105 protein-coding genes, 1 tRNA gene, 1 pseudogene and 1 riboswitch (1 of these 108 only partly in view) are annotated in these 115343 nt (G+C 51.1%); of the genes and pseudogenes, 46 read left to right on the forward strand and 61 right to left on the reverse strand.

What is annotated here, in order from left to right:
• Positions 1-445 precede the first annotated feature (445 nt).
• Positions 446-2311 carry a dihydroxy-acid dehydratase gene (gene ilvD / locus GY634_RS07355; RefSeq protein WP_166407908.1) on the reverse strand — a complete coding sequence of 622 codons (1866 nt, stop codon included), beginning with the start codon at positions 2309-2311 and terminating at the stop codon, positions 446-448.
• 148 nt (positions 2312-2459) lie between these two features.
• Here ilvD and ppc point away from each other — a divergent pair, with 148 nt between their 5' ends.
• Genes ppc through GY634_RS07370 form a run of 3 tightly spaced genes read left to right on the forward strand, consistent with a single transcriptional unit; the run spans position 2460 to position 6768 of the window.
• A complete protein-coding gene (gene ppc, locus GY634_RS07360; RefSeq protein ID WP_166407909.1) occupies positions 2460-5282 on the forward strand; it encodes a phosphoenolpyruvate carboxylase in 2823 nt (940 codons plus the stop codon).
• A gap of 45 nt (positions 5283-5327) precedes the next feature.
• Complete coding sequence (locus GY634_RS07365; protein ID WP_166407910.1) at positions 5328-5546, forward strand: hypothetical protein; 219 nt, start codon at positions 5328-5330, stop codon at positions 5544-5546.
• Positions 5547-5550: 4 nt separating this feature from the next.
• Positions 5551-6768, forward strand: coding sequence for a class I SAM-dependent methyltransferase (locus tag GY634_RS07370; RefSeq protein WP_166407911.1), 1218 nt, complete (start codon positions 5551-5553; stop codon positions 6766-6768).
• Here GY634_RS07370 and GY634_RS07375 read toward each other — a convergent pair.
• Positions 6765-7913 carry a tRNA nucleotidyltransferase/poly(A) polymerase-related protein gene (locus GY634_RS07375; RefSeq protein ID WP_278249023.1) on the reverse strand — a complete coding sequence of 383 codons (1149 nt, stop codon included), beginning with the start codon at positions 7911-7913 and terminating at the stop codon, positions 6765-6767. The genes GY634_RS07370 and GY634_RS07375 overlap by 4 nt on opposite strands.
• Positions 7913-9946, reverse strand: a complete 2034-nt coding sequence (locus GY634_RS07380) for a lytic transglycosylase domain-containing protein (protein ID WP_242683640.1) — start codon at positions 9944-9946, stop codon at positions 7913-7915. The genes GY634_RS07375 and GY634_RS07380 overlap by 1 nt, the downstream gene beginning before the upstream one ends.
• A 135-nt stretch (positions 9947-10081) precedes the next feature.
• Here GY634_RS07380 and GY634_RS07385 point away from each other — a divergent pair, with 135 nt between their 5' ends.
• Positions 10082-10684 (forward strand): 5-formyltetrahydrofolate cyclo-ligase, encoded by a 603-nt coding sequence (locus GY634_RS07385; protein WP_166407913.1) that lies wholly within the window; start codon positions 10082-10084, stop codon positions 10682-10684.
• Positions 10685-10737: 53 nt separating this feature from the next.
• On the opposite strand, the gene metF is transcribed toward GY634_RS07385, so the two are convergent.
• From metF to metK, 4 genes are all read right to left on the reverse strand, one after another.
• Positions 10738-11577, reverse strand: coding sequence for a methylenetetrahydrofolate reductase [NAD(P)H] (gene metF, locus GY634_RS07390; RefSeq protein WP_166407914.1), 840 nt, complete (start codon positions 11575-11577; stop codon positions 10738-10740).
• Positions 11555-11911: a phage holin family protein gene (locus GY634_RS07395; protein ID WP_166408121.1), complete on the reverse strand. Its 357-nt coding sequence runs from the start codon at positions 11909-11911 to the stop codon at positions 11555-11557. The genes metF and GY634_RS07395 overlap by 23 nt, the downstream gene beginning before the upstream one ends.
• A 56-nt stretch (positions 11912-11967) precedes the next feature.
• Complete coding sequence (ahcY, locus tag GY634_RS07400; RefSeq protein ID WP_166407915.1) at positions 11968-13371, reverse strand: adenosylhomocysteinase; 1404 nt, start codon at positions 13369-13371, stop codon at positions 11968-11970.
• Positions 13372-13444: 73 nt separating this feature from the next.
• Positions 13445-13530: riboswitch (S-adenosyl-L-homocysteine riboswitch) on the reverse strand.
• Between the two features lie 141 nt (positions 13531-13671).
• Complete coding sequence (gene metK / locus GY634_RS07405; RefSeq protein WP_166407916.1) at positions 13672-14844, reverse strand: methionine adenosyltransferase; 1173 nt, start codon at positions 14842-14844, stop codon at positions 13672-13674.
• A 214-nt stretch (positions 14845-15058) separates the two neighbouring features.
• On the opposite strand from metK, the gene GY634_RS07410 reads away from it, so the two are divergent.
• From GY634_RS07410 to GY634_RS07420, 3 genes are read left to right on the forward strand one after another with little or no spacing between them, the layout of a single operon-like run.
• Positions 15059-15919: a lysophospholipid acyltransferase family protein gene (locus tag GY634_RS07410; RefSeq protein WP_278249025.1), complete on the forward strand. Its 861-nt coding sequence runs from the start codon at positions 15059-15061 to the stop codon at positions 15917-15919.
• A 38-nt stretch (positions 15920-15957) separates the two neighbouring features.
• Positions 15958-16599 (forward strand): DUF484 family protein, encoded by a 642-nt coding sequence (locus GY634_RS07415; RefSeq protein ID WP_166407918.1) that lies wholly within the window; start codon positions 15958-15960, stop codon positions 16597-16599.
• A 2-nt stretch (positions 16600-16601) separates the two neighbouring features.
• Positions 16602-17564, forward strand: coding sequence for a tyrosine recombinase XerC (locus GY634_RS07420; RefSeq protein WP_166407919.1), 963 nt, complete (start codon positions 16602-16604; stop codon positions 17562-17564).
• Here the strand turns inward: GY634_RS07420 and GY634_RS07425 are convergent, their stop codons facing one another.
• From GY634_RS07425 to GY634_RS07435, 3 genes are read right to left on the reverse strand one after another with little or no spacing between them, the layout of a single operon-like run.
• Positions 17565-18566, reverse strand: a complete 1002-nt coding sequence (locus GY634_RS07425; protein ID WP_242683641.1) for a metal ABC transporter solute-binding protein, Zn/Mn family — start codon at positions 18564-18566, stop codon at positions 17565-17567.
• Positions 18567-18608: 42 nt separating this feature from the next.
• A complete protein-coding gene (locus GY634_RS07430) occupies positions 18609-19460 on the reverse strand; it encodes a metal ABC transporter permease (protein ID WP_166408123.1) in 852 nt (283 codons plus the stop codon).
• Complete coding sequence (locus tag GY634_RS07435) at positions 19460-20176, reverse strand: metal ABC transporter ATP-binding protein (protein WP_166407920.1); 717 nt, start codon at positions 20174-20176, stop codon at positions 19460-19462. The genes GY634_RS07430 and GY634_RS07435 overlap by 1 nt, the downstream gene beginning before the upstream one ends.
• A 251-nt stretch (positions 20177-20427) precedes the next feature.
• Here GY634_RS07435 and GY634_RS07440 point away from each other — a divergent pair, with 251 nt between their 5' ends.
• The 5 genes from GY634_RS07440 to hslU all read left to right on the forward strand — a co-directional run bounded on the left by GY634_RS07440 (position 20428) and on the right by hslU (position 24639).
• Entirely contained in the window at positions 20428-20898 is a 471-nt protein-coding gene (locus tag GY634_RS07440; RefSeq protein WP_166407921.1) for a Fur family transcriptional regulator, read from the forward strand.
• 154 nt (positions 20899-21052) lie between these two features.
• On the forward strand, positions 21053-22123 hold the full coding sequence (locus tag GY634_RS07445; protein WP_166407922.1) for a CobW family GTP-binding protein: 1071 nt from the start codon (positions 21053-21055) through the stop codon (positions 22121-22123).
• A gap of 46 nt (positions 22124-22169) precedes the next feature.
• A complete protein-coding gene (gene dksA / locus GY634_RS07450) occupies positions 22170-22613 on the forward strand; it encodes an RNA polymerase-binding protein DksA (RefSeq protein WP_166407923.1) in 444 nt (147 codons plus the stop codon).
• A 140-nt stretch (positions 22614-22753) separates the two neighbouring features.
• A complete protein-coding gene (gene hslV, locus GY634_RS07455; protein ID WP_166407924.1) occupies positions 22754-23287 on the forward strand; it encodes an ATP-dependent protease subunit HslV in 534 nt (177 codons plus the stop codon).
• A gap of 20 nt (positions 23288-23307) precedes the next feature.
• A complete protein-coding gene (gene hslU / locus GY634_RS07460) occupies positions 23308-24639 on the forward strand; it encodes an ATP-dependent protease ATPase subunit HslU (RefSeq protein WP_166407925.1) in 1332 nt (443 codons plus the stop codon).
• Between the two features lie 79 nt (positions 24640-24718).
• Here the strand turns inward: hslU and GY634_RS07465 are convergent, their stop codons facing one another.
• Positions 24719-25015: a copper-binding protein gene (locus GY634_RS07465; protein ID WP_166407926.1), complete on the reverse strand. Its 297-nt coding sequence runs from the start codon at positions 25013-25015 to the stop codon at positions 24719-24721.
• Positions 25016-25110: 95 nt separating this feature from the next.
• Here GY634_RS07465 and GY634_RS07470 point away from each other — a divergent pair, with 95 nt between their 5' ends.
• Positions 25111-25620: a GNAT family N-acetyltransferase gene (locus GY634_RS07470; RefSeq protein WP_166407927.1), complete on the forward strand. Its 510-nt coding sequence runs from the start codon at positions 25111-25113 to the stop codon at positions 25618-25620.
• Positions 25621-25625: 5 nt separating this feature from the next.
• Positions 25626-26177: a cob(I)yrinic acid a,c-diamide adenosyltransferase gene (locus GY634_RS07475; RefSeq protein WP_166407928.1), complete on the forward strand. Its 552-nt coding sequence runs from the start codon at positions 25626-25628 to the stop codon at positions 26175-26177.
• Here GY634_RS07475 and GY634_RS07480 read toward each other — a convergent pair.
• From GY634_RS07480 to GY634_RS07485, 3 genes are all read right to left on the reverse strand, one after another.
• A complete protein-coding gene (locus tag GY634_RS07480) occupies positions 26172-27029 on the reverse strand; it encodes an N-formylglutamate amidohydrolase (protein ID WP_166407929.1) in 858 nt (285 codons plus the stop codon). The genes GY634_RS07475 and GY634_RS07480 overlap by 6 nt on opposite strands.
• Positions 27030-27167: 138 nt before the next feature.
• Entirely contained in the window at positions 27168-27293 is a 126-nt protein-coding gene (locus GY634_RS17220) for a putative transporter small subunit (RefSeq protein ID WP_242683642.1), read from the reverse strand.
• A 9-nt stretch (positions 27294-27302) separates the two neighbouring features.
• The gene (locus GY634_RS07485; RefSeq protein ID WP_166407930.1) at positions 27303-28997 is read right to left on the reverse strand and encodes a sodium:solute symporter family protein; all 1695 of its coding nucleotides are present in this window, start codon (positions 28995-28997) and stop codon (positions 27303-27305) included.
• 1065 nt (positions 28998-30062) lie between these two features.
• On the opposite strand from GY634_RS07485, the gene GY634_RS07490 reads away from it, so the two are divergent.
• From GY634_RS07490 to GY634_RS07510, 5 genes are all read left to right on the forward strand, one after another.
• On the forward strand, positions 30063-30893 hold the full coding sequence (locus tag GY634_RS07490; protein WP_207625539.1) for an O-antigen ligase family protein: 831 nt from the start codon (positions 30063-30065) through the stop codon (positions 30891-30893).
• A gap of 69 nt (positions 30894-30962) precedes the next feature.
• Positions 30963-33521, forward strand: coding sequence for a sensor domain-containing diguanylate cyclase (locus tag GY634_RS07495; RefSeq protein WP_166407932.1), 2559 nt, complete (start codon positions 30963-30965; stop codon positions 33519-33521).
• A gap of 68 nt (positions 33522-33589) precedes the next feature.
• Positions 33590-34282 carry a serine protease inhibitor ecotin gene (gene eco, locus GY634_RS07500; RefSeq protein WP_166407933.1) on the forward strand — a complete coding sequence of 231 codons (693 nt, stop codon included), beginning with the start codon at positions 33590-33592 and terminating at the stop codon, positions 34280-34282.
• A gap of 33 nt (positions 34283-34315) precedes the next feature.
• On the forward strand, positions 34316-34672 hold the full coding sequence (locus GY634_RS07505) for a CidA/LrgA family protein (RefSeq protein WP_166407934.1): 357 nt from the start codon (positions 34316-34318) through the stop codon (positions 34670-34672).
• Complete coding sequence (locus GY634_RS07510; RefSeq protein ID WP_166407935.1) at positions 34669-35403, forward strand: LrgB family protein; 735 nt, start codon at positions 34669-34671, stop codon at positions 35401-35403. The genes GY634_RS07505 and GY634_RS07510 overlap by 4 nt, the downstream gene beginning before the upstream one ends.
• On the opposite strand, the gene GY634_RS07515 is transcribed toward GY634_RS07510, so the two are convergent.
• From GY634_RS07515 to metX, 3 genes are read right to left on the reverse strand one after another with little or no spacing between them, the layout of a single operon-like run.
• Complete coding sequence (locus GY634_RS07515; RefSeq protein WP_166407936.1) at positions 35404-36639, reverse strand: muropeptide transporter; 1236 nt, start codon at positions 36637-36639, stop codon at positions 35404-35406.
• Positions 36640-36656: 17 nt separating this feature from the next.
• Positions 36657-37277, reverse strand: coding sequence for a methionine biosynthesis protein MetW (gene metW, locus GY634_RS07520; protein ID WP_166407937.1), 621 nt, complete (start codon positions 37275-37277; stop codon positions 36657-36659).
• On the reverse strand, positions 37274-38509 hold the full coding sequence (gene metX / locus GY634_RS07525) for a homoserine O-succinyltransferase MetX (RefSeq protein WP_166407938.1): 1236 nt from the start codon (positions 38507-38509) through the stop codon (positions 37274-37276). The genes metW and metX overlap by 4 nt, the downstream gene beginning before the upstream one ends.
• Positions 38510-38729: 220 nt before the next feature.
• On the opposite strand from metX, the gene gshA reads away from it, so the two are divergent.
• A complete protein-coding gene (gene gshA, locus GY634_RS07530) occupies positions 38730-40295 on the forward strand; it encodes a glutamate--cysteine ligase (RefSeq protein WP_166407939.1) in 1566 nt (521 codons plus the stop codon).
• An 83-nt stretch (positions 40296-40378) separates the two neighbouring features.
• Here gshA and GY634_RS07535 read toward each other — a convergent pair whose 3' ends face one another.
• The gene (locus tag GY634_RS07535) at positions 40379-40936 is read right to left on the reverse strand and encodes a c-type cytochrome (RefSeq protein WP_166407940.1); all 558 of its coding nucleotides are present in this window, start codon (positions 40934-40936) and stop codon (positions 40379-40381) included.
• Between the two features lie 241 nt (positions 40937-41177).
• Between GY634_RS07535 and GY634_RS07540 the strand changes: the two genes are divergently transcribed.
• Positions 41178-41252 (forward strand) — tRNA-Arg (locus tag GY634_RS07540).
• Between the two features lie 44 nt (positions 41253-41296).
• Here GY634_RS07540 and GY634_RS07545 read toward each other — a convergent pair.
• The 14 genes and pseudogenes from GY634_RS07545 to GY634_RS07610 all read right to left on the reverse strand — a co-directional run bounded on the left by GY634_RS07545 (position 41297) and on the right by GY634_RS07610 (position 55849).
• The gene (locus tag GY634_RS07545) at positions 41297-42247 is read right to left on the reverse strand and encodes a class I SAM-dependent methyltransferase (protein WP_242683643.1); all 951 of its coding nucleotides are present in this window, start codon (positions 42245-42247) and stop codon (positions 41297-41299) included.
• On the reverse strand, positions 42219-42455 hold the full coding sequence (locus GY634_RS07550) for a YbdD/YjiX family protein (RefSeq protein WP_166407941.1): 237 nt from the start codon (positions 42453-42455) through the stop codon (positions 42219-42221). Before GY634_RS07550 ends, GY634_RS07545 begins: the two co-directional genes overlap by 29 nt.
• A gap of 2 nt (positions 42456-42457) precedes the next feature.
• Positions 42458-44548, reverse strand: a pseudogene (locus GY634_RS07555) (carbon starvation CstA family protein).
• A gap of 324 nt (positions 44549-44872) precedes the next feature.
• Positions 44873-45472 (reverse strand): hypothetical protein, encoded by a 600-nt coding sequence (locus GY634_RS07560; protein WP_166407942.1) that lies wholly within the window; start codon positions 45470-45472, stop codon positions 44873-44875.
• 139 nt (positions 45473-45611) lie between these two features.
• A complete protein-coding gene (locus tag GY634_RS07565) occupies positions 45612-46532 on the reverse strand; it encodes a LysR family transcriptional regulator (protein WP_166408125.1) in 921 nt (306 codons plus the stop codon).
• An 89-nt stretch (positions 46533-46621) separates the two neighbouring features.
• Positions 46622-47350, reverse strand: a complete 729-nt coding sequence (locus GY634_RS07570) for an amino acid ABC transporter ATP-binding protein (RefSeq protein ID WP_166407943.1) — start codon at positions 47348-47350, stop codon at positions 46622-46624.
• Positions 47351-47370: 20 nt separating this feature from the next.
• Positions 47371-48066 carry an amino acid ABC transporter permease gene (locus GY634_RS07575; RefSeq protein WP_166407944.1) on the reverse strand — a complete coding sequence of 232 codons (696 nt, stop codon included), beginning with the start codon at positions 48064-48066 and terminating at the stop codon, positions 47371-47373.
• Complete coding sequence (locus tag GY634_RS07580; RefSeq protein WP_166407945.1) at positions 48066-48743, reverse strand: amino acid ABC transporter permease; 678 nt, start codon at positions 48741-48743, stop codon at positions 48066-48068. Before GY634_RS07580 ends, GY634_RS07575 begins: the two co-directional genes overlap by 1 nt.
• Before the next feature lie 24 nt (positions 48744-48767).
• A complete protein-coding gene (locus GY634_RS07585; RefSeq protein WP_341352819.1) occupies positions 48768-49544 on the reverse strand; it encodes an ABC transporter substrate-binding protein in 777 nt (258 codons plus the stop codon).
• Between the two features lie 99 nt (positions 49545-49643).
• The gene (locus GY634_RS07590; protein WP_166407947.1) at positions 49644-50846 is read right to left on the reverse strand and encodes an aminotransferase class I/II-fold pyridoxal phosphate-dependent enzyme; all 1203 of its coding nucleotides are present in this window, start codon (positions 50844-50846) and stop codon (positions 49644-49646) included.
• A 1-nt stretch (position 50847) separates the two neighbouring features.
• Positions 50848-51528, reverse strand: a complete 681-nt coding sequence (locus GY634_RS07595; protein WP_166407948.1) for an RraA family protein — start codon at positions 51526-51528, stop codon at positions 50848-50850.
• Positions 51529-51685: 157 nt separating this feature from the next.
• Positions 51686-52450: a class I SAM-dependent methyltransferase gene (locus GY634_RS07600; RefSeq protein WP_166407949.1), complete on the reverse strand. Its 765-nt coding sequence runs from the start codon at positions 52448-52450 to the stop codon at positions 51686-51688.
• Positions 52451-52452: 2 nt separating this feature from the next.
• A complete protein-coding gene (locus GY634_RS07605; protein WP_166407950.1) occupies positions 52453-54531 on the reverse strand; it encodes a TonB-dependent receptor domain-containing protein in 2079 nt (692 codons plus the stop codon).
• Between the two features lie 613 nt (positions 54532-55144).
• Positions 55145-55849, reverse strand: coding sequence for an SDR family oxidoreductase (locus GY634_RS07610; protein ID WP_166407951.1), 705 nt, complete (start codon positions 55847-55849; stop codon positions 55145-55147).
• 104 nt (positions 55850-55953) lie between these two features.
• On the opposite strand from GY634_RS07610, the gene GY634_RS07615 reads away from it, so the two are divergent.
• Together GY634_RS07615 and GY634_RS17385 are read left to right on the forward strand one after the other, a co-directional pair.
• Complete coding sequence (locus tag GY634_RS07615) at positions 55954-56826, forward strand: LysR substrate-binding domain-containing protein (RefSeq protein ID WP_166407952.1); 873 nt, start codon at positions 55954-55956, stop codon at positions 56824-56826.
• A 222-nt stretch (positions 56827-57048) separates the two neighbouring features.
• A complete protein-coding gene (locus GY634_RS17385; protein WP_341352814.1) occupies positions 57049-57954 on the forward strand; it encodes an AAA family ATPase in 906 nt (301 codons plus the stop codon).
• On the opposite strand, the gene GY634_RS07630 is transcribed toward GY634_RS17385, so the two are convergent.
• Together GY634_RS07630 and GY634_RS07635 are read right to left on the reverse strand one after the other, a co-directional pair.
• On the reverse strand, positions 57944-58657 hold the full coding sequence (locus tag GY634_RS07630) for a FadR/GntR family transcriptional regulator (RefSeq protein ID WP_166407953.1): 714 nt from the start codon (positions 58655-58657) through the stop codon (positions 57944-57946). The two genes, GY634_RS17385 and GY634_RS07630, sit on opposite strands and share 11 nt — an antisense overlap.
• 74 nt (positions 58658-58731) lie before the next feature.
• On the reverse strand, positions 58732-59469 hold the full coding sequence (locus GY634_RS07635) for an SDR family NAD(P)-dependent oxidoreductase (RefSeq protein ID WP_166407954.1): 738 nt from the start codon (positions 59467-59469) through the stop codon (positions 58732-58734).
• A 270-nt stretch (positions 59470-59739) separates the two neighbouring features.
• Here GY634_RS07635 and GY634_RS07640 point away from each other — a divergent pair, with 270 nt between their 5' ends.
• From GY634_RS07640 to lpdA, 9 genes are all read left to right on the forward strand, one after another.
• Positions 59740-60981 carry a branched-chain amino acid ABC transporter substrate-binding protein gene (locus GY634_RS07640; RefSeq protein WP_166407955.1) on the forward strand — a complete coding sequence of 414 codons (1242 nt, stop codon included), beginning with the start codon at positions 59740-59742 and terminating at the stop codon, positions 60979-60981.
• A gap of 132 nt (positions 60982-61113) precedes the next feature.
• On the forward strand, positions 61114-62055 hold the full coding sequence (locus GY634_RS07645; protein WP_166407956.1) for a branched-chain amino acid ABC transporter permease: 942 nt from the start codon (positions 61114-61116) through the stop codon (positions 62053-62055).
• A gap of 4 nt (positions 62056-62059) precedes the next feature.
• Positions 62060-63274, forward strand: a complete 1215-nt coding sequence (locus tag GY634_RS07650) for a branched-chain amino acid ABC transporter permease (protein ID WP_242683644.1) — start codon at positions 62060-62062, stop codon at positions 63272-63274.
• 5 nt (positions 63275-63279) lie between these two features.
• Positions 63280-64047 carry an ABC transporter ATP-binding protein gene (locus GY634_RS07655; RefSeq protein WP_166407957.1) on the forward strand — a complete coding sequence of 256 codons (768 nt, stop codon included), beginning with the start codon at positions 63280-63282 and terminating at the stop codon, positions 64045-64047.
• Positions 64044-64766: an ABC transporter ATP-binding protein gene (locus GY634_RS07660; RefSeq protein WP_166407958.1), complete on the forward strand. Its 723-nt coding sequence runs from the start codon at positions 64044-64046 to the stop codon at positions 64764-64766. Before GY634_RS07655 ends, GY634_RS07660 begins: the two co-directional genes overlap by 4 nt.
• Positions 64767-64857: 91 nt before the next feature.
• Positions 64858-67047, forward strand: coding sequence for an alpha-ketoacid dehydrogenase subunit alpha/beta (locus tag GY634_RS07665; RefSeq protein ID WP_166407959.1), 2190 nt, complete (start codon positions 64858-64860; stop codon positions 67045-67047).
• Between the two features lie 10 nt (positions 67048-67057).
• A complete protein-coding gene (locus GY634_RS07670) occupies positions 67058-67543 on the forward strand; it encodes a VOC family protein (protein WP_166407960.1) in 486 nt (161 codons plus the stop codon).
• A 3-nt stretch (positions 67544-67546) separates the two neighbouring features.
• The gene (locus tag GY634_RS07675) at positions 67547-68800 is read left to right on the forward strand and encodes a pyruvate dehydrogenase complex dihydrolipoamide acetyltransferase (RefSeq protein WP_166407961.1); all 1254 of its coding nucleotides are present in this window, start codon (positions 67547-67549) and stop codon (positions 68798-68800) included.
• 8 nt (positions 68801-68808) lie between these two features.
• Positions 68809-70218 carry a dihydrolipoyl dehydrogenase gene (lpdA, locus tag GY634_RS07680; RefSeq protein ID WP_166407962.1) on the forward strand — a complete coding sequence of 470 codons (1410 nt, stop codon included), beginning with the start codon at positions 68809-68811 and terminating at the stop codon, positions 70216-70218.
• Here lpdA and GY634_RS07685 read toward each other — a convergent pair.
• Both GY634_RS07685 and GY634_RS07690 read right to left on the reverse strand, forming a co-directional pair.
• The gene (locus tag GY634_RS07685) at positions 70215-71933 is read right to left on the reverse strand and encodes an FUSC family protein (RefSeq protein ID WP_166407963.1); all 1719 of its coding nucleotides are present in this window, start codon (positions 71931-71933) and stop codon (positions 70215-70217) included. The genes lpdA and GY634_RS07685 overlap by 4 nt on opposite strands.
• Positions 71930-72391 (reverse strand): MarR family winged helix-turn-helix transcriptional regulator, encoded by a 462-nt coding sequence (locus GY634_RS07690; RefSeq protein WP_166407964.1) that lies wholly within the window; start codon positions 72389-72391, stop codon positions 71930-71932. Before GY634_RS07690 ends, GY634_RS07685 begins: the two co-directional genes overlap by 4 nt.
• 122 nt (positions 72392-72513) lie before the next feature.
• On the opposite strand from GY634_RS07690, the gene GY634_RS07695 reads away from it, so the two are divergent.
• The gene (locus tag GY634_RS07695; RefSeq protein WP_166407965.1) at positions 72514-72858 is read left to right on the forward strand and encodes a DMT family protein; all 345 of its coding nucleotides are present in this window, start codon (positions 72514-72516) and stop codon (positions 72856-72858) included.
• Positions 72859-72864: 6 nt separating this feature from the next.
• On the opposite strand, the gene GY634_RS07700 is transcribed toward GY634_RS07695, so the two are convergent.
• From GY634_RS07700 to GY634_RS07720, 5 genes are all read right to left on the reverse strand, one after another.
• On the reverse strand, positions 72865-73479 hold the full coding sequence (locus tag GY634_RS07700; protein WP_242683645.1) for a chromate transporter: 615 nt from the start codon (positions 73477-73479) through the stop codon (positions 72865-72867).
• Positions 73398-73964 carry a chromate transporter gene (locus GY634_RS07705; RefSeq protein ID WP_166407966.1) on the reverse strand — a complete coding sequence of 189 codons (567 nt, stop codon included), beginning with the start codon at positions 73962-73964 and terminating at the stop codon, positions 73398-73400. The genes GY634_RS07700 and GY634_RS07705 overlap by 82 nt, the downstream gene beginning before the upstream one ends.
• Complete coding sequence (locus GY634_RS07710) at positions 73948-75177, reverse strand: MFS transporter (protein ID WP_166407967.1); 1230 nt, start codon at positions 75175-75177, stop codon at positions 73948-73950. The genes GY634_RS07705 and GY634_RS07710 overlap by 17 nt, the downstream gene beginning before the upstream one ends.
• A gap of 4 nt (positions 75178-75181) precedes the next feature.
• A complete protein-coding gene (locus tag GY634_RS07715) occupies positions 75182-76423 on the reverse strand; it encodes a TIGR03862 family flavoprotein (RefSeq protein WP_166407968.1) in 1242 nt (413 codons plus the stop codon).
• Positions 76424-76507: 84 nt separating this feature from the next.
• Positions 76508-77584, reverse strand: a complete 1077-nt coding sequence (locus tag GY634_RS07720; protein WP_166407969.1) for a saccharopine dehydrogenase family protein — start codon at positions 77582-77584, stop codon at positions 76508-76510.
• A 130-nt stretch (positions 77585-77714) separates the two neighbouring features.
• On the opposite strand from GY634_RS07720, the gene GY634_RS07725 reads away from it, so the two are divergent.
• Positions 77715-78176 carry an Lrp/AsnC family transcriptional regulator gene (locus GY634_RS07725; RefSeq protein WP_166407970.1) on the forward strand — a complete coding sequence of 154 codons (462 nt, stop codon included), beginning with the start codon at positions 77715-77717 and terminating at the stop codon, positions 78174-78176.
• On the opposite strand, the gene GY634_RS07730 is transcribed toward GY634_RS07725, so the two are convergent.
• From GY634_RS07730 to GY634_RS07740, 3 genes are all read right to left on the reverse strand, one after another.
• Positions 78173-80374: a DUF5710 domain-containing protein gene (locus GY634_RS07730; protein WP_166407971.1), complete on the reverse strand. Its 2202-nt coding sequence runs from the start codon at positions 80372-80374 to the stop codon at positions 78173-78175. The two genes, GY634_RS07725 and GY634_RS07730, sit on opposite strands and share 4 nt — an antisense overlap.
• Positions 80375-80379: 5 nt before the next feature.
• Entirely contained in the window at positions 80380-81105 is a 726-nt protein-coding gene (locus tag GY634_RS07735) for a SapC family protein (protein WP_166407972.1), read from the reverse strand.
• 84 nt (positions 81106-81189) lie between these two features.
• Complete coding sequence (locus tag GY634_RS07740; RefSeq protein WP_166407973.1) at positions 81190-82170, reverse strand: LysR family transcriptional regulator; 981 nt, start codon at positions 82168-82170, stop codon at positions 81190-81192.
• Positions 82171-82292: 122 nt separating this feature from the next.
• On the opposite strand from GY634_RS07740, the gene GY634_RS07745 reads away from it, so the two are divergent.
• From GY634_RS07745 to GY634_RS07765, 5 genes are read left to right on the forward strand one after another with little or no spacing between them, the layout of a single operon-like run.
• Entirely contained in the window at positions 82293-83426 is a 1134-nt protein-coding gene (locus GY634_RS07745; RefSeq protein ID WP_166407974.1) for an iron-containing alcohol dehydrogenase, read from the forward strand.
• Positions 83427-83465: 39 nt separating this feature from the next.
• Positions 83466-85055 (forward strand): aldehyde dehydrogenase (NADP(+)), encoded by a 1590-nt coding sequence (locus GY634_RS07750; RefSeq protein ID WP_166407975.1) that lies wholly within the window; start codon positions 83466-83468, stop codon positions 85053-85055.
• 47 nt (positions 85056-85102) lie between these two features.
• The gene (locus GY634_RS07755) at positions 85103-86086 is read left to right on the forward strand and encodes a tripartite tricarboxylate transporter substrate binding protein (RefSeq protein WP_166407976.1); all 984 of its coding nucleotides are present in this window, start codon (positions 85103-85105) and stop codon (positions 86084-86086) included.
• 11 nt (positions 86087-86097) lie between these two features.
• The gene (locus tag GY634_RS07760) at positions 86098-86583 is read left to right on the forward strand and encodes a tripartite tricarboxylate transporter TctB family protein (protein WP_166407977.1); all 486 of its coding nucleotides are present in this window, start codon (positions 86098-86100) and stop codon (positions 86581-86583) included.
• A 5-nt stretch (positions 86584-86588) separates the two neighbouring features.
• Positions 86589-88091 (forward strand): tripartite tricarboxylate transporter permease, encoded by a 1503-nt coding sequence (locus GY634_RS07765; RefSeq protein ID WP_166407978.1) that lies wholly within the window; start codon positions 86589-86591, stop codon positions 88089-88091.
• A gap of 69 nt (positions 88092-88160) precedes the next feature.
• On the opposite strand, the gene GY634_RS07770 is transcribed toward GY634_RS07765, so the two are convergent.
• The 4 genes from GY634_RS07770 to GY634_RS07780 form a co-directional block, all read right to left on the reverse strand.
• Positions 88161-89450: a Wzz/FepE/Etk N-terminal domain-containing protein gene (locus GY634_RS07770; protein WP_166407979.1), complete on the reverse strand. Its 1290-nt coding sequence runs from the start codon at positions 89448-89450 to the stop codon at positions 88161-88163.
• Positions 89451-89753: 303 nt separating this feature from the next.
• Positions 89754-91061 carry a Wzz/FepE/Etk N-terminal domain-containing protein gene (locus GY634_RS07775; protein WP_166407980.1) on the reverse strand — a complete coding sequence of 436 codons (1308 nt, stop codon included), beginning with the start codon at positions 91059-91061 and terminating at the stop codon, positions 89754-89756.
• Between the two features lie 65 nt (positions 91062-91126).
• Positions 91127-91627 carry a polyphosphate kinase 2 family protein gene (locus GY634_RS17390; protein WP_341352815.1) on the reverse strand — a complete coding sequence of 167 codons (501 nt, stop codon included), beginning with the start codon at positions 91625-91627 and terminating at the stop codon, positions 91127-91129.
• A complete protein-coding gene (locus GY634_RS07780) occupies positions 91549-92649 on the reverse strand; it encodes a polyphosphate:AMP phosphotransferase (RefSeq protein WP_341352816.1) in 1101 nt (366 codons plus the stop codon). The genes GY634_RS17390 and GY634_RS07780 overlap by 79 nt, the downstream gene beginning before the upstream one ends.
• A 61-nt stretch (positions 92650-92710) precedes the next feature.
• On the opposite strand from GY634_RS07780, the gene epsC reads away from it, so the two are divergent.
• Positions 92711-93640: a serine O-acetyltransferase EpsC gene (gene epsC / locus GY634_RS07785; RefSeq protein WP_166407981.1), complete on the forward strand. Its 930-nt coding sequence runs from the start codon at positions 92711-92713 to the stop codon at positions 93638-93640.
• A gap of 193 nt (positions 93641-93833) precedes the next feature.
• Positions 93834-95000, forward strand: coding sequence for a 5-demethoxyubiquinol-8 5-hydroxylase UbiM (gene ubiM / locus GY634_RS07790; protein ID WP_166407982.1), 1167 nt, complete (start codon positions 93834-93836; stop codon positions 94998-95000).
• A gap of 94 nt (positions 95001-95094) precedes the next feature.
• Here the strand turns inward: ubiM and GY634_RS07795 are convergent, their stop codons facing one another.
• From GY634_RS07795 to GY634_RS07830, 8 genes are all read right to left on the reverse strand, one after another.
• Positions 95095-96468, reverse strand: coding sequence for a solute carrier family 23 protein (locus GY634_RS07795; protein ID WP_166407983.1), 1374 nt, complete (start codon positions 96466-96468; stop codon positions 95095-95097).
• Between the two features lie 89 nt (positions 96469-96557).
• Positions 96558-97598, reverse strand: coding sequence for a linear amide C-N hydrolase (locus GY634_RS07800; protein WP_242683655.1), 1041 nt, complete (start codon positions 97596-97598; stop codon positions 96558-96560).
• Positions 97599-97720: 122 nt separating this feature from the next.
• A complete protein-coding gene (locus tag GY634_RS07805; RefSeq protein ID WP_166407984.1) occupies positions 97721-98485 on the reverse strand; it encodes an SDR family oxidoreductase in 765 nt (254 codons plus the stop codon).
• 869 nt (positions 98486-99354) lie between these two features.
• Positions 99355-100362, reverse strand: coding sequence for a lipoyl synthase (gene lipA / locus GY634_RS07810; RefSeq protein WP_166407985.1), 1008 nt, complete (start codon positions 100360-100362; stop codon positions 99355-99357).
• A 95-nt stretch (positions 100363-100457) separates the two neighbouring features.
• Positions 100458-101132: a lipoyl(octanoyl) transferase LipB gene (gene lipB, locus GY634_RS07815; protein ID WP_423227294.1), complete on the reverse strand. Its 675-nt coding sequence runs from the start codon at positions 101130-101132 to the stop codon at positions 100458-100460.
• A 20-nt stretch (positions 101133-101152) separates the two neighbouring features.
• Positions 101153-101431, reverse strand: coding sequence for a DUF493 family protein (locus GY634_RS07820; protein WP_166407986.1), 279 nt, complete (start codon positions 101429-101431; stop codon positions 101153-101155).
• 5 nt (positions 101432-101436) lie between these two features.
• Positions 101437-102618, reverse strand: coding sequence for a D-alanyl-D-alanine carboxypeptidase family protein (locus tag GY634_RS07825; protein ID WP_166408131.1), 1182 nt, complete (start codon positions 102616-102618; stop codon positions 101437-101439).
• A 198-nt stretch (positions 102619-102816) separates the two neighbouring features.
• Positions 102817-103461, reverse strand: coding sequence for an alpha/beta hydrolase (locus GY634_RS07830; RefSeq protein ID WP_166407987.1), 645 nt, complete (start codon positions 103459-103461; stop codon positions 102817-102819).
• A gap of 75 nt (positions 103462-103536) precedes the next feature.
• Between GY634_RS07830 and GY634_RS07835 the strand changes: the two genes are divergently transcribed.
• From GY634_RS07835 to GY634_RS07855, 5 genes are all read left to right on the forward strand, one after another.
• Complete coding sequence (locus tag GY634_RS07835; RefSeq protein ID WP_166407988.1) at positions 103537-104403, forward strand: biotin--[acetyl-CoA-carboxylase] ligase; 867 nt, start codon at positions 103537-103539, stop codon at positions 104401-104403.
• 13 nt (positions 104404-104416) lie between these two features.
• Positions 104417-105217 carry a type III pantothenate kinase gene (locus GY634_RS07840; RefSeq protein ID WP_166407989.1) on the forward strand — a complete coding sequence of 267 codons (801 nt, stop codon included), beginning with the start codon at positions 104417-104419 and terminating at the stop codon, positions 105215-105217.
• A 68-nt stretch (positions 105218-105285) separates the two neighbouring features.
• Positions 105286-105450, forward strand: coding sequence for a hypothetical protein (locus tag GY634_RS07845; RefSeq protein WP_166407990.1), 165 nt, complete (start codon positions 105286-105288; stop codon positions 105448-105450).
• Positions 105451-105479: 29 nt separating this feature from the next.
• On the forward strand, positions 105480-106310 hold the full coding sequence (gene galU, locus GY634_RS07850; RefSeq protein ID WP_166407991.1) for a UTP--glucose-1-phosphate uridylyltransferase GalU: 831 nt from the start codon (positions 105480-105482) through the stop codon (positions 106308-106310).
• Between the two features lie 237 nt (positions 106311-106547).
• Complete coding sequence (locus GY634_RS07855; RefSeq protein ID WP_135867225.1) at positions 106548-106757, forward strand: cold-shock protein; 210 nt, start codon at positions 106548-106550, stop codon at positions 106755-106757.
• A 102-nt stretch (positions 106758-106859) separates the two neighbouring features.
• Here the strand turns inward: GY634_RS07855 and GY634_RS07860 are convergent, their stop codons facing one another.
• The 5 genes from GY634_RS07860 to GY634_RS07880 all read right to left on the reverse strand — a co-directional run.
• Positions 106860-109205, reverse strand: coding sequence for a DUF3141 domain-containing protein (locus GY634_RS07860; protein WP_166407992.1), 2346 nt, complete (start codon positions 109203-109205; stop codon positions 106860-106862).
• Between the two features lie 97 nt (positions 109206-109302).
• Positions 109303-110427, reverse strand: a complete 1125-nt coding sequence (locus tag GY634_RS07865) for an ABC transporter permease (RefSeq protein WP_166407993.1) — start codon at positions 110425-110427, stop codon at positions 109303-109305.
• A 1-nt stretch (position 110428) separates the two neighbouring features.
• On the reverse strand, positions 110429-113176 hold the full coding sequence (gene rbbA / locus GY634_RS07870) for a ribosome-associated ATPase/putative transporter RbbA (protein WP_166407994.1): 2748 nt from the start codon (positions 113174-113176) through the stop codon (positions 110429-110431).
• A gap of 3 nt (positions 113177-113179) precedes the next feature.
• The gene (locus tag GY634_RS07875; protein WP_166407995.1) at positions 113180-114247 is read right to left on the reverse strand and encodes an HlyD family secretion protein; all 1068 of its coding nucleotides are present in this window, start codon (positions 114245-114247) and stop codon (positions 113180-113182) included.
• Between the two features lie 6 nt (positions 114248-114253).
• A protein-coding gene (locus GY634_RS07880) for an efflux transporter outer membrane subunit (RefSeq protein ID WP_166407996.1) crosses the window boundary here: on the reverse strand, positions 114254-115343 show its 3' portion. The gene runs 416 nt beyond the window's last position; 1090 of the gene's 1506 nt are visible here — the last part of the coding sequence; the start codon falls outside the window, past its right edge — the gene reads right to left on this strand; the stop codon is at positions 114254-114256.

Raw genomic sequence — 115343 nt, forward strand, 5'->3', positions numbered from 1 at the left:
AAAAACACTTCCATCCGCCTTTTGCTCGTCGCTTACAGAGGTTTTTGATTGGGTGGCTACTGTCAGGTATTTCTATTTCTGTAGCAGGTAGTGAAAGAGTGGTGGCTCACGCTGGTAATGACAAATCTGTATGCAAAATAAGTGAGCCTAATCGCTGCTGTTAGGTTTGATTAAAGCGCTATTGAAGAAAGGGCAGTAAGCCTATCAATTGCGATACTTCAGAGGCGGCGGAGGAAAACTTTTTTGATTTGGTGTCTCAAATCACAAAAAGTTGTTCCGCAGTCCCTCAGCATGTGCGATGAATACAGTGGTTACTACGAATCAGCATCACGAGTAGAAGCCCACCACGCGTTAATCCACAGCGCGTGCAATGAACAGCAGTAACCCGACAACGAAAAAAAGGCAGCACTAAGGCTGCCTTTCTTCATGTCTACAACGACGTAACTTACTTACGGTACAACTGACTCACGTCACGTACTGCACCACGGTCAGCCGAAGTAGCCAATGCCGCATAAGCACGCAACGCTTGGGATACTACGCGTTTGCGGTCCTCCACAGGCTGCCATGCATCTGCACCGCGCGCTTCCATTGCTGCACGACGTGTCGCCAATTCGTCATCGCTAACGGCCAAGTGAATACGACGATTAGGAATATCAATTTCAATCACGTCGTTTTCTTCTACCAAACCAATGGCGCCGCCTTCTGCCGCCTCAGGCGACGCGTGGCCAATCACCAAGCCAGACGAGCCACCCGAGAAACGGCCATCGGTAAACAAGGCCGCTTTAGCGCCTAGACCTTTGGATTTCAGGTAAGACGTTGGGTACAGCATTTCTTGCATGCCAGGGCCGCCTTTAGGGCCTTCGTAGCGAATAATCACTACGTCGCCTTCGCCTACTTTGCCATTCAAAATACCATCTACCGCGCTTTCTTGGCTTTCGTAAATACGCGCACGACCAGTAAAGGTCAGAATGCTTTCATCCACACCCGCTGTTTTCACGATACAGCCGTTGACTGCCAAGTTACCGTACAACACCGCCAAGCCGCCATCTTGTGAGTAAGCGAACTCTTTGCTGCGTATACAACCGCCTTCGCGGTCTAGGTCTAAGTCTTCGTAGTAACGATCTTGGCTGAATGCCACTTGGGTAGGAATGCCACCCGGTGCAGACAGGTAGAATTTTTCTACCGCTTTCAAGTTTTCACCCTTAACGTCCCAACGACGAATGGCTTCGCCCAGCGTACCGCTGTGGATATTGTTCACGTCTAGGTTCAGCAAATCAGCGCGTGCCAGCTCTGCCAAAATACCTAAAATACCGCCCGCGCGGTGTACGTCTTCAATGTGGTATTGCTGTGTAGCAGGGGCCACTTTACTCAAGCATGGCACACGACGCGAAATGCGGTCGATATCGCTCATGGTGAAGTTCACTTCGGCTTCTTGCGCTGCTGCCAACAAGTGCAATACGGTATTGGTAGAACCACCCATGGCCACGTCTAGTGTCATGGCGTTCTCAAAGGCTTCAAACGTTGCTACGTTACGTGGCAACACCGATGCGTCGTCTTGTTCGTAGTAACGTTTGCACAGTTCTACAATCAAACCGCCAGCCATTTCAAACAAGCCTTTACGGCGTGCGTGCGTGGCCACAATGGTACCGTTACCTGGCAGGGACAAACCCAGCGCTTCGGTTAAACAGTTCATGGAGTTAGCGGTAAACATACCCGAACAGGAACCGCATGTAGGACAGGCGCTGCGTTCGGTTTCGGCAACCTCTTCGTCAGACACATTGTCTTCAGCCGCTTGGATCATGGCATCTACCAAGTCCAACTTACGCACCACGGTTTTGCCATCTTTGGACATCACTTTACCGGCTTCCATCGGGCCGCCGGACACAAAGATGGTAGGAATGTTCAAGCGTAAAGACGCCATCAACATCCCGGGGGTAATTTTGTCGCAGTTAGAGATACACACCATCGCATCGGCACAGTGAGCATTCACCATGTACTCGACGGAATCCGCAATCAGTTCACGTGAAGGCAGCGAATACAGCATGCCATCGTGACCCATAGCGATACCATCATCCACCGCAATGGTATTGAATTCTTTGGCTACACCACCTGCTGCTTCGATATGACGTGCCACAAGCTGGCCCATATCTTTAAGGTGTACGTGCCCCGGAACGAACTGCGTGAACGAGTTCACAACGGCAATAATAGGTTTGCTGAAGTCGCCATCTTTCATGCCCGTTGCGCGCCACAATGCGCGCGCGCCGGCCATGTTGCGGCCATGAGTAGATGTACGTGAACGATAGTGTGGCATGTGTGCTGCTCTAGTCAAAAAGCATGTAAAAGAAGACTATGATAAACGTGCAAGCAACATAAAGCGACCAGACTGCTAAAAAAACACAGCCAATTGCTTGCAAGTGAATCTAAAACGCCCCGCATACCCCACATCTACAGGAGACACCATGCCCCAGTTGCGTCCAACATCCACCGAATTACCCCTGCTACGCCAAGACATACGCCTGTTAGGCAAAGCACTGGGAGACGTGATTTACGACACGGATGGGGCAGAGATTTTCACGATTATCGAGCGACTGCGACGCAGTGCTGTGGGCTATAGACGCTCGGGCGATAAGCAAGAACTGCAGACCCTTACTAACGCCATTCCGCAACTCAGTCAGTTAGATGCCCATACCGTGGCACGGGCATTTGCCTACTTCCTGCACCTGTCTAATATTGCTGAAGACCGCGAACAAACACGCCAACGCCGCCAGCACAGCCCCGAACAAACACCCGGCTCGCTAGAGTACGCCTTGGCCTTATTTGCCAAGCAACCTGAACCCGAGCAACTGCTGGCTTTTCTAGAACAAGCCTGTATTGTGCCGGTGCTGACTGCTCACCCTACCGAAGTGCAACGCCAAAGCACGCTCGCACTACATCAGGCGATTGCTGCGCTATTGCCTCTATTGGATCAACAAGCGGCTGGACACCAACCCCAACTGCGTCATCGCTTAACCGCGTTAATCACTACCATGTGGAAAACGCGCATGCTGCGCCAACATAAACTGACTGTGCTGGATGAAATTGACAACGCGTTGGCCTACTATCCGCACACGTTCTTCCAAGCCATTCCGCAGCTGTACCACGACTTAGACTTACTGTTGCACCCCGCAGCCGCCAACACCCGCTCGGCGTTAAGCCAACCTCCGCTGCGCCCCTTACCTGCTTTTTTACGCATGGGAAGCTGGATTGGTGGTGACCGAGATGGCAATCCCAACGTCGATGCCAACACGTTGGAACAAGCGTTACTGCATCAAAGCAGTACGGCTTTGCGTCACTACTTAAGCGAACTGAAAGCCTTAGGCACTGAGCTGTCGTTATCGGAATCTTTGGCCCCAGCCAGTGAAGCCTTGATGGCATTATCAGCGCAAAGCCAAGACCAATCCCCACACCGCGTGGATGAACCCTACCGACGCGCCTGCATTCATTTATATGCGCGCGTTGCTGCCACTAGTCAGCACTTAACCGGCAAAAGTCTGGCAATGCACCACACTTACGCGGCACCGCCGTACGACTCCCCTGACGCCTTGCTAAGCGACCTGCAGTGTATTGCTGACTCGTTGCAAAACAGCCATGCGGCGGCCATTGCTGACTTACGTTTACGCAACTTGATGCAAGCGGTCAGCATCTTTGGCTTCCATTTAGCCACGCTGGATTTACGCCAAAGCTCTGACGTACACGAGCGCGTGTTACACGAACTGTTCCAAGCGGCTGGCGTGCAATTTCAAGGCAAACTGGTGCAATACAGTCAACTAAGTGAAGATGACCGTATTGCGCTGTTGCGCCAAGAAATGGCCGAAACCCGCCCGCTAGTATCGCCCTGGTTAACCTACTCGGACGAAACCGAGAAAGAGTTAGCCATACTGCGCTATGCGGCCAAAGCCCGCCAACAATATGGCCACCGTGCGATTGAGCAAAGTATTGTGTCGCACACTGAAACCCTCAGCGACTTGCTGGAAGTACTGGTGCTGCAACAAGAAACCGGGTTACTGATCCCCGGGCTGCACGATAAGCAATCCTCTGGGTTAATGGTGGTCCCCCTGTTCGAGACCATTCCTGACTTGCAGTGCGGTGCAGCCATTATGGCGGCCTACTTGGCCTTGCCTGAAGTCTCGGCCCGCATACGTCATGCACAAGACTCCGTACAAGAAGTGATGCTGGGGTATTCAGACAGCAACAAAGACGGCGGCTACTTATGCTCTAACTGGTCGCTGTACCAAACCGAGCGCGAACTGCTGGAAGTTTTTAACCAACACGGTGTTCGACTGCGCCTGTTCCACGGGCGTGGTGGCTCTGTAGGCAGGGGCGGTGGCCCTAGCTTTGACGCTATCTTGGCTCAACCTGCTGGTACGGTTAACGGCCTGATTCGCTTAACTGAACAAGGCGAAATCATTCAAGGTCGATATAAAAATGCCGACGTAGGCCGTTGGCACTTAGAAATGTTAGTAGCGGCTACCTTACAAGCTAGCCTCAACAGCTCTACCGATGTAGAACACGAGCAAGTCAGCAAGTACGGTGCGGCCATGCAGTTTATGTCGGATGCTGCACGCGATAGCTACCGTGCCTTGGTGTATGACACCCCCGGCTTTAACGACTACTTCTTTAGTGCCACACCCATACGCGAAATAGCAGGCCTGAACATAGGCTCACGCCCCTCGTCACGCAAGGCATCGCAAACTATTGAAGACTTGCGCGCAATTCCGTGGGGTTTCTCATGGGCGCAATGCCGTCTGCCCATTACCGGCTGGTACGGCGTAGGCAGTGCCATAGAGCGCTACCTCAATGAAGGGATTGCTGGTGGCCCACGCACCCAAGAACTACGCCTGCAACAACTACGCGATATGGCTAAAGAATGGCCATTTTTCCGCACTCTCCTGTCCAACATGGAACAAGTGCTGGCTAAAACTGACCTAGACATTGGCGCTGCCTACGCGACTTTGTGCCCTGACGACGCCTTGGCTACCCGTATTTTTGGTGCCATACGCGAAGAGTACGAACGCTGCTGCACGCTATTTACTCTGCTCACCGAGCACGCCCTGCTAGAACACGACCCAGCATTGCAAGCAGCTTTAGCCGAGCGTTTTGCTTATATTGACCCGCTTAATCACCTGCAAGTAGAGCTACTGCACCGTCTGCGTCAGCACCCGCTAGACACGGCCACCGAGGAGCAAGAGGCTATACATATTACGATTAACGGTATTGCGGCTGGCCTTCGTAATTCGGGCTAAAGCCTGATTCTGCCTGCTGGTCTAGCTACCGGCAGGCAGGCTACAATGCTCTATCCGGTTATTGTTTATGCCATGAAAGCTTTCTTGCAACGCCCTATCTGGCGCGCCATTATCCTTTGCATACCCCTGTGGATAATTTTCAGTAATTTCGTGCTCGCGGTGATTAGCGCGACGGCCATCAGTTACCTGATAGGCATGATTACTGAACTTCGACGCTTACAAGCACGCCAACGCAACAAGTCTGAACCGCCATCCTCTTCTTGATCACATGAAACTGCTGCAAACACCCCACTTTCCTTCAGGTCTTCCTATGTTGGAACCTGAACTGGCTACTGTTCTGGATCAACACCATCAGGCGCTTAGCGAACTCATCCACGCCGAGTCGGGCTTTGTACCCTTTGACCGCTGGATGCACCACTGTATGTATGCCCCGGGTTACGGCTATTACACCGGCGGCAGCACAAAATTTGGCAGCACTTCGCCACAAGGCGACTTCACCACGGCTCCCGAACTTACCCCCTTATTTGGTCAAACCGTTGCCACACAAATACACCAAGTATTGCAACAGCTAGGTAGCGTACAGGTGGTAGAGTTTGGCGCAGGTACAGGCGCATGGGCCAAAGCCATTATTCCTGCGTTGCTAGAACTCGGTATCACCGTGGAATACGCTATTCTTGAACTGTCGCCCGACCTACAACAGCGCCAGCAACACACCTTGGCCGAGTTTGGTGCACAGGTGCAATGGTTGCAGCAGTTACCCGAAGACTTTGTAGGCTGCGTGATTGCTAACGAAGTCTTAGACGCTATGCCTGTACATCTGGTAGAGCGTGCTGCTGACGGCAGCATTCTGGAAGTAGGTGTCACGCTCGTTGATGCGAGCAGCGCAACAGCTCCATTAGTCAGCCCCTTTCAATGGGCTGCCAAAGCGGCTAGTCCTGAATTAGCCGCTATCGCTGAACAACGCTTGCCCAACATTCCAGGCTACCGTACAGAAATTAATCTACAAGCTGAAGCGTGGATCAAAGAAGCGGGCCGTTGGTTAAAGCGCGGGGCGATTTTGCTGTTTGACTATGGCTTTCCTCGCCACGAGTACTACCACCTGCAGCGCATTGAGGGCACCTTAATGTGCCACTTCCGTCATTACGCACATGCTGAAGCCTTGTTGTACCCCGGCCTGCAAGACATTACTGCACACGTGGATTTCACCGCTATGGCAGATGCCGCCTTAGAAGGTGGTTTAGATGTATTGGGCTACACAGCACAAGGCCGCTTCCTGCTTAACTGTGGTCTGGCACAACATTTAGGCCATGCACCAGACAGCCAAAATGCTGAGGCCACTGCACGCTGGGCACATACTGTGGGTGCAGCACAAAAACTGTTGTCTGAAGCCGAAATGGGTGAGCTGTTCAAAGTACTAGCATTGGGTAAAGACGTAGACCCACCGCTCATTGGCTTTTTTAGTGGCGACCGACGCGATCGCCTTTAGTTCGCCATCAGGCTGGATAACACCACCACGCGGGCAGCCTGCACAGTTGCCCGTATTTGTGCACCCTGTCCAGCATACTGACGAGCAATACTGGCGGCATCCACCTGTAAGACAGCCTCTAAACGCAGCAACCATAGCGACTCATCTACGGGCCTATAGCAGCGTAATGCCCCTACCAATTGCTTGAAGCGCTCGGGCCTACGTAAGGCATCTAACTGTTCTAGCCACTGCAGTTGTGTCTCGGCTGACGCACCCGCGTCTAAGGCGGCGTGCGATAACGACACCGACACCAACTGCGACAAATCTCGGCATTCGGCAGAAGCTCGTATACTCGTTGCCAACGCTAACGCATTATCACTAGCACCACACAGTACGGCGTAACGCTGAACACTGTCCAAATCGTGCTCAATCGCCTGATGCAACGCCTGCTCTACTCGCGTGTCATAACGCAAGCCCGGTAATACGCGCTGTGTGGCGTGTACAGATTCCAGCACCTGTATAAAACGCCACGGCGCTTGGGTGTTCAACGCCTTACGCAGTTCTTGCCAAATACGCTCGGGCACCAATGCATCAACTTCGCCATCTGCCACTAACTGCTGAGCTAGCTGTTCGGTTTCAGCAGCAATACTAAAGGAGCTGAAACGTGCTGCAAAACGCGCTAACCGTAGTAACCGTACGGGGTCTTCTACAAAGGCATCCCCCACATGACGCAATAACTTCGCCTGCAAGTCTTGCAGCCCATTTAGGGGATCAATAATGCTCCCCGTCGCCCCTAACGCCATCGCGTTGATGGTTAGGTCCCTACGGCGTAGATCGTCTTCTAAGGTGACTTCGGTACCCGTATAAAAGGTAAAACCTTGGTAGCCCCGACCCGACTTACGTTCTGTACGCGCTAAGGCATATTCCTCTTTACTACGTGGGTGCAAGAAAACGGGGAAATCCCCCCCTACTGGAATGAAACCACGTGCTTGCATGGCTTCGGGGGTGGTGCCCACTACCACCCAGTCTTTGTCGCCAGCGGGTAGGTTGAGCAGCGCATCACGCACTGCCCCACCCACCACATACACCTGCAGCCCCGCAATAAAGCGATCATTGGTTGCAGGCCGTAATGTAGCCAGCTTTTGTGCTAAACCTTCATCAACCATTAAGGCAACGCCGCCACGCTGTTAGCGGTAGGAGAAATCACCCCTAATCGTCGTTTCAACGACTGCGGCTCGCCCGTAAACATCATGGAATAGTACGTAGCGTTAGACAGCACGTTTTTCACGTATAAACGGGTTTCAGTAAACGGAATAGTTTCCGCGAAGATGGCCCCTTCTACCGGTGCTTGCAAGCGCGAACGCCACAAAATAGGACGTTTTGGCCCGGCGTTATAGCCAGCAGAGGCCAATACCTCAGAACCATCTAACTGTTGCAACACCATATTCAAGTAGTTAGTACCCAAGATGGTGTTGGTATCAAAGTCATTCACGCTAGACGGTGTGAAATTACTCATACCAATCTTATTGGCTACCCACTTTGCTGTGCCAGGCATCAACTGCATCAAGCCAGACGCCCCCACACCCGAACGGGCATCGGTAATAAAGCGCGACTCTTGACGGATCAACCCGTACACCCATGCTGGGTCTAGACTGACCAGCTCGGCTTTTTCGGCTACTCGATCTTCAAAAGGCGCAATAAAACGCTGGTCAAAGTCTATTTCTTGACGGGTTAACAGCGATGTATTCACCACGCGGTCATAGATGTGTTCTTGGCGAGCCAACTCTGCGGCAGCACGCAACTGCCTATCGCTCATGCCACGCAATGCAAACGACCACTCTGATACTGCCTCCGGACGCCAGCCCAAACGGAACAGTTCTAACGAGCGCATCAAGCCGGGGTGCAAACGCATATCGGCAATTTCTTGTGCACTCACGCTAGCAGGACGTGCGGGCAACTGTGGCAAGCGACCTAGCTCTTCGTGGGCCAACTGACCATAGAAGTTCAAATCACCCGTGATGGACTCAAACAATGCATTCGCTTCGGCTGTTTGCCCTTGCGCTTGTAACGCACGACCTTTCCAGTACACCCAGACTGGCTCAGCGGCTTGGCGCGCCGACATCTTTGCTATAGCAGCTTGTACCTGCGGCCAATCAATGACTGGTTCACGCAGCTCAGCACGCACTTCCCACGCGTGGTTGTAATCAGTTTTAGGCGTAGTACCCGACAAACGGTACCAACGTGCAGCTTCAGGCTCTACACGCAGTGCTGTCGTTAAGCCAAACTGCCCCCATACCCAGTCCATATTTTCACGGGGGATACGGGTTTGCCAGCTTTGCTGGATGTAGGCAGCCTGAGCAGCGCGGTTTTCATCACGCCCCAAACGGGACAACGCCAAAGTAACCAGCTCTTGCTGACCACGATCTTTGATAGACCCCTGATTTTTCAACCACTGCTGAGGGGATTTAAGTAGCGCGGTATAGTCTTTCATTTGCGCTGGCGTAAAGATAATGGCGGCTAAGCGTCGTGCTTCGGCGGCTTTACCCTCTTCCAGTGCATTGCGCATCAAACCGCGCACATCTTGCCAACTAATGGCTTGGTCGGCGTATAGCTGATCCAACATGGTCCAACAGCTAGCACCGGGTTTAAATTGCGACAACACAGTTTGACTATCCACGGCTTGGCCTGCCATATGGCGTGCATAGCTTTGCGCACAGCGTGTCTGCGAGTTACCTAGATCGGCCGCATTAAGCTCGTTAATCAAGGCATAATCGCCGCCACGCATCGCCACGAGCGACCAATCGCCTTTTAAGCGTTCTGCCAAGTAGTGGTCAGGATAGGTGCGCAAGAAATGACGCAAGGAATCGGCTGGCGCTACAGTACGACTGTCTTGTAATTGCTGACGTAACGACCAATACTGCGGATAGGCCCCTAGCACTGGGTCATCTTTAGCCTGACTAGCCAAACCCGGCAAGGCATTCCAACGTTTAGCGTCTAAGGCATCTTTAGCTTGTAATACGGCTTGGCGTGCTTGAGGCGCCACCGCAGGCATCGCCGCCAAACGCGGTAAAGTAGGTTCTGCTGCCGCTACCTGAGTGGTAGGCGGTTTAGCATCAATCGTTTTTTCTGCATGCTCACTGGATTGCGCTCCGGATGAACATGCAGACAACCCCAATACCGACAAGGCTATCGTCAACATGGAAAGCGTCGACGGCAACACGGAATGTGAAACCGCTTCGTTTTTCTGATACCTTAGGGGCTTTGCACTCATATTTTTACCTGCCTTGAGAACGTGCTGGGGCGGAATCGCCGGACTGTAGGACACCAATTCATTATGTTACGACAAAGACTGCTAGAAAAACGTAAACAACAAGCAAAATCCGATACAAACCGCGGTGCTCTGCTGATGCGCGGTCGGTTGTACACATGGGTAGCAGGTATCAATAAGGCACGTACCGAAATCAATAGAGCCCCCATCAGCCATATTGCCGCATTTTGGTCCTTAACGGATGAGCCGGAATTGCAACCATTGTTATACAAATGGGCAGATGAAGGAATGCACGTTTCGTTACCAGTGGTGATAGGACCAGATCAGCCACTACGCTTTAGCCCTTGGGATCCAGACGAAGACATGAAAACCGGTGCTTTTGGCATTATGGAACCCAACACCAATGACGAAGCCCCAGCTCCCCAACTGATTTTAGTGCCTACCTTGGGTTTTACTCGCCAAGGCGACCGTTTGGGCTATGGTAAAGGCTACTATGACCGCACGCTGGCCGCGCTACGCGATCAAGGTCATCACTTCACCACCATAGGTTTAGGCTGGGCATGTGGCGACTTGTCGGCAGAAGAGTACACCCCTCAGGATCACGACTTCCAATTGGACGCTGTATTAACCGATAAGGGCTGGGCCAAACCCGCCCCCACCACGCTGTAATGCCGACCACACCATAGAAAAAGGGGCTGTACTAGCCCCTTTTTACTGCCTGATTACTTAAAGCTTAGCTTAGGTAAGATTGCCATCGACGCATCCGCACCGTTTAGCGTATAGAAGTGAATACCCGGAGCACCGCCATCCAGCAGGTCTTGGCATAAGCGTCCGATCACATCCACCCCGAAAGCACGTATAGACGCACGATCATCACCAAAATCGGCCAAACGCAAACGCATCCAACGCGGAATCTCGGCACCACACATATTCGAGAAACGCAGCAGTTGCGACGAGTTGGTAATAGGCATAATGCCAGGGACTATAGGTATATCTAAGCCCTTCTCGCGTACTCGCTGCACAAAATCAAAGTAGGCATGAGGCGTGAAGAAATACTGCGTAATCGCACTATTTGCACCTTTCTGCACCTTGTTGATGAAGTTCTGCAAGTCGGTTTCCATGCTGATCGCTTGCGGATGCATTTCGGGGTAAGCCGCTACCTCGATGTTGAAATGATCACCACTGTGCTCACGAATCAAGCTCACCAAGTCGCTGGCGTAACGCAGCTCTCCGGCGGCACCACCCATCCCGGATGGCAGGTCACCCCGCAACGCCACAATACGGTTGATGCCACGTTCGCGGTAATCATCCAAGATAGCGAGCAACTCGTCACGCGTAGAACCCACGCACGAGATATGCGGTGCCACGTCAAAACCCAAGTTTTGAAGCAACTCCACTGCACCCACGGTACCTGAGCGGGTAGAACCACCCGCCCCAAAGGTCACGCTCACATAGGCTGGATTCAACCCTTGCAGAGTTTTGGCTGTACGTACCAGTTTTTCCTGTGCGGCAATATCGCGCGGCGGAAAAAACTCCAGACTAAGAGACTGCGTTTGAGTCATTGACTAATAACCTTGAAAAGAACCCTGAGACCACACTATAAATAATGGCGCCTATCACTGCCCACCAGAAACCATCCACTTGGAAGCCGCTTAGGATTGAGCCAGCCATCCAGAATACCAGCGCGTTAATGACTAAAAGGAATAAGCCCAATGTCACGATAGTAATGGGCAAGGTCAACAACGTCAGAATCGGTTTGACCAAGGTGTTGAGCAGGCCTAGCACCACAGCAGCAATCATGGCTGAGCCAAACGAGGCCACATGAATCCCTGGCAGCACGTAAGCAACCACCAACAGTGCCACAGCATTCAGAATCCAGATCAGTAACAAGATCATCATGAAACTCCCTTAAAAAAAGGGCACTGCACAATGCAATGCCCTGCTCTACACGATTAGTAGCGGTAGTGGCCTGGTTTGTAAGGGCCATCTACAGGAACGTTGATGTAGTCAGCTTGTTGCTGGCTCAACTCGGTCAGGTTTACACCCAATTTCTTCAGGTGCAAACGTGCTACTTTTTCATCCAAGTGTTTAGGCAATACGTAAACTTGGCCTTTTTCGTAGGCTTCGCCACGTGTAAACAACTCGATTTGCGCAATGGTTTGGTTGGTGAAGGAAGCAGACATCACGAAAGAGGGGTGGCCTGTAGCACAACCCAAGTTCACCAAGCGGCCTTGTGCCAACAAGATGATGCGTTTGCCATCTGGGAAAATAACGTGATCAACCTGAGGTTTGATCTCTTCCCATTGCAGGTCTTCAATCGCGGCGACGTCGATTTCGTTATCGAAGTGACCGATGTTGCAAACGATAGCTTGGTCTTTCATGCGCTCCATGTGGTCACGCGTGATCACATGGTAGTTACCTGTAGCAGTCACGAAGATGTCCGCTTTGTCAGCAGCTTCTTCCATTGTCACCACACGGTAGCCTTCCATGCTGGCTTGCAATGCGCAGATAGGATCAATTTCTGTCACCCACACTTGAGCGCGCAAAGCGGCCAATGCTTGTGCACAACCTTTACCCACGTCACCAAAGCCCACTACGACGGCGATCTTACCGGCAACCATTACGTCCGTTGCACGTTTGATGCCATCTACCAGTGATTCGCGGCAGCCATACAGGTTGTCGAACTTAGATTTGGTCACCGAGTCGTTCACGTTGATTGCTGGAAACGCCAATTCGCCACGTTTGGACATTTGGTACAGGCGGTGTACACCTGTAGTCGTTTCTTCGGTTACGCCTTGGATTTGTGCCAGACGTGTGGAGTACCATGTGCCGTCTTGCTGCAAGCGTGCACGAATGCTGGCGTACAGCACGCGCTCTTCTTCGCTGGTGGGTTTGTCCAGTACCGACACGTCTTTTTCTGCGCGTGCACCCAGGTGCAACAACAACGTGGCATCGCCACCATCGTCCAGAATCATGTTGGCTTGTTCACCAGGCCAGTTGAAGATGTCGTGGGCGTATTCCCAATACTCTTCCAGCGTTTCGCCTTTTACCGCGAATACAGGGATGCCTGCATCAGCAATAGCAGCGGCTGCGTGGTCTTGTGTGGAGAAAATATTGCAAGATGCCCAACGTACTTCTGCACCCAACGCCACCAGTGTTTCAATCAGCACAGCGGTCTGGATCGTCATGTGCAAACTGCCAGCAATACGTGCGCCTTTCAGTGGCTGGGAGGCGGCGTACTCGTCACGAGTTGCCATCAAACCCGGCATTTCTGTTTCAGCGATAGCGATTTCTCGGCGGCCCCAGCCTGCCAAGCTAATATCTGCAATCACGTAATCTTCAGTTTTAACAGTCATGTGTGCTCCGATAAAGAGGTGCGAGAACCGACGGGGCACACTGCTGGCATCACCACGGCTTCTCGGCACGAGAATCTGGTGAGCGTCGTTGAAGGGGATCAACGCTACTGCCTGAGCCTGGCAAACCGCACGGGGTTTGTCGCAACGCTCCTCAGACAGGAATCAAAACGTGTAAATTGTACCTGCTAATTGTCTTCGTGCTAAGACCTAATACCCTGATTTTAGCGAAGGCCTCTAGCAACGAAAGCGAGCATCAAGAACACAAAGAGGCGCCTAAGCGCCTCTTTGTACTATGAGCAATTACGCCAAACCAGCTGCAGCACGCAACGCCGCTGCTTTATCGGTGGCTTCCCATGTGAACTCCGGCTCGTTACGACCAAAGTGGCCATAAGCGGCTGTTTTGCTGTAGATAGGACGCAGCAAGTTCAACATATTGATAATGCCTTTAGGACGCAGATCGAAGTGCTCGCGTACCAATTCGGCAATTCGCTCATCCGACACTACACCCGTACCTTCTGTGTACACCGTGATGTTGATGGGTTCAGCCACACCAATAGCGTAACTGACTTGCACTTGGCACTGACGTGCCAAACCAGCAGCTACGACGTTTTTCGCCACATAACGTGCCGCATACGCAGCAGAACGGTCTACTTTGGAAGGATCTTTACCCGAGAAAGCACCACCACCGTGAGGGCAAGCACCACCGTAGGTATCCACAATGATCTTACGACCAGTCAAACCGCAATCGCCTTGTGGGCCACCAATCACGAATTTACCGGTAGGGTTCACCAAGAACTTGGTGTTTTCGGTCAGCAATTCTGCAGGGAAACTAGGACGAATGATGTGTTCAATCACCGCATCACGAATGTCTTCCTGAGAGATTTCAGGGGAATGCTGTGTGGACAATACTACGGTATCCACTTCCGCAGGACGACCATCCACATAACGGAAAGTCACTTGGGATTTAGCGTCTGGGCGCAACCATGGCAAACGGCCATCTTTACGCAATTCGCTTTGGCGCTGCACCAAACGGTGTGCGTACCAAATCGGGGCTGGCATCAAATCAGGAGTTTCGTCACACGCGTAACCAAACATCAAGCCTTGGTCACCGGCACCTTGGTTCAGAATTTCTTCTTCTGAACGGTCTACGCCCTGTGCAATATCTGGTGACTGTTTGTCGTATGCCACCAAAACGGCACAACCCTTATAATCAATTCCATAATCGCTATTGTCGTAGCCAATGCGTTTGATGGTGTCGCGTGCCACTTGGATGTAATCCACGTTGGCTGTCGTAGTAATTTCACCGGCCAAGATCACCAAACCGGTGTTGCACAGCGTTTCAGCTGCCACACGCGCATTAGGGTCTTGTTCGAAGATGGCGTCTAGAATTGCGTCGGAAATTTGGTCAGCAACCTTATCTGGGTGACCTTCAGAGACAGATTCAGACGTAAATAAGAAGTCGTTATTTGCCACAGCTTTTGCGTCCTGTAGTGATGCGCATTAAAAGGAAACGAGCTGCGTTGCACCACATACACAAAGGTTTAATCGGGCGCGACGCTTTAGCGGGTTTAAGGGCCAGTAAACTGGCATATCGCTCCGCAAGTTGTCGGTTAACTCAGCGATAAATTGCATTTTAAGCGAAAATGACACATCTTTAAATGTATAAACAAATTTCTGGCGTTATGCCCTGGGATTTATGCTGTTGTTTTTATTACGTCTGATGTCTGCGTTGCCGCTGCGCGTGCTGCATGCGCTGGGACGCTTTGTGGGTTCTATTGTCTATTTTGTGCCAGGCCGTTACCACAATAGGCTGCGCGAAAATGCGGCACAAGCCGGTTTTACCAACCGTGGATTTGCGCGCCGTGCGGCTGCCGAAACCGGTGCCATGCTGATGGAGCTGCCTAAAGTATGGCTACAAACTGAGCAGTGCTTACGCATGTGCCAAAACCCTGACTCCGACATCGTGACCCAAACCTTGGCCGAAAACCGAGGTGTACTGTATCTGACCCCACACTTAGGCTGTTTTGAAATTACTGCCCGCCGCTTGGTGCAATATGGCCCAATCACGGTAATGTTCAGACCCCCCCGCCAATCGTTTTTAGAGCCAGCCATGCGCGCCTCGCGCGACACTCCCGGCCTACACTCGGTACCGGCCAACGTGCAAGGTATACGCGAATTTGTACGGGCATTACGCCGTGGTGAAGCGGTAGGAATGCTGCCCGACCAAGTCCCCAGCAGTGGTGATGGTTTGTGGCTGCCCTTTTTTGATAAACGTGCCTACACCATGACGTTAGCCGCTAAATTGGCCTTACAAACCAAAGTACCCGTCGTCTTAACAGCGGGTGAGCGTTTGCCCAAAGGCCAAGGCTGGAAAATTCATTACCTACGTTTACCAGAGCCCTTCCCTGACAACGTAGAAGACATGGCCTTACTGATTAATCAAGGCATGGAAGAGCTGATTCAACGCTTTCCCGAACAATACCTATGGAGCTACAACCGCTACAAGGTTCCGCCCGAGGCTCCCCCCATTCCAGAACACCTACACTAAACTTAACGCTGCCTACCGCTTTTGCCAAAGGATACTGCATGAGTCCCTCTGATCTGAACGCCCTTGCTATCGCCCAGTTTCTGAGTACCCACCCAGATTTTTTCCTGCAACATCGCGACCTCTTTTCAGAGTTACGTGTTCCCCACCCTCATGAAACCAGAGCAATTTCGCTGGGCGAGCGTCAAATACTAGGGCTACGTGCTAAGAACAAAGAGCTAGAACGTAAGCTGCACACACTGATAGAAAACGCCAGTGCCAACCAGCGTATTGCCGAGCAATTACGCACATGGACATGCGCCATGCTGGCAGAAACCGATACAGCGCAACTGCCACTGCACATACAAGAATCACTGACCGAAGTCTTTGACCTAGATGCTATTGCTCTGCACTGCTGGGGCGATTTTGCTGCCACAGAAGCACCTGAAGCACTGCAAACGTATGCACAAACGCTGACCACACCTAAATGTGGCATTCCGCCACAAGAGGTGCTGGCACTGCTACCTGACAGCATTCAATCAGTGGCTGTGGTGCCACTACTGCATCCTGACACCCAGAAGAACTCTGGCATCCTGATTTTGGGTGCAACGCAAGCAGAACGTTTTGCCGCAGATATGGGCACCGAGTTCTTGGTCAATATTGGCCAGCTGTGTTCTGCCGCCCTTAGCCGAGGCACAGCCTAAACATGCCGGCAGCCGATGCGGCGTACGTGCCGTCCTGGTTGGACTACCTACGCTACGAGAGACGCTTATCTGCTCATAGCCTTGCTGCGTATGAGCACGACATACAGCACATACTGCCGTTATCCGAGCCCGTATCACCTAGCTCTATTACCCCTGCTCTTTTACGCCAGAAGTTAGCCGAGCTGCACGCTGGTGGCCTGCACCCGCGCAGCTTGCAACGTACCTTAGCCGCATGGCGTAATTTCTTTCATTGGTGGTGTGAACAACGGCCTGAGCACCCTAACCCCTGCTTAGAGCTTAAGGCCCCAAAAAGCCCACGCCCGCTACCCAGTTCATTATCAGTAGACCAAGCACAACAACTGCTTGATCACCAACCCGCGCAAAGCTTAAAGCATCTAAGCCCCATGCAGGTCCGTGATCAAGCCATGTTTGAACTGCTGTACTCCAGTGGCTTACGGTTAAGCGAATTGGTCAGCTTGGATACCCACTACGTCAAGCAAGCGGGGTATGAATCGTCTAGCTGGCTAAGTCTGCAAGACGCTGAGTTACAAGTACTGGGTAAAGGCAATAAGCGGCGCTCGTTACCCATAGGTAGTAAAGCCTTACATGCGGTGCAATGTTGGCTACAACAACGCAGCAGTGTACGTTGTAGCCCCACTGAGGATGCCGAAAACCACTACGCCTTATTTTTAGGGTCGCAAGGTAAACGCATACACCCGCGTATGGTACAAACCCGTTTACAGAAGTTATGCCTAGAAGCCGGGCTATCGTTAGATGTCAGCCCACATGCTTTGCGCCACAGCTTTGCCAGCCATATGCTGCAATCCGCGCAAGACTTACGCGCCGTGCAAGAACTGCTGGGACACAGCAATATCAGCACGACGCAAATCTACACTCGCTTAGACTTTCAGCATTTAGCGCAGGTGTACGATAACGCCCACCCACGCGCGCGCCGCAAACCCTAATTAAGGCAACAGAGCCTGCTCTACGGCACGCAAATTACTCTGCATCATGCCCAAGTACGTATCGGCTTCATGACCGGGCTCAGCCAGCGCATCGGTGTACAAGGTACCGCCCATCTTGGCCCCAGTTTCGCGAGCCAATTGCTTAGCCAACGCTGGGCTAGCCGCATTTTCCAGAAAAATAGCGCTGATGTGTTCAGCGCGCGCACGTTGCACTAAATTTGCCACGTCACGTGCAGACGGCTCTGCTTGGCTAGAAATACCTAAGAGCGGCACAAACTCAATGCCGTACTCATGCCCCAAGTAGGCCAATGCATCGTGCGACACCATGGCTTTACGACGCTCTGCCGGAATAGCCGCTAAACGCTGTTTGGCGTCCACATCCAACTGCTGCAGTTGCTCTATGTAACGCGCGGCATTTTCTTGGAAAACAGGCGCAGTCTCTGGCGCCACATCGCTTAGCGCATCGCGGATATTCTCCACATACACCACCGCGTTGCTTAGGCTTTGCCACGCGTGAGGGTCTTGCGGGCCGTGATCATGCCCTTCATGACCGTGGTCGTGGTCGTGGTCGTGGTCGTGGTCGTGGTCGTGGTCGTCAGTATGGTGATGAGCGTGCTCATCATTGTCCAGTGGCTGTATGCCTTTTGTCGCCTCGACTTGCTTACCTTTGTAGCCGGAAGATTGCACCAACCCTGCCAACCATGGCTCGAACTGCAAACCATTCACCACTAGCAATTTGGCTTCGGCCAGTTTACGTACATCACCCGGTCTGGGCTCAAACGCATGCGCATCAGCATTAGGGCCAATTAAGGTGTCCACCTCTACAGCGTCACCACCCACCACGCTTACCATGTCACCCAAAATAGAAAAGCTGGCAACTACCGGCACCGGTTTAGCCATTGCAGCAGACACTGCAACGCTAAGCGCCAGCGCGACTGCGCCTTGCGCCATATAGCGCCCAAAGGGTTGCAACCAGCGGCGTTGAGGTTCTGTAGTGTTCATGTGCTTTTCCTTTCTGATGATGAGTTGGCCCAAACAACCTTGTTACCGCAACCGTTGCAGCAACCCGCCCTGTGGACCACAGGCCAAAGATAGAAAATAGGTCAAACCAGCCACCAAGATAATGGCGGGTGACGCGGGCACGTTACCGTAATAGGAAAGCAGTAGCCCTACAAAACATTCGCCCATGCCTAACACGGCGGCCAAAACCATCTGACTACTGGCAGAGCGCGCCCAAAAACGAGCCGCTGTGGCAGGCAACATCATGATCCCCACGACCATCAAGGTGCCCAGCACTTGGAAGCCAGCCACTAGCACTACAACCAGCAGTACCAGAAACAGCATGTGCACCCACGAGCCAGATCGCCCTTCTGAGCGTAAAAACAAAGGGTCCAAACACTCCATCACCAACGGCCTATAAATAATGGCCAGTACCAACAACGCCACGCTAGAGGTACCGGTGACCAGCAATAAGGCTTCGTCATCCAACCCTAATACCGTGCCAAACAGCACGTGTATCAAATCCATATTTGAGCCTTTAAGGGAAACCAGCAGTACCCCTAGGCCCAACGACACCAAATAAAATGCGGCAAAACTGGCGTCTTCTCGTAGCGGCGTCAACCGCGACACCAACCCCGCCAACAGTGCCACCACTAGGCCGGTAATCACCCCGCCTAAGGCCATGGCCCCTACAGATAAACCCGATAACAAAAAGCCAGCCGCCACACCCGGCAAAATGGCATGCGCCATTGCGTCGCCCATCAAGCTCATGCGGCGCAATACCAAAAACACACCCAGCGGCCCAGCTGCCGCTGCCAACGCAAAGGAGCCCGCCAATGCCCGGCGCATAAAGCCAAATTCCACAAAGGGGGAAATTAATACTTCATACAACCACATCACAGGTAATCCCCCTCACACAGGTGACGAGCCATGTGCAGGTTTTCTGCCGTTAGCACGGTTTCGGTATCCCCCCACGCTACCAATTGCCCAGCGAGCAAAACAGTTTCAGGGAAATGTTGTCTGATCGTGTGTAAATCATGTAGCACCACAATGACGGTACGCCCTTGCTGATGCCAGCGGTGCAGCAGCACCAGCAAATCGTCTGTGGTGGCTTTATCCACCGCAGAGAATGGTTCATCCAATAAAAGAATGGGAGCATCGTGCATGATGAGTCGCGCAAACAAGACGCGCTGCATCTGTCCACCCGATAACGTACTAATGGCCCGCTCTGAAAAACCCTGCAATCCCACTTGGCATAACGCATCGTATACACGTTGATGTTCAGACTCATCCAAACCACGCCACGCACCAGTACGACGCCATGCCCCCATGGCCACCAAGTCATACACGCTAATGGGAAAACTGCGGTCTAACTCGCCAAACTGGGGTAAAAATGCCAGGCGTTGTGGCGAGTCAATGGTAATGCGGCCTTTTAACGGGCTAAGTTGCCCCGCCAAACCTTTCAATAAGGTAGATTTACCCGCACCATTTGGTCCTGCCAAGGCATACAAACCACCTTGCATAAACTGACCACTGACATCCCGTACTGCCACTTTATCGCGCCAGCCTAACGACACCTGATCCAAACTGATTACCATCTTTGGAGTTGCCATTATGCTAACCACCCCAAGGCCCACGCACTCAGTAACCACAAGCCCGCAACGACCGGCACGACGCGCAAACAGCGCTGCCAAGCGGAGCGTAACAGTACCGTGCCTCTATAGTTTTTTTTCCCCATTCCTGAATCGGAATGTGCTGCGGTTCTACTGTGATGCATGACTTACTGGTAAGATCGGTAGATTGAATTATCTTTCAGATACGTTATGTTATAACATATCCAACTTTTTGTGTCTCTGAATTTACTATGCCTGTGCATGTTCTGACTCCCCAAGCCCTAGATGCACAACTGCAAACAGCTGAAAAACTCTGTCAGCAGCGGGGTAAACGTTTAACCCCCATCAGAAAGCAGGTACTGGAATTGCTGCTCAAGCAACAGCGCAGCCTCAAAGCCTATGAACTGCTGGATTTGTTTAGGCAGGATCAGCCCGGTGCGGCCCCTCCCACGGTGTATCGCGCGCTCGAGTTTCTGACGGAAGAAGGGTTAATCCACCGTTTGGATGCCGTCAATGCGTGGACGGCCTGTGTGGATGCCAATGGTCACCCTCATGACTTATTGATTGTTTGCACCAAGTGCGGTGCGGTCGCCGAACTGTGCGCACCACAACTAAGCGCCCAATTGGCAGAATGCGTAGCCAAAGCTGGTTTTGCCCTCGCCACACAAGAAACTGAGTTGCAAGCATTGTGCAAAAACTGTCAACAAAGCTTATGTAGCTAAATATTCCTACCTTTTACCGATGGCTTCTCGCGCATAAAACGTATATATTGCTTTATTTCTCGCCGTGCGAGTCGGGGATTTGCCCTGAACGCAAGGCTGTGCTGTAATCTGCAAGTTATTTTCTTGCCGTCCCAGTTTCTGTTTGATACCAACCATGAATGCAACCAACGCTTCTATGATCCCAGTAACCATTCTGACCGGCTTTCTTGGCGCAGGTAAAACCACCTTGCTCAAGCGCATACTGTCTGAACAGCATGGGCAACGCATCGCCGTGATCGAGAACGAGTTCGGGCCTGAAAACATCGACAACGAACTTCTGATCCAAGATGGCGACGAAGAAATTGTTGAGCTCAGCAATGGTTGCGTGTGTTGTACCGTACGTGGCGACTTAATGCGCGCATTGGGCGACCTGTATCAGCGTCGTGCCAGTGGCAGCGTCCATTTTGATCGCGTCATCATCGAAACCACCGGCATGGCCAACCCAGGCCCTGTTTGCCAAACGTTTTTTGTTGATGATAATGTTGCCGCCCACTACCGTTTAGATGCCATCATCACGGTAGTCGATGCCAAACACGGTATGGAAACGCTGGATCAGCAATCTGAATCACAACAACAAATCGGCTTTGCCGACCGTATTCTGATTTCCAAGAAAGACTTGGTGTCAGAAGAAGAATTCCAAGCATTGCGTAACCGCATTGTGAAGATCAACCCCCGTGCCAGCATTTCATCGGTGCACTTCGGTGAAGCCGATATCAACGAATTGCTGGATTTGGGTGGTTTCAATCTGGATGCCATCTTAGATATCAACCCAGATTTCCTCAAAGACGAGGACGAACACCACCATCATCATGAACATCACCATGAACACGAGCATGGTGAACACTGCGGTACCGATTGTGGTCATGACCACCACCACGCGCCGCATCAAGATGAAATTGGTGCCTTTGTGTTCCGTTCACGCAAAGCTTTTGATCCGGAACGCCTGGAAGACTTCCTGGGCGGTATCACCCAGGTTTTTGGTCCGGATCTGTTGCGGTACAAGGGTATCCTCTACCTCAAAGGCGTTAATCGCCGCATGTTGTTCCAGGGGGTACACATGATGATGGGGGTTGAACCCGGGAAACCGTGGGCAGCCAAAGAAAAACCTGAAAGTAAAATCGTTTTCATCGGACGTAAACTGCCTCAGGAGATTTTTACGCAAGGGCTGGAAAACTGCTTGGTCTAACGACCTCGCTCTCCCTTCTGCCCCACTACGTTAGAGAGAGAAAATCATGGCAAACAAATCGAATGTCAGCAATCACCCCACCAAGCTGCTAAGCGTTGAAGAGTTATTGGCCATGCCGGACAGCAACTACATGAACGACGCTCAACTGGCTTTTTTCAAAAGCCGGTTGCGTGAGCTGGAGCAGGAAATTTTGGCTAACGCTGGTGCCACTACTGAAAACCTGCGTGAAACACAGTTCGTGCCTGACCCTGCAGACCGGGCCACTATCGAAGAAGAACATGCACTGGAACTGCGTACCCGTGACCGTGAGCGTAAGCTGCTCAAGAAAGTACAACAATCCATTGCCTTGATTGATGCTGGCGAATACGGCTGGTGTGAGGAAACAGGTGAACCCATCGGGTTGCAACGCCTGCTCGCTCGCCCAACAGCCACCTTGTCCTTAGAAGCCCAAGAGCGTCGTGAAAAGCGCCAGAAGCTCTACGGCGACTAATAGCCACTGTCACAGACTGCCCAGATCTGTACCCTGTGCCACGCTAGCTTCGGCTACCGTGGCACAGTTATTTCTGACTACCTGCTCTTGAATTCCTAACATCTACCCCCATCTGCCAGCTAAGAACAGTAAGGAATGTTATGGAACAATTTCACGCCACTACCATTATTGCCGTACGCCGCGGCGAGGACGTTGCCATTGGCGGCGACGGCCAAGTCACCCTAGGCAATATCGTTATTAAAGCGACGGCACGTAAGATCCGTAAGCTTTATAGAAATTCTGTACTGGCTGGCTTTGCCGGTGCAACAGCAGATGCTTTCACCCTGCTGGAACTGTTCGAAGCCAAGCTAGAAAAACACCAAGGTCACTTGATGCGCGCCGCGGTAGAACTGACTCGCGACTGGCGCACGGACCGTGCCTTACGCCGCCTAGAAGCGATGCTAATTGTTGCCGACAAAGAGCACACCTTAGTGCTGACCGGTAACGGTGACGTACTGGAACCCGAGCACGGCATTGCAGCCATCGGCTCTGGTGGTTCTTACGCCCACTCAGCAGGCTTGGCACTGGTACAAAACACCGACATGGCCCCTGCCGATATCGTCAAAAAATCCTTGGAAATCGCCGGCGATCTGTGCATCTACACCAACGGCAACCACGTTATAGAAACGCTCTGACTTTCAAAGGCTGTATCATCATGTCCGCTACATCCATGACACCCGGAGAAATTGTCTCCGAGCTAGACAAACATATTGTTGGCCAAAATCGTGCCAAACGTTCTGTGGCTGTTGCTCTGCGTAATCGCTGGCGTCGTCAGCAGGTTCCCGAGCCTCTCAACCACGAAATCACCCCTAAAAACATCCTGATGATTGGGCCCACCGGCGTCGGTAAAACCGAAATCGCCCGTCGTTTGGCCAAGCTTGCCAACGCGCCTTTCATCAAAGTGGAAGCCACTAAATTTACCGAAGTAGGTTATGTAGGCCGCGACGTAGAAACCATCATTCGTGATTTGGTGGATGCCTCGGTTAAGCAAACCCGCGAATTGGAAATGCGCCGCGTACGCAGCAAAGCGGAAGAATCAGCTGAAGACCGTATCTTGGACGCCTTGGTTCCTCCTGCTCGCGACAGCTACGGCCAACCCGAGCGCGAAGAAAGTGGCACACGCCAGACGTTCCGCAAACGCCTGCGTGAAGGCAAAATGGATGACACCGAGATTGAAATTGACGTGGCACAAGTGATGCCACAGATGGAAATCATGGCGCCTCCCGGCATGGAAGAAATGACGGAGCAACTGCGTGGCATGTTTGCCGGCATGGGCCGTGACAAAACCAAGAAGCGCAAACTCAAAGTCAAAGAAGCATTTAAGCTGCTGGTAGATGAAGAAGCGGCCAAACACATCAACGAAGAAGAACTACGTGCTGCGGCTGTTCTGAATGCAGAACAAAATGGCATTGTATTCTTGGACGAAATCGACAAGATCACCTCCCGCGAAGGCAACACCAGCGGTGAAGTATCCCGTCAAGGTGTGCAGCGTGACTTACTGCCTCTGGTAGAAGGCACCACCGTCAACACCAAGTACGGTGTAGTGCGTACGGATCACATTTTGTTTATTGCTTCCGGCGCTTTCCACTTGTCACGCCCTTCGGACCTGATCCCAGAACTGCAAGGTCGTTTCCCTATTCGTGTGGAACTGGACTCGCTGACAGCCGACGACTTCGTGTGCATTTTGTCCGATACCGACGCCTCGCTGACTAAGCAATACACAGCATTGTTGGCAACGGAAAACGTTCATCTGGACTTCACACCAGAAGGTATTCGTCGCTTGGCTGAGCTGGCTTTTGAAGTTAACGAGCGTACCGAAAACATCGGCGCACGACGTTTGTACACCGTGATGGAAAAACTGCTGGATGATCTATCCTACGAAGCAGGTTCCAAAGCAGAGCAAACCGTTGTGATCGATGCGGCATATGTAGATGCCCAACTGCAAGAAGCCGTCACGCACCAAGATTTGGCGCGCTACGTGCTATAAGCTGCACTGGTGTCTGTCACAAAAATAGCCGCCCTAGGGCGGCTATTTTTATCTGTCTTGTATGAAATAGGTGTGCGATCTATTTTTGGATACTCAGCACCACGTATTCATCATTCTGACGTATGGCCACAAAGCGCACTTTATCGCCTGGTTTCAAGTCGGCCAATAAGGCTGGGTCGATGCGATACACCAAGGTCATCGCGGGCAACCGCAACACATCTATTTCACCGTGCTTTAATGTGATTTTTCCAGCACCCGGATCAACTCGACGCACTTCTCCTGAGGCTCTGGCCTCTTGGGCCACACTCACACTAGAGAACAACGTCATGAATACAATCGCTAGTAAAGCACTTAGCTTACGCAAAGTTCGCAGCATCGTTTACACTCCTTGACGGCATGATGCATTATTGTAGCAGTCAGTTTTGACTACGCCGTATACGCTTACTTTTTGAATTATCGCACACAGTCCGTATGTCACACCCACTTTCCGCTGGCTATATTTTACGCGAAGCCACCATCGCAGACATTCCCCAAATCCATCAGTTAATGACGGAAATGGCGACCTTTGAAAAACTGCTGGACACTTTCCAGGCCACTGAACAAACCTTACTCGACAACATTTTCACCCAGCCTGCTGCTGTGAACTGTTTAGTAATTTGCCATCAGGACGCCCCCGAAAAACTGGTGTCCTACATCATGTGGTTTCACAACTATTCTTCTTTCCGTGCCAAGCGCGGTTTATATCTGGAAGACATTTATATTGCGCCAGAGCATCGCCGTTTGGGCTTAGGCCAACAAGTGCTGCAATACCTTGCTCGTAAAGCACTGGAGCTAGATTGTGCCCGTTTTGAATGGGTAGTGCTGGACTGGAATCAAAGTGCTATAGAGTTTTACGAACACCTAGGGGCCTCGGTATTGCCTGATTGGCGTATTGTGCGCATTGAAGGCAATGCACTGACAACCTTAGCCCAAGTGAGCTAATCACAATGAGCGACAGACTGTCTTCTATTACCACCCGCACCGGCGACCAAGGCGAAACCAGCTTAGGCGATGGGCAGCGTGTGCCTAAGAACAGTCTGCGCATTCATGCTCTGGGTGAGGTGGATGAGCTAAATAGTCTCATTGGCGTGTGGCGCTGCGAGGCTCTGCCAGCCTCTATAGATACACTGCTTTCTCATATACAGCACCATTTGTTTGATATGGGTGCGGAGCTTTGCATTCCCGGCCACGAAGCCATGCGAGACGAGCAATTGGCTGAGCTGGATGATGCCATTCAAACACTGAATGCACCGCTGCCGCCGCTAAAAGAGTTCATTTTGCCCGGTGGTAGCCGTGCCGCAGCACTCGCCCACCAAACCCGTACCGTGGCTCGCCGTGCTGAACGCAGCATTGTCGCCTTGCTGCAATTTGATGCGGTACGCCCCTTAGTCCAACAGTATTTAAATAGACTGTCGGATCTGTGTTTTATTTTGGCACGATGCTTAAACCAACATGCCGGCCAGCCCGATGTACTGTGGCAACCTCGCGCGCAATCATGATGCGCAACTGCGCACATAACTCGCCAACTGTTTGCTCACCATAGCCAAATCTGCCTGCAACGCCTCAAAACCTGAATGTTTGCGGTGGTGACGTTCGTCCATATACAGCGCTCTATTCACCTCTATCTGCAAGCTATGACGGTTTTGCTCCGGTTTACCCACCTGCTTCACAATCGCTGCCCCCGAATACGGATGATTACGCACCACCCGGTACCCCGCCGCCCTTAATAAGTGCTCAACCGTAGCGACAAAATCGGCGCTGCAACTGGTACCTAACCTATCGCCTAGTACAAAGTCTGGCACCGTACTGGTAGTGAATAACGCTTTCACACCAGAAGGCATAGAGTGCAAGTTCAAATGCCACACTCCCCCAAACCGCCTATGCAAATGACGCACTTGCTGCCCTAACCAGTCATGGTAGGGCCTGTACACCAATGCTAACCGTGCTTGTACCTCGGCCACACTTAAGAGCCGGTCGTATAGAGCTACCGAACCCAAGTTTTTCCATAGCAAACCATGCCCTAGCTGCGTTTTCTCGGAAGGCTCTACGAGCCCTGGCCACGGTGATGCTAGCATCTGTGGGTCTAAATCAGTTTCTTGACGATTAAGATCCACATAACTTCTGCTCACACGCGCCGCTAATAGCCCAGCCCCTTCCGTAGGCAAAGCAGACCATAGCTGGTCTACGAAGGCGTCTTCGGCTCGACGCAAAACCCGCAACGGTGCACGGCTGTGAAAATCCAACGGATACACATGACCGCTATGCGGCGAGTCAGCCAATAGTGGTACCTGTAATGCCCTATCCGGCGCATGCCAATCAAATGGCAGCCGGTGACTGTGAACATCCTGCATGGTCTCTCTCCAACTTCTTCTTATTGCTGCACGATCTCACACCGTAATACGGCATCTTCTTTGTAACATACGCCCATGCAAAACGGGCCATGCACCGTGCAGGTACATGGCCCGTAAACGTTGCGTGTTGCTACGCGTTTAGATCATCTCTTTACCATCACGCTTGGCTGCTCGCCAATCACGCACTAATGCGCCAACCAATAAGGCCAACACGCCAGCCGACAGTACCGGCCAGATCAATATATAGGTCACGATCCAATTCATAGTGGCTCCTTAAAGTTGTGGCTTAGGTGTTAACGCAGGCTGCTTGGTAGATGGCTTCACCATTTTTTCTTGCTCTGCATGGAAAGCACGCACACGATGAGACAGCACGGAGAAGTCAAAACGCTCATTACTACGCAAACTCATCAGCGTACACACGATGGCGCTCGCCCCATATGAAGTCAGTGAACCCAATAGCACGGTGTAATCACGCCAGAAGCCTACGCCGTAATAGATCAATACGACGGTAACCACTGCACCTACTGCTAAAGCAAGATTGCGGCCAAAGAAAGCAAAGGTCATCAAACCTAGCACCACCCCACCACCTACAGAAGCCACTAACTCAAAGAACACAGCGACCACTCCGGTCATGGGAATTAGCTCAAAACGCACCAATAAGAACATGGTGACCGCACAAGCTACCGAGGTCGTAAATGCGGTGTTCGTAACGCGGTTCCAGAAGAAACTACTAATTACTGGGAATACAATCGCCCCCCACAGCGCACCCACAAACACCAGCATCACCAAGATGTCTAAGCGCAGGCTGGCAAACACCACACCACACATCGTGGCCACAATCATGGTTAGTCGCCCCCACAACAGCATACGACGTGGGTCTGGTTTACCTTTAGCGATGTTCTTACCGTAGATATCGGTCATCACAATGGCCGACAACGCGCATAAGTCAGCATCCGCGGTGGACGACAATGAACCAATCACCAAAATAAAAAACAGAGCAATACCAAAGGGAGGTAGATAGGCTGACGCCATTTGCGGGATGATGTTATTCATATCACCGTCGATGGGCTGCAACCCAGTAAACAGCGCGAGCAGACCCAAGATCCCCAGACCAATCACCACTACCCCATAACCTACCGTAGCAGTAAGAAAGGTAGGTTTAATTAAGTCTTGGCGTACGGCAAATAAACGCTGCGCAATGGTTTGGTTACCAATGGCATAAGCCAACACGGCAATAAAGTACGGTGCCCCTTGTTCCAAAATCGCCGTAGTGGAAAAGAAATCGGCCTGTTCGCTGCTTAGACGCCAAAAATTATCAGCAATCAGATCTGGACCACCGGCATTGAAAAAGATCAGAGGAATAATGATCACAGCCGCCAGAATCATCGCGACCAACTGTGCGAAGTCAGTGAGTACGGATGCGCGGAACCCCGACCACAAGGTATAGGACAGTACGCCTAAACCCGCAATTAATACCCCTTGAATAAAACTTAACGGGCTAAGCATGGATACTAATGCCCCAGCTGCTGTGAAGTTCACCATTAAGCTAATACAGCTACCAATAATATTGGACACTGCCATGATCATCTGGCTGGACCTGCCATGACGGGCATACACCACTTCCGCTAAGGTATGCGCCTCGGGAGCCAACTCACGGAATCGCCGTCCAAAAGGGAAGATGAACAAAATCATCAATGCGCCCCAGAATCCATAATGTATGGGACCGGACAGCCCATACTTATATCCCGAGGTGGCGCTAGCGTAAAACGAGGCTGCCCAAATCCACGTGGCAATCATACTGGCGGCTGACAGACCAAACCCTACGGCACTGTTAGACACCATATAACCGTCAACGTTTTCTTCCTTCTTACTGATGAGTAATGAGAGTAGGAATGTCAGTAAGTAGAAACCCAGCAATAATAAAATAGCCGAGGTTGCAGACAGCTGAAAAAACTCTGTTTCTTGCATGCTTTTATAGTTTCCTTAATGTTATTTCAACAAAAAGGCTTTACTGGCAGCAGACGTCGGAAAGCCTACGCCAGTAAAACCAGCGCGCACCAGCCGAAACACCAATAACCGGAAATAAACGCAACAAGGCATCCCAAGGAAATTTAGGATACACAGACACAAAGGGTGCCTAAGGGGCGTGAGAGCCTTAAGGAAGGCCACACGGGCCCCGACGCAGACTGCAAAAGCAGTTGAATGGTTGCCACAACCGTTTCGGACGGGCATAGGTGTGTCGGCTTACAAGCCGGGTCACTGTATAGCGACCTAAGACAAGGTTACCGATTGTCGAGCCTCCAACCTCTTGACCGGTAACACATACGTGCTAATTGCAGCCGTTCTGACTGAATCCCGGTCATTATAGCCACGATACCCCTTAGCATCAAATTCGCATAAACCCGTAAAGCTGCGACTATCCCCAAATCGCCATGGGCAGTAAAATCAGCGCTCAGCTACAGGCTAGAAGCTACTCATCGCCGCTGTATACACACCTTTTGCGATCACTAGCCCTTCTTTACTAAACATTTATTGCAAAAATAATATTTTGTTACACGGTGCACCCTGTGTATTTCCGTAATACTCCGTTAATAAAATACTAGATCCACACTGCAGTTTTTAACGCTTATCCATAACATGCCTGCCTCTTCTCTCTTACCCTCTCTATACACTAGCGTAGCCGTTTTCTTGCTAGGTGCAATCGCCCTAGTAATTCCCTCAGGCTATTCTGTTGGTGCTGCGTTATTGTTGTTAGGTGGACTGTACTGTCTAGCCACTCGCCAGAAACCGCAACTCACCAAAAATGATTGGTTGGTGCTTGCCACACTTTCTCTCTATGGGTTGATGGGAATACTAGAAGCTGCTGTCTATCAGTACTCCTCACGGACCTATGATTTACCGAGCCGCTTTTTAGCAGCTGCTATCGCGTTAATGCTAGTAATAAAGTACCCTCCACGCCTATCTTGGCTATGGGCAGGACTAGCCACAGGGGGCATCCTAGCGGGTAGCTGGGCTGGCTACCAAAAGCTCATTTTGAACATTGAAAGAGCTGGAGGTTTTACCCATGTCATTCAGTTCGGCAATATCTCCATGCTGACAGGCTTATTCTGTTTGGCAGGTATCGCGTGGGCCTGCACTCGCCCAAACAAACTGGGCTGGATAGTCTGGCTAGCTTTGGGAGCTCTGGGCGGCATTGCTGGCTCTTTATTTTCGGGGAGTCGTGGAGGTTGGATTGGCTTACCACTGATTGCACTGGTGTTTTTCCGTGTTTACCACCAGTATTTCTCCTTACGCCTAAAAACTTTGCTACCTATCGCTTTAGTAGTACTTGCTGCCATTATCTATAGTCTTCCACAATTTGGTGTGCAACAACGTGTACAAGAAGCCATCCAGAACGTTACACTCTACTCCCAAGGAACCAGCACCACGTCTCTTGGCGCCCGCTTTGAAATGTGGAAGGGCGCCAGCCAGCTCTTTATAGAAAAGCCTTTTTTCGGCTGGGGCAAAGAACAATATAAACCCGCTATGACCGCCCTTGCCGAACAGGGGAAAGCCCATCCCGTTGTAAAACTATTTGATCACCCTCATAACGAACTTCTGAACAACGCCGCAAAGCAAGGGGTTGTGGGCATACTTGCATTACTTTTCCTTTATTTCGTCCCCTTGCGACTCTTTGCCCCAGGCTTACGTGCCGAATCCCTGACACAGCGCTCCTTAGCCACTGCGGGCTTTCTTTTGCCCGTTGCCTACATAGATTTCGGCTTATCCCAAGCTTTTTTCACTCACAATAGCGGTGTAATGGTGTACGCTTTTTGGCTAGTTGTGCTGTGGGGCAGCTATAGGTTTTACTCTACACAGAAATAAATTGTTAAGAAATATCAAATGATGCTTAGAAACGTACACATTTGCTAACAATACAATTATGCTTGGCCGATGAGTGCTCCCCTCCCTCCCCCTCTCGTTGCAGGCGATCCTCAAGGCAGACTTAGGCTGCCCTTTGGGGTATGGGTAGTATTCATCGCTTTAGTACAAATCACGCTAGGTATAGTGTGGGGTCAACTGATAGACCACAGCCCTACGCTGGCGACGTTACCCGGACTGATTATTCCCTCGGGTGTGGTGCTAGCACTGGCCTTAGCGCGAGACTCTCGATTCTGGATCAGCGCTGCCGCAGCCCAATTCATCTATGCACTAGCTGGCAATACCTCTGTAGAGTACAGCTTCCTGCTGGCAGCCATCGCCGCCCTAGAAGTGCTATTTACCTGCTGGGTGATGCGTAAGCTGAGCTTCTCAGCGCAGTTAGACTCACCACGCCAGTGGATTGCACTAGTGGTAGTACTGGCCCTAGGCACACAGAATTTCAGCACGCTGGGCTACATTTTCGTACTGCAGGCCAGCCAGCCATTACTACACACCAGTTTGTGGGATGCCTATAGCCATCTTTGGGCACTAAGCCTCATCGAAAAGATGCTGGTGATTCCAATCGTACTGGCCTGCATAGGCCCACGATCCCAACACCCGTCTATTCCTGAGTTCTTGCTCAGCACGCTGGTATTAGGCGTGGCCTCGTTCTACGCCTACCAGTTTGGCTCTAATGGGCTGTTTTTGCTGCTCCCGTTGCTTGCCCTGCTAGCGACTAGACTAACCCTGCTGTTATTCAGCTGTAGTTTGCTGTGCATGACCGTCATCATGTTAGGTGTACAGTGGTTCCTATACCCCACCGCCACAGAAGAAGCTCCTGCTCTGCTATGGTTTTTACTGGGTAGCCTACCCTTGGCAATCACCTGTAACCTCAGCTACCGCACGCAGCAACTGAAGCAAGCTCAGAATCTGCACACCTCTGATCAATACGACAAGCTATTCACGCATGCGCCGGTGCTAATTAACGGTTTTGACGCCGAAGGGCGCTGTGTCATTTGGAATAAAGAGTGCGAGCGCGTATTTGGTTGGAAACGAGAAGAATTACAGCAAATCGCCGACCCATTATCTGTGCTGTACCCTGACAGCATTCAACGCGCTGCGGCACGCCAAAGCATTTTCAGCCGAGAAGTATCCTTCCAAACCTGGCACCCCCGTACCAAGCAAGGCCATAGGCTCAGCACCTTATGGGGCAACATACAGATTGATGAAAATCAGGCTATAGGCATAGGCATCAACCTTAGCGACCATGCTCGAGCAGAACAAGAACTGCTGCTGGCCAAAGAGCGCTATGAAAACCTGGTCCAGCGTATTCCTGTAGGCGTATTCACCCTACGGCAATCGTTGGATGGCGCCATTCTGTACGAATACGTCAGCCCACGACTCTGTGAAATGTATAACCTGTCGGATAAAGCCATTTATGCCGACCCTAAAGCCATTAGTGATTGCTGGCATGAAGAAGACCGTGCAGAAACCATACGCCTAACCGCCGAAGCACGTGCCTGGTTACGCCCTATGCGCTTAGACACACGTGCCATCATCAATGGGCAAGAGCGCTGGATACGCATAGAAAGCAACTCCACCCGCCTACCCAATGGCGATATCTTGTGTGATGGCGTACAAACCGACATCACGGAAAGCCGACGCAACGAGTTCGAACAACGTATTGCTGCGAGCGTATTCAAACGCAGCTACGACAGCATTCTGATACTGGATGATCAACATCGCATCATCAACGCCAACCCTTCGGCTATTCGTTTAAGCGGTTATACGCTTAGCGAATTGCGTGGCCATACGGTTGATTTACTCTTGCCCCCCTCTTCTCAAGCGGTGGACTACCAGCGTGCAATCTGGCAAGAGGTCATGACCACAGGCGCATGGCAAGGCGAAGTGACCATGCACTCACACAACCAAACAGAGCGCCCTTTGCAGGTCTCTATTGTGCCGGTGCGTAACAACAAAGGCGCTATTCTGCGCTACATCGTTGTGGGTACAGACGTAAGCCTACTCAAAGCTCGTGAAGCTCGTTTAGAACGCTTGGCACACTTTGATTCGCTCACGCAACTACCTAACCGATATTTGCTTACCGACCGTTTACGACAAGCCTTATCGCACGCCGATCGCAGCCAGAACCTCCTAGCTACCTGCTATGTAGACCTAGACGGTTTTAAAGCCGTTAACGATCAATATGGCCATAGCATTGGCGACATGCTGCTGAAAGAAGTGGCGTTACGCCTGACCAGCAAACTGCGTAAAACCGATACTGTTGCCCGCTTAGGGGGTGACGAGCTGGTATTGCTACTGGGTGATTTTAAAGCCCCTGAAGACAGCACCGCCCTATTGCAAGAGCTACTCACACTACTCGCCCAACCCTACCATATTCATGGCCAACAACCTATTACGGTATCGGCCAGTATAGGCGTGAGCTTCTACCCCACAGACGCCACAGACCCCGACCGCTTGCTACAACTGGCAGATCAAGCCATGTATCTGGCCAAGCAAGCTGGAAAAAACACTTACTATTTTCACAATCAGGCCACAAAAGAATCGCCCCTCGCGCCTGTCTCGCACTAAGCCCTGACAGTACAATGTAGCGTTCATTCTGGCCCTCTCTGCCTCTTATGTTTTCTTTGGAGAACACCATGTCTCACGCGTTTCGCCGCCGTACACCTACGGCAGCACTGTGCGCTGCCCTCGTTGCTATAGGCCTACTCAGCAGCCCGCTGACACTTGCACAATCTGCTGCTACTCCTGCCGCTCCCGAAGACAAGCCAGCAAGCACCAGTACAACCACGGCAGCCCCTCAACCAGATCAAGCCGCTACCAGTACCGACACCACTGCACCAGCACTTGCCCCTGAACCACCTGCCAATGCTGGCACCCCAGACACCCCACACAGCGCTCCACCTACTGAGACGCTAACCATTAACGATCCGGTAGAGGCGTTTCCCGCTCCCGAACCTGGTTTTGTGCGGCACGTGATTCATTTACCTGTGGGTAACTATGAAAATGATCTGAAAGTAGAGCTGTTGCCAGGGAAGGTAATAGAAACCGACTGCAACACACGCCAATTCATTGGTCAACTTCAAGAAAAAACGCTAGAAGGCTGGGGTTATACCTACTATGTGCTTCCCAGTATAGAGGGCCCCATCTCCACGATGATGGCGTGTACAGAAGACAGCAAAAAGCTGCAGTTTGTACCCGTGACCGGCAGTGCGGGCTCATTGTTGTACTACAATAGCCGATTGCCTGTTGTAGTCTATCTACCCGAAGAAGTAGAGCTACGCTGGCGCACTTGGGTCGCGACTCCTGTAGTCAGCGCCAACAGTCAATAATAACTATCCTTTAGCAGCCGGCGGAGAGGCTCCATGATTGTTGCTATTACAGCCTTATTCGTCTTTCAATTGATAGGGGAAGTCGTTGTCCAGTATTTGGGCATTCCCCTGCCTGGCCCTTTAGCTGGCATGCTACTGCTACTAGCTGCGTTCATCATACGCGGCGGTATTCCTACCGAACTGGACAAAGCGGGTACGGCGCTCTTACAGCATCTAATGTTGCTGTTCATTCCTACGGTTACCGGCATTATGCTGTTCTTCGACAAAATTGCCGAAGAGTGGCTGCCCTTTATTGTGGGTAACTTACTTGCCGTAGCGCTCACCATCTTCTGTACGGCGTTTGTACTAAAAAAACTTATGGCTAAACAAGCAGATAAGGAAGAACAATGAACGACGATTTCTTCCGTATTTGGGTATTTCTCACCGAATCCCCGCTGCTGTGGTTAACACTTACACTATGCGTGTACTTGTTCACCCTCACCATCTACAAGCGCGCCAACTCGAATTCGTTCCTGTTGCCAGTACTGACATCCGTCGTGATTTTAGTGCCCATTTTGCAATGGACAGACACCCCCTACGAACACTACTTCGAAGGTGCGCAGTTTATTCAATTGCTGATTGGCCCAGCTACTGTTGCCTTGGCTATTCCTTTGTACAAACAACTGCAACTGCTGCGCCAACACTGGAAGCCCATTATGGCTGCACTGTTTGTGGGTACTAACGTCGCCATGTTCAGCACCGTATTTATTGCGTGGGCTTTGGGTGGTTCGTCGGCCATCATTATTGCCATGATGCCTAAATCGGCCACTATGCCTATTGCCATGGCGTTAGTGGACTACTTTGGCAGTGAGCCGTCTCTGGCTGCTGTGTCAGTCGCTATTACGGGTATTGGTGGCACGATTATTGCCGTGCCTTTGCTGCGCATGACGAAGGTAACAGACCCCATCACTGAAGGCTTTACCTTAGGCCTAACTGCACACGCTATCGGTACCGCACGCTCTATGCAGTTAAACCAAACCACGGGGGCTTTTGCGGCCCTAGGCATGAGCTTAACGGGTATTGCCACCGCGTTACTTATGCCTGCTGCCGTGGCTATTGGTCGCGCAGTAGGCATGCTGTAATTAGTCGGTGTGACGATCCAGCGCTAGGATCTGTTTCTTGCGCCAACGCAGCAAGAATAGTCCTGGCAACGCAATCACAATAGTGACTAAAAAGAAGGTGGGCCAGCCTAAGCCTTCTACTAAGAATGGTGTAAGCGGACCTGCCAAGTAGGTACGCCCTACTGCCGCTAAGGCGGATAATAAGGCGAATTGCGTGGCGGAGAACTGCCTATTACACAGCGCCATCAGCAACGCTACAGACGCGACAGTACCCAAGCCTCCACATAGGTTTTCCAAGCCCACCACAACGGCCATCAGCCATAACTCTGACGAGTTAACGGCCAGAACCCAGTAGCCCAGATTAGACACCGCCTGCAAAATACCAAACAGCATTAAGGCCCTGTACAACCCTAGTCTAGCCATCATGCTGCCACCTAGCAGCGCCCCTGCAATGGTGCTCGCTAAACCAAAGATTTTGTTGATATAACCTATCTCGCTTAGGCTAAAGCCCGCGCCACGAATTAAAAAGGTGGTGGATAAGGCTCCAGCAAATGCATCACCCAGCTTATACAGCACAATCAACAGCAATAAGCTCAGCGCCCCTTCGCGTGAGAAAAACTCTTTAAAAGGCTCTACGACGGCATCGCGCAAATTACGTGGTGGCTTCACCTTAAGCTCTGGCTCGGGGGCCAGCAGCGTCGCGACCATACACCCTGCCATTAACAATCCCATGAGCATATAGGTGTACTGCCAGCCTAACCATTTATCGGCCAAGATTAAGGCCAAGCCACTGGATACCAACATGGCCACCCGATAGCCCAACACCCGTAACGCTGCTCCTGCGGCCCTTTCGTCTTGATGCAACACATCCGTACTGTACGCATCAAACGCAATGTCTTGTGTGGCTGACATAAAGGCCACAAACACTGCCAAGAGCGCTAGTGGCATAAGGTTTGTACCAGGCGATAACAACCCCATGCCCACAATGGACAGTGCCAATAATAACTGCGAGATAAGAATCCAACCGCGCCTGCGTCCCAATATAGGGAAGGCAAAACGGTCAATTAACGGCGCCCACAAAAACTTCAGTGTGTAAGCAGACCCCACCAGCGTCAAAAAGCCAATTTGCGTCAAACTGACATTTTCTACGGTAGCCCAAGCCTGTAACGTCCCACTGGTTAGCGCCAGTGGCAAGCCACTCGCAAACCCCAGCGCCAGCAATGACAACACTCGTGGACTGGCATAGGGAGACGCCATGATTCTAAGACCTTTATCTAAGCTGCCGCATGCGGCGATTCAAAACGATACACAGCCAAACGGCTACGTAAACTAGGCAACACACGTACTTCCGCATCGTTACCAAAAGCAGCTCTATGCGTAATACGTAAATTCAATGATCGGGCTAAATCTTCAAAGTCTTTGAAGGTACACAAGTGGATATTGGGCGTGTCATACCATTGATAAGGCATTTCACCCGATACGGGCATACGCCCTGCCAAAATGGACAACCCGTGTGACCAGTGACCAAAGTTGGGAAAAGACACAATACCAAAACGTGCCACCCGCGCCATCTCACGCAAAATATGCTCAGTATTAACCATGGACTGCAGGGTTTTAGACAGCACCACCGTGTCAAAAGACTGGTCAGTAAACAAGGCCAACCCTTGCTCCAAGTCTTGCTGAATCACTGGCACGCCACGACGCACACAGCCAATCATGGCTTGTGGATGGCGCTCTACCCCTATGCCGTCCACCTGCAAGGAATCGCGCAAATGCGCCAATAACTTGCCATCGGCACAGCCCAAATCCAGCACGCTGGACTCTGGCTTAATCCACGAGGCAATACGTTGTAAGTCAGGGCGCTGTGCCAAGGAAGCTGCGTTTATGTTGCTCATGCCAATACTCCCGTTACGCTAGCACGGGCACCCAGCCCCATCGTTTCTGCAATATGGTCATAATACCCCTGCACCACACCGTGATAACGTTCGTCATCCAACAAAAACGCATCATGGCCATGCGGTGCATCCACTTCGGCATACGTGACCGACAAACGGTTTTTCAACAATGCCTGCACAATTTCTCGTGAGCACTCGGGCGAGAAACGCCAATCAGTCGTAAACGACACCAACAAAAACTTCGCCTGCACATGCGCTAAGGCCTTAGCCAAATCACCATTATGCAATCGCGACGGATCAAAATAATCCAATGCTCTCGTAATCAGCAAGTAGGTATTTGCATCAAAATACGTAGAGAACTTCTCGCCTTGGTAACGTAAGTAGGATTCCACCTCGAATTCCACATCGTAACCATAGCGGTACGCTTGCCCATCTAACGGGTTGCGCTGACTACGCCCGAATTTCTCGGCCATTACCGTGTCAGACAAATAGGTGATGTGCCCCAACATACGCGCTACACCTAAGCCACTACGTGGCACGGTGTTGTGTGCATAGTAATCCCCAGCATGAAACTCGGGATCTGAAATAATGGCGCGGCGTGCTACCTCGTTAAACGCAATATTTTGTGCGCTTAATCTAGGCGTGCTAGCAATCACAATGCAATTTTCTAGGCGATCTGGCTGGCTAATTGCCCACTCTAAGGCCTGCATGCCCCCCAAAGACCCGCCCATAACGGCCGCAAACTTCTGAATACCGAAATAATCTGCCAAGCGCGCTTGGGCATTGACCCAGTCTTCTACGGTCAGAATGGGGAAATTTGCCCCCCACGGCTTACCTGTTGCCGGATTTGTAGAAGCTGGCCCAGTAGAGCCAAAGCATGAGCCAATATTATTCACACCAATCACGAAGAAACGATCGGTGTCTAAAGGCTTGCCGGGGCCAACCATGTTGTCCCACCAGCCAATATTTTTGGGATTTGCGGCATCAATGCCCGCCACATGATGTGACGCATTGAGCGCATGGCACACCAATACCGCATTACTGCGATCGGCATTCAACGTGCCATAACTTTCCACACACAGCTCGTACTGTGGCAACACTTGGCCGCTTTTCAGCAGCAAAGGCTCTGAAAAACCAATGATCTCAGGTTTCACAATGCCCACTGAACCGTTAGGAACAATGGCATCAGACAAGCCTGCCGAAGCAGGAATAGAATTAGCAGTAGTACCCATAGGGACCTCTTTAGCTGGATTTATGGAGCGCCCGCAAGCGGATCAGGCAAATCGGCGCAAACAAATGAATTGATCGCTAAAAGTGTATCACTTGGCGTTCACTTACACAGCCCTCCCTCCGCTTTTTTTGGTCAAAGCCTACCTGATCGGCATATACTGCTTTAATTCCTATCAAACTAGTACTATTTAGTCGCTTTATCCAACCCCCGTGGTGGCCTCAATGAATACTCGCTCCAGCCGACTCCACGTCCTTCAAAATCAACCCGATATTCTGCGCACCTTACGACGTGGTATCGAGAAAGAAGGCCTGCGTGTTGATACGTCTGCACATTTGTCTTTACGCCCACACCCTGTTGCCCTGGGCTCTGCTCTGACCAACGAGCACATCACTACAGACTACTCAGAATCCCTGCTGGAGTTAATCACGGGCACGCACCACGATGTGGCTAGCCTGATGGATGAGTTGCAATCCATTCATATTTTCACAGCCCAAGGTATAGACTCTGAAACCATGTGGAATCAGTCTATGCCGGCTTTGCTGCCAAACGAGGCCGATATTCCCATCGCGTGGTATGGCAAATCTAATGTGGGCATGATGAAGCACATTTACCGACGCGGCTTGGCCGAGCGTTACGGTAAACGCATGCAATGCATTGCAGGTATTCACTACAACTTCTCGTTGCCTGACACGCTGTGGCCACTGTTGGGGTTTGATGGCCTAGATCTACAAGAACAACGCTCTACCGGCTATCTGGCACTGATCCGTAACTTCACCCGTTATTCATGGTTGCTGATGTACCTATTTGGTGCCTCACCGGTGGTGTCCAGCAGCTTTTTAAAAGGGCATAACCTACCTTTAGAAAAGGTTGCTCCCGATAGCTATACCCTGCCCTGGGCCACTAGCTTACGCATGAGCGATCTGGGCTACCAAAACAAAGAGGCACAAGCCGAACTACAGCTGTGCTACAACGATCTGGACACTTTCTTGATGCGTATGCTGCATGCTACGCGTACACCGTGGCCTGACTACGAACGCATTGGCACCCACCGCAATGGCGAGTGGATACAGCTCAACACCAACATTCTGCAGATAGAAAACGAGTACTACTCCAACATACGCCCCAAACGCACCACGCAATCAGGCGAGCGCCCTTCTGCCGCGCTGGCTCAACGCGGTGTGGAGTACGTGGAGGTACGTTGTTTAGACATTGATCCCTATGCACCATTAGGGATCAGCGAACAGAGCTGTCACTTTTTAGATACCTTCCTGCTGTTCTGTACACTGGAATCCAGCGATGAGTTCCCGAACAACGGTTTCTGTCAGCACAGCAAGAACAACTTTGCACAGGTAGTGCGTGAAGGCCGTAAACCTGGTCTGATTTTGAACACACCCGAGCACGGTAGCATTAGCCTCAAAGACTGGGGCCAAAAACTGCTAGAAGATATGGAACCCTATGCTGACCTTTTGGATCAGCACCTGCAATCTGGCCATGCTCACCGCGAAGCCTTGCATGCTCAGAAACACAAGCTACTAGACCCTGACAACACACCGTCCGCACAGCTTCTACGTGATTTAAGTGGTTCTGGCCTGAGTTTCTTGGACTTCACCTTGCAACAAAGCCAAGCACATCGCCAGCACTTATTAGACACGGCATTGTGCCCTAAACGCCAAGCCGCCTACGAGCAAGCCGCCACAGACTCGCTTACCCTGCAAGAAAATATTGAAGCCGCGCAAGCCAATCAAAGTTTTGAAGACTACCTTAGCTCCTTTGAGACCAATAGCTAAGTCATGCAGTAGGCAATAAAAAAGCAGAACCTTATTAGGTTCTGCTTTTTTTGTACTGCACTACCCTATAAAGGCAGCTAGAGTTACTCAGACGCTACTTCGTCTTCGGCTGGTGCTGCTGGCTCATCGAAACCGGCACCCGCTTCATTTGCCATATACACCATGGCACGCGCAACTTCGATGTCTTCGAGGTTAGCGTTACCACCACGTGCCGGCATAGCGCCTTTACCGTTTAGTGCCACGCTCAACATCGCATCGTAACCTTGTTGTACAAATGGAGCCCACGCTTCTGCACTACCAAATAGCGGAGCACCTGCAAGCCCCGCGGAGTGACAGGTCGCACAGGTGGAGTTGTACACTTCTTTACCTGTTTTCAGTACTTTAGGACCTTCAGCAACAATTTCTGCTGGCCCTAATACAAAACCTGCTACAGGTTGAATACGAGTAGCAATGGCTTCCTGTGCCTGATCGTTATAGCTAGCACCTGCTTTCAAACCCACTGAAAACAAATTCACCAACATCACTACTAACGCGATAGGCACAATCACCGCCAATATCACGACCAGCACGATTTGCTGTAAAGAGAATTTTGGGCCTTGCTGGCCGCTTTGATTATTATGGAGTTGTTCCGTATTGCTCATAATCGGATCCCGCAAATTTGAACAGTAGCAGGCGACAACTCGTTACGAGCCACGCCAAAATTAAAGACGCATACACGTACTGCCAGACCTACGCTTCCCTTCTAGGCAATCCGTACATAGTGACCAACATCGCATTATAGCGGACTGCACCCAACTTGTACGCACACCTTGCGCTAACGTGCTGTCTACACCCTATAGCTTTCAGCATTTTTTCCAAAAACAAGGTAAAATAGCGAGTTCCGCGACCATAGTTCAATGGATAGAATTAGAGTTTCCGAAGCTCTCGATACAGGTTCGATTCCTGTTGGTCGCGCCAGATAAAACGCTCCGGTTTCTCCGTCGCAGCAAAGAATTCCCCTCTTACACGTTCTCAAACACTGATTTTACGTCGCCCTCTGCGAAGATCAGCGTAAACACATGCACAGCGTTATCTGCGTCTTCTATGTGCAGTTCTAAACTATCGCCCTGTAAGGTGGCGCAACTAAGCACTACCTCGGTATCCCCTATCCACGCGGTACCGGTGATTTCTTGAAAGCTTTGCTGTAGTTCCACATAGTACGTGTTGCCGTCCAAGCCTTCCCATTCCCAGGCACCTTCTACCTGAGCCGGTACTACCCATTTGTAGAGGCTAATGCCACTAAGCTCCAGCTCTTCGTCGGCTTTCCAGTCCCCCATGCTGAAGGCATGAGAAATAATACGCGTGCCGGGACGTAATTCGCTCAGCAAGCGAGGGCGTAAATCTAGATTCACCGACTCTAACAAATACAGCGTTACTACCGTTGCTCCGCTAATGTCTACCGTGAAGATGCTTTCTTCTATGAAATCCACCAAATGCTCTACACGGGCATGGGCTGCATTTTCCATGGCATCGGCAACACGCAAGGGGTCCATTTCTACGCCTATGCCTTGTGCACCGCAAGCCTTAGCCGCCGCAATCACAATACGGCCATCGCCACAGCCCAAGTCATACAACACATCAGTAGCCTTAACCCGCGCCAACCCCAGCATTTTCTTGATGACACTGTCATCCGTAGGCACAAATGGCACATCTAGCAGTATCTCTGGCCCTGCAGAAATGTCATCTAGGTCGTCAATTAAGTCTCTAAACATTGGCAACACCCTATAAAAATGCAGTGCGTGGCACGTACCCCGCTCTACCAGAGTAGCGTACTGCATGGTGAATGGAAACACCCCACGCGTAGAAGAAGCCTTCCACGTTGGGGTGTTCTGTAGATTAGGTGAGGAGCTAGTGGCCGTAGCGCCACGCGCTACGGGTGGGGACTTAGCAGCACATAATCCTGCCTTTGCCACCGTAACGTGCCGCCTGTCGCTCTTTAAAGAAGGTGGCGTAATCCATAGGCTCTTGATCGGGGTGCGTTGTTTGCATGTGTTTTACATACACATCGTAATCTGGCACCCCTACCATCAGCCGCAGGGTACGCCCCAGATAGCGTCCTGTTTGCGCCCCCGTCTGGGTGGCCGAGCGTGCAAAGCTCGTGAATAATCCTGTGGTTTTCATGGTTACTCTGCTCCTGCCAACGCTTGTGCTGGCAATGGCTCAAACGGTGTTTCAGCCGTTGTATTCTGAGGGCTACGACGTGCTTTCTGAATAGCTCGTATGCCAAAGAACACCATGCTGATCACCACAAAAATAAACAACGCGCACAAAATAGAGTTCACGTAGTCGTTAATAATCACCTGACGCATTTGCTCTAACGATTTAGCGGGCGCCATGACAGTGCCTTCTGCCAACCCTGCACTGTAAATTTCAGCATGCGACAAGAAACCAATTTTTGGATTGGGGTGGAAGATTTTCTGGAAGCCCGCCGTCAGGGTGCAAATCAACAGCCATACGGTAGGTGCTGCAGTTACCCATGCGTAGCGGTCTTTCTTCATCCTAAATAGCACCACCGTACCCAAGGTCAGCGCAACCGCAGCCAGCATTTGGTTAGCAATACCGAACAGCGGCCACAAGGTGTTAATACCACCCAGCGGATCCACCACGCCTTGATACAAGAAGTACCCCCACGCTCCCACGCACAGTAAGGTTGCCGTTAAGTTAGCGACTAGAGAGTCCGTTGCTCGCATGCTGGGCGCGAAGGTACCTAGCAAGTCTTGCAACATAAAACGGCCTGCTCGTGTGCCGGCATCCACCGCTGTCAGGATGAACAGCGCCTCAAACAAGATGGCAAAGTGATACCAGAATGCCATCATGCTAGGGCCACCAAACATGTAGTGCAGAATATAGGCCATACCCACCGCCAACGTAGGTGCACCACCCGCACGAGAAATAATGGTGTTCTCGCCTACCGCAGCCGCCATAGAGGTAAGCTGCTCAGGTTGAATCACAAACCCCCAGCTGGATACCACTTGGGCCACTTGCTCTGGCGTGGTGCCGATTAACGCTGCTGGACTGTTCATGGCGTAGTAGATGCCGGGCTCGATCACGCATGCGGCGATCAAGGCCATGATAGCGACGAAAGACTCCATCAGCATCGCACCATAGCCTATGTAGCGCGCTTGGGTTTCGTTCTCGATCATCTTAGGCGTGGTGCCTGAAGAGATTAGCGCATGGAAACCAGATACCGCCCCGCACGCAATAGTGATGAACAAGAAGGGGAATAAACCGCCAGCCCAAACTGGGCCAGTGCCATCAATAAACTGAGTCACTGCCGGCATTTTCAGTGGTGGGGCCACAAAAACAATATCAATGGCCAAACCCGCGATCGTGCCGATTTTTAAGAAAGTAGACAAGTAATCACGTGGTGCCAGTAACAACCAAACGGGCAGTACGGCAGCAATAAAGCCATAGATAATCAGCGCCCATGTCAGCTCTTCGCCATCTAGGTTGAATACTTGGCCCCAGTACGGGTGCTGAGCAACGTCTTGACCATAAATAATAGAGGCCAGCAACAACACCAAACCAATAATAGAGACTTCACCAATTTTCCCAGGGCGCAAATAGCGCAGATAAATACCCATGAAAATGGCTAATGGAATTGTCGCGGCAACGGTAAAGGTCCCCCACGGCGAACCAATCAGTGCTTTCACCACGATCAATGCCAATACCGCTAGGATAATGACCATGATCATAAAGGCACCAAACAACGCAATCACGCCAGCTACCGGCCCTAACTCTGCCTTGATTAAGTCGCCCAGCGAACGACCATCTCTACGGCTAGAAATAAATAGTACGGTGAAATCTTGCACGGCACCGGCAAAGACCACCCCGCCAGAATCCACAACATACCGGGCAAATACCCCATTTGGGCGGCCAAGACTGGCCCGACTAACGGCCCGGCACCTGCGATAGCGGCAAAGTGGTGTCCAAATAAAATGTGCTTGTTGGTAGGAACATAGTCCAAACCATCGTTATATTTCCAAGCGGGCGTCATGCGATTCGCATTGAACTCAAAAACTTTATTAGCAATGAATTTGCTGTAGTAACGGTACGCAATCAAATACACGCACACAGCCGCGATGACTACCCACAGGGCACTCACGGTTTCCCCGCCGAGTCAGCGCTACCGTCCCCAACGCGAAAGCACCTAGTAAGGCTACCGCTATCCATATCAGTATGGATAAACCTTTATTCTTTTCTGCTACATGCATAGACGTGTTCTCCAAAATATTTTTAAAGTTAACCACCTCTCTACCACGACGCATTACAGCATGATTGTTATGTACTACTCCTTATATAAACCTCAACAAAAAAATCAAACAATTCAAACACTTATGAATTTTAGAAATATATAATCAGCCATTCCAGTCTTCATTAGACTGCGCATGAATTCAATACAAAAAAACCCTACTTCACTGGTTACAAATCTGCTTTTTAGGCATTTTTGTCACGAGCTAGTAGGGTTTGCTGTTTGAGTGGACAAATAGAATGGATGAGAACGTGTCTCATCCATAAAACACTTATATAGGCTGCTATTACTTGTTGTAGGGGCCACTCAACGTAAAGGTGTCGCTGTAATAGCTATGATCTATCAGTAGCCAGCCGTCAAAGTAGCTTAGGGGCGTGAGTTTGAACCCGCCGCCAAATCGAGTAGAAAGCGTGGACGATAAAAACTCAAACGTGGCACTGGTGTTATCTTCGTAAAAGATTTTCACCTGAAAGGCTGAAATCGGCGTCGTTCGTAATATCAAGCTCGTTCTATCATTACTGCTCATCGCCATATGCGGCGACTGAAACGCAATGCCAGTTATCTTGCCTTGATAGGCATATTTGTACCCAATAGCAGGCTTATCTTCGATGTTATAGCGGGCATAGTCTTTTTCTGAGTTCAAACCCAGTTTATAAAAATGTGTGCTGTAGCCCGCCATCAAAAAAGTTTCGTCTTCCACACGCGCTACCAAACCTATGCCACGAGTTTCTTTGGTAGGCGGGTTATTCATAATCTGGTCGAACTCTTCTTGAGTAGCAGGCTCTTCTACTGTTGCTATGTAGTCTTTCTCGTACTTAATCCCGTAGATATCGTTGGCGACTTCTTGCACGAGTTCAGATGAAGGCGCGGGATGGCTCCACCTCACGTTGGCACAGCCCGAAATAGTTAAACCCAAAAAACAGATTACGACGGTCTTGTAGAGTCCTATGCCCAAGATTATTACTCACTGAAAAATCGTTTTATGATAACCCAAGCCACTACCACAGACAGAATCACCGCACCATCTATTGCTGCAGAGCAGTCAGCAATGTATCACCTGCTTCTAAATCAAAAACGGCTTGTACTCTGTCTATCACCAAAGACACTTGATGACTGAGCAAACTACGTTTGAACACGGCGTAATATTGAATTTGTGGCAACTCGGGCTGCACATGTAACTCACGCAGCACACCACGCTCTACCAAGGGCCAAAAATACCCTCGAGGTAAATGACTAATGCCTTGGCGCATAATGGTGAGCCGCGCCATCATATCCATGCTGTTGCAGGTTAATAACCGATTAAGCGTGAAGCCTTGTTCCGCAAACCACGTATCGTACAGGTGAGACAGAGCAGAATTAGGCGGCTGAGAAATCACCGGAAATGGCATGAGGTCTTTAGGCGTCAGACAAGCATCAAAATCCAACGCGAGAAATGGGCTCGCCATCCACACATTGGTCACAACACCCAACTTCACACAATCGTACTCATAACTCCAAAATGGCCCCGGCATGACAGCCAAATCTAGGTCACCACTCTCTAAATGTTCATAAAGGGTAATACCACCATCAATTTCTGGCACCAATTGTATATTGGGATAGTGTTCTCCCATGTCACCAATCAGGTCGGCTAACCAGGTCAAACCGCTTAGTTCGGTCACGCCTAAGCGCACCACCCCTTCAAATCTAGAGGAGTCCGCCATTTCACGCACAATACGGCTATTGAGCTCTAATAATTGTGTGGAAAGCTCAAACAAGCGGCGCCCCACCAGCGTCAGTGCCAGTTTACGTTGTGAACGATCAAACAACTCAGCACCCGCGAATGCCTCTAGTTCGCTCACGCGCTTAGCTACCGCTGATTGGGTAACATAAAGCTTTTTAGAGGCCGCATTAAAACTCCCTAATACGGCACTCCAGTGAAAAGACTCGAGCTGCTTCAGGGTATACATGGCTGCTGTAGAAACATGAGATGATTTATCCATGCCTAGCATACCCCCTTACTGCTAACAGCCCAAGCCGGATCACTGACGACCATACTCTATACGCGTATGATGTCGGCCAAGAAACGCTTGGTGCGCTCGTGCTGCGGCTGGCTAAAAAATGGCTCCGGCTTGGCAATTTCAACAATGTGTCCCGCATCCATAAAAACAACACGGTCGGCCACATCACGCGCAAACCCCATCTCGTGCGTGACACACACCATGGTCATACCTTCACTGGCCAAGGTTTTCATAACCTGCAAAACCTCACCCACCATTTCCGGGTCCAAGGCACTGGTAGGTTCATCAAACAGAATCACAGGCGGTTTCAGCGCCAAGGCTCTGGCGATGGCCACACGTTGCTGCTGTCCGCCAGACAGGGCGCCAGGGAAAGCATCGGCTTTATGGGCCAGACCCACACGCTGCAATAACTGCTCGGCTTGTTTTCGGGCATCCTGTTTGTTCTGCTTTTGCACATACACCAGCGAATACATAATATTCTCGGCAGCACTCATGTGCGGAAACAAATTAAATTGCTGAAACACAAAACCAATACGCTGACGCAACTGATTCAGATTGAGCTTCTTGGCATGAATATCCTGCCCATCCACCGTAATCGAGCCTTTTTGTATTTCTTCCAAGCGATTAACGGTGCGAATTAATGTGGATTTTCCGGAGCCTGAAGGGCCGCAAATGACTACCACTTCGCCTTTGCCAATCGTAAGGTCCACATCATGCAGCACATGATGTTCGCCATACCATTTGTTTACTTTTTCAAACTTGATCATGTTTACCTAACCTTATTAGATCAAATCACTGCCATCTGTCGCGAGCGCTGAATGCGACGCTCAACCCAATTCACCGTACGGCTTAAGCTGAAACACACGATGAAATAAATGATCGCCAAGATACCAAATACCTGTAACGGCTGCGTCAACACCAAGTTATTGACCTGGTTAGCCGCAAAGGTTAGTTCATTCACGCTGATCACATACCCCAATGAGGTTTCTTTGATCGTAGAGACAAACTGGCTGGTCATGCCAGGCAACACATTAAAGAGGGCCTGCGGCAAAATTACTTTACGAACGGTGGTCCAGTACCCTGCCCCTAACGAGTTAGACGCCTCAATTTGACCTTTAGGTATGGCCTCTATACCTGCCCGTATCACCTCAGATAAATACGCGCTTTCATACACTACCAACGCCCAGATCAAGGTCCAAAAACCGCTAATGGATTCGCCAGTGAGTTTGGGAATGACAAAATACGCCCAAAAAATCAGCATCAGTAGCGGTACGCCACGCACAACGTTCACAATCAGGCGACTGGCGGTGGATAACCACTTGCAAGGGCCTACGCGGGCCAAGGCCAGTCCGATGGCTAACGGGAACGACAACAACAAGCCACACGCCGCCAAAATCAAGGTCAGTGCCAACCCGCCCAAGGGCCCGTTGGGGTACTGCCCTACCAAGAACATGGGCCAGTAATTTTGTATAATTTCTAGCATTATGCGCCCCCTTTCTTCAGGGCAAAACGCGCCGTAATGCGAGCACCAATAAACATAATCAGAAACGCACCACACAAATACAATACTGTCGCTGTCCCAAAGGTCGCAAACGTACGATAGGTTTCGTTTTCTACTTCACGAGTCTGATAGGTCAACTCCACCACACCAATCGCCATCGCCACACTGGTATTTTTAAACAGTAACAAGGCTCGACTGATTAACGGTGCAATCGCAATACGTAAAGCTTGCGGCACAATAATGTGGCGCATACATTGCAAATAACTAGACCCCAAGGCGCGGGCAGCCTCGAACTGCGTGCCAGGGATGGCTCGCAAGCCACTACGAATATCCTCAGCTATATAGGCTGAAGACCCTAGCGCTAACGCAATCGCCGCTAACGACAGCTCGGCATTATGGTCGTACAACCAGAAACGTATATTTTCTGGCAACAGTTCTGGCATACCAAAATACCAGAACAGCACCTGCACCATAAGCGGCACATTACGGTGGTATTCCACAAATATATCCACCAACCATCGGCATACCCGTAGATTGGTAGTACGAATAATGACTAGGAGAATGGCTAAGGTAAACGCCATCACCCAAGACACAGCAAAAAGCTGGATGGTTGTTACCATCCCATCCAGCAGCTGTTCTACATAAAAGAACTCAAGCATGTTTTGACTGACTGAAGAGCAGGCCTATTCTTGTATAGGCGCAATGCTGAATGAACGCTCTAATTGATATGGAGACTCCATACCAAACCATGTATCAAAGATACTAGCGGCCGTACCATCTTGCTCGGCCTCATCCAAGATTTGGTTTACTTTCTCGATGAATGCAGGCTCATCCTGACGCAAACCTAAGCCCCAATACTCCATAAACACAGGCTCTTCAATAATAGTGACTGGCGCGGTAGGTGGGCTTTGCAACATCAAACGCAACAACACCAATTCCGATGCAAACTGCGCATCCACTTTACGCTGCTGCAAGGCCAAGTAGGTAGCAGAGCTGTCGGAGTAACCAATCACGTTGGACTTGTCCAAGATGCGTTTGATTTCACGCTCTGAACTCGATCCCTTGGTAGCACCGACTCTACGACCATTGACTTGACTAATCTGCTCTAAACCCGCATCCGCACGCACTAATAACTTCTGGGGGCTGACATAATAGGCATGACTAAACGCAATTTGCTTAGCACGCTCAGGTGAGTACCCTAGGTTAGCCGCCAATACGTCTACACGCTTTTCATTGAGCTCAGGAATACGCGCACTCACTGACAACAGTTTGTACTCCACCTTTACACCCAACTTATCGGCCAGCAACTGACATACATCGACGTCATAGCCCACCAATTTGCGTGTTGTTGGGTCTTGGAAGCTAAACGGTTGAGACGTGCCCAGCGTACCGCACACTAAGGTGCCGCGCTCCTGTATTTCTGCCAACTGATCTGCCTGTGCTGTGGATGCCATGAGCATACTGGTGGATGCCAACAATACTGAAAACATCGTTTTATACATGATGAGTCTCCTCTTATGAACCACTATGTGACAAGGTAGCTGCCTTTTAAGAAAGGCTTAATGTAATTTCTCGCATGCTGCGCGGATGCCTTCACATCCTTGCTCTATATCGTCCAGCGATGCTGCAAAAGACAAACGGAACGTGCCGGGTGCGCCATATGCAGTGCCGCCGATCACAGCCACACCTGCTTCTTTCAACAAATACAGCACCAGGTCTTCATCGTTTTCGATACGGTCACCAGCAGGTGTGGTGGAACCCAGCAGTCCAGAACAATCCGGGAAAGCATAAAAAGCGCCATCCGGTTTAGTTAAGGTCAAACCCGGTACTTGTGCCAGCAACTCGCAGGCTTTATCGCACCGCTGTTTAAACACCTGCGCAAACTCTTCCACACACTCCTGTGGACCTGTCAGCGCTTCCAGTGCAGCTGCTTGACTAATAGACGATGCACCAGAGGTACTTTGTGATTGCAGCACAGACATCGCCGCAATCAATTCCGCAGGTCCAGCACCATAGCCAATACGCCATCCCGTCATGGCATACGCCTTAGATACACCATTTACCAACAAAGTGCGCTCACTTAACTCTGGTGCCACTTGTAGTAAGTACGGTGTAGGTTGGCCAGTAAAATTCAAACGCGCATACATATCGTCTGTCATAACCCACACGTGTGGATGACGCACCAACACATCGGCCAACGCACGCAGTTCGGCTACGCTATACAAAGTGCCTGTTGGGTTGCTAGGTACGTTGAACACCAACCACTTAGTGCGTGGCGTAATCGCCGTCTCCAATAGCTCCGGAGTAAGCTTATAGTGATTGGCAATGGTGGTTTGAACAATCACGGGAACCCCGCCGTTCACCAACACCATATCTGGATACGACACCCAATAAGGGGCAGGCACAATAACTTCATCACCCTCGTTTAACGATGCTGCCAACCCGTTATATAGCACTTGCTTGCCACCAGTGCTCACAATCACTTGGGATACTGGATAGCTGATACCTGTCTCACTGTGTAATCTGGCTGCAATGGCTTGGCGCAATGCAGCTACACCTTGTGCTGGTGGGTACTTGGTTTGGCCTTTATCAATCGCGACTTTTGCAGCAGCACATATATGCGCTGGTGTCGCAAAATCCGGCTCCCCAATAGTGAGATCGATAATTCTACGCCCTTGTGCGCGCAACTCGGACACTACCGCACGGGTCGCAACGCTAGGAGACAATTTAATACGGCGAATGCGCTCAGCCACAATACTCATGTTAGGCACCTGTTCTTTCAGCAATAGTTTTCTCTAGCCAGGGCTTGGTGTAAGTCCCAACCGCAATTTTTTGTTTAGCGACTTGTTCAGTGGCTTCTTTTTTCTGCGCTAAGGCTAGTACCTCATGCGCTTGCGCATACGGTACGGCCACCACGCCATCGCAATCACCAACGATAATGTCCCCGGACTGTACGACCTGCCCGCCAACAGACACCGGTACATTCACTTCGCCAGGACCATCTTTATACGGGCCCAAGTGCGACACATCACGTGCAAAGCATCCAAAGCTGGACTGTGCGGCAAACACATCAGAGTCACGGATGGCGCCATCAATCACAAAACCTACAATACCGCGGCGCTGAGCATCTAACATCATCAGTTCACCCACGAGCGCATTGGTCGTATCGCCGTGCCCATCCACCACAATAATCTGATGTGCGCCAGACATCGTCATCGCTTTATGAATCATCAAATTATCGCCTGGGCGCACTTTCACCGTTACAGCAAAACCCACCATGCGCGTGGCGCACTGATGGAAAGGACGTAGGCCCACTACGCCATACAAACGCTGCATACAATCGCTGATCTGCGCCACGCCGATTTGAGCAAACTGGTCTAATAAGGCTGCATCCTGCTGCGCGTCAGCAGGATGGGGGAATACTCTATATCCTAAGTTACTCATAACAATGGCTGCACTAAAGTAATTAAACAGTAGTGCTATTACAAGCGATGGGACACGATACGCAAAACGATATATATTCCCCTCTTATCAGGAAGTTTTCTCCTGTTAGGGTTAACCCTTCAACGAATTTTAAGGCTGTATCGGCACAACCCTCTATTCAGGCAGTGGCTTGAATTACATAATCAAAACCATGGCGCAGCCCACCCTCTTGCGCCACATAATTCAGGGCTCGTTGACGCAACTCGGCAATATGCTCTGTGAACGCTATAGCCAAGCCTCTATCGCTAAAACGCTGGGTACGTGTTGCGCACATATCTAGCTGGCCATTCACGAAATTAGCGCCATAACGTATAGAAAATTGCTGCACTTCTACAGGCGTAAAGTTAGCCAGACGCAACTGTCGCAACACCCATTCCAACGGGTATTCTCGATAAGGCCGTTCATTAGCAAGCAACAAGCACGCATCGCGCAGCCGCCCTATTTCGGTAACTAGCTTGCCTGCCTCGTCGTCCGCGTCATACGGCACATAGGGGTTAAGACCAATCACATACAAGGTGCCACGCGTTAACTGACGCAAACGCGGGAAGAGTTGATCTTGCCAATAGGGGGCAAAGCCTTCGATAGCCCCCAGCAAATAATCTGCTAACACCGTATCAAACTGCTCACCCTCTAAAAGGCTGGGGTTCATCCAGTTATCGGTTAACAAACGATCCTGTGCTCTGGCCTGAAAAAAGGGCGCACGCGTGATCTGACGCGCCATGCTTTCTGCACCTGTAATCGCCGTCCAACTGCTGCTGTCTATGGAGTGCAGCCAGCGCATGGAACCCAACCCTGTGCCTGCATCCAGCACCTTCCCCCATGGGGTGTGTGCTTGTAGCTCGGTCACTTTGCGATACAGCAGACTAATACTGGGGGTACTCATGCTTAAAACTCCATCCTGACACCAGCCATCACATTGCGTCCTGCTAACGGTGCTGCCCTAGAAATAAAAGAGGCGTGGTTATAGCCCAACTGGTTAAACAAATTGCTGCCTTTTACGTAGAATTCGTAGGCATTACCTGCCAGTTTTGTACGGTAACTTATCCCTGCACCAAACATGCCATAACCGGCTGTACGGCTTTCATAATCCGCCACCCGATTCTGACTGAAATGCTGCGTGTAGTTCAAGTAGGCCTGCCAACTATTCCAAGCAAAGTCTGTACGCACACCTACACGTGCCGCCGGAATACGAGCTAGCGAACCACCGTTATGGCGCAAACTACCGCGCACATAATCCCCGTATAACGTGGCTTTCACAATGGGAGTAAATTGATAAGATGCCTCGGCCTCTACACCGGTAAAACGCGCATCTCGCTGGCTGTATTCGATAAGCCTGAAGTCTTCGAACTTGTCTAAGGTGTTGGCATAAATATAGTTTTTGATGTCGCTGTGGAAAAGGTTAATCGCAAACTGCGCCGCCCCTTCTGTCTTGCGCAAACCTACATCAATGCTTTGGCTGGTTTCTTTTTTGAGATTCGGGTTGCCGCGCTCATAGGTTAAGGTCGCAAAGTGCACCCCTTTGGCATACAACTCTTGGGCATTAGGCATGCGCTGCGAACGCGATAACGACAATGACGCTACATACTGAGGGGCAAACGCCCATGACACCCCCGCTGACAGCGACGTAGCCTGATCACTGTAGCGTTTTAATGTGCGATTTTCGGGCCTAATGTTCTGCCACTCATAACGTGCTCCCACTTCAAACCGTAGTGCATCCCACTCGTAACTCTCCACCATAAACAGCCCCGTACTATGGGTTTTGCTAGGAGGAATAAAGTTCTCGCTGCCGCCTACCGACTTAAAGTTTGAATGCGCGGTCTGTATACCTACTACCCCAGTCAGCCCACCCCATGGTTTGTGCTGCAACTCAATGCGGCCATCGTAGCCACGATTTGTGAATCGCGTGCCGGTTACTCCATCATCGCGTTCATCGTGTCGATAATCGGTATAACCTGCTCGGAACCTAACACTGTCAAAACCCTGCAGAGGATCATCTAACTCGCCACGTAAATCAAAGCGGTCACTGCGCAAGATTGCATTCGTTTTATGATCGTGATCATGATCGTGGTCGTGTCCATGCTCGTGACCGCCGTGGTCATGCCCATGATCATGGCCGTGCCCACCGCAATGCAACGATGAGCCATGCGGGTGACAATCCTCGTATTCATGGGTATGCCCTGGCAAACCATACTTATCGTATCGGTACGAATACGCCGCACCTATGTAGCCCCTATCCCCCACAAAAGACACACCCACACTCATGTTGTCACTTCTAGCATTGGAATTTTCTACCCTGCTGTCTTTCCAATGGGGGACACGGTAATCCTTACCCTCGCTACGATTTGCATTTAACTGCACCACGACAGAGCCTGTACTACCTGTTAGCGACAGGGCTTCGGCATTTCCACGGTCTACGCTACTACCCTGCAATTGCATACGACCAGAAAATGCTTTTTCTGGAATCGCGGTGGGTATCTTGTTATCCACAATATTCACCACACCACCAATCGCCCCGCCCCCGTATAGCAAAGCAGACGGCCCACGCAGCACTTCAATACGTTCCGCCGAGAAAATGTCGGCAGGAATAGCATGATCAGGAGACACTGCAGACGCATCCATAAACTCAATCCCATCGCTCAGGACCTTGACGCGCGGCGCTGTTTGACCACGAATCACAGGCCTACCGGCTCCGGCACCAAAAGTATCACTATGAATACCAGGCGACTGTGCCAATACCTGCCCTAACGTATCGGCCGCATTCACCGCCAGCAAATCATGCGTTTCAACAACCGTAATAGCCGTTGCGCCTTTATTCATCTCTGTCTGTAAAGGCAGCGCCGAAATTCGGATGGCGTGTAGTGTGGGCACGGTAGCCTGTTCAGTGTGTTCCTGTGCGACGGCAAGCTGCATACTGCCCAGCCCCACTAAGACGCTAAGGCTAAGGGGTTTAAGAGGGAATTTCATAAGATCGTGTAAAGGTAAGTTTCAGGAAGCGTTATGTTATAACATAACAAACAATGCCTATTGCTATTCCAATACACGCTGTACTGGTTCTAGGAGTTGTCTATGTGTTGGTTTGGAGTGGTAAAGCAAGGCTGAAAGCCCGCTTACTGGCGGCTGGACTGCATTAGCCTAAAGCAGAAAACCCGCATATCAATCACTGTCTGCCGTAGCCTAAGGCTGCGAAAGTATTTTTTTATTTGAGACACCAAATAAAAAAACACTTCCATCCGCCTTTTGCTCGTCGCTTGCCTAGGTTTCTAGACTGGTGATTTCTGTCAGGTATTTCTATTTCTGTAGCAGGTAGTGAAATAGTTGTAGCTCACGCCGGTAATGACAAATCGGTATGCAAAATAAGTGAGCCTAATCGCTGCTGTTAGGTTTGATTAAAGCGCTACTGAAGAAAGGGTAGTAAGCCTATCAATTGCGATATCTAGGAGGAGGCGGAGGAAAACTTTTTTGATTTGGTGTCTCAAATCACAAAAAGTTGTTCCGCAGTCCCTCAGCATGTGCGATGAATACAGTGGTTACTTCGAGCTAGCATTGAGCGTAGAAGCCTACTAACTGCTAAGCCACATCAAATAGCCCGCGTAATGCCCCCATCAACGCGCAGATTCTGCCCCGTGATATACCCCGCATCATCAGACAATAGAAACGCCACCGTACCGGCCACCTCTTCCGCCTTGCCATAGCGCTGCATAGGCACACTATCACGCCGCGCATCGGTAGCAGGCAAACTGTCTATCCACCCCGGCAGCACGTTATTCATACGTATATTCTGTGCTGCGTACGTATCCGCAAAAATCTTCGTGAAACTGGCTAAACCAGAACGCATCACCGCCGAGGTAGGAAACATATCAGACGGCTCAAATGCCCAAGCTGTGGATATGTTTACGATTGCCCCTTTGCCCTGTTTTTGCATCACTGGCACCACCAATCGTGCTGCACGTACGGCATTTAAGAAATACACTTCCATGCCTTTGTGCCAGTCTTCATCGCTAAGCTCCAAAATAGGGGCTCGCGGGCCATGCCCAGCCGAGTTCACCAAGGCATCTATACGCCCCCAGCGCTCTACAGCCAGTTCCACTACACGCTGTAAGTCATCTTGTGATTGGTTGGAACCTGTCACCCCTATACCACCTAACTCTTTGGCCAACGCCTCGCCTTTTCCTGAGGAAGACAATATCGCCACCGCGTACCCATCTTTGGCTAAGCGTCGTGCTGCTGCTGCGCCCATACCCGATCCACCAGCGGTAATCAGTGCTACTTTTTCTACAGACATGATCTACTCCTAAAGACAGTATATGGCGTTATTATCAATCTATAGCTGCGAATTTTCTAACGATAAATATGCCCATAACACTGTAGAAAAACTACTGCCTTATCATGCCTATCAGCCGACGAAAACTCCCCCCATTAAATGCACTACGCGCCTTTGAGGTTGCCGGGCGGCGTCTCAGCTTTAGGGCTGCTGCCGATGAACTAGGTGTGACACAAGGCGCGGTAGCGCAACAAGTACGCGCGCTGGAGGCTCACTTAGGCGCGCCCCTGTTTCAGCGCTTAGCACGCGGTGTGGCGTTAACACCGGCTGGAACTAGCTACTTAAGTGATATTAGCCATGCTTTTGATACGCTTACTACGGCTACAGAAAGGCTTGCCCATCGCCCTGATCGCGTCACCATCAGTGTGACACCTACCATTGCCGCCAAACTACTGATTCCCCGTTTAGCCCATCTCTATACCGAGTTACCGCAGGTAGAACTGCAAACCATTGCCACGGACGCACTGTCTGATTTTGATAGAGACCATGTGGATATCGCCATACGTTTAACCGCACGCAGTATCCCTGCCACTGTGGAGGCAGAGTTGCTCTTTCATCAAGATCTCATCGCTGTGGCCAGCCCTCATTTAGTGCTGCCCCAACCGCCTCCGCTGTCAGCGCTACAGTTGGCAACTTTGCCCCTACTACATGATGCCCACGATCGCTGGCCTGCCTTTTTAAACAGCCCCACTCGCCTACCCGGCACCCTATTTAACCAAACGGCCTTAGCCATTGATGCCGCCTTAGGTGGGCAAGGCGTAGCTCTCACTAACAAGGCGTTTGTGGCTGACGACTTAAAAGCTGGCCGCTTAATTACCGTCAGCGACCACTACATTACGTTACCGGCTTCGTACTACTTACTACGTAAACGCAGCAGCACACGCCAACCCGCCGTAGCGGCAGTGTGGGACTGGTGCCTACAGCAATTTCAGCACTAAGCTCACGCATATGTACCACTATGCAAACCCCTTTGCACAACGCCTTTAAGCTGCTTATACTGATTTCATGACTATAGTTACCAGCCCCTTCATGACTGAGATGATTCGTCGCCCCAAAAAGGCGGGTTAGCTGGTGCGCACAACCATTGCACAGACCCGCCTACTCTGGCGGGTTTTTTTATCCCCACACGGGATGCCACTTCAATCAAGGAACAAGCACCTATGACTTCTGCCTTCAAAACGTCCGCTACCTCGCCAGCCATGTTGCACTTCATTTGCGGGAAAATTGGATCAGGTAAGTCTACGCTTGCTGCTCAACTTGCTAGTGCGCCCCACACGGTATTGATCAGCGAAGACAGTTGGCTAGCGGCGCTTTACCCAGACGGTATAAAAACCATCACAGACTATGCTCGCTGTGCTGGGCTACTACGTACCGCCATGACCCCACACATTGCCCAACTACTAGAAACAGGCGTTTCGGTAGTGTTGGACTTCCCCGCCAACACATTGGCTAGTCGTGCATGGATGCGTAGTTTAAGCCAAGCATCTGCCTTGTCTCACGTGCTGCATTTTCTGGATATACCCGATGCCATTTGCAAAGCCAGGCTACACCAGCGCAATCAATCGGGTGCGCACCCTTTCCAAACATCCGAGGCTGAATTTGATGCTATCAGCAGTTATTTTGTAGCGCCCACCGAAGACGAAGGGTTGGTAGTACAGCGTTATACCGCCGACCACACCGCAGAACTACCCCATATACATCGTGTGATCGCTGCTCACCACAGCGAGTTCCCCGACCCTATCACCTTCACTAAAGGCACAGCCTTAACCGTGGGCGCCAAATATGCAGGCCCCGAAGGCTGGGATAACTGGTTTTTTTGCACCCTGCCCGAACACACTGGTGGCTGGGTACCAAGTCAGATTATTGCTAGAACATCCGACGCACCGTCACACGGTGTGGCGCTAGAGGACTATACCGCTCAAGAACTGAATGTGAGGGTGGGGGAAATTGTCGCAGTGCTTAAACACCTGAACGGCTGGATGTGGTGTAAGAATCTGCTCACTCAGCAAAGCGGTTGGGTACCTACCGCTTCGCTTGAGTCATTAGCCAAACCCGTTACACCTTGATATAGGTGCGTAGACGCTCTGCCGCATTGCGTAAATGGCGCTCTGCCGCCGCAGCGGCTGCATCGGAATCACGCTGTTCTATGGCCTGAATGATGGCCTGATGCTCGGCTTGCACATCTTCGATCAAGTCTTGGTGGTACTGCGCGGTGTGACTACGTGTTTGGCGTATCAAACGACGCACATGCTGTTCCAAGTACTCATTTAAGGTAATAAAGTGAGGGTTATGTGTGGCATCAACAATGGCTTGGTGAAACGCGTAGTCTTCCTCGTCACCCAACTGATCGCAAGCAATGGCGTACTCCATGCCTATCAGCGCTTTGCGTATCTTTTTCAGGTCCGCTGCCGTATGGCGCTGCGCTGCATGTTTAGCCGCCGCCACCTCAATGGCTACCAATAGTTCTATCACATGCTCTAGGCTAGTCAGATCACCCAATGTGGCACCCGACATGTCTAAACTGAACATGCGACGCTCACCTCGGGCATTCACAAACACGCCCCGCCCTTGCTGTGAATGCACCAATCCTTCGGATTTCAGCTGTGACAATGCCTCGCGCACAACGGAACGACTCACCCCAAAGCGCTCTTGTAACTGCGCTTCACTAGGTAGCTTTTGGTCGGCAACAAAATTGCCGGTTTCTATTTCCTGCCGTATCCACGCCACAATGGGCGTGGAGTATGCAACGCTCTGTTTATGCCCTGCCATAGTGGTCAAACAATCCTGATCTGTTTTGGTAAGGTGTGAAACTCCGCCAGTATAACGAGACTGGCGGCCTAACGTTACACCATGTACAAACCACCATTCACATGAATGGTTTCACCGGTCACAAACGACGCTAGGTCTGAACACAAAAACAGAATCACATCGGCCACTTCTTGGGCGGTACCAAAGCGCTGCAACGGCGTAGAGGCTAATAGGCTCTGACCTTTTGCTTGTAGCAAATCACGGGTCATAGGCGTTTCGATAATGCCAGGCGCAACGCAGTTCACGCGTGTACGCGGCGCCAACTCTAAGGCCAAGCTTTTGCTGAAACTGGTTACTGCACCTTTAGAAGCCGAGTAATGTGCATGGGCATAACTACCGCGATGCCCTGCCATGGACGATAAATTCACGATGCTGCTACGTTCAGACAAATACGGCATCACGGCTTGGCACATATAAAAGGTGCCATCCAGATTAATTTGCATCAATTGACGCCATTGCTCGGTGCTCATCTCGGCCACTTTTGCCTCGGGATAAATACCAGCGGAATGCACCAATGAATCAATAGCGCCAAACCTATCAGCCACCGATTTTGCTAAATCCTGGCATGACTGTTGCGACCCTATGTCTGCCGCGTAACGCTCTGCCACGCCGCCTTGCTCACGTATTTCTTGCTCCAACTTTTCCAGTGCATTGGCATCACGATCACACAGTGCAATCTGCGCGCCAGCTTGTGCCAAACGCAGCGCTAAAGCACGCCCAATTCCCCCAGCCGCACCGGTAATTAACACCGTTTTTTTCTCTAGTCCTAGCATAGTTCCTCCTCGTATTCGGGTTTATACCTATAAGAGCAACACATTGATTTATAACGACTTAATCATGATTACCGTGTTTCTTGATCAATGCTCGTTGACACTCTTTTTGTTGCTGATATAGTATTTTTCAAATCGTCTGACAAGCATATCAAACTTATCAGACAAGTTACATAAAAATTATCCTTTGTGCTGGATATTCCTAAACCAATATCTGTCCCACACGAAGGCCTCGCCACATGCGAATTCTTTTCGGAGAATGGAGAGCAAACGATGAAACTGAAACACCTGACACTAACGCTGGCCGTCACTGGGTTGAGCAGCTTGACTACCGCACAAGCCGCACCACTCAAAATCGCTTTAGTGGAAACACTGTCTGGCCCCCAAGCTTCTACCGGCCTGCTGTACCGAACCGCTGTCAAATTTGAGTTGGACAAAATCAACCAAGCCGGCGGTTGGAATGGTGAAGCCATTGAAATCATGGAATACGATAACCAGGGCGGCCCAGCTGGTGCATCAGACAAAGTGAAAGCGGCTATTGCTGATGGCGCGGATATCATCATCCAAGGTTCATCGTCTGCTGTGTCGGGTCAAATCACCGAAGACATTCGCAAACACAACATCCGTAACCGTGGCAAAGAAGTGCTGTACCTGAACATGGGTGGCGAAGCACTGGAACTGACGGCTGACAAATGCCACTTCTACCACTTCCGCTTCACCACTAACGCCCCTATCCGTGTGAAAACACTGGTTAACGCCATGCAAGAAGATGGCGTGCTAGGTTCTAACGTCTACGCCATGAACCAAAACTACTCTTGGGGTAGTGACATGGAGTACGCCACAGAACAACAAGCGGCTGCCAACAACTACACCGTGGTAGAAAAAACGCTGCACGATGTGAACCGCATTCAAGACTTTGCCCCGTACGCTAACCGCATCAAGAACAGCGGTGCAGAAACCGTCATCACTGGCAACTGGTCCAACGACTTGTTGTTGCTGATGAAAGCCACACGCGATGCCGGTTTGAAAATTCGTTTCGGTACTGTGTTCTTGGATCAACCCGGCAACATCGCCAACGCGGGTGACTTGGCTCTGGGCCACTACATCTCTCACGCGTTTAACGTAGAAGCCAACGACGCCACTAAAGCCTTTGCTGAAGACTACAAAGCGGTTACTGGCCACTACCCTACCTACGTAGAACCACAAACCGTGTTTGGTATTCAAATGCTGGGCGAAGCACTGCGTAACACCGAAGCTAACGCTGATGGCAAGCTGAACACCACACAACTGGCACTGAACTTAGAAAACGTCACACTGCAAGGCCCATTGGGTGAAATTGCGATTCGTGCTGATGACCACCAAGTCATGTTGCCTATCGTGGTGTCTCAAGTATCCCGTGATGCCGAATACAAAGTAGACGGCACAGACATGGGCTTTAGCGTTGTCAAACTGTTCACCGGAGCAGAGGCCGTTAACCCCGTAGAACAAACATGTTCTATGAAACGCCCCTCCTAACTCCTGTTCTGATGCGCCCGCTGTGATGTCATGGCGGGTGCCATCCTCCCTCTAGTCTCTAGCCCCTGATAGCTCTACCTATTGCGCTTGGCAGAGCCTATACCTCCAACTTAGGCAAAAAAAGGCATACGCATGGAGTTTTTTGTTGTGTCCCTGCTGAACGGTAGCATCTACGGATTGCTGTTGTTCATGGTCTCCGCCGGCCTGACCCTTATTTTCGGCATGATGGGCGTTCTTAACTTCGCCCATACCTCTTTCTACATGGTTGGCGCCTACTTGGCGTACTCCCTGCAAAAATACACAGGCTACTGGCCTGCAATTGTGATCGCCCCCATTTTGGTTGGGCTGATTGGTGCCTTCGGTGAGCGCTATATGCTGCGTCGCGTACACCAGTACGGGCATGGTCACCAATTGCTGCTGACTTTCGGTGTGTCCTTCATCATCACCGAAGTCATCAAGCTCTTTTACGGTAACTACCCTGTGGATTACCGCGTACCAGAAGCGCTGAATTTTTCAGCATTCAGCATTTTCGGTACCAACTACCCCTTCTACCGCTTGCTGATTGGTGCCACATCCCTGCTGATGTTTGCCTTGATCTACTTGCTGCTCACCCGCACTCGTGTCGGGATTGTGGTGCGCTCTGCTATCTACAAACCTCGTATGGGTGAAGCCTTAGGCCACAACGTACCCATGGTATTCATGGGCGTATTCGCCGTTGGTGCTGGCTTGGCTGGTCTCGCTGGTGCCGTAGCAGGTGCGTTTTACACCACTAACCCCAACATGGCGCTAGAACTTGGCGTGTTGGTATTTGTGGTGGTGGTAGTAGGTGGCTTGGGCTCCTTAGGTGGTGCCATGTTGTCCTCCCTCATCATCGGTTTGGTGTCCTCGTTTGCCGTGGGCATTGATTGGAGCTTAGCTGACCTATTTAGCCTAGTAGGCATGGGTGACTGGGCACGCACTACTGGTGGTTTACTCACACTGAAAGTTTCTTCCATGGCAGCCACGATTCCCTTCTTGCTCATGCTACTGGTGTTATTGATCCGTCCGTCGGGTCTGATGGGAAATAGGGAGTAATACGGTGAAACGCATTTTTCTGTTCGCAGTGCTTATCGTCGTTCTCGCGTTAGCACCTTCTTACCTGACTCCTGCCCTGCTAAACGCCGCCATTCAAATGCTGATTGCCGTGTTATTCGCAACGGCCTTCAACGTGTTGGCTGGCCAAGGTGGCATGCTGTCTTTTGGTCACGCTGCTTACTTCGCCATCGGTACTTTTGCCACCATTCACGCCATGAATGCCGTGGATGGCATGGGCCTGTTACCTACTCCACTGCTGCCATTATTGGGTGCACTGGCGGGCTGTTTACTGGGTATCGTAGCGGGTTGGTTCTCTACACAACGTAGCGGTGTTTACTTCTCTATGATCACACTGGCGTTGGCTGAACTGCTGCACGCTCTCGCTCCCCACCTTAAAGGTGTGTTTGGTGGTGAAGGCGGTGTATCAGCGATGCGTATGCCGGCGTGGGGCTTTGACTTCGGTACCTCTACCGAGGTGTATTACCTCACTCTCATCTGGGCACTGATTGCTATCGCGTTACTGTTCTACTTCACTCGCACCCCACTGGGTCGCCTGTGTAACGGCTTACGCGAAAACACCAATCGCCTACGCTTCTTGGGCTACAACGTACATCGCCTACGCGTCATGGTGTTCACCATTTCGGCCACCTTTGCCGGTCTGGCCGGTGGTCTGCAAGCCATGCACAACGAAGCCGCCAACTACGTGCTGTTTGACATGACCTTGTCCACCCAAGCCGTACTATTCTCGTACATAGGTGGTATTGGCAGTTTCTTCGGCCCTGCCCTAGGTGCGGCGGTAATGAGCTTCTTCGGTTATGCCGTATCCGACCTTACCCGTTCCTGGTTGCTGTACCAAGGCATCATCTTTGTACTGGTCATGATGTTCTTGCCTGCTGGCTTGTTTAGCATTCTGCAATGGTGGCAGCGCAGCAGTGTGCGTCACAACATTGCCGTATTAGTCGGTGCCCTCATCACGTGGACACTGGGCATTATTGCTGGTGCTGCAGGGGTAGTGCTGATTGTTGAGCTGCTAGGACGCATTCTTAGCCCCGACTATCACACCACTCCAGATGCTGCGTGGCCCGCCATCCAGCTCTTTGGGCAGGAATGGTTACCCGGTTCTGTGATGACATGGGTATGGCCTGTATTGCTAGTCGTCATTGGCGTCATGATCACCGCGACCATGACACGTAAATGGCAAGCCATGAACGAGGAATAATAGCCATGACGTCTACTACTCATTCCCCTATTCTGACCATCAAGGATTTGCACAAATCCTTTGGTGAGTCGCACATCATGCGCGGTGTGAACCTGACCCTTGAAAAAGGTGAACGCCACGCCATTATCGGCCCCAACGGGGCAGGTAAATCCACGTTATTTCACCTAATCTCGGGCTTATTGCGCCCCAGCAGCGGCACCATACATTTGGATTCCCGCCCTATTCAGGGCATGGACCCACAACGTATTAACCGCTTGGGCTTGGCACGCTCTTTTCAGATCACTAACGTGTTTCCTGGCTTAAGCGTGTTTGAAAACCTGCGTTTAGGTGTGATGCGTAGGCATAAGCTGGACTACAACTTCTGGCGTCCCGCCTCACGCGCTACCGCCGTCACTGCTGAAGTTGATGTGCTGCTGGAAAACGTACGCTTAAGCGGGCAACGCGACACCTTGGCAGGTGAGCTTAGCTATTCAGAGCAACGCTCACTGGAAATTGGTATTGCGTTGGCTTCTGACCCTAGCGTCCTGCTGTTGGATGAACCCATGGCCGGTATGTCCAGAGAAGAAACCGACTACACCACGGGCTTGATCAAAGAGCTTAGCCAAGGCCGTAGCCTCATGATCGTAGAGCACGACATGGATGTGGTGTTCTCGTTAAGTGACCGCATTAGTGTGCTGGTGTATGGGCAAATTATTGCCACCGGTACGCCTGAAGAAATTCGCAACAACAAACTCGTACAAGAAGCCTATCTGGGTACGGAGGTACAGGCATGAGTACAGCCCAATCCCCTCTTTTGCGTGTGCAAGATGTACACGCCCACTATGGCAAAAGCCACATTCTTCATGGTGTGAGCTTTGATGTGCAACAAGGCGAAGTGCTAAGCCTGTTGGGCCGTAACGGTACAGGGCGCTCTACCACCCTTAAAGCCATTATGGGTATGTTGACGCCCACCTCAGGCAACGTGGTGCTAGATGGCCAAGAGCTAGCTGGAAAACCAGCCTATCAAATTGCCCGTGCCGGTATTGCTTATGTGCCCGAAGAGCGCGACATTTTCGCCAACCTCACCGTAGACGAAAACCTGCTGATGGGCATACAGCCCAAACGCGATAACGCGCCGTTGTGGAATGTAGAACAAATGTTCGACTACTTCCCACGCCTTAAAGAACGTCGCAATACGCTGGCAGGCAACTTGTCTGGTGGTGAACAGCAAATGCTCACTATCTGCCGTTCGTTGCTGGGCAACCCACGCCTGATTCTGGTGGACGAGCCTACCGAAGGCTTGGCACCCAAGATTGTAGAAGTCGTAGGTGAAGCACTAGAAGACATCAACAAACGTGGCGTTTCTATTATTTTGGTAGAGCAAAAACTCACCATCGCCATGAAGATTTCTACCAGTGTGTGCGTGTTAGGCCATGGCTCCGTGGTATTTCGCGGTAAGCCTGATGAGCTGCTTAACGATGCACAACTACTCAAAAACTGGTTAGCCGTATGAGCACCCTGTGGCCCAGTTTCTGTCACGCATTCACCTCCCAGCCTGTGCTGGACGCTACGTTTGAACCTAATTTTCTCATGTGAGTTTCACTATGCCAGACATTACCCCTTTGCAATCCCAGGCTCCCTGGGTTGAATTCCAAACTACCGACAGTGATTGGCAAAACGCAGACCCGGCGGTACTGGGTACGCTACTCACTCATGTACACCTAATCCGCGCGTTTGAAGAAACCGTGGTTGGCCTTGCCATGGAAGGCTTGGTACACGGCCCAGCGCACTCTAGCGTGGGTCAGGAAGGTGGTGCGGCAGGCTCGTTAGCATTGCTGCGCACTACCGACCAAATTAACGGCTCGCACCGTGGTCACCACCAGTTCTTAAGCAAAGCACTGGCACACTTGCACCCTAATGGCATTTCTCCCACCGCTGAGCTAGACACCCCTACCACGACACTGCTGCAACGTACATTGGCCGAAATCCTGGGTTTATCCCAAGGCTTTTGCCAAGGCCGTGGCGGTTCCATGCACCTGCGTTGGGACGAAGCCGGCGTACTGGGTACTAACGCGATTGTGGGCGGTGGTATTCCATTAGCTGCTGGTGCGGCATGGGCACATAAACACGCTGGCACCAGCGATGTAGCCATCACCTACTTTGGTGACGGTGCGGTGAACATTGGCTCTGCACTGGAAACCATGAACTTGGCCGCCGCGTGGAAATTACCATTGTGTTTCTTCATTGAAAACAACCGCTACGCTGTGTCTACATCGGTAGAAGAAGCCACTGCCGAACCCCGCCTGTCAGCTCGCGGTCAAGCCTTCAACATTCCTAGCTGGAAAGTAGATGGCATGAACCCACTGGCCGTGCACTTGGCGATGGAACAAGCCTTAGCCCACATGCGTGCTGGCCGCGGCCCAACCATTATTGAGGCCGACTTGTACCGTTTCTATCACCAGAACGGTGGTTTTGCCGGTAGCGCCTTTGGCTACCGCAGCAAAGAAGAGGAGCAACAATGGCGTGAACGTGACCCTGTCACCTTGATGAACACCAAAATGGTGGAATTAGGTCTGATCACCGCTGAAGAAATTGAGCAGCTACAAGCTCGCATTCAGCATGCCATGAAGCAAGCGACTGAAGCATTGGTAGAAGCGGACCCTGAAGGCAAAGCTGGTAAACGTCGTATTCGCCCTGAGCTGTGGCCTGCTCCACACTTCCGTGACGTAGGTTTGCGTGGTGATCTAAGCGAAATGGATGGCATCGTAACGGTTGAACAAGCCGCCTCTACCGCTGAGCTTGCCCCACGTAAATTCATCGACGTCGTAGCAGACGTGATGGGTAGACGCATGGAAACCGACCCCGGCGTGGTCATTATGGGAGAAGACATTCACCGCCTAAAAGGCGGCACTAACGGCGCAACACGTGGCTTGGCTGATCGCTTCCCTGATCGCGTATTGGGTACCCCCATTAGCGAAAACGCTTTTGCTGGTTTAGGTGGTGGTTTGGCCATGGATGGCCGTTACCGTCCTGTGATCGAATTCATGTACCCCGACTTCATGTGGGTAGCTGCCGACCAAATCTTTAACCAAATTGGTAAAGTGCGCCACATGTTTGGTGGTGACATCAATGTGCCACTGGTACTGCGCAGCAAAGTAGCCATGGGTAGTGGTTACGGTTCACAGCACTCCATGGACCCTGCCGGTATTTTCGCCACCAGCCCAGGCTGGCGCATTGTGGCACCCTCCACCCCATACGACTACGTAGGGTTGATGAATACCGCACTCAAACTGAACGACCCCGTACTGGTCATTGAGCACATAGACTTGTACGCCTCTACCGGTTTGGCCGCAACTGACGACTTAGATTACTGCTTGCCAGTAGGTAAAGCTGCGCTGCGTCGTGAAGGTAAAGCCCTCACCATCCTGACCTACTTGTCTATGGTGCAACACAGCCTAGAAGCCGTTGAGCAAACTGGCGTTGATGCTGAAGTGATCGATTTGCGTTGGCTGGATCAAGCTAGCTTGGATTGGGACACCATCGGCGAAAGTATTCGCAAAACCAACAATGTACTGATCGTAGAGCAAGGTGCTAAAGGTACCTCCTACGGTGGCTGGTTGGCCGATGAGATCCAACGCCGTTACTTCGACTGGCTGGATCAACCTATTCAACGTGTTACTGGTGGCGAAGCATCCCCAAGCATTTCCAAAGTACTGGAACGTGCCGCCCACGCCCGCACTGAAGAAGTGGTTGAGGGCTTGCAACGTATGCAACACGGCCAAGGCCTGAACTAGGAGTAGGCACATGAGCACTACGATGGTATCCCCCTTAGAAGTAGGCATTTGCTGCCGTGATCTTCCTGCTTTGCAACGCTTCTACGAAGAAGGGCTAGGCTGCACGGCAATGAGCATCATTCACGTGCCCGCCGAGAAAGCGCTACCCGCTGCCATGTCGGCACAAGGCTACAGCGTAGTGCGTCTGCAAACCACCTATGGCGAGCGCATCAAGTTAATACAACCCGATGCCGCGCCGCTGGATGCAGAAGCAGACCTGCCCTTTCTCTTAGACCGAGCAGGTAGCTTCTACCTCACGTTTATCGTGGCAGATATTGATGCTGCCATACAGCGTTTACAACAGGCTGGCGCGCAGTTCCTAACAGGCGATCACCGCGTTGAAGTACGCGATGGCGTCTACCTTGCCTTCTGCAAAGACCCAGAGGGCAACGTCTTGGAACTGGTCACCTATGCTGACCTGCACGCCTACCGTAATGATTTGCAAAACAGGAATTAAGTCATGGCTACACTTATCACCATGCCCGGCGTAGCCGCCGGCAATGACGCCGCTCAAATCCTGAGCTGGTTGAAAAAAGAAGGTGAAGCCGTCAACATCAACGACGAGCTTCTGGAAGTAGAAACCGACAAAGCAGTAGTAGAAGTCGCGGCTGAAGCCAGCGGTACACTCGCACGTATTCTGGTGCCCGCCGGCCAATCCGCCGAAGTCGGCGCACCCATCGCTGTTATTTTGGCGACTGGCGAGGGCGATGCCGAGCTGCAAGCCGCGTTGGCAGGCATCCCTTCGGCAGCACCCGCTGCTGCGACCACTGAGGTGGCTGCACCGGTGGCAGTAACGCCTGCCGTTGCCGCACCCGCCGCCAACAGCACACCGTCTGAAAACACTACAGGCCGTATTTTCGCCAGCCCCTTAGCGCGCCGTTTAGCGCAAGAAGCCGGCCTAAACTTGTCTACACTGCACGGCAGTGGCCCCCATGGCCGCATCATTAAAAATGATGTACTCAAAGCTCAAGCTCAGCAGCCTGCCACGGTGGCTACCACTGCCGCACCCGCTGCTGCGCCAGTAGCCAGCAACGCGGCCTACACAGCGCAACCGCACAGCGCCATGCGCCGTACTATTGCCCGTCGTCTGACAGAAAGCAAATCTACTGTGCCGCATTTCTACTTGCAGGCAGAATGCCGTGTGGATGCCCTGTTGGCTCTACGTGCGCAAATCAACCAAACTGCTAGCCAGAAAGTCTCGGTCAATGACCTGATCGTTAAAGCTGTGGCCGTCACCTTGCAAGCCATGCCTGAGATGAATGTCAGTTGGACAGACGAGGCGTTGCTGCAGTATCACGATGTGGATATCTCAGTCGCTGTGTCCACCGACTCCGGCCTGATTACCCCGGTGGTACGCAACGCGAACAATATGTCATTGTCCGCATTAAGCCAGAATGTGCGCCAACTGGCAGAACGTGCTCGCGATGGCAAATTGCAGCCTAACGAATACCAAGGCGGCAGCTTCACCATCAGTAACTTGGGTATGTACGGTGTGCAAAACTTTGCTGCCATCATTAACCCACCACAAGCCGCTATTTTGGCAGTAGGTGCTGCTGAACGTCGCGTGATTGCCGAGGGTGATGACATGGTGATTGCACAAATGCTCAGCATGACTTTATCGGTAGACCACCGCGCTATTGATGGTGCCTTAGCTGCACGTTGGTTGGCTCGCTTCAAAGAAACACTTGAAGCTCCACTGTCCATTCTGATTTAAGGCTGGCCATGACTACCTCCTCTTTTGACGTCACCATCATTGGTGGTGGCCCTGGCGGTTACGTGGCTGCCATTCGTGCTGCACAGTTGGGCTTACGCACTGCCTTGGTGGAAAAAGAACACCTAGGCGGCATCTGCTTAAACTGGGGGTGTATCCCCACTAAAGCCTTGCTGCGCTCTGCCGATGTGCTGCGTTTAATTCGTGACTCGGCTAGTTTTGGTATTCAGTGTGCTGCCCCTACCGTAGATTTAGCGGCCATCGTCAAACGCTCGCGCGGCATTTCAGCGCAATTGCAGCGCGGTGTAAAACACCTGATGCAGAAAAATGGCGTGCAAGTTTTTAACGGCCATGGCAAATTGGGCGCCCCCGCCGCATCGGGGCTAAACATTGTGGTGGAACAAGCCGACGGCAGCACCCAGTCGCTACACACTAAAGACCTCATTTTGGCAACGGGTGCTCGTGCTCGCACGTTACCCATGTTCCCTGTAGACGGCCAATCGGTGTGGAGCTACAAAGAGGCCCTAGTACCTACGTCGGTACCTAAATCACTCACTATCATTGGTGCAGGTGTAATTGGTATTGAGTTTGCTAGCTTCTACCGTGCATTAGGTTCTGAAGTGCACGTGGTAGAAATGGGCGATCGCATTTTAGCTTCTGAGGATGTCGAAGTATCCCAACACGTAGCCAAAGCCTTACAACGTGATGGCATACAACTGCACTTAGGCTGCCGTATCCAAGACGCTAAAAAACAAGGCCAAGGCTGGACACTGCAATTAGAAGGTGCTGCGGGCGCACAAAGCCTGCAAGCCGATGTAGTGCTGGTCGCTGCAGGCATTGTGGGTAACACCGAAAAGCTGGGCTTGGAAAACTATGCGGTGAAGGTGGAAAACACCCACATCATCACACAGGACTTCAGCGCAACCGGCCACCCCCATATCTACGCGATTGGTGATGTAGCCGCCGCCCCCTGGTTAGCACATAAAGCCTCGCATGAAGCGGTAATTTGCGTGGAACATATTGCAGGGCTAAAACCGCACCCCTTAAATGCAGACCGCATTCCTGCCTGCATTTACAGCCACCCACAAGTTGCCCATGTTGGCCTCACTGAAGAGCAAGCCAAAGCCAGTGGTCGCACCCTACGCATAGGCAAGTTCCCACTAGCCGCCAACGGTAAAGCCCTCGCCATGGGTTCGTCTGACGGTTTCATCAAAGTCATTTTTGATGACCAAAGCGGTGAACTATTGGGTGCGCACATGGTGGGGGATGAAGTGACCGAGCTAATCCAAGGCTATGGCATTGCGATGCAATTAGAAACCACCGAAGCCGAACTGATGCAAACCGTGTTTGCTCACCCCACGCTGTCGGAGTCTATGCATGAAGCCGTGTTAGACGCTTACCAACGCGCCTTGCATTACTAGTGCGACGTTGATGCAGCCAGCACGGCTAACGCCTGTTCTACTTTAGCGTTATCCAGTGCTGTGCTGCCTTTCCAACTTTCTTGCAATACCTGCAACGCCATCGTTAACGCGGCAGAGTCTGTTCCCGATAACAGTTGAGTACGCACTACTTGAGCACTGTGACGCTGTTCTGCTGAGACATCGGCCGTGTGCAGCAATACACTTATATGCTGCTGCAATACCCCCATCGCCTCCACACGTTGCCCCCAAGCCAACGCATTCTCGGTTTGCGTCGCCGCGGTACCTGCTGTGTGATAGCGCGCTAACTTCAACATACCCAAGCTTAATTGCGCATACCACTGCGACTTGCTTTCGGCCTCCATGGGTTCCGCTGCCTGTTTTAACAAGGCATACCGTACTTTGGCGCGCACGTTAGCAATCTGCGTGGCGCTATTGGCTGGAAAAATCAGCCAAAATGCCACCATCGCCATCACAGGCCCCAGCACCACCGCAATACCCGCCTGCCAAGCGTGCGTCCAATCGCCCAACAAGGGCCAACCGGGTTGCACCAACAGTAGGAGCACCATATTGAAGTCAAAGCCACGTGGCCCCGCGCCAATACGGTGACCAAAGAACAAACCACCCATCAAAATAAACGGCATTAGGCTCAGTATTTGCGCTGTTTCACTGCCCATGTACGGCCACACCAGCCACCTACATGCCCACGCTGCTAATACACCTAAGGCCTGCCCTATCACCACCTGCTTCAAAATAGGCAATGGCTGCGTGACGGTAGAAAACACCGACACCATGATGGCAGTTCCCACCAACATGAATGCCCCCATTTCTATGCCACTTAGCAACCATGCAGCGCCCGCCAAGGCCATCATTAAGAATGATCGCAGCGAGGCTCGCATAGCTTCATGCGTATCGTAATAGGCGGCTACCTCCCTAGGTAACGACGGGCTGCCAATCTGCGATACATCACTGTTTAGCAAGGCTTGTACCAGTGCTACCATCTGCCCCCGCCAACGGCGCACCCGCTGGCGCAAATTCCATGACCCTGCCACTTGGGTTTCTAGGCTTTCTTCCATTAATGCCAACTGGCGCAGAATATGCTGCTTTTTTGCGTCCAGTTCTGGCGTATTTTGACCTGCTGCCTGCTCTGCCCGTAACACCTGCTCGGTATCACGCACCAAGGCTTTTAACCGTTTGGGAATGTTGACGGCATTCGCCACAGGAGCAAAACGCCACCCCACTAATAAGGCGATTAACACCCCTAGTGATACGGTAAAAATACGGTCTATACCAATGGCAAAAATAGAGGTGAAGTGATGGCTTTTTAGCAGCGTCACCATCACGGCGGTGTAGCCAGACAGCATGGCACCATAGGAAATGAAACCACGAATACGGTTTCCTGCCCACGTGCATAAACCTATCCATACGGCTAAACCAAAGGTCAGCCACACCAAATTACCCGCTGTCAGCAACAGCAGCAACATGCCAAACACGCCGCCAATCAATGTGCCCAGCAACCTGAACACACTTTTCTCAGCCAATTGACCGCGCCACGGCTGAGAACCGGCCCACACGGTCATGCCCGACCACTGCGGATGTTCTAGGCCCAACAACCATGCAATCACCACAGCGGCACACGCTGCTAACGCCGTGCGGCCAGCAAAGGCCATACGAGGCTCATCAAAGCCCCATTTACTTAAGCCCCGCGTCCAACTCATACCTTATTCGCCTCGCTATGCAGGGCACGTATGTTGGCGTCTATGTGTTCTAGCATGACGCTGAATTTTTCTATCTGCTCATCACTCAAACCGGCCAGCATGTCGCTTTCTGCGGCAAACAAGCTCTTTTGCAGCGGTGCCAAAGCAGTTTTGCCTTGCTCGGTTAAGTACAACAACTTGCTGCGCCTGTCGTTTTCATCGGCGCGCCGCTCTACTAGCAACTTACTGACCAGCACATCAATTAACCGCACTAAGGTAGAAGCGTCTAAATCCAGCCTAGCGGCTAAGTCTTTTTGTGAGATCCCGCCGCCACTGCGCTCTATATGCACCAACGGTCGCCACGTGGCATCCGTAAGCCCGGCCTGTGCGAGACTGCTGTCCACACCGGCTCGCCACCGACGTGACACGCCCACAAACATCATGCCAAAACGTTCTCTGGTGCTGGATTGATTGCTCATAATATAGATGATATCAAAATGATTTGAATACCAAGTATATACACGCATCCCTAAACAACGCTAGCCCACACGGTCTATACAGTTCGTGTATGCTGCTTTTTTTCTACTGTTTTTTAGATGCCATGATGCAGAAGTTTCTACCCATAGTGCTGCTGATTTGTTCCAACGTATTCATGACTATTGCGTGGTATGGGCACCTGAAATTTCCCCACAGCCCTATTGTGAAAGTAGTTCTGATCAGTTGGGCCATTGCGTTGGTGGAATATTGCTTAGCCGTACCGGCTAATCGCTTGGGCCATACGATGTACTCCGCTGCCGAACTAAAAACCATGCAAGAAGTGATTACCTTGGTGGTGTTTGCGGTGTTTTCGGTGCTGTACCTAAAAGAAAGCCTCACCATTAATCATGCGGTGGGTTTTGCCCTGATTTGTGCCGGTGCATTTTTTGTCTTTAAAGGGCCGCTGTAAGCAGGCTCATAGCAAGGGCACTACCACAACGAAAACTAGCCCGCCTACGGCCAGCAATACAAAGGGGTTCACACGCCCCGATAACAACAGTGCCGTGCTGCCTAAAGCCACCACCCACGCTAATTCTTTATAACTGCTGGCATCTAAAATGGTGCCAGCAGCGGCAAACACCATGCCCGCAGCAATAGGCACCAACCCTTTTTCCATGGCACGTACCCATCGCTTCCTGGCATGACGTTGCCATACGCGAACAATGGCATACATCAACAACGCCGAGGGTAAGAAAATGGCTATGCCTGCTACCCACGCCCCCCAGAAACCCGCCACCTCCCAGCCAATCACTGCGACTAATAAGGTTTTAGGGCCGGGAGCCAACCGTGATAAGGCAAAAGCGTCTAAGAACTCTTGATTCGTTAACCAGCCTTGCTGGGTAACCACTTGCTCGTGAATAGCTGGAATAATGCTTTGCCCACCACCAATCGTAAGCAACGACAAGGGAATAAACACCCGCAACAACGCTAGCAGCAAGAACCACATGGTTAGTCCTCCAGCGTGTAATAGGCGTACCACACCGATAGTGGTGCAGCGATCACAATCACCACCACTAGGTTGATCTGCCACACATAAATCGCCGCAAACACCGCCAGCATAAAGAGCAGCCCGATTTTGTCGGGTATGACGCGTTTCGCCGCATGCACACCCATTTCTAACGACAACCCAGTCGCTGCCGCCGCAATACCGGCCATCAACACCGGCACCCAGCTAATGGCTTTTACTGTGCCATAAATTTGTGCCAACACCATAATGAGCAGCAAGGCGGGTACCACCATGCCCACGGCACTCCAAAAAGCACCTGCCCCGCCCCGCAATCTATAGCCCACCCAGATGGCTAGGTTCACTACGTTTAAGCCCGGTAATGCCTGTGATAGTGCTACGCCACTTAAGAATTCGTCTCGCGTTAACCATGCGCGCTTTAGTACAAAGTCGCGCATCATCCACCCGCTCACACCCCCCCCAAAACTGGTTAACGCAATACGCGTAAAAATCCAGAACAGTAGCCATAATGAGGGCTTATCCGAGACAGTTTCCTTAGGTGGCAAGTTCATCAGCAGCTCTCCTACGTTGCCAGGCTTTTTCCTGACGCCACGCCAATAGCAGCACGACTAAGCCACAGAACGACAAGCCCGCCCCTGCCCACGCCGTAGACTGCAGGCCAAAACCGGCATCAATCACCACACCACCCAGCCATGCACCTAAGGCATTAGCAAAATTGAAGGCAGAATGGTTTAGCGATGCCGCTAAGGTTTGCGCATTGGCGGCAACGTCCATCAAACGCACTTGCAGTATCGTGCCCAGCGCTCCAATCGTGCCAACGGTAAAAATACCAATAAACAACGTCACGTTATGACGCATCATCAACGGGAACATCAGCAATAAGCACAGCCCCCATAACAAGATCACACCTGCGCCTCGGAATAACCAACGGTCAGCCGCCCAACCGCCTATGTAATTCGCCACAATCATGCCCGCGCCAAACACCGATAACGCTAAGGGCACCACCTGAGTAGGTAACCCAGCACCTTCGGTCACAATGGGGGCGATATAGCTCATTACCGCAAACATACCACCACAGCCTATACCGCCTATGGCTAAGGTCATCCAGACTCTAGGGTTACGTAACGCGCTAAGCTCTTGCCTCGCCGAGCTATGTACCTCAGGCAAATCACGGGGAACAAAGCGGCGGATCAAATAAATGGTCAGTACCGCAATCCCGCCTACTAAGGCAAAGGGCCATCGCCAGCCAGCCCACTGCCCTAGCCAAATCGCAATAGGGTTACCGACCAACGCGGCAACGGTAAGCCCCATCATCACCCGCCCTACCGCATACCCCCGTCGGTACGGTTCTACCATCGACGCGGCAATTAACGCCGCCACCCCAAAATAGGCACCGTGTGGCAGCCCACTTAAAAACCTAAACAGCATCAGCCATTCAAAAGTAGGCGCCAACGCACTGGCAAAATTCGTGATGGCATACATCACCATCAAACTAATGGCCAACCAAATACGGGGTAAACGTGCTCCCCATACTGACAAAATAGGCGCTCCAATCACCACCCCTAGCGCATAGGCACTAATCAAGCGGCCGGCTTGTGGCTCGGTCATCTGATGGTACTGCGCCACCTCGGGCAAAATACCCATGATGGCAAACTCACCCGTGCCTATACCAAAGCCCCCTGCAGCTAAGGCGATCAACGCTAACCATAGCGTTGCCCCAGCGACAGGACGGTACTGCACCGTTTCTATGGGTTTTGCCGACATAACGTTACTCCTGCGTCACCGCTGCTGACTGTGACGCCAACCAACGTATTACACCTTCTGCAGCCACCTTCCCACTGGCAAAACTGGCCGTCAACAAATAGCCACCCGTGGGGGCATCCCAATCCAGCATTTCACCCGCGCAAAACACGCCGGGCACGGTGCGCAACATCAGGTTCTCGTCCATGTTTTCAGCCGCTACACCACCCGCTGTGCTAATGGCTTCGTCTATATCTTGTAAACCCGTAATCCGTAAGGGCAACGACTTAATCGTTTGCGCCAACTGTGCCGCATCGTCAAACGCATCGCGTGCTAACACTTCATACAGTAAGCCTAGCTTCACCCCTTTAAGCCCTAGCTGACGCTGTAAGAAGGTAGACCACGACCGCCCAGCACGCGGTGCACTAACGGCTTTCTCCACAGCGGCTACGTCTCGGTCGGGCGTTAAATCCAGCGCAATATCGGCATGCCCTTGTTCACGTAACTGCTGACGAATACAGGCCGATAAGGCATACACCAAACCGCCTTCTATACCAGTGTCAGTGACCATAATCTCGCCACGTCGCCACGCTGGATCACTAGCTACCTGCATGGCGATGGTTTTCACCGCCTGCCCAGCAAAACGCTGCGAAAAATGGCTGCTCCACGGGATCACAACACCACCGTTTGATGCCTCTAGCGCCGTCATCTGTACATGGCGTTTGCCCAGCCACTGTATCCACGCGGCATCACTGCCTAAGCGCGACCAACTGCCACCGCCTAACGCCAAAATTACTACTGGTGCCTCTACCTGCACCGGCCCTTTAGGTGTATCAAAACAGAGGTGTCCAGCATCATCCCAGCCCGTACAGCAATGACGAGTGTGTAACTGTAAACCTTGGCTGCGCAACCGCTGCAACCACGCACGCAACAATGGGGCTGCTTTCATTTCTTTAGGGAACACACGCCCTGACGAGCCTACAAAGGTTTCTGCCCCTAAGGCATCAGCCCATTGTCGCAATGCGGCCGCATCGAAACGCTGCAGCCACGGCTCCACCCAACTGGCTGAATCACCATAGCGAGAAAGAAAAAGGGATGCCGCTTCACTGTGTGTAAGGTTTAAACCACCTTTACCAGCCAATAGGAACTTGCGCCCTACCGATGGCATAGCGTCATATAACGTGACCTGTACACCAGCTTGAAGCAAGGTTTCAGCTGCCATCAGACCGGCGGGGCCTGCTCCAATGATGCTGACCGAATGCGTGACCATACTTGCACTACACAAAAAAATGCCGCGACCTGCGACTACATCGCATTATATCGCGGCACTTGCCCTCGCTGTGGCGTGAGTCTTTTACTGTTGGTAAGGACGCGCAAACTCGTTAGCGAGGAAGTCTTTCAATGCGATGGCTTCTTGCCCCACAAAGCCAGATTGCGGCAACTTACCCTGACGGAACAAATCCACCGCCACACACAAACCAGAGGTTGTAGTTTGTTGTATAGCACTTTCATAGCCAAAGGAGGTTTGTGCCGACTGTACACAGCGCATCAGTTTTTGCTCTTGCAGCACACCATTCTTAAACCCAGAGGCCGATACCACCACCAACACCATATCGTCATAGGTACGCGGAATAGCCTTCATCAGTAATCCTTTCAGTACCTCTGGCTGAGTGCGTAGCTGCAAGTCATCTAACAAAAACTGCATGTAGTTGTGATGCCCGGGGTAACGGATGGACTTATAGTCCAGATTTTGTGCTTTGCCTTTCAAGGTACTGCACAAGGTACCCAAGCCACCCGAGGTATTAAAAGCCTCGTATAGCACCCCATCAGCATGTAGGTTTTCTAACCCTTCCATGGGCATAATGGACACCGACTCGCCATCCCGCAACGCTTCGCACGGATGTCTATACTCGTTAATCAGCCCGTCTATGCTCCACGTCAGGTTATACATCAGCCGGTTATCGGGGTTGCGTGGCAACGCCCCAACTCGTAGCTTCAAGTGCTGAACGTCATCAAATTCCGCTGCTAACGAATGCGCTGCTACCCCTACAAAACCGGGGGCTAAACCACATTGGGGCATTAACACAGTGCGCGCCCCTTTACCCAAGGCCATCATATGTTGGGTGGCTTGCACGTCTTCCGTTAAATCAAAATAGTGGCGACCATGCTTTACTGCTGCTGCCGATACCTGCTTAGCCATATGAAACGGCAACGCATTAATCACGGTTTGAGCATCCGTCTCTCGCATCAAGGTTTCTAAGGCCTGTGCATCGCTGACATTCACTACCTGCGTAGAAATACCGCGCTTGGCCACAGGCTGTAAGGCCTGTTCGTGCTGATCCACCACCACTAATTGGTAATGTCCAGAATGGGTAAGATGATGAGCGATAGATTGACCGATGTGACCGGCTCCCAGCAACACGATTTTCATACACTGCCTCCTATGTGAATAGAAATAGTCTACGAACTTTGCCCGTTCAACCCAAGATCACTTTTATCATCTTTTTGACTAGATTACGTCATAATGACGAAAAAAACCGTCATTATGATCAAAGGCCATCATGAACGCATTTAGGCATCCTGAGCTAGACAGTTTAGACAGACAACTTATCGCCGCTTTACAACTTAATGCGCGCGAATCGGTTGCCAGCTTGGCACGTACCTTGGGCGTTGCCCGCACCACAGTGCTGTCACGTATTCAGCGTCTAGAAAAACAAGGGGTAATACACGGCTACACCGTGCAATTAGCCGCCCCCTTTCACGAACAAGGCTTGCAAGCCTATGCTGGCATTATCGTGAAGCCTAAATTGGGCAATCAGGTGTTACGCCAGCTTAGCCAAATCCCCGAAGTGGAATCAGCCGCCACCGTCAGTGGTGAGTTTGATTTGATGATTTGGCTACGGGCACGTAGCACGGAAGAATTAGACCTACTGCTAGATACCATCGGCGCTTTAGAAGGCGTAGTACGCACCCACAGCGCTATTGTGTTGGCACGCAAATTTGACCGTCGCCACCAACGCTAGCTTTTGGGCAACCAGTGCTCAAAAGGTCTAACGTCCTTGCCAGCGGGGACGTACCACACACGGCCCGCTGGGTCCCACATGGCGCCTAACGCCTTGGCTTCGTCTTTTTGCGCATAGGGTACCGCCAGTACTACACGGCCATCACGCTGCGGTGCTGGCTCTCGGAAACTGTATGCCCCAGACGGGCGACTAACGGCCTGATACGGCTGTGCTTGGTGACGCTGTTGGTTCAACCGTAGCGCCTCATACGCCCTATCGTTCACCTGCTCTAAGCCCATGCGTGCCACAAAGGGGCTTTGCATCAACGCGTCTTGCGGCACGATTAAACTCAATTGCTGTTGAGCTCGAGTCACCGCCACATAGAACAGGTTTTCCTCTTCTTGCGTTACCCCACCCTCGGCTGGAAACTCGCCTTGCTCCAACCACGGCAATAGCACATGCATGTACTCTTTGCCCTTGGATTGCGCCACACACTCCAGCACCACCGCCTGATCACCACGACGTTCAGGTGCAGCGCCCGCTGTACCTAACCAATCGTATAACGCGCTTAAGCTCCACCCTTGCTGCTCGGCAATCGCAATCAAACCATGTATGGATTTCTGTATCACCCGCGCTTGTTCTTCGTGCACAAACAAACGTCGGGCCACCATCTGTAAGTCCAAGGCATCACATACGTCGCGCAATGCCGTGGCAGCATGGGCATCTTCCCCTGCTGCCGTTAACTGCTCAATGGCCACCCTCATACGCTGGGCTGACATGAGTGGCGCCGTACGCTCTATCTGCCCATGGAAAAACGAATGCAATAGCTCGGGGTATTCGGCGATTTCCTCTTGCGCTTGCTCTAAGGTGTGATCGTCCATGTCCAGCTCGGCAAAAAAGGCCAAAGCAGCCACGATCTCCCCACGTCTAGTGGTGTTGTGTACCGTTTCTAACGTACCCACTGACAAGGCCAACAAGCCTTGTATAAACAGTATTTCACGACGTTGCAGGTAAGAGGTAAAACCTTGAATGCGGTACGGTACCTTAGCCTGCAACAAGGCATTTTCCAGTACCACTGATTGGTGTGTATCACGCAATAAGATGGCGCAGCTATTTAGCCCGTGGCCCAATCCCACCCATTTACGTACAGCGCCTAAGGTTGCCAATGCGGCGGCTTGCGCATCCGTGTGATCGTATGTGCTTAGTTCTACACCCGTGTGTAACGGTAATGCCGAACTGACTACTTTGTTCTTGAAGTGCTCTACCGCAAACGCCAAGTGCGGGCCATGACGGTAGGTTTGCGTCAATGGTAACGAGCGCGTAGCCGGATAGCGGTCTCTAAAGCGTTCTAACAGAAAGGCCTCGTCAGCCCCCGCTGCACGGTGAATCACCTGGTCCTTATCCCCTGCCCCCACAAAGAACACATCGCCTTTATCCAACAAGGCGCACAACACCTGAAAGGCTGATTCGTTCATGTCATGCAACTCATCGGCCACGATCAGTCGACATGTGGGCAGATATTCATGCCAAAACTCGTCTTCCTGCAGGTTCTTAGCCAAATCGTAGGTGGCATCCTGCGCGCCACGGAACATCACCCCGTCATAGCGGTTATTACGTAAGGCCTCGAACTCTTGGGCGCATAAATAATCCGTCAATGTCGCCTGCGCATGAATAGCCCGGTCTTCCATATCTAGACTGGCATCATCGCTCTCAAGCAACATGCTGGCTTTTAAGCGTTGCTGGCACTCTAAAAACTGGCTTACCGCCACATGATGCGTACGTATATCCAGATATTCGTAGCGCTGCGCATAGCGATTGCTAACTTGTTCTAGGGCTTGCAACACGTACGGGCGTAAGGCGGCCGCATCTTCTATGCGTGGCACTGCCATCTGCTCGCCCTTCAATAGCACCTGTGCAGAAAACTCTTCAAAGGTATGAATAGGGATTTGTCTGGCGCGCGCAGGCGCCACCCCTATTTCTAACAAACGCTGCTGCAGCACTTGTCGCGCTTCGGGCGTAAACACCAAGCCCAACAAACTAGAAGGAGCCGCGCCCCACGCCAACGCCTCGGCCAACCGCAGCGCTAGTGTTGTAGTCTTGGCCGCACCGGCATTCGCGTGCACCAAACATACCCGCCAGCGCGCTGCCTGAATGGCGCGCTGCTCGGCAGTAGGCTCAATGTTAAGAGGCTGAAATCGTGGGCTACCCTCGTTTCGCATAGTACTTAGTGCTGCAAACGTCGTTCAGCACGACGCGCTAAAGTTTGGATGCGGTTCAAGGACAATTTATGCTGCTCTATTAGCCGTAAAAAGCCATTGTGGAACATTTCAATCACACGCTGATCATCTAACTCGTTATAGCGCTTGTCATCCAGCACCCAAAAACCGCCTAAGGTTTTATCTGGGCCCAACTCATCACTAACCGTAATTTGCTGTGGTACCAATAGCTCCAACTGATGCAAGCGGTTCACGAACTGCTGTGTAGCAGCCATCTCATTTTGGTAGGCACGCAAAAAGCTCATGACTTGCTGCAAGTACTCAGAAGCTTCGCTCTCTTTAAAAAAGGCCGTACCTTCAGCATGGTTCAACCCAGCGTAATCAGCATCTACCTGCACCGCCAAGGCTTGGCCATCATCCGACGTACCCAACATAAAAGGGTAACGACGCACAAAAGCTGGCACGTAGGTTTCTGCTTCCCAACGGCCATTAGCATCCACAAACAAGTTGTTATCAGGCTCTAGGCCCGTCAATGCCATCGCGTAAAACACCTGATCCGCCCCTTGCACAAACACAATAGGGTAATGGCCAGCGGCAGCACTGAATTCACTAATGCTCAATGGCATGACATGCATAGTGCGCGCAAAAGCGAAGTGATCGTCTAGGGTTTTGATGGTGAGATCAGGATGCTGATCTACATTTAGGGTCAGCAAATTGGAATATAAAGCGCTCATGCGGTGGTCTCTGGCTTTGTTGGTCACAAAGCTATAGCTAAATCGTCAAACCCTTAGTGTAGCGACTTTTAGCACATCATGATGCTATAGACGCCGTTGTATGGCCTCTAAATAGGCCTGCATATCGGGCTGTAAATTACCGGCTTGCGCCACTTCATGCATGAATAAACGAGTAGCTGGTGATAACGATGCCCCCTTGCGAGTAACTAACTCATAAGACTCGCTACGCGAATGCAACGTCAGCGGTAAACGCAACAACATGCCTGCATCACAGAAAGGCTGCGCGGCATCCATGGCCATCAAAGACACCGATACCCTATCGTGCTGCAGCATGAACATTGTTGTAAATGCTGATGCTGTCTCTATGGGGTACAACGGAAACTGCAAGTTCGCTTCATGAAACTCACGCTCTAACAATAACCGCATAGGCATGTTGGCGGGATACACAATCCACGGCGCCTGCGCCAAGTCTTCCAGTGTTAAATGCGCTTGGTTAGCTAAGGGGTTTTCAGGGTGGCAAATCACAGCCAACTCTTCGTCGTGAATAGCTAAGCTGTCATAAAGATGCGGCATTTGATTCACCCGCGACCTACAGATAGCCACGTCTAAACGCCCATGATCCAACAAACGCAGTAATCGGGCGCTGGTGTCTTCTACTACCTCTATGGCAATGGCTGGCTGCAAGTGCTGCACACGCGCCAACGCGGCCGACAAGATGGGCACCGCCCCCATGATTAACCCTACAGACAGCCGCCCACCATGACCTTGCAGTATGCCCTCCATCTCTTCATGAAAGTGCGCCAGATCGGTATTAATCAGCCGAGCATAACGTACCGCACACAAGCCCATTTCGGTGGTTTCTAGTCCGCGATGCGTGCGCTTGAACAGCTGTACACCCAAGGTACTTTCTATCTCCCCCAAGGCTTTGGTCGCCCCCGGCTGGGTAAGTGCTACCGCTTCTGCTGCTTTCTGTACGGTGCCATGTTCATGCAGCGCAATAAGCAGCCGCAAGTGGCGCATACGCAGTCGGGAAATGATGGAAGTAAGGGAAGGCAGTGCAGGCATGAAGTTTCGTTATGAGCCTATCAATGGTTGTCATTATCCCAAAGTACTAGCCGTGGATATAGTTGATGCCATCTGGCGTTAACACACAGCCATCTCCTAGCAACTAAAGAAGAAATACGACAATGGCGCTTATCAACTATATTACGCAAGTGCAGTTTGGGTTTGGAACGATCAAAACACTGCAAGAAGAATGTACCAAGCTGGGCATTAAGAACCCACTCATTGTAACAGATGCCGGTATACGTAATGCGGGCCTACTGGACACCGTACAGCAACAGCTGACAACGCCTGCAGCCGTTTTTGACCAAACTCCTCCCAACCCAAATGAAGCCGCTGTACGTGCTGCTGTAACGCACTATCAAGAACACGCCTGCGACGGCATTATTGCATTGGGTGGTGGTTCTGCCATTGACTTAGCGAAAGGCGTCGCCGTCTGTGCCGCACATCCCGGCCCGTTGCGCCAATTCGCCGTCATCGAAGGCGGCTTAACACGTATTACGTCAGCGACCGCACCGGTCATTGCCGTACCCACTACTGCTGGTACGGGCAGTGAAGTAGGCCGCGGTGCCATCCTAATCCTAGACGATGGCCGCAAGGTAGGCGTGATCTCCCCCTTCGTTGTCCCCCGCGTTGCCATTTGCGACCCAGAACTTACCATGGGCTTACCCGCTGGCATGACTGCCGCCACAGGTATGGATGCCATTGCTCACTGCATGGAAACCTTCATGGCCCCTGCTTTCAACCCACCAGCAGACGGTATTGCTCTGGATGGTTTACGCCGCGCGTGGGCACACATTGAGACTGCCACCACAGAACCTAGCAATCAAGAAGCTCGTCTGAACATGATGAGTGCTTCTATGCAGGGTGCCTTGGCCTTCCAAAAAGGTTTGGGTTGCGTACACAGCTTAAGCCATGCGCTGGGCGGCATTAACCCTCGCCTGCACCACGGCACACTGAACGCCATCTTGCTGCCTGCTGTGATCCGTTTTAACAGCAGCGTAGACACCATGATTAACGAAGACAAGCTGGCTCGTATGGCTCAAGCCATGGGTCTGCCTGCGGGTGCAGACGTCGCTCAGGCCGTACTGGAGCTCACCGCTCGTTTAGGTTTGCCCACAACATTGAGCCAAATTGGCGTAGGCCCAGAATTGTTTGATCGCATTATCGAAGGTGCTTTGGCTGACCACAGCCACAAAACCAACCCCCGTGACGCAAGCCCCGAAGACTACCGCCGCATGTTGGAAGAGTCTCTGTAATACCTTGCCACGCTATTTATAAAAAGGAGAAAGTCAGCCATGCAGACTTCCATTACCGGACAACAATTCATAGGCGGCCAACGTACCGCCACAGGTGAAGCACAGTTACGCAGCATCGCTGCTGCCGATGGCCATGTACACCCCACTGCTTTTTTTCAAGCCACGCCAGAGGAAGTACAACAAGCCGTAGCTGCCGCGAACCGTGCTTACTCCAGCTACCGCCAACTGTCGCCCTCAACACGTGCTGATTTCCTTGAGCAAATCGCAGCAGAAATTGACGCTTTAGGTGACGATTTCATTGCTGATGTGGTACGTGAAACTGCGTTGCCTGCTGCCCGTATCATGGGTGAACGTGGCCGCACATCTGGCCAGTTACGTTTGTTTGCAGCAGTACTACGTCGTGGTGATTTTCTGGATGCTCGTATAGACCCAGCCCAACCAGACCGCTCCCCTTTGCCACGAGCAGACATTCGTTTAGTCAACATTGGTGTAGGCCCAGTAGCAGTTTTTGGTGCCAGCAACTTCCCTCTCGCTTTCTCTGTCGCTGGTGGCGATACCGCCTCCGCCTTGGCGGCAGGCTGCCCAGTTGTCGTCAAAGCACATTCCAGCCATATGATTACGGCAGAATGGGTAGGCCAAGCAATTGAACGCGCCATTGTCAAAACAGGTATGCCTGCTGGCGTATTCAATATGGTGTATGGCAGCCGTGTAGGTGAGGATCTAGTACGTGCACCAGACATTAAAGCCGTGGGTTTTACTGGTTCGTTATCCGGTGGTCGCGCCTTATGCGATTTAGCTGCTGCACGCCCAGAACCTATTCCTGTGTTTGCCGAAATGTCCAGCATCAACCCTGTATGGATGATGCCCCAGGCACTGCACGTTCGTCATGCCAGTTTAGCTAAAGACTTGGCTGGCTCTGTCACCATGGGCTGTGGACAATTTTGCACCAACCCAGGTTTGATTCTGGCTATAGACTCGCCAGAAACCGAACTGTTTATCAACGAACTGCAAACAGCCATGGCTGCCATACCAGATCAAGTGATGCTAAACCGTCAGATTCTTGGTCACTATCAACAAGGTATTGCTCGCTTATTAGCCACTCCTGGCATTACACAACTGCATGGTGGAGAGGCCGCGGAAGGCAAAGCACGTGCTCATGTGTTACGCGCCACTCCTGAGTTACTATTTCATCCGGAAAAATTACTGGAAGCGGAAGTGTTTGGGCCTGCGACGGTGGTGGTTACCGTACCAAACGTAGAAATGCTTCAGCGCTTCTTCCATGCCATACAAGGCCAACTCACCATCACGCTGCAAGGCGAACCCGATGATTTGCATGCTCACCCCGAGCTGCTAAGTGCTTTGGAACAACGCAGCGGTCGCCTGCTGCTCAATGGCTACCCCACTGGTGTAGAAGTCTGTGATGCCATGGTACACGGTGGCCCTTACCCTGCTACGTCAGACGCGAGGGGTACCTCTGTAGGTACCTTGTCTATACGTCGCTTCTTGCGTCCTGTCTGCTTCCAGAATTATCCAGACACGCTCTTGCCTCCTGCCTTACAGAACAGCAATCCCTTGGGCATTCTGCGTCTGATTGATGGGCAAATGACTAGAGCACCTCTAAGCAACTAAAGCTGTTAGCTATTTACACCTATTTCCTATAAAAAAAGGGAGACATCATGCAAAAAAGAACTGGCACCACACCTTTTGCGCTGGGCATCAGCGCCCTTGCTCTAAGCTTAAGCGCCTCGGCTGTTATGGCCGCTTACCCCGATCGCCCCATCACGTTAATTGTGCCGTGGGCGGCTGGTGGCGGTAGTGACAATATCGCACGTACTATCGCTATTGCGATGGAACAGGAACTGGGGCAACCCGTCAACGTTGTTAACCGCGCTGGCGGTGGTAGCGTAGTGGGGCATACAGTGTTGGCAAACGCCAAACCAGATGGCTACACGCTGGGTTTAATGACTGGCGAAGTCAGTATGATGCACTGGCAAGGTCTGACCAAATTGGATCATACGGCCTACACCCCTATTGCACAGATCAACTATGACTATGCTGGGGTACAAGTCAGTGCCGACTCACCCTACCAGAATGTAGGTGAACTGATTGAAGCCATTCGCGCACAACCCGCTGGCACCTTAAAAGCCTCTGGCGTGGGCCAAGGCGGTATTTGGCACATTGCCTTTGGTGGCCTGTTGGTAGACCAAGGCATTGACCCCAAAGCCGTGCAGTGGATTCCTAGCGAAGGTGCAGCGCCTGCCATGACGGATTTGGTAGCGGGCGGTATTGATATTGCCCCCACCTCAGTTCCTGAAGCCCGTTCCATGATGGATGCTGGGCGAGTGAAATCGTTAGCCATCATGGCCCCAGAGCGTAACCCAGTCTTCAATCAGGTCCCTACCCTGAAAGAGGAAATCAACTCTGATTACGCCCTAGGCGAGTGGCGTGCTATTGGCGGCCCTAAAGGCATGGATCCTGAAGTTGTTGCCACCTTGGAAGCTGCTTTGGAAAAAGCCTACCAAAGTGATATTTACCAAGACTTCATGACCAAACAAGGTTTTGGTGCGGTATGGCGCAATACAGCAGACTTCACCCAATTTTTGGTTGATACCGATGCTGTGATGGGCGAAACCGTTGAAAAACTGGGCCTAAAACGCTAAGGACATCATTCATGAACACCATTTTTGCCCAGAAACTCAGCGAGTTACTGGCCGGATTGGTGGTGACAGCCTTGGGCATCTACGTACTCGTAGAAGCCCAAGGCTTTCCCACGTTACCCGGCAACGATTATGGCGCAGACCTTTTCCCAAAAATCATAGGTCTGGTGCTCACCCTAGGCGGTGCATGGGTATTTGCTAACGCAATACGCCCTTTTCTTCAGGCTAAACTGCAACGCCCCGCTACCCCTCTAAGCAACACGCTGCTGTTTCTCTTCAGACTTATCCTTCCCCTTCTTCTCATCATCGCTTATCTGCTCTTCGCCGATGTACTGGGTGCCATTCTCACGCTCACACTTCTAGTGATCATTTTGATGCTGTGTAACGGTGTGCGCTGGCCTCTGGCCATTGTGCTGGCCGCTGCCACCAGCGGTGTGATTTGGTTTGCTTTTGTCTACATGCTCAAGGTTCCCCTACCTTTGGGCGTGCTGCTGGGATAACGATTATGGATGCAATTCTTGGAGGCATGGCTCTAGTCTTTAACCTAGAGACCATGGCTGTCATATTGGCCTGTGCGGCCTTTGGCGTATTTTTGGGTGCTGTCCCTGGGCTTACCGCGACGATGGCCGTTGCCTTGCTCGTGCCTGTCACCTATTTTATGGACCCCATTCCGGCGATTGCCGCTATGGTGACTACAGCCGCCGTTACTATTTTTGCGGGTGATATTCCAGGGGCGTATCTACGCATTCCGGGTACGCCCTCATCGGCTGCCTATGTAGACGAAGCCTATCAGTTTTCATTACGTGGCAAAGCCAGTGAATGCTTGGGTGTGGCCTTGGTATGTTCCGTTATCGGTGGCGTAGCTGGCACCTTAGTGCTGATTTTCGTGGCTCCTTCTCTTGCTGAAGTAGCTCTGAAGTTCAGTTCATTCGAATACTTCTGGCTAGCCGTACTGGGGCTAAGCTGTGCCATCTTCATTGCCTCAGCCTCTAGGTTAAAAGCCCTGCTGTCGTTGTGCATAGGCTTGTTCTTATCCACAGTAGGTTTGGATCTGATTACCGGCTCGCCACGCTTCACCTTTGATGTGCCCGACTTAATGGCTGGAGTGAACTTCATTCCTGTCATGATTGGTATGTTTGCAATTGCCGAAGTGATGCGTTTTTCCGCCGAACGCGGTGATGACCTAAAAGTGGTGGTAAAAGACTCCGGTAAAGTGTTTGGCGAAGTACGCCCTGCACTACGTAAACACTGGCCTTCTGTACTGCGTGGTAGTGGCACAGGTAGCCTAATTGGTGTATTACCTGGTGCTGGTGCCGATATTGCCGCTTGGGTTTCATATGCCATCAGCCGAAAAATGTCCAAAACCCCCGAGAAATTCGGTAGTGGTCACATAGAAGGCATTGTGGAAGCCGGCTCCTCCAATAACGCTGCGGTGAGTGGTTCATGGGTACCTGCGTTGGTCTTTGGTATTCCTGGCGACTCTATTACAGCAGTAGTCATTGGCGTGCTGTACATGAAAGGCATGAACCCAGGCCCTGCCATTTTCTTGAATGGTGGCGAAATGATTTACGGTTTATTCACGGTTTTCATCGTAGCCAACTTAGTCATGCTGCCCGTTGGGTACATTGCCATTCGCGCCAGCAAAGGTTTTGTCGCCACCCCTCCACGCATCGTTATGCCCATTGTGCTAGCGTTTTGCGTGGTAGGAGCCTATGCCATCAACAACTCCTCGGTAGACATCATCTTGATGTTACTAGCCGGTTTGGCAGCCTTCGTGCTGGGTTTAGCCTCCTTCCCTATTGCCCCCATCATTCTTGGTTTAGTGTTGGGTGGCTTACTAGAGAAAAGCTTCATGACATCCATGATGCGCAGCAATGGAGACCTGACCGAGTTCTTCTCACGCCCTATTAGTGCCGGCTTAGGCACTTTAGTACTGGTAGTCTGGTTCCTACCTTTGGTAGTGCGGTTACTAAACTCTCTACGACGTTCTACTTCCACAGCAGCGTAAAACCTAGCAGGCATAAAAAAACCGGAGTAGCACAATACGCTGCTCCGGTTTTTTATCGCTGGCCGCTGCTTAGCGATTCGTCGAGGCAGGCTGCAAGAGGCCGCGCACCAACGCTACCATTACACCCAAAATCAAGCCTCCCACCAACGCCAGCAGCACAATCAATGCACGTTGTGGCTTCACGGGTTTGAGTGGCTCTACAGCAGACTGGTCCAGTCTTACCAATCGGATATCGCTTAAATCCACGCGTAGACTTTCCAAACCAGCAATCTCAGAGCGAATTTCTGCTTGTGCCTTCAAGAACACCTGTTCGTTTTCACGTGATTCCAGCATCTCGATATGGCGATTATTTTTCAATAACTCTAGCTCTTTGAAAATCTCGGCAATACGTGGTGCTTCGAAGTCATCAGACTCACGTGCAAGTAAGGTCTCTCGTTCAGCGCGCAAGGCACGTGTACCTAGGAAGTACAGTGGTTCTTCTTGCCCAGCCACACCCGTACTGATCACGCTGGTACGAGATGGCGACAATACTTGCGCCATGCCCAACAATGTAGTGGGGTTTTCTATACCCAGTTTCTGAGCAATTTCTATCGCTTCATTCAACGCTGCCAAACGGTTCTGGCGCTGGATTTTTAGCTCTAAGCGCAAAGCCACCAACTCGTCTTCCAACTGCTGGCGCTTCAGTGTGTCTAGCTCTTTCAGGTTTTCTATCTGCGATTCAATCAACGCCTCATACGCCACTTTTGCCGAGCGTAGTTTGCGCTCTAGCATTTCGATGCGGTTGTTGATCAATACCTCGATGTTTTGCTTAACGCGATCCTGTCCTTGTTGCAGCACAAAACGTACCAGCTCATTCAGGATTTTTGCACCCTCTAAACCATCTGGATAGGTCATTTCCAAGCCAACAAATACATTGGTTTGTGCTGCCCCCTTAGGCGGAATAGGTGGCCACAGCACCTTAAATGCCTCATCGTTAAATTGCGCAAAAGCTTGTTCAGCCGTTAGATTGCCTTGCTTTAGCTTCGCAAACAGCTCAGGGTTCGCCTCAAAAAACTCTTGGCGCAGACTGTAGGACTCCAGCTCTTGGCCCACCATTTCTAAGGCTGCCGTACCATCAAGCTCGATTAAACCCAACGAGTTCAACCTATCTAGGTCTTTAAGCTGTGCAATACGCAATACGCTCTTAACTTGATATTGAGGCGTCGAGAGGAATGCATACAGTGCCGCACAAATTGTCACGGCAAGTGTAATTGCTAGGATCAACAAGCGCTGTTTCCATATAGCGCTAAACACACCCAGCAAATCAATTTCATCTGTAGCACCAGCGCTATTTGGCTGCCTTGTGTTGAGTTCACTCACTATGCGTATACCTGAAACTTGTTATATAGAATTGTGATTCGTTTTTATTCTTTTTATAGTACATCGGGGAAGTATAAACGAATATATTTCACAAGGTTGTGAATCATCTAGTTACCTTACAAAAGATCATATTTAAAGAAATGTAACGAGTATTTCCGATTTCACATCAAGAATAAGCTATGGATTTCCCTATTATTTACCACTTTTCAATCGTAAATAAAAATCATTCTCATGTATGAGAAATAAAAAACCCTTTGCCCGATACAAAGCAAAGGGTATGTCGTAAAGCGCTATAAAGCCAAATTACGAACGATATCTCAGCAAACTACGCACTAACGCTGTACCCACTCCTGCTATTAAACCCAGTACTAAACCTAATGCCAACACAAGCAGGCGCTTGGGTCGTATGGGTGTCACAGGCTCTACTGCTAATTGATCTACCCGCACTAACCGTAAATTTCCTAAATCAGCTTTGAGTTCATTGATACGAGCGATTTCAGAACGTATCTGAGCATTAGATTCTAAAAATAGTTTTTGATTATCTCTAGCCAACAACATATCTATTCTTCTATTATTTTTTAGCAACTCTAATTCTTTGTATATTTGAGCTATTCGTGGATTCATAAAATCATCTGATTCACGAACTCTTAAAACTTCTTTCTCTGCCAACAAAGCTCTTGTTCCCATAAAATACAATGGATCTTTGTTTTGAGAGTTTATTTCTGCGCGAATTACATTTGCATTAATTCTTTGCTGCTGATCCTGAGAGAGGCTATTTAATGTAGTGGGGTTTTTAATCCCCAATTCTGTAGCAATGTAAATCGCCTCATTTAATTTCTCTAATCTATTCAAACGCTGATTTTTTAGCTCTAAGCGCAATGCAGTCAGCTCATCCTCCAACTCGCCTTGCTTCAGCGTATCTTGCTCGCGCAACTGTGCGACCTCAGTTTCAACCGCTGCCTGGTACCCCACCAGTGCAGTGTTTAACTGTCGCTCTAAACGTTCAATACGGTTATCAGCCAAGGCCGTTACGTCAGCTTGTACTCGTCCTTGCTCTTGCGCATGCACATAGGCAACCAAGCGGTTTAAGATGACCGGGCCGTCTAAACCTGGCGAGTAATCCATCTTAATTTCTACATAGCGGCTACGCTGCTGACCATCCTTAAGCTGTTGTTCTGAACGTGTAACTTGGAAGGCATCTTCGTTAAACACATCAAATGCTTGCTCTAACGAACGCTTAGAGTTATCCAGCGCAACAAACATCTCAGGATTCGCACGGAAGAAATCTAGCCGTGTACTGTATGACTCTAACTCGTTGCCTATCTGTTGCAGTGCCGCTTCACGTTCCAGTGAATACAAATCCAGCAAATTCAGTCTATCTAAATCACGCAGTTCGGCTACGCGTAAAACACTTTTTGCTTGGTATACCGGTGTAGCAAACACTGCATATAGCGCCGACAAAGAAAACACGACGGCAGTAATAGCAGCGATCAGTTTCCACTGCTGTCCTAAAGAATGTAGTAATGCTGATAAATCTATTTCTTCAACACTTTCTTTTTGATTTAAGCGGTTTTCAGTTTTCACAGCGTAATAAAGTTTAGGGTAAATCATAAATTATACCCATTTATAACGCTATAACAGTAATAGCACTGGAATCTTTACACCTTATCTATGTTTTACAAGATTTCGCTGCTTTGCTGTGGTACAGGAGGTTCACTATACAAAACCTTCTGTTTATCCAAACCTTCCAGTGTAAGCACTATATTTTTTAATACCTCTACCCGTGCATAACGTTTGTCATTAGCAGGAATCACATACCACGGGGCTAGCAAAGTATTGGTGTGCGCTAGCATCTCTTCGGTTGCCGTATGATAGGCCAGCCATTTACTGCGGTTTCGCCAGTCGTCTTCGGTAATTTTGTACTGTTTAAATGGCGAATCTTCCCGCTCTTGGAAACGGCGTAGCTGCTCTGCCTTCGAGACCGCTAACCAGAACTTAATCACCACCGTGCCATTTGCCACCATCTGCGACTCAAAGCTATTGATCTCGTCATATGCCTGACGCCAGCGAGTAGGAGGAATCAATTTCTCTACCCGCTCTACCAACACACGCCCATACCACGTTCTATCAAAAATCGCCGCATGACCGTGGCGCGGCAACGAGCGCAAAACCGCCATAAGTACGGACGCGAGAGTTCCTCAGTAGAAGGTGCTGAAATGGGGTGCACGGCATAGCTACGTATATCCAAGGCCTCGGTGACTCGGCGTATAGCGCCCCCCTTGCCTGCCGCGTCTTGCCCTTCGAATGCCAGCACCAAGGATCGCTCTTTAAATGCATCACTGCGTACCACTTGCGCCAAGCGCCCCTGCCAGTGGCTAAGTTGTTCAGCATAGTTATCTTTTTTCAGTTGTGTGCGGTAGTCTAGCTCGCGCAGCGTAGCTTTATGTGCCGCCATGGGCCACGCCGGTGCCTCGTCAGTGTGTATGGCCTGCCCCAGTGGTTGCTGCAAGGCCTGCAACACGGCCTCTGCGGTACGCACTGAACGTAGTGTGTCATCCGCACTGGGTACAATCACCCACGGAGCATAACTGCGATTGGTGAGCTCCAATGTAGTCTGCGCAGCATGACGCAGCCGCTGAAATTTTTTCTGCACCTTCAAATCGGCTTTGGTCACACGCCACGCTGTCGCTGGGTCTGCCAATAACTGCTGAGTACGCTCGTGCTGCGCTTGTTTGGACAAGTGGTACCACAATTTGACCACCTGTACGTTCTCTGCCGCCAACATGGCTTCAAACCTATTAATCATTGTCGAGTACAGCATGATCTTGTCGTGATCAGGCCGCTTGCGTACTGCCTCACTCAATAACGAGGCATACCACGACCCAAACACCACCCCTATACTGCCCTTGGCTGGCAAATCACGCCAATACCGCCACATCGCTGGCCGCATGGCCTCGCCAGAGGTTAATTTCCCGTACGCCAAGGTATGCACATAACGCGGATCCAACCAGGTATTCAGTTGGTTAATGGCGCTGCCTTTACCCGCCCCATCCAACCCTGCCACCACAATCAACAAACTTTGTTTTTGCTCATGCAATCGGCGGTATTGCTGATGTTGTAATGCTGTACGCAACTCTGCGATGAGTGGTTGCGCCGCTTCTTTGGATAAACAAGGGTCGTTTTCTGCATCTTCGAACATGGGGGCTTCCTGAATGAGTGCACAAGACACATAATATACACATGTCATTTTAGGTATGTATATGAACTCCAGATCCAACCCTGCTCAGCGTGCTAGCCTTGCCCACTCTCATTGGGGAGTAGAGAGCATTGTGGCGGCATTGCGTGAGTCTAGAGAAGTTACCCATAAGATTCGTTATTTAGGCCGTGTACGTGAACTTCCTTCACGCGAAGCCGTGCAAAACATCATCAAAGGCTTATCTGCGGCGATGTTTCCTACACACTACGGTCACGCCGACCTGACGGCTGAGACCATAGACTATTACGTAGGCACTACCCTTAGTTCTACGCTGGCCATCTTAGTGGAACAAGTACGACGCGCACTCTGTTTTGTGCCAGGTCGTGAAAACTGTGATGATGACAGCATCGAACAAGAAGCCATCGCGATTACCCGTGAGTTCGCTGACGGACTTCCTGCTGTACGCGCACTGCTAGTTAGCGATATTCGTGCTGCCTACCAAGGTGACCCCGCTGCAGGAAGCACCTCTGAAGTGCTGTTGTGCTACCCCGGCGTGACTGCCATCATCGCGCACCGCATTGCACACCCGTTGTACAAACGTGGGGTGCCATTACTGGCGCGTTTGATCACTGAAATTGCACACTCACAAACCGGTATAGACATACACCCTGGAGCTCAAATTGGTGAGAGCTTCTTCATTGACCACGGCACAGGCGTAGTAATAGGTGAAACCGCCATCATTGGCCGCAACGTACGTCTTTACCAACAAGTGACGTTGGGCGCTAAACGCTTCGCTGTGTCTGAAGATGGCTCGTTAGTAAAAGGCAATTTACGCCACCCACTGGTCGAGGACGATGTGGTGATTTACGCCGGCGCCACCATCTTGGGTCGCGTCACCATTGGCCGTGGCTCGGTCATTGGCGGTAACGTCTGGCTGACTCGTGATGTGCCTCCGAATAGCCAAGTGTCACAGGTGCAATGCGCTCAGGTGTAACGCACTAACGGCCTGTTTCCACACTAGCAGGCAACCTCATCCAAAGGCTTTATCAGGCATGCTCTGATAAAGCCTTTACTCTTTCTAGCCATACACCAGCCACCAAATCTCTTGGCACAGATCAAAGCCCATCCCCCATTCAACACCTAGAATGGCTAACACTGACCTCACACTCTAAAGAAGGTATGGTGACATGAATGTAGACGTAACTATTGTCGGTGCAGGGCCTACAGGGCTATGTTTAGCGTACACGTTGGCAAAAGCGGGCATGGAAGTAGCCGTACTAGAGCGACAGCCACGCTCAGCCTTAGCCGACCCCAAGTTTGACGGACGCGAAATTGCGCTCACCCATGAATCACAGCGTTTGCTGCAAGAATGGGGCCTGTGGGAACACTTCCCTGCCGACGAGGTGTCCGACTTACGTCACGCCAAAGTGCTGGATGGCCATGCCCTAAAAGGCATGAACATAGGCCCAGACTTAGGCAAACAGTCCCAACTAGGCTGGCTAGTCCCCAACCACCTGATTCGACTGGCGGCTTTCAAACAATGTGCGACCCAAGAACGGGTGCATCTACTGGACGACATTCACATCCGCCACACACGCACACATACACACGGCGCCGAAGTAGAACTCGCTGATGGTCGCACCATTAGCAGCCGTTTACTGGTTGCTGCTGACAGTCGCTTTTCTGAAACGCGCAGGGCACAAGGCATACCCACCCAAATGCACGACTACGGTAAAAGCATGATGGTCTTTAGGGTGAGCCATGAAGTGCCACACGATCATGTGGCCTGGGAGTGGTTCGGTTACGGCCAAACACGCGCCCTGCTGCCACTAAATGGGCAGCAAGCCTCTGTGGTGCTGACCTTGCCGCATCATGCCATGCACGCGCTACAACAGTTGGACGACGATGCCTTTGACCAAGACATTAGTCAACGCTACGAGTACCGGCTAGGGGCCATGAAACGCATCAGCGAACGTAATGTGTACCCGCTAGTAGGCACCTATGCCTTCCGCTTCCATAACCCCCGTTTTGCGCTCATTGGCGATGCTGCCGTAGGTATGCACCCAGTGACTGCACACGGTTTTAATCTGGGTGCGCTTAGCGTCAAACACTTAAGCGAACGTGTGATTCACGCATATCAACAAGGTAACGATATTGCGTCAGAGGATGTACTACGCCGTTATACCCAAGCACATAGACGCAGCAGTTTGCCCTTGTATGCCGCCACTAATATGGTGATTGCGTTATACACCAATGATCTGGCCCCTGCCCGACTCTTACGCAAAACCGTACTCAAAGCGGCCGATGCGCTGCAGCCTTTCAAACGTTTGGTGGCATCACAATTAACAGGTTAATGCGCAGCACACACACGCTCATAGCGTAAAAAAACACCCCAAACGGCATGACCACTTGGGGTGTTTTTATCTAAGGGCTACTGCCCCGTACTACTTAGGCCGTTTGTTGGCTACGATCTGGCAAGAACCAGTTCATCAACAATGCACAAATGCCCCCAGTCGCTACGCCAGAACCCAGTACATTACGTACACCTTCAGGCACATTAGCCAGTAGTTCAGGCACTTCAGACACCCCCAAACCTAAACCTAGGGATACCGCAATAATCAACAGTGAACGACGATCCAAAGTAGTACCCGCCAAGATGTTGATACCCGATGCTGCCACAGCACCAAACATCACCATTACCGCACCACCCAGTACAGGCTCAGGTACCGCTTGCAGCACACCAGATACCACTGGGAACAAGCCCAAAATCACCAACATACCGGCAATCCAGATACCCACGTGACGACTCGCCACGCCCGTTAACTGAATCACACCGTTATTCTGTGCAAACACAGAGCTTGGGAAGGTGTTAAAAATACCCGCTAACAGCGAATTCACGCCGTTCACCAGCACACCACCCTTTATACGCTGCATCCACACCGGACCTTCTACAGGCTCTTGGGAAATCTTACTGGTCGCAGTCACATCACCAATGGCTTCCAAGGAAGTCACCAGATAAATCACGATCATGGGAATGAACAACCCCCATGAGAAGTCCAGACCAAAGTGCAATGGCACAGGGACTTGGAACGTAGCCGCTTTTTCTAAGCCACTGAAATCCAAACGGCCCAAGTAAGCCGCCATGGCATAGCCAACCGCTAAGGCAATCACAATGGCTGCACTACGCACCCACACCACGGGAATACGGTTCAACACAATGATGATCACCAGCACGGAACACGACAGTAGCAAGTTTTCACCACTCGCAAAGCTGCCATTCCCCATCGCACTGTAACCGCCACCCATGCTGATAATGCCCACCTTAATCAACGTCAAACCAATTAGCAGCACTACCGTACCCGTTACCAATGGGGTAATGAGCTTACGGATGACTGGCAAGATGCGCGATACACCAATCTCAATAAACGAGCCGGCAATCACTACACCAAAGATGGTCGCCATCACAGTTTCTACAGGCGTACCCTGCTTCACCATCAACGCACCACCCGCAATCAACGGGCCCACAAAGTTGAAACTTGTACCCTGAACAATCAGCAAGCCCGCACCAAATGGGCCAAAGCGTTTGCTTTGCACATAGGTCGCAATCCCAGAAATCACCAAGGACATGGACAAGATCAAGTTAGTGTCATGTGCCGACACACCCAATGCCTGACAAATCAGCAGACCGGGGGTCACAATGGGCACAATAATGGCAAGCAAGTGCTGGAGTGCAGCGAAAAAACTGATCCAAGGACGGGGCTTGTCGTACGGGCCGTACACAAGCTGCGTATCGTCAACCTGAGTAGAAGTAGTGGGTTGCATGGCGATAGGGGCGCAAAAGCCATGATTCTACACCACACTATAGGGGTATGAACGGCCCCACGCGCGCGTGGGGCCTAACCACAACAGGCTTATACGCCTAAAAACTGGAACGGCTTACTTTCTTTAAACTCAGCATTCACCATGCCAGAGTAAATCGTAGTCTGGTCTGTACCCAGCTCTAACTTCAGCACTTTGCCTGTTTGTTCAGACAAATCGAACTTGCTCAAGTCTACCCAGAAAGTATTAGGCGTAAGGGCTGACTCAAAGAAGTAGTGCAGGCGTTTTTGGTCTGCTACCGTACGCCAGCGTGTAGAAGAGATATTAGGTTGATCTGGCGTTGTAATACCGTACGGCACCGATACGTTACGAATCACACTAAACACGCTAGCAATGGTTTCACGTTGATTCGTGGTTTTGGGAATTGCATTCACATAGAACGAGGCACGTGCGAAACGGTCTGCTGCACGGTTAGTACCTGGCAACATCACCGTACCGCCAATTTGCTCCCAGTACTCATTCATCGCTAACTGCTTGTCATAGGTAGGCGAGTTAGTCATTACCTGATACTGCGAACCATGGTGAATACGCTGTTTGCCATCAATATATTCAATAATCGCGCTATCGCCGCTAGCATCAGAGATCGCCAAATGCAGTGTGGCCAAACGCTGTTCACCCGGCACGTTGTCAGTAATAAGCGTGAAAGGTTCTTTTTCTAGCTCAGCTACGGCTTCAGACACGGTTGCAAAGTTATCCAACACATACTGTGCCCAGGCAGCAATAGTCAGGCCGGGTTTACCGTCGTCACGCACAGGGTACTCAGACTCCACCAACCACAACACACCAGCGGACAGGCCAGCTTCGTTTAACCCATCAGTGGTAGAAATATCATAGCCGGATGCAATGACGCTGCCGTACTTAGACGTCCACTCTAACGAGTTATCCCCTGCCTCACCAGAACGCTTCATACCTTTGGGGAAAATCCACAAATTGGTATCAATAGAGGTTTTCCAATCCATAGAACGCGCAGTCACAATCTGGTTATCTGCACCGTGATACACCAAACGGGTACACGCATGTGCCGCTTCAGAAAAGACCACAGGGCCAGCAACCAGCGCTGCTGCACACAGCATGGCCGATAAAGGTTTAGGCATCATGATGAAGGCTCCTAGAGAAGGGTTAGATTGCGACAGATCATGCCACAACCACCCTTCTTATACATCTAAATGTTACACAGCGTTAAGCTTTACTCTGATTATTGCGCGGTATAGCCACCGTCAATCACCAGCTCAGAACCCGTCATAAACTTGGACTCATCTGACGCCAAATACAAAATACCGTACGCAATGTCATCGGCCTCACCCAAATGACCAATAGGGTGCAAGCTCACTAAGCGCTGGTATTTCTCGGTTTGCTCACTATCCGCCAAGCCGGCCACCATCGGTGTCCAGATATAGCCTGGGTGCACAGAGTTAATACGAATGCCATAACCGGCTTGTGCACAATGCAGCGCTGCCGACTTAGTGAAAATGCGCACACCACCCTTGCTGGCGTTATACGCCGCCAACCCCGGATCACCCACCAAGCCTTCAATAGACGACAAGTTCACGATAGAACCGCCACCGCTTTTGCGCAGTGCTTCAATACCGTATTTAGTACCTAGAAACACGCCATCTAAGTTAATTTCTTGTACTTTGCGCCATTCCGCCAGCGTGGTGTCTTCCACGGTCTTACCCAACGCAATACCGGCGTTATTCACCACAATATTTAACTTACCAAAAGCCTTAAAGCTGGCATCAATAGCGGCTTTCCACTGGTCTTCGCTAGAGGCGTCGTGCAGAACAAAAATGGCCTCCCCCCCTTGCGCCTTGATACGCGCTACCACTTCCTCGCCTTCCTTTTGCTTCACATCCGTGACCACAACCTTCGCACCTTCACGAGCCAGCATTTCCGCCGTTGCACGACCAATGCCTAAAGCGCCCCCAGTTACCAATGCTACTTTTTCTGCTACGCGTCCCATAAGACTCTCCTAGAAAGGGTATTGGATAGTGATGTCATCTTGCCCCACTATCATGACAACAGCTAGCGCCTTTGTGGCGCAGACTCGGTTACGAATCTCTACTTACACTGTAGTCCATTTACGCGTTGTCACAGTTGTTCGCTATCAAGAGGATGGTGTTTCCTTTCATGTGTAAAGGAATAGCGGAAATAAGGGTGGACGGTGCTGATATGCATAGCGTTTAAAAGCCCGCTTACTGCCAACTGGCTGCCGTAACCTAAAACAGAGAAACCCGCATATCAATCACTGTCTGCCGTAGCCTAAGGCTGCGAAAGTATTTTTTTATTTGAGACACCAAATAAAAAAACACTTCCATCCGCCTTTTGCTCGTCGCTTGCAGAGGTTTTTAGGCAGATGATTTCTGTAGGTGTGCATACTTCTGCACAAACACATAGTGTCGCGCTGTATTTCTTATTCAATGCTGCCATTAGTTGCCTGATGTGACTCAGAAATACCTTAAGAAAAGGTAGCCAACCCAGCACAGAGCAATAGCAACCGCTAAGCCAATACGAAACAATCTCTGTAACTAACCAACATCAAGTATAGAGGCCTATATCTAGGCTTAGCAGAGCATTTCGAGTCTAGCGTACTGCCCATAAGAAAGGGCGGTAAATCTGACAGTAACGACTTCTTCGGGGAGGCGGAGGAAAACTTTTTTGATTTGGTGTCTCAAATCACAAAAAGTTGTTCCGCAGTCCCCCAGCGCAAGCCATGAATACTGCCGCCAAATTTCTACCGTCCGTTGCTGCCTCATAAACAATAGCCAAAAACGAAAAACCCCCAGTCAACGACCAGGGGTTAATCTCAACAAACGGTTTAGCAACGCTAACTTAGCCCGCCGCGTAAGCACCCGCTTGCTCAGCTTGTTGATCCGCATGGTACGACGAACGCACCATCGCACCTACCGCCGCATGGGTAAAGCCCATTTCATACGCAGCCGCTTCAAAAGCCTTAAATTGCTCAGGCGTCACATAGCGCATCACTGGCAAGTGGTGCTCAGACGGCTGCAGGTACTGGCCAATGGTTAGCATATCAATGTTATGCGCACGCATGTCGCGCATCACTTCCAGAATTTCCTCGTCTGTTTCGCCTAAACCCACCATCAAGCCGGATTTAGTAGGAACAGTTGGGCAACGGTCTTTAAAGTCTTTCAGCAACTTCAACGAGTGCAGGTAATCTGCGCCCGGTCTGGCTTGCTTGTACAAACGAGGCACTGTTTCCAAGTTGTGGTTCATCACATCAGGAGGGGTCTCCTGCATGATGTCCAATGCCTTGTCTAAACGACCACGGAAGTCAGGCACCAATACCTCAATGGAGGTTTTAGGCGATTGGGTACGGATTTCAGAAATACACTCGGCAAAGTGAGCAGCCCCACCATCACGCAGGTCGTCACGGTCTACCGAGGTAATCACCACGTACGACAAGCGCATTTTACCAATGGCGCTGGCTAAGTTACGTGGCTCGTCTTGGTCTAGTGGATCTGGTCGGCCATGCCCCACGTCACAAAATGGACAACGACGGGTACATTTCTCGCCCATGATCATGAACGTTGCAGTACCTTTACCGAAACACTCGCCTATATTCGGACAGGTAGCTTCTTCGCACACGCTAAATAAATTACTTTCGCGCAGAATCTTTTTAATGTCGTGGAAGCGCGAGTTAGGTGCAGCCGCTTTCACCCGAATCCACTCTGGTTTCTTCAAGCGCTCAACAGGCACGATTTTGATAGGGATACGTGATGTCTTAGCCTGTGCTGTCTGTTTAGCCGTAGGGTCGTAGCGCTCTTCACGCGCACGAACCGTAGGTTTACGTTCAGCAGTGGTATCTAGGGTAGTCATAAAGCAAGCACCGCAAGGTATACAAAAGCAAAATTATGGGTTTCGCACGCACGTACAAAACCAACTAAAAATCTAGGGTATCATGTTCGCCGCAATCAGGCAGAGCAATACTCATGCTGCTTTGCGGCATCGGACAGTGCTTGTTGTAAAGTCGAAACGAGCAACTCGCCCACTGTGTTAGTGCTTAGCTGCACACCGCAGTGCCGTATGTCGCTGGTTTGTAACCCTTCATAGCCACAGGGATTAATGCCTAAAAACGGCTGTAAATCCATATCCACATTCAGCGCCAACCCGTGATAACTGCAGCCATTGCGAATCTTCACGCCTAAGGCAGCAATTTTTACGAGTTCATCAGGCGGTGCCACCACAGGGCTGACACAACGCCCCGGCACGTACACACCCGGAGCACCGGCTTTTCTACAAGCCTGCGCCAATCCTACTGACGTTAACACATCGATGATGGCTTGCTCTAGCATCGCCACATACGATTTTACGTATAAGCCTATTCGGCGTAAGTTGATAAGGCAGTACACCACCACTTGGCCGGGGCCATGGTAGGTCACCTGCCCGCCACGATCAGAACGCACCAACGGTATACCTGCCGCATTCAACACGTGGCTTTCCATGCCGGCTTGCCCCAAGGTATACACAGGGGAGTGCTCTAGCACCCAGAGCTCATCCGGTGTGTCCGTCGTTCGCTGCTCAGTAAACGTACGCATGGCTTGCCATGTCTCGTCATAACTGACCTGCGCTCCTAAATGGCGCACCACCGGCATGAGCATCTCGGCCATTACAACACCATGGATACCAATGGATGGCCGTGCAAAGCACGGTACAGGTTATCCAACTGTTCACGTGATGTGGCCGTGATACGGAAAGTCAGGCCCACATAATTCCCGTTCTTGCTAGGACGTGTTTCTATAGTTTCCACATCAAACACAGGGTCGTGCTCAAGCACCAGTGCCGTCAGCACCTCGGCAAACTCTGGCACTGATTTTCCCATTACCTTAATGGGGAATTCGCTGGGGTATTCAATCAGCGAGTCTTCTGGTGGAATTAAATCGCTCATACTCTTTACTCAAACCACATGCGGACTTTATCCGCCATACGGCCAAAAAAGCCAGCTTGCGGCACAGCTTCCAAGGCCACCAAATCATCCTGACGCAAAACAGCGTCGCCCAACATCAACTTTACTTGTCCCACTTTAGCGTTATCCGCAACTGGAGCAATTAACGGCTGGGCATATTCAGCGATAGGCTGCAGCTCAGCAGCACGCCCACGGGGCACCGTAATCATCACAGGTTTGGTAACACCCAACCCTACTGACTCCGCCTCGCCTTCCCACACACGGGCACTGACTACTGGCTGTCTGGCACCGTAGAGCTCTACCGTTTCAAAGTTCTGGAAACTCCAGTTCAACAGCTTCAAGCTGTTTTCCGTACGCGCAGCATCATTCGCTGTGCCTACCACTACCGAAATAATACGGCGGCCATCACGCATGGCCGTAGACACCAAGCAGTAGCCGGCTGAGTTGGTATGACCCGTTTTCAGGCCATCTACCGTATTGTCTAACCACAGCAAACGATTACGGTTAGGTTGCTTGATTTTGTTGTACTCAAATTCTTTTTGGCCGTAGTAATGCAGATGCTGTGGGAAGCGTTGCACCAAGTTTTGTGCCAAGGTGCCCAGATCGCGCACCGATGTCAGGTGAGTAGCTCCTGGCAAACCACTGGCATTCTCAAAATGCGTTTTGGTCAGGCCTTGTCGTGCTGCTTCTTCGTTCATCAAGGTAACAAAAGCTTCTTCGCTACCTGCTACGGCTTCTGCCAAGGCAACGGTTGCATCGTTACCGGATTGCACGATCACACCTTGCAGCAGATCATTCACGCTAACTTGTGTATTAGGCTCTACAAACATGCGAGAGCCTTCGGTACGCCATGCGTTTTCCGAAATCAGCACTGTTTGATCCAGTGATAAACGACCTTTTTCTAAGGCGTCAAACACTAAATACGCTGTCATCAACTTGGTAAGCGATGCAGGCTCTATCTGCTCATCTAGACCTTGGGCTGCAATCACTTGGCCGCTATTAGCATCCAAACTTAACCATGCCGTCGCACCTAAAGTCGGTACGGGGATAGTAGAAAGCTGACCTACAGTTTGCACAACACCTTGCTCAATCGCGAAAACAGGCGACACAGCAGCTGGCAACGAAAAGCTCAGCACACCGATTACAGCGGCTGCCACTTTCTTGCGCATAAATAAAGGAGTAATGGGCTGAGTACGTACACTCAGCTTGGAACGAATTCGGGACAAAAATTTCATGAGACTGGCGTAATTTCCGGATTAATTTCTGAATGGCCACGCCGGGCGGCTGCATCCCATTATAAGCAGATGACTGGAGCGCAGCACGCCTCCAGTCTTTCACGCATACAATTTTTTACACCCTACGCTTTCTCAAGCAAACAATTGCAATTGCTGCGAGACCAATTCACGTAGTTGCACCAGCTTGCCATGGAAAAAATGAGATGAATCTGGCAATACCGTTAAAGCCAAATCCTGCGCTCGGGCAAAGTCCATGACCTCAGACAACGGGACTACCTCATCCACTTCACCATGCAGCAAATACGTATGGGCAGGAATAGCCAACTCGCGAAAGCGGAAGCGCTCTACCGCAGGCCCTGTTAGTATCAAAGCATCCGGCACACGCTGCCCCTCGTCTGCCAACCAAGAGTACAACTGGGCAGCTACCGAGGTACCAAAAGAAAAACCTGCTAATGCCCATTTACCAGCCGCCAACTCTGGATACGCGGCTTGGAATTGCTGCACCAGCAATCGCATATCTGCCGTTTCACCGCGCGCATTATCAAAGCTGCCCGCCGATGCCCCCACACCGCGAAAATCGGGACGCACAACCACTAAGCCCTGCTGCGTACAGGCTTTTGCAATAGTGGTGACCACTTTATTATTGCGTGCGCCGCCATGCAAAGGATGAGGGTGCAACACTAGCGCCCAACCTCTAGGTGTACCCTCTGGCCAATCCAAGGCACAATCTATCGCGCCCGACTCTCCGTTAAAAACCGCGTTCCTAATCTGTGTCATAGCTCACAAAATGCCATAATAGCGATACATGTATTCTGCATTCTAACGGAACTTCTTCTTCTCGCTGTCATTACCATGTCTGAACATGCGCCTTCGCTTACCTCTCCCAGTCGCATGGTGTCCCAGTTACGCCAAGCACTACCGCACTTCCCCCGCATTGAGTGGGTAGCACGTACTGACTCTACCAATGCTGACTTGCTGCAATGGGCCAGAGAAGAGAACCCCTCCCTGCGTCCTTGGCTACTAGGAGCCCACTTGCAAGATCGCGGTAGAGGTCGCGCAGGCCGTACATGGAAAAATAGCGAAGGGGCGCACCTGATGTTTTCGTGTGCTTTTGATATTTTTGTCCCCCCACATGCACTAGCCACCCTATCCCCACTATGCGGCGTTGTTATCTGCGAGGCTCTACGCAAACTTCTGCCTGAACGTCATCGCGTGGCCTTAAAACTGAAATGGCCCAATGACTTGCTGTGGTATGACGCCAAACTGGCCGGAATCCTGACTGAAGTCACACGCGCCAGCACTGCCCCCGAAAGCAAAGACCACCATGTAGTGGTCATTGGTATAGGGCTCAATTTAAATGATGCACGCTCACTCAGCGAGTCACTACAACGCCCCGTGGCCGACTGGCAGAGTATTAGTAACGAATGCAGCGACATGCCTGAGCACCGCCCTAGCGACCTAGTTGCTGCCATGTGCGCCGCTCTGTACACCGCCATGAATGAAGCCACAGCCTACGGTTTTGCTACGCTACCCGAGCGCTTTGCACACGTAGATGCCTTGTTAGGCCAACACATCAACATCATTCATAACGATAAAATCTTACAAACTGGCATCGCTCAAGGCGTCAACGCTCAAGGACAATTGATGATGCGTAGCGCACTGGGCACGCAAGCCGTATCTGTAGGGGAAGTCTCCGTCCGGCCTTCTACCGCACGCTAAGGGAAATACCACCATGTATGTACTCGTAGACATAGGTAACACCCGCGTCAAACTAGGCCTAGTGGATACCAACAGCCGTACGCGTCTGCCTTTGACCTTAGCCTGCCCCCACACCGACTTGAGCCCCATTGGCACCTGGTTGAGCCAACATCTGACACAGCCAGTTACCGGAGCCATAGGTGTTAACGTCGCCAGCGAGGCCCTAGCGGCTCAAGTACAAGCCGTGCTACATGCGCATGGTATTCCAGCTATTCATTGGCAAACCGGCGACACGCCCTACCAACACTTACACAACCGCTATCAGCACCCCGAACGACTAGGCGCCGATCGCTGGGTATCCGCCATAGGCTTACAAACACACGCTCCAACCACTGCATTTTTACATGTAAGTTTTGGTACAGCGACTACCGTGGATGCAATCGTACCCTACGATGACGCCCATGAATTTAAAGGCGGTTTGATCTTACCTGGCCCACAACTGATGCAACATGCACTCAGTCAGAACACAGCACGACTAGGCGCTGAAGATGGCGCGCTGCAGGATTTTCCTAACCATACTGCCGCGGCGATTCATTCAGGCATAGCCGCAGCACAGGCAGGGGCTGTAGTACGCCAATGGCTGATCACCCATCAGGCTACAGGCCATGCCCCACAGGTATTTTGCAGTGGTGGCGGTAAGCCTTTAGTAGAAGACGAATTACACCAAAGTTTCGCTAGAATGCGGCAATTGACTGCGCTAGCGCTGCCCGACCCCCGCTGGTTTGATACCCCTACACTAGACGGCTTAGCGATTCTTACCAATCATCTCGCATAGATTCATGCGATCATAAGCGCTACAATTCCCGTCATTATTCATAGTCATCACTATTCTCTGATCGCCATATGAAATACATCGCCCTGCTCTGTCTGATTGCAAACGTGGCGCTGCTAGCTTACGGTCAGGGCTTTTTTGGCGTTCAACCCAGTGAATACGGACGCAGTATTAGCCCCGCTCCATTTGTAAATGAAGAGGCGGTTACTGTAGGTTCGGCCTTGGCACTGTCTTAACACCACATCCTCTGGACTTAGTTACCTTTATGAAACCTGTACGTAAAGCCGTTTTCCCTGTTGCGGGCCTAGGTACCCGTTTTCTTCCTGCCACCAAAGCAATGCCTAAAGAGATGTTGCCCGTGGTAGACAAACCGTTGATTCAATATGCGGTTGAAGAAGCCATTGCAGCAGGCGTTACTGAACTGATTTTTATTACAGGACGTAACAAACGTGCTATTGAAGATCACTTCGACAGCATGCCCGAGCTGGAAGCAGAACTCACCAACAAAAACAAAATCGAGCTGCTTGAGCGCGTACAAAACATTATTCCACCCTATGTAAGCTGTATTTACACACGCCAGCCTGCTCCCTTAGGTCTAGGCCATGCTGTGCTGTGTGCTGCCCCTATCGTGGGTGATGAGCCATTTCTCGTGCTGTTGGCAGATGACTTAATTGATGCACAAACGCCCGTTGCTAGACAATTAGTAGAAGCGGCTCACCAATATAACGGCAGCATCGTAGCGACTCAGCAAGTAGATCGCCAAGACACCAGCAAATACGGCATTGTGTCTGGTACCAGCGTGGACTCCACTACCACTAGACTGCAGGGTATTGTGGAAAAGCCACGCCCAGAAGATGCACCGTCTACACAAGCCGTAGTAGGTCGTTACGTATTAGAACCTGAGATTTTTGAGCATTTGCGCAAAACGCAACCCGGCGCTGGTGGCGAGATTCAACTTACTGACGGTATCGCTAGTTTATTGAAAACGCGTAATGTATTTGCGCGCCAATACGAAGGCACTCGCTATGACTGTGGTAGCAAAGATGGGTTTTTTAACGCCACTGTAGAAATTGGTCGTAAATATCACAACCTTTAAATGCTCCTAGTATTAATACCAGTAGCCTCTATTAACAATTTCATGCGTTAATAATTGTATTCGTATACGGGTTCTGCTTGACGCCAATCAATGCCCGTAATACGATTCGATTCGTAGGTTATCAAGATAGTTGTAAGTTCGTTCAATGCGGTATACATATACCAGTTGCCTGATTTTTACACCTTGACAATCTTTTCTTAGAGCACGTGCTCGTCATTTTTAGGGATTGCAACAATCATGCAAACAGAAACTGGTATTGTTAAATGGTTCAACAACGAAAAAGGCTTTGGCTTCATCACTCCTGAGAGCGGTGGCAAAGATCTGTTCGTTCACCACTCCGACATCATCGGTACAGGCTTCAAATCTCTGCAAGAAAACCAACGCGTTTCTTACGAGCCAGCTGAAGGCCAAAAAGGCCCACAAGCCAAATCCGTGCAAGCTCTGTAACATAGCCTGACACGATATTCGTAAAGAATATTAAAAAAGCCCTGATTTAAATCAGGGCTTTTTTTATTTCTTCTTAATCTATATCAATAAATTATTATTTTATTATTTCTTTTCATTTTCCTGTTTGTTATTAGCAACTGTTTTCTTTGCAGCGCGTGTAGATACTTTACGTGCCTTAACAGTTTTAACAGGAATAGAAGCCGGTATAGATTTGTTTACATTTTCTGTAACAGTTGATGTCACATTAGCAGCTTGCTCCTTCTGCGCTAATACGCCACCTAATATCACAATGATACGTTCCAGCGCTTTGGCCTCAGCCTTAGACAACTGATTCTCACTGCTACGTGCCAACCCTAGCAAGAACTCTGCCAACTGCTTAATGGCTGCTGGTGATGCGTCTTGCAACAAACCTGGAATTGCCTCAATAGCTGCATTCTCATCCATATGCAGTAACAAAGCTTGTTCACGCAATAGCTGACGAAACGCCACGCGTTCACTACCCTTGAGCCAACCAGCCTGATCCATCTGTGTGGCATGATGGAAATGCCTATCATCCGCCTCACCACGTTCCTTCAACACATAAAACATAGACCGTATCGCTGCCTCTGCCAGCCCACCTTGATCCATACGTGCGCCTAAGTGCTTCAAGGTAGCCTCCACATACGCCTTATGTTCTGGCGACTCTCCTGGGTGCTGTCGTACCGCTGACGTATCCTGCACGGCTCTACCTGCCAAGGCCTGTACCCATGGCGAACCATAGAGTGCATCAAAAAATGCCGCATAACCCTGATCTCGGTTATCTCTATAGTGATTCAGAAAGCGCGTAATCGCACCCGACACCTGCTCTTGCCATAGCAAGAAGGGGTTATCCGCGCTCGCCGGTGCTCGGTTAGCTCGCACTTGTTCAGCTTGCTCGCCTAACCATGCAGCAAAAGGATGATTGCTGCTCCACCACTCATATGAGGTACGTAGCGGATGCAAGGTTTGCATCCAATACGCGGTATACGGTGTCGCAAATGCACGCACCCATGGCTGCATCAAATTACGGTACAGCGCTAGGTTGATCTCGGACACCTTAGCAGCGGCAGCAAAACGCTTTTCAGACTCTTGGTCAGGCCGCACAATTTCGCGCACTTCCTCTACGCTACTACGGCGCAGCTTCAGCATATACGGGTCATCCACCGGGCATGCCGCGCGCACCTCGTCGCAATCTTCTACCGAAGCGTGATAGATCCCTGCTGGCAACAAATCTATGGTGTCTATGTGGCTAGTAAATTCTCTGTATTCTTTGCTGCCTACCCGTGACGATACAAAAATACCCAAATGACCAATACTGTCGTGCGTAGCGTAGACAATTGTTTGGTCATGGCTCAGCACTTCATCGTCATTTCTATATAAATCGGTAATCCAGCCTAACGCCTGACCGGGCGGCGTAATATTGTCCCCATACGAGCAGAAAACCAGTATGGGTGAACGTATATTACGTAAATCAATACGCAAGCCATCAGAGGTCATTAAACGAGCTGTGGACAACTTATTGCCGATGAACAATTCATCGACGATGTATTGCATTTCCACATCGTTTAAAAATACATAACCACCCCAATATTTCTCGAAATCCAAATACCGAGGGCCTTCGGTATCTACATTCGCAAATAAGTTATATTGCTTATTCCATAAGGTATTGGCGGGATCAAGGTTCTCGAAGTTCTCTACCAACCACGCGCCGTCAAAGCGGCCATTGCCCAGGTCGCTAGTCATGGCCGTCAACCAGCTACCGCCTAACAGACCACCTGTGTAACGCATAGGGTTATCGCCCGCCCAGTACGACAGCGGTGCACCGGCCACGATAATGGGACCAAACAGCTCAGGCCATAACGCTGCCGTCATCAAAATCTGCCAACCCGCTTGGCAATTACCAATAACAGCGGGTTTACCTTCGCTGTGCGCATGCAACTCACCCACATGCCGTACAAACTCTGCTTCGGCACGAATCACATCTTCTACAGTTTGACCGGGGATTGGGTCTGGCAAAAAGCCGACGAAGTAACATGGATGGCCAGCGCTTAATGCCGCACCCATTTCACTTTCCGCCTTAAAACCACCAATACCGGGGCCATGCCCTGCACGCGGATCGATAATGATAAATGGGCGCTTGTTCTCATCCAGCTTCACATCAGCAGGAGGAATAATACGCATCAATGAATAGTTCACCGGACGTGGCAAGTCCTTGCCGCACAGCAACTGCTCGTACTCAAACTTCAATACCGTTGGTGCATCTTCTTCTAAGTGTTCACGATATTGGTCGCCACGTTGGCGTCTCACATCGGCATACAGCACGCTACGCTGCCAAAAATCCTTAACGTACTCAGCCCCCGCCTCGGCGTAATTCCATGCTGCTGAAAAGGGTGTGGACTCTGAAGGTGAAGTGGGTTTACGACTCGCCATCTTTGCTCTCCCAAAAGCTGTAAAGCAATCTGAAAAATGCCGCTGCATGACTCCAAGGCCCTACGTTAACTACCCGTTACACCTTGTCCAACGGCCTTTAAGCCATTTGATTGATCGTGCTTCTGAAGCGTCGCAATGACAGCAAAAACAGCACAACACCAATCGCGAATAGGGCTAAGAATGCAGGCCATACCACGGCAAGCCCGGCGCCGCGAAAAAGAATAGCCTGGCCTATTTCCACAAAATGCGTCGTCGGAGCGGCCTGCATGATGATCTGCACCAATTCGGGCATACTCTCACGCGGTGTCATCCCCCCAGACAGCATTTGCAAAGGCAATAAAATCAATACCAGCAGCAATCCGAACTGCGGCATACTACGTGCCAGTGTTGCCAAGTAAATCCCTAGTGAGGTCATGGCAAACACGCATAAAGCGGCACCGCACAGAAACAAGCCTATAGAGCCTTCAATAGGCACTTTCAGTAGTCCCTGTACCACTAGCATCAACGATGTAAAGGTTGCCAGCACGACCACCAAACCCATGGACCAGATCTTCGACACCATGATCTCTCCTGGTGTGACCGGCATCACCAGCAAATGTTCAATTGTGCCGTGCTCGCGCTCACGGATTAACGCTGCACCGGTCAAAATAATGGACAGCATGGTGACCGAGTTAATCACCTCTACGATACTACCAAACCAACTACGCTCTAGCGTGGGGTTAAAACGCTGGCGAATTTCTAAATTAATGGGCAGCGATTGCGTAGTGCGGTAACGCTGCAAGAACTCCTGCACCTCACCATTCACAATTTGCTGGATATAGTTATTCCCCGTAAACGCTTGGCTCATACGGGTAGCATCCACGTTCAACTGCACATCGGGGCTACGTCCAGCCAGTACATCGCGTTGGAATCCTGGAGGAATATTCAGCACAAAGGTGTAATCCCCCCTGTCCATCCCTGCATCCATTTCACTTAATGTGATGTTCTGTGGTGACGCAAACTGCGGTGGATAAAAAGCGGAGCTAATACGTGTGGATAACGGTGATTCGTCTTCATCCACAATAGCAATCACCGCGTTGTGTAACGTTTCAGGCATGGCCGTTGCGCTGGTGTACACCGACACACTAAAGATATACACAATCAGCAGCAACAGCATGGGGTCGCGCCACAAGCTCCATAGCTCTTTACGCCCAAGAAGAAAGATATTGCGTAACTGTCGCATCTCAATGCTCCTGCTTGCGTAATAACAGCACAGACAAGCCTATGATCACGGGCACCGCAATCAATAGCGGCACAAAGGTACTGGCCAAATCGTGCAAGCCTAACCCTTTACCAAACACTCCACGGCTAATAATGAACATGTAGGTAGCAGGGTAAATATCCCCCACCAACCGTCCCACCCCTTCCAAAGAAGATACAGGGTTCAACATGCCGGCGAACTGCACTGCTGGAATTAAGGTACCAATCAGGGCCAAGAACAGTGCGGCAATCTGACTGCGTGTAATCGCCGATGCCAATAGCCCCATGCCGGTAGAAATAATGGTGAACAGTAAAGCCGCCAAAAACAGCGTCACAAAGCTGCCTTTCATAGGCACACCAAACACCGTCACCGCCAACAAGCACATGCACAAGAAGTTCAGCAGCGCTAACAGCACATACGGAATTTGCTTCCCAAGCAAGAACTCCAAGCGGGTGACTGGCGTCACATACAAGTTAATAATGGCACCTAATTCTTTCTCTCGTACTACAGCCAACGCTGTTAGCATCGCAGGGAACATCAATAGCAACAGCGGTATGACTACAGGCACCATCGCTGGCAAACTACGCACATCAGGGTTATAGCGGTAGCGGGATTCTATGCCCGCAGGCAGCGTATAACTTAACCCTGACTGCTCGGCTTGGTCTAACAACCAATGCTGGTGTATGCCCTGCACATAGCCTTGAATAGTTTCCGCACGCGTAGGCATTGCACCATCTACCCACACACCTACTTCTGCATTTTGTCCGCGCTTCACACTTTGCGCAAAACCTGGTGGTATTTCTATAGCAAGCGACAATTCACCACTACGCATACGCCTATCGAGCTCGTCGTAATCTTGTATAGGTGGCTGCTCGATAAAGTAGCGCGAACCCGCCAAACTCAGGGTGTAATTCTGACTAATAGAGGTTTGATCTCGGTCTAGCACCCCATATCTAAGGTCTTCAACGTCTAAGCTGATCCCGTAGCCCATGATGAACATCATGATCAGCGAACCTGCCAGCGCTAACGTCGCACGTATAGGGTCTCGCTGTAGCTCTAGCGCCTCGCGCCAGGTATAGCTTAATAAACGCTGTAAGCTAAACCCTTTTTGCACATGCGGTGTCTCCACAGGCTCAGTGACAGCTTCGTGCAACGCTTCGGCCTCGCTGGGCTTACTGCTCATGGTTTCGCCACTGGCTTCTAACAAATAGCCAATAAACGCTTCTTCTAGGGTCGCTGCACCACGCTTTTCTACCAGTTTGGCAGGCGCATCACTATCTAGCACTTTACCGGCGTGCATCATGGACATACGGTCACAACGAGCCGCTTCGTTCATGAAGTGCGTAGAAATAAAGATCGTGACTTTATCGCGTCTAGACAGCTCCACCAACAACCGCCAGAAGCCATCCCTAGCAACGGGGTCTACACCCGACGTAGGCTCGTCTAGAATCAGCAGCTCAGGTTTATGCACCATCGCTACAGCCAACGACAAACGCTGACGTATCCCCAACGGCAACGCAGAAGGCAGGCTATGGCGTACATCGCCCAAATCAAAACGCTGCACCATTTCATCAATACGTTGCTCTAACTCGTCCTCAGGGACGTGGAACAACTGCGCATGCAGCACTAAGTTTTGATCGACGGTGAGCTCGCTATACAGCGAAAACGCTTGGGACATATATCCCACACGACGGCGGGTATCTAAATCATGCGGGTCTACCTCATGCCCAAACAACCATGCTTTACCGCGCGTGGCAGGCAACAAACCTGTCAGCATTTTCATGGTCGTAGATTTACCGCAGCCGTTTGAGCCCAAAAACCCAAAGATCTCGCCCCTACGAATACGGAACGACACACTATCCACCGCGACGAAACTACCAAAGCACATGGTGAGGTCTTCAGCCTCAATCGCAATATCGTCGTCATCCACCTCTAATGGCGGGATGACCACCGCAGCGTGACCTTGCTTCTTAGACTCTGGCAGCAGCTCTATAAACGCTTCTTCTAGGTTCTGTTTACCGGTGCGCTCAAAGAATTCTTCGGGTGTGCCTGTGGCCAAAATCTGGCCATCATCCATCGCCATTAGCCAGTCAAAGCGTTGTGCCTCGTCCATATAGGCCGTGGCGACGATCACACTCATACTGGGCCTGTCTACCCGTATGCTGTCAATTAAGTCCCAGAACTGGGCACGCGCTAGCGGGTCTACCCCAGTAGTAGGCTCATCTAAGATCAGAAAATCAGGGTCGTGAATCAGGGCGCAGCACAAACCCAGCTTTTGCTTCATCCCGCCCGACAACTTCCCGGCAGGTCGCGACAAAAACGGATACAAGCCTGTTGCCGTAGTCAGCTCATCGATGCGGCGTCTACGTTCAGCAGCATCGTGCCCAAATAACCTACCAAAAAATTGCAGGTTTTCTTCTACTGACAACGTGAAGTAGAGGTTCTTCCCCAAACCCTGAGGCATATAGGCAATGTTGGGGCACACCTTATCGCGGTGCTCCTTGCTAGACATATCACCGCCCAGCACATCAATACGCCCTTTCTGAATGGCACGCGCGCCTGCCAGTAACGACAACAGGCTAGACTTCCCCACCCCGTCGGGGCCTAACAACCCTACCATGCACCCGGCAGGAATATCCAGACTCAATCCCTGCAGGGCTACTTTTTCACCGTAGTGTTGCCAGACCTCTCGAACTTGGGCAACCACTGCTGGGCTACCTTGTTCAGCCATGGCTTACTCCGTTACCGAAACAACGTTAGATAACGATGCCGGCCACGACGCCTCTGCATCCAACTTAATCCACGCGACACCAGGCAGCCCCACTTTGACTTGCTCCATGTACTTGCGTAGCAGCTCTGGGGAAATATGTGCACGCACGCGGAACATCAGTTTTTGGCGTTCGTTTGCGGTTTCTACTGTTTTAGGGGTGAATTGCGCATTACTGGCCACAAAAGACACCTTGGCAGGAATCACCAGATTCGGCGCAGCATCCAATACAATGCGTACGTCGGTGCCAATGGCTACACGGCCCGCTACCGACTCTGGCAAGAAGAAGGTCATGTACACATCTTCTAAATCCAGCAAGTTCAGCACTTTACCGCCTGCGCCCAGCACTTCACCAGGTTGAGCGATACGGAACTGCACACGACCGGCGCGCGGCGCTTTCAACTCGCTATCGCGCAAGTCGGCATCAATACGAGCAATCGTAGCTTCTGCGGCTTTCACTGTGGATTGCGCACCAATTAACTGTGCTTTAGCTGCTTCTACTGCGGCATCTGACGACGCTGCTTGTGCTTTAGTTGCAGCCAATACAGCCTCTGCACCGCGTACACGCGCACGGTCATCGTCTAGTTCCTGAACCGAGGCTGCACCTTCTCTGGATAGCGTACGGGAACGAGCTAGCCTGCGTTGCGCCGCATCTAACTCGGCCTCACGTTGGGCAATGAGCGCACGGGCTGCCAGCACATCACTCTCGCGCAATCGTACTTGCGCTTGGGCTGCCGCTACGCCATGTTCAGCTTGCTGATGACTGGCGACTGCCTCATCACGCTGAGCCAACAGCACATCGACTTGCATAGAAGCCAATGGCTGATCTTTAGTCACAAAGTCGCCCTCTCGGACCACAATATTTTCAATACGGCCGCCCAACTTAGCGGCCACATCTACCTCTGTGGCTTCTATACGTCCATTACCCTTAACAAAGGCATCGCCCAAACCATCATCGTTAAACCACTCCCAGCCCTTCCAAAGCAGGCCTAAGGCAATCAGAACACCCGCTACCACCACAATTTTTTTCTTCATTGTGCATTACTCTCTTTGACTCGCTACATTCTCTGAGGCAGATGCTGCTTTGGCCTCTTCCTTGGACTGCTGTGTGCCACCACCTAAAGCGGCATATAAACTTACCTGACTGGCTAATAACTCATAACGCACCTGTACCAGTTGCTGGCCTGCTGCTAGTAAATCACGCTCAGCATCCAGCACTTCCAGATACGCCGCCGAACCATTGTCGTAACGTAATTGCGCCAGTCGTGCGCGTTCTGCCTGCGCCTGCTGAGCATTACGTTGAATAATCAATTGCTCACCTAACCAGTATTGGGCAGACAACGCATCAGACACCTCTCTAAAAGCAGTCTGAATAGCCTTTTCGTATTCTGCTACTTGCATGGAATGTCGTACCTCGGCTATATCAAGGTTTGCCTGTCTACGCCCTGTATCGAAAATAGGCAACGAAATAACAGGCACAAAAGTCCATGCTCTACTGCCCGATGAGAACAAATCGTCTAATTCTGCACTAGCCGTTCCCACACTGGAGGTCAGCGCTATACGTGGCAAAAAGGCCGCCCGTGCTGCACCAATATCCGCGTTGGCGGCTTGTAACTGATGCTCCGCCGCCATGATGTCAGGTCTATTCAATAACAAATCAGAGGGCAGACCCGGCGTTAATGCCACCATGGCATGCTGTGTGTCCAACGGCGGCAAAGACTCTGGCAAACTAATGTCCGTACCGACCAACTGATATAGCGCATGCCATTGAGCGGCTCGCGCTTGTTGCAAGCTCACATGCAAAGCTTGTGCCTGATGCAGCAGTGTTTCTACTTGAGTAAGGTCTAGCCTAGAGGTAGCGCCCTCTTCATAGCGACGCTTGAAAATACGGTAAGATTTCTCGCGTGTTTCGACGGTACGTTTTGCTAACGCTTCGCGCTCATCTAAGCCCCGCAACTGAAAATAGCCATCCGCCACTTGGGCGATTAATGCCACTCGCACCGCTTGTTGCGCCGCTTCGGTTGCCAACCAGCGTTGTAATGCCGCATCTTTTAGGTTGCGTACACGCCCCCAAAGGTCGATTTCCCAACTATTAAAACCTACCTCGGCACGGTATTCGCTACCTACCCGT

The sequence above is a fragment of the Paenalcaligenes suwonensis genome, from assembly GCF_011290505.1.
GTDB lineage: Bacteria > Pseudomonadota > Gammaproteobacteria > Burkholderiales > Burkholderiaceae_B > Paenalcaligenes > Paenalcaligenes suwonensis.

Bases quoted from the DNA above. Each gene is read 5' to 3' on its own strand.
- ubiM (WP_166407982.1), top strand. From the start codon at position 93,834: ATGAATGTAGACGTAACTATTGTCGGTGCAGGGCCTACAGGGCTATGT.
- GY634_RS17390 (WP_341352815.1), bottom strand. From the start codon at position 91,627: ATGGCGGTTTTGCGCTCGTTGCCGCGCCACGGTCATGCGGCGATTTTT.
- GY634_RS07835 (WP_166407988.1), top strand. From the start codon at position 103,537: ATGTCTGAACATGCGCCTTCGCTTACCTCTCCCAGTCGCATGGTGTCC.
- GY634_RS07800 (WP_242683655.1), bottom strand. From the start codon at position 97,598: ATGCTGTGTGCAGCAGCGCTGGTTGCTGGCCCTGTGGTCTTTTCTGAA.
- GY634_RS07670 (WP_166407960.1), top strand. From the start codon at position 67,058: ATGAGCACTACGATGGTATCCCCCTTAGAAGTAGGCATTTGCTGCCGT.
- GY634_RS07760 (WP_166407977.1), top strand. From the start codon at position 86,098: ATGAACACCATTTTTGCCCAGAAACTCAGCGAGTTACTGGCCGGATTG.
- metF (WP_166407914.1), bottom strand. From the start codon at position 11,577: ATGACTCAAACGCAGTCTCTTAGTCTGGAGTTTTTTCCGCCGCGCGAT.
- GY634_RS07430 (WP_166408123.1), bottom strand. From the start codon at position 19,460: ATGTGGTTGTATGAAGTATTAATTTCCCCCTTTGTGGAATTTGGCTTT.
- GY634_RS07510 (WP_166407935.1), top strand. From the start codon at position 34,669: ATGAACGACGATTTCTTCCGTATTTGGGTATTTCTCACCGAATCCCCG.
- GY634_RS07735 (WP_166407972.1), bottom strand. From the start codon at position 81,105: ATGAGCGCTTTATATTCCAATTTGCTGACCCTAAATGTAGATCAGCAT.
- GY634_RS07615 (WP_166407952.1), top strand. From the start codon at position 55,954: ATGCCTATCAGCCGACGAAAACTCCCCCCATTAAATGCACTACGCGCC.
- GY634_RS07795 (WP_166407983.1), bottom strand. From the start codon at position 96,468: ATGCAACCCACTACTTCTACTCAGGTTGACGATACGCAGCTTGTGTAC.
- GY634_RS07565 (WP_166408125.1), bottom strand. From the start codon at position 46,532: ATGTATACCCTGAAGCAGCTCGAGTCTTTTCACTGGAGTGCCGTATTA.
- GY634_RS07580 (WP_166407945.1), bottom strand. From the start codon at position 48,743: ATGCTTGAGTTCTTTTATGTAGAACAGCTGCTGGATGGGATGGTAACA.
- GY634_RS07720 (WP_166407969.1), bottom strand. From the start codon at position 77,584: ATGAAAATCGTGTTGCTGGGAGCCGGTCACATCGGTCAATCTATCGCT.
- GY634_RS07575 (WP_166407944.1), bottom strand. From the start codon at position 48,066: ATGCTAGAAATTATACAAAATTACTGGCCCATGTTCTTGGTAGGGCAG.
- GY634_RS07470 (WP_166407927.1), top strand. From the start codon at position 25,111: ATGTCACACCCACTTTCCGCTGGCTATATTTTACGCGAAGCCACCATC.
- epsC (WP_166407981.1), top strand. From the start codon at position 92,711: ATGAACTCCAGATCCAACCCTGCTCAGCGTGCTAGCCTTGCCCACTCT.
- GY634_RS07640 (WP_166407955.1), top strand. From the start codon at position 59,740: ATGAAACTGAAACACCTGACACTAACGCTGGCCGTCACTGGGTTGAGC.
- hslV (WP_166407924.1), top strand. From the start codon at position 22,754: ATGGAACAATTTCACGCCACTACCATTATTGCCGTACGCCGCGGCGAG.
- GY634_RS07745 (WP_166407974.1), top strand. From the start codon at position 82,293: ATGGCGCTTATCAACTATATTACGCAAGTGCAGTTTGGGTTTGGAACG.
- GY634_RS07730 (WP_166407971.1), bottom strand. From the start codon at position 80,374: ATGCGAAACGAGGGTAGCCCACGATTTCAGCCTCTTAACATTGAGCCT.
- GY634_RS07865 (WP_166407993.1), bottom strand. From the start codon at position 110,427: ATGCGACAGTTACGCAATATCTTTCTTCTTGGGCGTAAAGAGCTATGG.
- GY634_RS07630 (WP_166407953.1), bottom strand. From the start codon at position 58,657: ATGGCAGGGCATAAACAGAGCGTTGCATACTCCACGCCCATTGTGGCG.
- GY634_RS07705 (WP_166407966.1), bottom strand. From the start codon at position 73,964: ATGAACTTGCCACCTAAGGAAACTGTCTCGGATAAGCCCTCATTATGG.
- GY634_RS07435 (WP_166407920.1), bottom strand. From the start codon at position 20,176: ATGGCAACTCCAAAGATGGTAATCAGTTTGGATCAGGTGTCGTTAGGC.
- GY634_RS07685 (WP_166407963.1), bottom strand. From the start codon at position 71,933: ATGAGTTGGACGCGGGGCTTAAGTAAATGGGGCTTTGATGAGCCTCGT.
- lpdA (WP_166407962.1), top strand. From the start codon at position 68,809: ATGACTACCTCCTCTTTTGACGTCACCATCATTGGTGGTGGCCCTGGC.
- GY634_RS07690 (WP_166407964.1), bottom strand. From the start codon at position 72,391: ATGAGCAATCAATCCAGCACCAGAGAACGTTTTGGCATGATGTTTGTG.
- metW (WP_166407937.1), bottom strand. From the start codon at position 37,277: ATGAGCAACATAAACGCAGCTTCCTTGGCACAGCGCCCTGACTTACAA.
- GY634_RS07365 (WP_166407910.1), top strand. From the start codon at position 5,328: ATGCTCTATCCGGTTATTGTTTATGCCATGAAAGCTTTCTTGCAACGC.
- GY634_RS07395 (WP_166408121.1), bottom strand. From the start codon at position 11,911: ATGATCTTGTTACTGATCTGGATTCTGAATGCTGTGGCACTGTTGGTG.
- GY634_RS07695 (WP_166407965.1), top strand. From the start codon at position 72,514: ATGATGCAGAAGTTTCTACCCATAGTGCTGCTGATTTGTTCCAACGTA.
- GY634_RS07775 (WP_166407980.1), bottom strand. From the start codon at position 91,061: ATGATTTACCCTAAACTTTATTACGCTGTGAAAACTGAAAACCGCTTA.
- GY634_RS07780 (WP_341352816.1), bottom strand. From the start codon at position 92,649: ATGTTCGAAGATGCAGAAAACGACCCTTGTTTATCCAAAGAAGCGGCG.
- GY634_RS07645 (WP_166407956.1), top strand. From the start codon at position 61,114: ATGGAGTTTTTTGTTGTGTCCCTGCTGAACGGTAGCATCTACGGATTG.
- GY634_RS07475 (WP_166407928.1), top strand. From the start codon at position 25,626: ATGAGCGACAGACTGTCTTCTATTACCACCCGCACCGGCGACCAAGGC.
- GY634_RS07535 (WP_166407940.1), bottom strand. From the start codon at position 40,936: ATGAGCAATACGGAACAACTCCATAATAATCAAAGCGGCCAGCAAGGC.
- eco (WP_166407933.1), top strand. From the start codon at position 33,590: ATGTCTCACGCGTTTCGCCGCCGTACACCTACGGCAGCACTGTGCGCT.
- GY634_RS07750 (WP_166407975.1), top strand. From the start codon at position 83,466: ATGCAGACTTCCATTACCGGACAACAATTCATAGGCGGCCAACGTACC.
- GY634_RS07875 (WP_166407995.1), bottom strand. From the start codon at position 114,247: ATGAAGAAAAAAATTGTGGTGGTAGCGGGTGTTCTGATTGCCTTAGGC.
- GY634_RS07550 (WP_166407941.1), bottom strand. From the start codon at position 42,455: ATGAAAACCACAGGATTATTCACGAGCTTTGCACGCTCGGCCACCCAG.
- ppc (WP_166407909.1), top strand. From the start codon at position 2,460: ATGCCCCAGTTGCGTCCAACATCCACCGAATTACCCCTGCTACGCCAA.
- GY634_RS07840 (WP_166407989.1), top strand. From the start codon at position 104,417: ATGTATGTACTCGTAGACATAGGTAACACCCGCGTCAAACTAGGCCTA.
- GY634_RS07665 (WP_166407959.1), top strand. From the start codon at position 64,858: ATGCCAGACATTACCCCTTTGCAATCCCAGGCTCCCTGGGTTGAATTC.
- dksA (WP_166407923.1), top strand. From the start codon at position 22,170: ATGGCAAACAAATCGAATGTCAGCAATCACCCCACCAAGCTGCTAAGC.
- GY634_RS07590 (WP_166407947.1), bottom strand. From the start codon at position 50,846: ATGAGTATTGTGGCTGAGCGCATTCGCCGTATTAAATTGTCTCCTAGC.
- GY634_RS07825 (WP_166408131.1), bottom strand. From the start codon at position 102,618: ATGCGCAAGAAAGTGGCAGCCGCTGTAATCGGTGTGCTGAGCTTTTCG.
- ilvD (WP_166407908.1), bottom strand. From the start codon at position 2,311: ATGCCACACTATCGTTCACGTACATCTACTCATGGCCGCAACATGGCC.
- GY634_RS07385 (WP_166407913.1), top strand. From the start codon at position 10,082: ATGTTACGACAAAGACTGCTAGAAAAACGTAAACAACAAGCAAAATCC.
- rbbA (WP_166407994.1), bottom strand. From the start codon at position 113,176: ATGGCTGAACAAGGTAGCCCAGCAGTGGTTGCCCAAGTTCGAGAGGTC.
- metX (WP_166407938.1), bottom strand. From the start codon at position 38,509: ATGGGTACTACTGCTAATTCTATTCCTGCTTCGGCAGGCTTGTCTGAT.
- GY634_RS07370 (WP_166407911.1), top strand. From the start codon at position 5,551: ATGAAACTGCTGCAAACACCCCACTTTCCTTCAGGTCTTCCTATGTTG.
- GY634_RS07440 (WP_166407921.1), top strand. From the start codon at position 20,428: ATGCCTGTGCATGTTCTGACTCCCCAAGCCCTAGATGCACAACTGCAA.
- GY634_RS07725 (WP_166407970.1), top strand. From the start codon at position 77,715: ATGAACGCATTTAGGCATCCTGAGCTAGACAGTTTAGACAGACAACTT.
- GY634_RS07655 (WP_166407957.1), top strand. From the start codon at position 63,280: ATGACGTCTACTACTCATTCCCCTATTCTGACCATCAAGGATTTGCAC.
- GY634_RS07845 (WP_166407990.1), top strand. From the start codon at position 105,286: ATGAAATACATCGCCCTGCTCTGTCTGATTGCAAACGTGGCGCTGCTA.
- GY634_RS17385 (WP_341352814.1), top strand. From the start codon at position 57,049: ATGACTTCTGCCTTCAAAACGTCCGCTACCTCGCCAGCCATGTTGCAC.
- GY634_RS07660 (WP_166407958.1), top strand. From the start codon at position 64,044: ATGAGTACAGCCCAATCCCCTCTTTTGCGTGTGCAAGATGTACACGCC.
- GY634_RS07375 (WP_278249023.1), bottom strand. From the start codon at position 7,913: ATGGTTGATGAAGGTTTAGCACAAAAGCTGGCTACATTACGGCCTGCA.
- GY634_RS07415 (WP_166407918.1), top strand. From the start codon at position 15,958: ATGAGTCCCTCTGATCTGAACGCCCTTGCTATCGCCCAGTTTCTGAGT.
- GY634_RS07425 (WP_242683641.1), bottom strand. From the start codon at position 18,566: ATGAACACTACAGAACCTCAACGCCGCTGGTTGCAACCCTTTGGGCGC.
- GY634_RS07380 (WP_242683640.1), bottom strand. From the start codon at position 9,946: ATGTTGACGATAGCCTTGTCGGTATTGGGGTTGTCTGCATGTTCATCC.
- GY634_RS07585 (WP_341352819.1), bottom strand. From the start codon at position 49,544: ATGCTCATGGCATCCACAGCACAGGCAGATCAGTTGGCAGAAATACAG.
- GY634_RS07820 (WP_166407986.1), bottom strand. From the start codon at position 101,431: ATGAGCGATTTAATTCCACCAGAAGACTCGCTGATTGAATACCCCAGC.
- GY634_RS07480 (WP_166407929.1), bottom strand. From the start codon at position 27,029: ATGCAGGATGTTCACAGTCACCGGCTGCCATTTGATTGGCATGCGCCG.
- GY634_RS07860 (WP_166407992.1), bottom strand. From the start codon at position 109,205: ATGGCGAGTCGTAAACCCACTTCACCTTCAGAGTCCACACCCTTTTCA.
- GY634_RS07570 (WP_166407943.1), bottom strand. From the start codon at position 47,350: ATGATCAAGTTTGAAAAAGTAAACAAATGGTATGGCGAACATCATGTG.
- GY634_RS07765 (WP_166407978.1), top strand. From the start codon at position 86,589: ATGGATGCAATTCTTGGAGGCATGGCTCTAGTCTTTAACCTAGAGACC.
- galU (WP_166407991.1), top strand. From the start codon at position 105,480: ATGAAACCTGTACGTAAAGCCGTTTTCCCTGTTGCGGGCCTAGGTACC.
- GY634_RS07740 (WP_166407973.1), bottom strand. From the start codon at position 82,170: ATGCCTGCACTGCCTTCCCTTACTTCCATCATTTCCCGACTGCGTATG.
- ahcY (WP_166407915.1), bottom strand. From the start codon at position 13,371: ATGACTGTTAAAACTGAAGATTACGTGATTGCAGATATTAGCTTGGCA.
- GY634_RS07635 (WP_166407954.1), bottom strand. From the start codon at position 59,469: ATGCTAGGACTAGAGAAAAAAACGGTGTTAATTACCGGTGCGGCTGGG.
- GY634_RS07485 (WP_166407930.1), bottom strand. From the start codon at position 28,997: ATGCAAGAAACAGAGTTTTTTCAGCTGTCTGCAACCTCGGCTATTTTA.
- GY634_RS07610 (WP_166407951.1), bottom strand. From the start codon at position 55,849: ATGTCTGTAGAAAAAGTAGCACTGATTACCGCTGGTGGATCGGGTATG.
- hslU (WP_166407925.1), top strand. From the start codon at position 23,308: ATGTCCGCTACATCCATGACACCCGGAGAAATTGTCTCCGAGCTAGAC.
- GY634_RS07515 (WP_166407936.1), bottom strand. From the start codon at position 36,639: ATGGCGTCTCCCTATGCCAGTCCACGAGTGTTGTCATTGCTGGCGCTG.
- gshA (WP_166407939.1), top strand. From the start codon at position 38,730: ATGAATACTCGCTCCAGCCGACTCCACGTCCTTCAAAATCAACCCGAT.
- GY634_RS07465 (WP_166407926.1), bottom strand. From the start codon at position 25,015: ATGCTGCGAACTTTGCGTAAGCTAAGTGCTTTACTAGCGATTGTATTC.
- GY634_RS07715 (WP_166407968.1), bottom strand. From the start codon at position 76,423: ATGGTCACGCATTCGGTCAGCATCATTGGAGCAGGCCCCGCCGGTCTG.
- GY634_RS07710 (WP_166407967.1), bottom strand. From the start codon at position 75,177: ATGTCGGCAAAACCCATAGAAACGGTGCAGTACCGTCCTGTCGCTGGG.
- GY634_RS07675 (WP_166407961.1), top strand. From the start codon at position 67,547: ATGGCTACACTTATCACCATGCCCGGCGTAGCCGCCGGCAATGACGCC.
- GY634_RS07830 (WP_166407987.1), bottom strand. From the start codon at position 103,461: ATGACACAGATTAGGAACGCGGTTTTTAACGGAGAGTCGGGCGCGATA.
- GY634_RS07805 (WP_166407984.1), bottom strand. From the start codon at position 98,485: ATGGGACGCGTAGCAGAAAAAGTAGCATTGGTAACTGGGGGCGCTTTA.
- GY634_RS07600 (WP_166407949.1), bottom strand. From the start codon at position 52,450: ATGAGTACCCCCAGTATTAGTCTGCTGTATCGCAAAGTGACCGAGCTA.
- GY634_RS17220 (WP_242683642.1), bottom strand. From the start codon at position 27,293: ATGAATTGGATCGTGACCTATATATTGATCTGGCCGGTACTGTCGGCT.
- GY634_RS07855 (WP_135867225.1), top strand. From the start codon at position 106,548: ATGCAAACAGAAACTGGTATTGTTAAATGGTTCAACAACGAAAAAGGC.
- GY634_RS07495 (WP_166407932.1), top strand. From the start codon at position 30,963: ATGAGTGCTCCCCTCCCTCCCCCTCTCGTTGCAGGCGATCCTCAAGGC.
- GY634_RS07505 (WP_166407934.1), top strand. From the start codon at position 34,316: ATGATTGTTGCTATTACAGCCTTATTCGTCTTTCAATTGATAGGGGAA.
- GY634_RS07445 (WP_166407922.1), top strand. From the start codon at position 21,053: ATGAATGCAACCAACGCTTCTATGATCCCAGTAACCATTCTGACCGGC.
- GY634_RS07595 (WP_166407948.1), bottom strand. From the start codon at position 51,528: ATGAGTAACTTAGGATATAGAGTATTCCCCCATCCTGCTGACGCGCAG.
- GY634_RS07420 (WP_166407919.1), top strand. From the start codon at position 16,602: ATGCCGGCAGCCGATGCGGCGTACGTGCCGTCCTGGTTGGACTACCTA.
- GY634_RS07755 (WP_166407976.1), top strand. From the start codon at position 85,103: ATGCAAAAAAGAACTGGCACCACACCTTTTGCGCTGGGCATCAGCGCC.
- lipA (WP_166407985.1), bottom strand. From the start codon at position 100,362: ATGACTACCCTAGATACCACTGCTGAACGTAAACCTACGGTTCGTGCG.
- GY634_RS07605 (WP_166407950.1), bottom strand. From the start codon at position 54,531: ATGAAATTCCCTCTTAAACCCCTTAGCCTTAGCGTCTTAGTGGGGCTG.